The sequence below is a fragment of the Kribbella capetownensis genome (assembly GCF_004331485.1).
Classification (GTDB): domain Bacteria; phylum Actinomycetota; class Actinomycetes; order Propionibacteriales; family Kribbellaceae; genus Kribbella; species Kribbella capetownensis.
Window position 1 is genome coordinate 1 of record NZ_SJKD01000007.1, and the last position, 113,050, is coordinate 113,050.

The 113,050-nt window shown below is 68.8% G+C and carries 111 protein-coding genes and 1 pseudogene; 37 read left to right on the plus strand and 75 right to left on the minus strand.

What is annotated here, in order from left to right; genetic code table 11:
- Positions 1-88: 88 nt before the first annotated feature.
- The 4 genes from E0H75_RS27975 to E0H75_RS27990 form a co-directional block, all read right to left on the minus strand.
- Positions 89-964 carry a Cgl0159 family (beta/alpha)8-fold protein gene (locus E0H75_RS27975; protein WP_131516661.1) on the minus strand — a complete coding sequence of 292 codons (876 nt, stop codon included), beginning with the start codon at positions 962-964 and terminating at the stop codon, positions 89-91.
- A gap of 1,103 nt (positions 965-2,067) precedes the next feature.
- The gene (gene iolC, locus E0H75_RS27980; RefSeq protein WP_131516662.1) at positions 2,068-3,009 is read right to left on the minus strand and encodes a 5-dehydro-2-deoxygluconokinase; all 942 of its coding nucleotides are present in this window, start codon (positions 3,007-3,009) and stop codon (positions 2,068-2,070) included.
- 37 nt (positions 3,010-3,046) lie between these two features.
- Entirely contained in the window at positions 3,047-3,928 is an 882-nt protein-coding gene (locus E0H75_RS27985; RefSeq protein WP_131516663.1) for a sugar phosphate isomerase/epimerase family protein, read from the minus strand.
- A gap of 16 nt (positions 3,929-3,944) precedes the next feature.
- The gene (locus E0H75_RS27990) at positions 3,945-5,003 is read right to left on the minus strand and encodes a Gfo/Idh/MocA family protein (protein WP_238163322.1); all 1,059 of its coding nucleotides are present in this window, start codon (positions 5,001-5,003) and stop codon (positions 3,945-3,947) included.
- Between the two features lie 112 nt (positions 5,004-5,115).
- On the opposite strand from E0H75_RS27990, the gene E0H75_RS27995 reads away from it, so the two are divergent.
- A complete protein-coding gene (locus E0H75_RS27995; protein ID WP_131516664.1) occupies positions 5,116-5,853 on the plus strand; it encodes a GntR family transcriptional regulator in 738 nt (245 codons plus the stop codon).
- Here E0H75_RS27995 and E0H75_RS28000 read toward each other — a convergent pair.
- Entirely contained in the window at positions 5,805-6,518 is a 714-nt protein-coding gene (locus E0H75_RS28000) for an IMP cyclohydrolase (protein ID WP_165554087.1), read from the minus strand. The two genes, E0H75_RS27995 and E0H75_RS28000, sit on opposite strands and share 49 nt — an antisense overlap.
- A 79-nt stretch (positions 6,519-6,597) precedes the next feature.
- Here E0H75_RS28000 and E0H75_RS28005 point away from each other — a divergent pair, with 79 nt between their 5' ends.
- The gene (locus tag E0H75_RS28005; RefSeq protein WP_131516666.1) at positions 6,598-7,332 is read left to right on the plus strand and encodes a class I SAM-dependent methyltransferase; all 735 of its coding nucleotides are present in this window, start codon (positions 6,598-6,600) and stop codon (positions 7,330-7,332) included.
- A gap of 47 nt (positions 7,333-7,379) precedes the next feature.
- On the opposite strand, the gene E0H75_RS28010 is transcribed toward E0H75_RS28005, so the two are convergent.
- The 5 genes from E0H75_RS28010 to E0H75_RS28030 form a co-directional block, all read right to left on the minus strand.
- The gene (locus tag E0H75_RS28010; protein WP_131516667.1) at positions 7,380-12,242 is read right to left on the minus strand and encodes an NAD-glutamate dehydrogenase; all 4,863 of its coding nucleotides are present in this window, start codon (positions 12,240-12,242) and stop codon (positions 7,380-7,382) included.
- 162 nt (positions 12,243-12,404) lie between these two features.
- Positions 12,405-12,602 (minus strand): ferredoxin, encoded by a 198-nt coding sequence (locus E0H75_RS28015; RefSeq protein WP_131516668.1) that lies wholly within the window; start codon positions 12,600-12,602, stop codon positions 12,405-12,407.
- Complete coding sequence (locus E0H75_RS28020; protein ID WP_131516669.1) at positions 12,599-13,816, minus strand: NADH-ubiquinone oxidoreductase-F iron-sulfur binding region domain-containing protein; 1,218 nt, start codon at positions 13,814-13,816, stop codon at positions 12,599-12,601. The genes E0H75_RS28015 and E0H75_RS28020 overlap by 4 nt, the downstream gene beginning before the upstream one ends.
- On the minus strand, positions 13,813-14,385 hold the full coding sequence (locus E0H75_RS28025) for a hypothetical protein (RefSeq protein ID WP_131516670.1): 573 nt from the start codon (positions 14,383-14,385) through the stop codon (positions 13,813-13,815). The genes E0H75_RS28020 and E0H75_RS28025 overlap by 4 nt, the downstream gene beginning before the upstream one ends.
- Positions 14,385-15,293 (minus strand): FAD:protein FMN transferase, encoded by a 909-nt coding sequence (locus tag E0H75_RS28030; RefSeq protein WP_131516671.1) that lies wholly within the window; start codon positions 15,291-15,293, stop codon positions 14,385-14,387. The genes E0H75_RS28025 and E0H75_RS28030 overlap by 1 nt, the downstream gene beginning before the upstream one ends.
- A 6-nt stretch (positions 15,294-15,299) precedes the next feature.
- Between E0H75_RS28030 and E0H75_RS28035 the strand changes: the two genes are divergently transcribed.
- Positions 15,300-15,755 (plus strand): hypothetical protein, encoded by a 456-nt coding sequence (locus tag E0H75_RS28035; protein ID WP_131516672.1) that lies wholly within the window; start codon positions 15,300-15,302, stop codon positions 15,753-15,755.
- Positions 15,756-15,769: 14 nt separating this feature from the next.
- Here E0H75_RS28035 and E0H75_RS28040 read toward each other — a convergent pair whose 3' ends face one another.
- Positions 15,770-16,261, minus strand: a complete 492-nt coding sequence (locus E0H75_RS28040) for a MarR family winged helix-turn-helix transcriptional regulator (RefSeq protein ID WP_238163323.1) — start codon at positions 16,259-16,261, stop codon at positions 15,770-15,772.
- A 93-nt stretch (positions 16,262-16,354) separates the two neighbouring features.
- On the opposite strand from E0H75_RS28040, the gene E0H75_RS28045 reads away from it, so the two are divergent.
- Positions 16,355-17,335 carry an NmrA/HSCARG family protein gene (locus E0H75_RS28045; protein ID WP_131516674.1) on the plus strand — a complete coding sequence of 327 codons (981 nt, stop codon included), beginning with the start codon at positions 16,355-16,357 and terminating at the stop codon, positions 17,333-17,335.
- A gap of 76 nt (positions 17,336-17,411) precedes the next feature.
- Here E0H75_RS28045 and E0H75_RS28050 read toward each other — a convergent pair whose 3' ends face one another.
- The 9 genes from E0H75_RS28050 to E0H75_RS28090 form a co-directional block, all read right to left on the minus strand.
- Positions 17,412-18,080, minus strand: coding sequence for a Type 1 glutamine amidotransferase-like domain-containing protein (locus E0H75_RS28050; RefSeq protein ID WP_131516675.1), 669 nt, complete (start codon positions 18,078-18,080; stop codon positions 17,412-17,414).
- 159 nt (positions 18,081-18,239) lie between these two features.
- Positions 18,240-19,328, minus strand: coding sequence for a mandelate racemase/muconate lactonizing enzyme family protein (locus tag E0H75_RS28055; protein ID WP_131516676.1), 1,089 nt, complete (start codon positions 19,326-19,328; stop codon positions 18,240-18,242).
- On the minus strand, positions 19,325-20,434 hold the full coding sequence (locus tag E0H75_RS28060) for an amidohydrolase family protein (RefSeq protein ID WP_131516677.1): 1,110 nt from the start codon (positions 20,432-20,434) through the stop codon (positions 19,325-19,327). Before E0H75_RS28060 ends, E0H75_RS28055 begins: the two co-directional genes overlap by 4 nt.
- An 8-nt stretch (positions 20,435-20,442) precedes the next feature.
- Entirely contained in the window at positions 20,443-21,537 is a 1,095-nt protein-coding gene (locus E0H75_RS28065; RefSeq protein WP_131516678.1) for an amidohydrolase family protein, read from the minus strand.
- Positions 21,538-21,552: 15 nt separating this feature from the next.
- Positions 21,553-22,446 carry a PDR/VanB family oxidoreductase gene (locus tag E0H75_RS28070; protein WP_238163324.1) on the minus strand — a complete coding sequence of 298 codons (894 nt, stop codon included), beginning with the start codon at positions 22,444-22,446 and terminating at the stop codon, positions 21,553-21,555.
- Between the two features lie 79 nt (positions 22,447-22,525).
- Positions 22,526-22,972: a Rieske (2Fe-2S) protein gene (locus tag E0H75_RS28075; protein ID WP_131516680.1), complete on the minus strand. Its 447-nt coding sequence runs from the start codon at positions 22,970-22,972 to the stop codon at positions 22,526-22,528.
- Positions 22,973-22,995: 23 nt separating this feature from the next.
- Positions 22,996-23,916 (minus strand): carbohydrate ABC transporter permease, encoded by a 921-nt coding sequence (locus tag E0H75_RS28080; protein ID WP_131516681.1) that lies wholly within the window; start codon positions 23,914-23,916, stop codon positions 22,996-22,998.
- Positions 23,913-24,845: a carbohydrate ABC transporter permease gene (locus E0H75_RS28085; protein ID WP_131516682.1), complete on the minus strand. Its 933-nt coding sequence runs from the start codon at positions 24,843-24,845 to the stop codon at positions 23,913-23,915. The genes E0H75_RS28080 and E0H75_RS28085 overlap by 4 nt, the downstream gene beginning before the upstream one ends.
- Positions 24,842-26,245, minus strand: a complete 1,404-nt coding sequence (locus E0H75_RS28090; RefSeq protein ID WP_131516683.1) for an extracellular solute-binding protein — start codon at positions 26,243-26,245, stop codon at positions 24,842-24,844. Before E0H75_RS28090 ends, E0H75_RS28085 begins: the two co-directional genes overlap by 4 nt.
- 279 nt (positions 26,246-26,524) lie before the next feature.
- Between E0H75_RS28090 and E0H75_RS28095 the strand changes: the two genes are divergently transcribed.
- Together E0H75_RS28095 and E0H75_RS28100 are read left to right on the plus strand one after the other, a co-directional pair.
- Complete coding sequence (locus E0H75_RS28095; RefSeq protein ID WP_238163325.1) at positions 26,525-27,283, plus strand: IclR family transcriptional regulator; 759 nt, start codon at positions 26,525-26,527, stop codon at positions 27,281-27,283.
- A 90-nt stretch (positions 27,284-27,373) separates the two neighbouring features.
- On the plus strand, positions 27,374-27,868 hold the full coding sequence (locus tag E0H75_RS28100; RefSeq protein ID WP_131516685.1) for a GyrI-like domain-containing protein: 495 nt from the start codon (positions 27,374-27,376) through the stop codon (positions 27,866-27,868).
- A gap of 1 nt (position 27,869) precedes the next feature.
- Here E0H75_RS28100 and E0H75_RS28105 read toward each other — a convergent pair whose 3' ends face one another.
- The 4 genes and pseudogenes from E0H75_RS28105 to E0H75_RS28120 form a co-directional block, all read right to left on the minus strand.
- Positions 27,870-28,295: a hypothetical protein gene (locus E0H75_RS28105; RefSeq protein WP_131516686.1), complete on the minus strand. Its 426-nt coding sequence runs from the start codon at positions 28,293-28,295 to the stop codon at positions 27,870-27,872.
- Positions 28,292-28,519, minus strand: a pseudogene (locus tag E0H75_RS45075) (DUF2306 domain-containing protein); the annotation flags it as partial. The gene E0H75_RS28105 and the pseudogene E0H75_RS45075, both read right to left, overlap by 4 nt.
- A gap of 45 nt (positions 28,520-28,564) precedes the next feature.
- Positions 28,565-29,239 (minus strand): hypothetical protein, encoded by a 675-nt coding sequence (locus E0H75_RS28115; protein ID WP_131516688.1) that lies wholly within the window; start codon positions 29,237-29,239, stop codon positions 28,565-28,567.
- Positions 29,240-29,370: 131 nt separating this feature from the next.
- On the minus strand, positions 29,371-32,058 hold the full coding sequence (locus tag E0H75_RS28120) for a winged helix-turn-helix domain-containing protein (protein WP_131516689.1): 2,688 nt from the start codon (positions 32,056-32,058) through the stop codon (positions 29,371-29,373).
- 190 nt (positions 32,059-32,248) lie between these two features.
- Between E0H75_RS28120 and E0H75_RS28125 the strand changes: the two genes are divergently transcribed.
- The 3 genes from E0H75_RS28125 to E0H75_RS28135 all read left to right on the plus strand — a co-directional run bounded on the left by E0H75_RS28125 (position 32,249) and on the right by E0H75_RS28135 (position 35,306).
- Complete coding sequence (locus E0H75_RS28125; protein WP_131516690.1) at positions 32,249-32,722, plus strand: DUF4383 domain-containing protein; 474 nt, start codon at positions 32,249-32,251, stop codon at positions 32,720-32,722.
- Positions 32,723-33,009: 287 nt separating this feature from the next.
- Positions 33,010-33,813 (plus strand): NPP1 family protein, encoded by an 804-nt coding sequence (locus tag E0H75_RS28130; protein WP_202873210.1) that lies wholly within the window; start codon positions 33,010-33,012, stop codon positions 33,811-33,813.
- 137 nt (positions 33,814-33,950) lie between these two features.
- Entirely contained in the window at positions 33,951-35,306 is a 1,356-nt protein-coding gene (locus E0H75_RS28135) for an MFS transporter (protein WP_131516692.1), read from the plus strand.
- Here E0H75_RS28135 and E0H75_RS28140 read toward each other — a convergent pair.
- On the minus strand, positions 35,278-36,135 hold the full coding sequence (locus E0H75_RS28140; RefSeq protein WP_131516693.1) for an AraC family transcriptional regulator: 858 nt from the start codon (positions 36,133-36,135) through the stop codon (positions 35,278-35,280). The genes E0H75_RS28135 and E0H75_RS28140 overlap by 29 nt on opposite strands.
- A gap of 143 nt (positions 36,136-36,278) precedes the next feature.
- Between E0H75_RS28140 and E0H75_RS28145 the strand changes: the two genes are divergently transcribed.
- On the plus strand, positions 36,279-37,088 hold the full coding sequence (locus E0H75_RS28145) for a phytanoyl-CoA dioxygenase family protein (RefSeq protein ID WP_131516694.1): 810 nt from the start codon (positions 36,279-36,281) through the stop codon (positions 37,086-37,088).
- A 25-nt stretch (positions 37,089-37,113) separates the two neighbouring features.
- Here the strand turns inward: E0H75_RS28145 and E0H75_RS28150 are convergent, their stop codons facing one another.
- On the minus strand, positions 37,114-37,563 hold the full coding sequence (locus E0H75_RS28150; RefSeq protein WP_131516695.1) for a hypothetical protein: 450 nt from the start codon (positions 37,561-37,563) through the stop codon (positions 37,114-37,116).
- 59 nt (positions 37,564-37,622) lie between these two features.
- Complete coding sequence (locus E0H75_RS28155; RefSeq protein ID WP_131516696.1) at positions 37,623-37,934, minus strand: STAS domain-containing protein; 312 nt, start codon at positions 37,932-37,934, stop codon at positions 37,623-37,625.
- A 148-nt stretch (positions 37,935-38,082) separates the two neighbouring features.
- Here E0H75_RS28155 and E0H75_RS28160 point away from each other — a divergent pair, with 148 nt between their 5' ends.
- The 4 genes from E0H75_RS28160 (at position 38,083) to E0H75_RS28175 (ending at position 41,297) form a co-directional block, all read left to right on the plus strand.
- A complete protein-coding gene (locus tag E0H75_RS28160) occupies positions 38,083-38,778 on the plus strand; it encodes a response regulator transcription factor (RefSeq protein ID WP_272948940.1) in 696 nt (231 codons plus the stop codon).
- A complete protein-coding gene (locus tag E0H75_RS28165; RefSeq protein WP_131516698.1) occupies positions 38,775-40,139 on the plus strand; it encodes a sensor histidine kinase in 1,365 nt (454 codons plus the stop codon). Before E0H75_RS28160 ends, E0H75_RS28165 begins: the two co-directional genes overlap by 4 nt.
- The gene (locus E0H75_RS28170) at positions 40,136-40,717 is read left to right on the plus strand and encodes a GerMN domain-containing protein (protein ID WP_131516699.1); all 582 of its coding nucleotides are present in this window, start codon (positions 40,136-40,138) and stop codon (positions 40,715-40,717) included. Before E0H75_RS28165 ends, E0H75_RS28170 begins: the two co-directional genes overlap by 4 nt.
- A gap of 130 nt (positions 40,718-40,847) precedes the next feature.
- Entirely contained in the window at positions 40,848-41,297 is a 450-nt protein-coding gene (locus E0H75_RS28175; protein WP_131516700.1) for a hypothetical protein, read from the plus strand.
- 23 nt (positions 41,298-41,320) lie between these two features.
- Here the strand turns inward: E0H75_RS28175 and E0H75_RS28180 are convergent, their stop codons facing one another.
- Genes E0H75_RS28180 through E0H75_RS28195 form a run of 4 tightly spaced genes read right to left on the minus strand, consistent with a single transcriptional unit; the run spans position 41,321 to position 44,817 of the window.
- Positions 41,321-42,619, minus strand: coding sequence for a sensor histidine kinase (locus E0H75_RS28180; protein ID WP_131516701.1), 1,299 nt, complete (start codon positions 42,617-42,619; stop codon positions 41,321-41,323).
- A gap of 2 nt (positions 42,620-42,621) precedes the next feature.
- A complete protein-coding gene (locus tag E0H75_RS28185; RefSeq protein WP_131516702.1) occupies positions 42,622-43,308 on the minus strand; it encodes a response regulator transcription factor in 687 nt (228 codons plus the stop codon).
- Positions 43,309-43,326: 18 nt separating this feature from the next.
- A complete protein-coding gene (locus E0H75_RS28190) occupies positions 43,327-43,947 on the minus strand; it encodes a hypothetical protein (RefSeq protein ID WP_131516703.1) in 621 nt (206 codons plus the stop codon).
- Between the two features lie 48 nt (positions 43,948-43,995).
- Positions 43,996-44,817, minus strand: a complete 822-nt coding sequence (locus E0H75_RS28195; protein ID WP_131516704.1) for a tryptophan 2,3-dioxygenase — start codon at positions 44,815-44,817, stop codon at positions 43,996-43,998.
- An 81-nt stretch (positions 44,818-44,898) separates the two neighbouring features.
- Here E0H75_RS28195 and E0H75_RS28200 point away from each other — a divergent pair, with 81 nt between their 5' ends.
- Entirely contained in the window at positions 44,899-45,360 is a 462-nt protein-coding gene (locus tag E0H75_RS28200; RefSeq protein ID WP_131516705.1) for a hypothetical protein, read from the plus strand.
- Positions 45,361-45,654: 294 nt separating this feature from the next.
- Positions 45,655-46,524, plus strand: a complete 870-nt coding sequence (locus E0H75_RS28205) for a hypothetical protein (protein WP_131516706.1) — start codon at positions 45,655-45,657, stop codon at positions 46,522-46,524.
- Here E0H75_RS28205 and E0H75_RS28210 read toward each other — a convergent pair.
- On the minus strand, positions 46,521-47,333 hold the full coding sequence (locus tag E0H75_RS28210) for an alpha/beta fold hydrolase (protein WP_131516707.1): 813 nt from the start codon (positions 47,331-47,333) through the stop codon (positions 46,521-46,523). The two genes, E0H75_RS28205 and E0H75_RS28210, sit on opposite strands and share 4 nt — an antisense overlap.
- Positions 47,334-47,411: 78 nt before the next feature.
- Here E0H75_RS28210 and E0H75_RS28215 point away from each other — a divergent pair, with 78 nt between their 5' ends.
- The 3 genes from E0H75_RS28215 to E0H75_RS28225 all read left to right on the plus strand — a co-directional run bounded on the left by E0H75_RS28215 (position 47,412) and on the right by E0H75_RS28225 (position 48,984).
- Complete coding sequence (locus tag E0H75_RS28215; RefSeq protein WP_131516708.1) at positions 47,412-47,909, plus strand: DUF2505 domain-containing protein; 498 nt, start codon at positions 47,412-47,414, stop codon at positions 47,907-47,909.
- A 131-nt stretch (positions 47,910-48,040) separates the two neighbouring features.
- The gene (locus E0H75_RS28220; protein ID WP_131516709.1) at positions 48,041-48,250 is read left to right on the plus strand and encodes a hypothetical protein; all 210 of its coding nucleotides are present in this window, start codon (positions 48,041-48,043) and stop codon (positions 48,248-48,250) included.
- Positions 48,251-48,339: 89 nt separating this feature from the next.
- Entirely contained in the window at positions 48,340-48,984 is a 645-nt protein-coding gene (locus E0H75_RS28225) for a TetR/AcrR family transcriptional regulator (protein ID WP_131516710.1), read from the plus strand.
- Positions 48,985-49,074: 90 nt separating this feature from the next.
- On the opposite strand, the gene pruA is transcribed toward E0H75_RS28225, so the two are convergent.
- Positions 49,075-50,703, minus strand: coding sequence for an L-glutamate gamma-semialdehyde dehydrogenase (pruA, locus tag E0H75_RS28230; protein WP_131516711.1), 1,629 nt, complete (start codon positions 50,701-50,703; stop codon positions 49,075-49,077).
- A gap of 137 nt (positions 50,704-50,840) precedes the next feature.
- Complete coding sequence (locus E0H75_RS28235) at positions 50,841-51,374, minus strand: TetR/AcrR family transcriptional regulator (protein ID WP_131516712.1); 534 nt, start codon at positions 51,372-51,374, stop codon at positions 50,841-50,843.
- A gap of 58 nt (positions 51,375-51,432) precedes the next feature.
- Here E0H75_RS28235 and E0H75_RS28240 point away from each other — a divergent pair, with 58 nt between their 5' ends.
- The gene (locus E0H75_RS28240) at positions 51,433-51,822 is read left to right on the plus strand and encodes a nuclear transport factor 2 family protein (protein WP_131516713.1); all 390 of its coding nucleotides are present in this window, start codon (positions 51,433-51,435) and stop codon (positions 51,820-51,822) included.
- Positions 51,823-51,839: 17 nt separating this feature from the next.
- On the opposite strand, the gene E0H75_RS28245 is transcribed toward E0H75_RS28240, so the two are convergent.
- Genes E0H75_RS28245 through E0H75_RS28260 form a run of 4 tightly spaced genes read right to left on the minus strand, consistent with a single transcriptional unit; the run spans position 51,840 to position 55,279 of the window.
- Positions 51,840-52,343 (minus strand): VOC family protein, encoded by a 504-nt coding sequence (locus tag E0H75_RS28245; protein WP_131516714.1) that lies wholly within the window; start codon positions 52,341-52,343, stop codon positions 51,840-51,842.
- Entirely contained in the window at positions 52,340-53,269 is a 930-nt protein-coding gene (gene ku / locus E0H75_RS28250; protein WP_131517157.1) for a non-homologous end joining protein Ku, read from the minus strand. The genes E0H75_RS28245 and ku overlap by 4 nt, the downstream gene beginning before the upstream one ends.
- A 16-nt stretch (positions 53,270-53,285) precedes the next feature.
- On the minus strand, positions 53,286-53,816 hold the full coding sequence (locus E0H75_RS28255) for a DUF6912 family protein (RefSeq protein ID WP_131516715.1): 531 nt from the start codon (positions 53,814-53,816) through the stop codon (positions 53,286-53,288).
- A complete protein-coding gene (locus E0H75_RS28260) occupies positions 53,813-55,279 on the minus strand; it encodes a WS/DGAT/MGAT family O-acyltransferase (RefSeq protein ID WP_131516716.1) in 1,467 nt (488 codons plus the stop codon). The genes E0H75_RS28255 and E0H75_RS28260 overlap by 4 nt, the downstream gene beginning before the upstream one ends.
- Positions 55,280-55,620: 341 nt before the next feature.
- Here E0H75_RS28260 and E0H75_RS28265 point away from each other — a divergent pair, with 341 nt between their 5' ends.
- Positions 55,621-56,109, plus strand: coding sequence for a cupredoxin domain-containing protein (locus E0H75_RS28265; protein ID WP_131516717.1), 489 nt, complete (start codon positions 55,621-55,623; stop codon positions 56,107-56,109).
- Positions 56,106-57,434, plus strand: a complete 1,329-nt coding sequence (locus E0H75_RS28270) for a hypothetical protein (RefSeq protein ID WP_131516718.1) — start codon at positions 56,106-56,108, stop codon at positions 57,432-57,434. The genes E0H75_RS28265 and E0H75_RS28270 overlap by 4 nt, the downstream gene beginning before the upstream one ends.
- Here the strand turns inward: E0H75_RS28270 and E0H75_RS28275 are convergent.
- The 5 genes from E0H75_RS28275 to E0H75_RS28295 form a co-directional block, all read right to left on the minus strand.
- The gene (locus E0H75_RS28275; RefSeq protein ID WP_131516719.1) at positions 57,395-58,630 is read right to left on the minus strand and encodes a glycosyltransferase 87 family protein; all 1,236 of its coding nucleotides are present in this window, start codon (positions 58,628-58,630) and stop codon (positions 57,395-57,397) included. The two genes, E0H75_RS28270 and E0H75_RS28275, sit on opposite strands and share 40 nt — an antisense overlap.
- Complete coding sequence (locus E0H75_RS28280; protein ID WP_131516720.1) at positions 58,627-59,298, minus strand: HAD family hydrolase; 672 nt, start codon at positions 59,296-59,298, stop codon at positions 58,627-58,629. The genes E0H75_RS28275 and E0H75_RS28280 overlap by 4 nt, the downstream gene beginning before the upstream one ends.
- 78 nt (positions 59,299-59,376) lie before the next feature.
- Positions 59,377-60,165, minus strand: a complete 789-nt coding sequence (locus tag E0H75_RS28285) for a DUF4097 family beta strand repeat-containing protein (protein WP_131516721.1) — start codon at positions 60,163-60,165, stop codon at positions 59,377-59,379.
- A gap of 86 nt (positions 60,166-60,251) precedes the next feature.
- Positions 60,252-61,550: a CpaE/TadZ family protein gene (locus E0H75_RS28290; RefSeq protein WP_131516722.1), complete on the minus strand. Its 1,299-nt coding sequence runs from the start codon at positions 61,548-61,550 to the stop codon at positions 60,252-60,254.
- Complete coding sequence (locus E0H75_RS28295) at positions 61,550-62,209, minus strand: SAF domain-containing protein (protein WP_131516723.1); 660 nt, start codon at positions 62,207-62,209, stop codon at positions 61,550-61,552. The genes E0H75_RS28290 and E0H75_RS28295 overlap by 1 nt, the downstream gene beginning before the upstream one ends.
- 189 nt (positions 62,210-62,398) lie before the next feature.
- On the opposite strand from E0H75_RS28295, the gene E0H75_RS28300 reads away from it, so the two are divergent.
- On the plus strand, positions 62,399-62,644 hold the full coding sequence (locus E0H75_RS28300; RefSeq protein ID WP_131516724.1) for a helix-turn-helix domain-containing protein: 246 nt from the start codon (positions 62,399-62,401) through the stop codon (positions 62,642-62,644).
- Position 62,645: 1 nt separating this feature from the next.
- On the opposite strand, the gene E0H75_RS28305 is transcribed toward E0H75_RS28300, so the two are convergent.
- Positions 62,646-63,191, minus strand: a complete 546-nt coding sequence (locus tag E0H75_RS28305; protein ID WP_131516725.1) for a hypothetical protein — start codon at positions 63,189-63,191, stop codon at positions 62,646-62,648.
- A gap of 101 nt (positions 63,192-63,292) precedes the next feature.
- Here E0H75_RS28305 and E0H75_RS28310 point away from each other — a divergent pair, with 101 nt between their 5' ends.
- From E0H75_RS28310 to E0H75_RS28335, 5 genes are all read left to right on the plus strand, one after another.
- Positions 63,293-63,973, plus strand: coding sequence for a LysM peptidoglycan-binding domain-containing protein (locus E0H75_RS28310; protein ID WP_131516726.1), 681 nt, complete (start codon positions 63,293-63,295; stop codon positions 63,971-63,973).
- A gap of 1 nt (position 63,974) precedes the next feature.
- Entirely contained in the window at positions 63,975-64,427 is a 453-nt protein-coding gene (locus tag E0H75_RS28315; protein WP_131516727.1) for an Rv3235 family protein, read from the plus strand.
- 403 nt (positions 64,428-64,830) lie between these two features.
- On the plus strand, positions 64,831-65,796 hold the full coding sequence (locus tag E0H75_RS28325) for a VanW family protein (protein WP_238163327.1): 966 nt from the start codon (positions 64,831-64,833) through the stop codon (positions 65,794-65,796).
- 32 nt (positions 65,797-65,828) lie between these two features.
- Positions 65,829-66,539, plus strand: coding sequence for a helix-turn-helix domain-containing protein (locus tag E0H75_RS28330; RefSeq protein WP_238163328.1), 711 nt, complete (start codon positions 65,829-65,831; stop codon positions 66,537-66,539).
- Between the two features lie 57 nt (positions 66,540-66,596).
- Positions 66,597-67,631, plus strand: coding sequence for an aminoglycoside phosphotransferase/kinase family protein (locus E0H75_RS28335; protein WP_131516730.1), 1,035 nt, complete (start codon positions 66,597-66,599; stop codon positions 67,629-67,631).
- Here E0H75_RS28335 and E0H75_RS28340 read toward each other — a convergent pair.
- The 16 genes from E0H75_RS28340 to E0H75_RS28410 all read right to left on the minus strand — a co-directional run bounded on the left by E0H75_RS28340 (position 67,612) and on the right by E0H75_RS28410 (position 87,864).
- The gene (locus tag E0H75_RS28340; protein WP_131516731.1) at positions 67,612-69,543 is read right to left on the minus strand and encodes a hypothetical protein; all 1,932 of its coding nucleotides are present in this window, start codon (positions 69,541-69,543) and stop codon (positions 67,612-67,614) included. The genes E0H75_RS28335 and E0H75_RS28340 overlap by 20 nt on opposite strands.
- Positions 69,540-70,598, minus strand: coding sequence for a glycoside hydrolase family 130 protein (locus E0H75_RS28345; protein WP_238163329.1), 1,059 nt, complete (start codon positions 70,596-70,598; stop codon positions 69,540-69,542). Before E0H75_RS28345 ends, E0H75_RS28340 begins: the two co-directional genes overlap by 4 nt.
- A gap of 17 nt (positions 70,599-70,615) precedes the next feature.
- Positions 70,616-71,434 carry a carbohydrate ABC transporter permease gene (locus tag E0H75_RS28350; protein WP_131516732.1) on the minus strand — a complete coding sequence of 273 codons (819 nt, stop codon included), beginning with the start codon at positions 71,432-71,434 and terminating at the stop codon, positions 70,616-70,618.
- Positions 71,434-72,327, minus strand: a complete 894-nt coding sequence (locus E0H75_RS28355) for a carbohydrate ABC transporter permease (RefSeq protein WP_131516733.1) — start codon at positions 72,325-72,327, stop codon at positions 71,434-71,436. The genes E0H75_RS28350 and E0H75_RS28355 overlap by 1 nt, the downstream gene beginning before the upstream one ends.
- Positions 72,324-73,613, minus strand: a complete 1,290-nt coding sequence (locus tag E0H75_RS28360) for an extracellular solute-binding protein (protein WP_131516734.1) — start codon at positions 73,611-73,613, stop codon at positions 72,324-72,326. The genes E0H75_RS28355 and E0H75_RS28360 overlap by 4 nt, the downstream gene beginning before the upstream one ends.
- 13 nt (positions 73,614-73,626) lie before the next feature.
- Positions 73,627-74,673, minus strand: a complete 1,047-nt coding sequence (locus tag E0H75_RS28365; protein ID WP_131516735.1) for a LacI family DNA-binding transcriptional regulator — start codon at positions 74,671-74,673, stop codon at positions 73,627-73,629.
- A 94-nt stretch (positions 74,674-74,767) separates the two neighbouring features.
- Positions 74,768-77,827, minus strand: coding sequence for an ATP-binding protein (locus tag E0H75_RS28370; protein WP_131516736.1), 3,060 nt, complete (start codon positions 77,825-77,827; stop codon positions 74,768-74,770).
- A gap of 33 nt (positions 77,828-77,860) precedes the next feature.
- A complete protein-coding gene (locus E0H75_RS43705; protein WP_202873211.1) occupies positions 77,861-78,328 on the minus strand; it encodes an NAD(P)/FAD-dependent oxidoreductase in 468 nt (155 codons plus the stop codon).
- A complete protein-coding gene (locus E0H75_RS43710) occupies positions 78,282-79,019 on the minus strand; it encodes an FAD-dependent oxidoreductase (RefSeq protein WP_202873212.1) in 738 nt (245 codons plus the stop codon). The genes E0H75_RS43705 and E0H75_RS43710 overlap by 47 nt, the downstream gene beginning before the upstream one ends.
- Complete coding sequence (locus E0H75_RS28380; protein WP_131516737.1) at positions 79,016-80,251, minus strand: NAD(P)-binding domain-containing protein; 1,236 nt, start codon at positions 80,249-80,251, stop codon at positions 79,016-79,018. The genes E0H75_RS43710 and E0H75_RS28380 overlap by 4 nt, the downstream gene beginning before the upstream one ends.
- A 32-nt stretch (positions 80,252-80,283) precedes the next feature.
- Positions 80,284-80,856 (minus strand): OsmC family protein, encoded by a 573-nt coding sequence (locus tag E0H75_RS28385; RefSeq protein WP_131516738.1) that lies wholly within the window; start codon positions 80,854-80,856, stop codon positions 80,284-80,286.
- Between the two features lie 101 nt (positions 80,857-80,957).
- On the minus strand, positions 80,958-81,995 hold the full coding sequence (locus E0H75_RS28390; RefSeq protein ID WP_131516739.1) for a LacI family DNA-binding transcriptional regulator: 1,038 nt from the start codon (positions 81,993-81,995) through the stop codon (positions 80,958-80,960).
- Positions 81,992-82,939, minus strand: coding sequence for an NAD(P)H-dependent flavin oxidoreductase (locus E0H75_RS28395; protein ID WP_131516740.1), 948 nt, complete (start codon positions 82,937-82,939; stop codon positions 81,992-81,994). The genes E0H75_RS28390 and E0H75_RS28395 overlap by 4 nt, the downstream gene beginning before the upstream one ends.
- Positions 82,940-83,011: 72 nt before the next feature.
- Positions 83,012-85,918 (minus strand): preprotein translocase subunit SecA, encoded by a 2,907-nt coding sequence (secA, locus tag E0H75_RS28400; protein ID WP_131516741.1) that lies wholly within the window; start codon positions 85,916-85,918, stop codon positions 83,012-83,014.
- Between the two features lie 184 nt (positions 85,919-86,102).
- Entirely contained in the window at positions 86,103-87,314 is a 1,212-nt protein-coding gene (locus E0H75_RS28405) for a winged helix-turn-helix domain-containing protein (protein WP_131516742.1), read from the minus strand.
- A gap of 37 nt (positions 87,315-87,351) precedes the next feature.
- Entirely contained in the window at positions 87,352-87,864 is a 513-nt protein-coding gene (locus E0H75_RS28410) for a ComEA family DNA-binding protein (RefSeq protein ID WP_202873213.1), read from the minus strand.
- Between the two features lie 134 nt (positions 87,865-87,998).
- Between E0H75_RS28410 and E0H75_RS28415 the strand changes: the two genes are divergently transcribed.
- Positions 87,999-88,814, plus strand: coding sequence for a S1 family peptidase (locus E0H75_RS28415; RefSeq protein ID WP_131516743.1), 816 nt, complete (start codon positions 87,999-88,001; stop codon positions 88,812-88,814).
- Positions 88,815-88,925: 111 nt separating this feature from the next.
- On the opposite strand, the gene hpf is transcribed toward E0H75_RS28415, so the two are convergent.
- The 5 genes from hpf to mtrA all read right to left on the minus strand — a co-directional run bounded on the left by hpf (position 88,926) and on the right by mtrA (position 94,807).
- Positions 88,926-89,549, minus strand: coding sequence for a ribosome hibernation-promoting factor, HPF/YfiA family (gene hpf, locus E0H75_RS28420; RefSeq protein ID WP_202873214.1), 624 nt, complete (start codon positions 89,547-89,549; stop codon positions 88,926-88,928).
- Between the two features lie 249 nt (positions 89,550-89,798).
- Complete coding sequence (locus E0H75_RS28425; protein WP_131516745.1) at positions 89,799-90,488, minus strand: ComF family protein; 690 nt, start codon at positions 90,486-90,488, stop codon at positions 89,799-89,801.
- Positions 90,489-90,564: 76 nt separating this feature from the next.
- Positions 90,565-92,355: an LpqB family beta-propeller domain-containing protein gene (locus E0H75_RS28430; protein WP_131516746.1), complete on the minus strand. Its 1,791-nt coding sequence runs from the start codon at positions 92,353-92,355 to the stop codon at positions 90,565-90,567.
- The gene (gene mtrB / locus E0H75_RS28435) at positions 92,352-94,010 is read right to left on the minus strand and encodes an MtrAB system histidine kinase MtrB (RefSeq protein WP_337589522.1); all 1,659 of its coding nucleotides are present in this window, start codon (positions 94,008-94,010) and stop codon (positions 92,352-92,354) included. The genes E0H75_RS28430 and mtrB overlap by 4 nt, the downstream gene beginning before the upstream one ends.
- 119 nt (positions 94,011-94,129) lie before the next feature.
- Entirely contained in the window at positions 94,130-94,807 is a 678-nt protein-coding gene (gene mtrA, locus E0H75_RS28440) for an MtrAB system response regulator MtrA (protein ID WP_131353270.1), read from the minus strand.
- 257 nt (positions 94,808-95,064) lie between these two features.
- On the opposite strand from mtrA, the gene E0H75_RS28445 reads away from it, so the two are divergent.
- The 5 genes from E0H75_RS28445 to E0H75_RS28465 are packed head-to-tail and all read left to right on the plus strand — an operon-like array spanning position 95,065 to position 100,146.
- A complete protein-coding gene (locus tag E0H75_RS28445; protein ID WP_131516748.1) occupies positions 95,065-96,096 on the plus strand; it encodes a hypothetical protein in 1,032 nt (343 codons plus the stop codon).
- A complete protein-coding gene (locus tag E0H75_RS28450; protein WP_131516749.1) occupies positions 96,093-96,731 on the plus strand; it encodes a DUF4129 domain-containing protein in 639 nt (212 codons plus the stop codon). Before E0H75_RS28445 ends, E0H75_RS28450 begins: the two co-directional genes overlap by 4 nt.
- Positions 96,728-97,870, plus strand: a complete 1,143-nt coding sequence (locus E0H75_RS28455; RefSeq protein ID WP_131516750.1) for a DUF4350 domain-containing protein — start codon at positions 96,728-96,730, stop codon at positions 97,868-97,870. The genes E0H75_RS28450 and E0H75_RS28455 overlap by 4 nt, the downstream gene beginning before the upstream one ends.
- A complete protein-coding gene (locus E0H75_RS28460; RefSeq protein ID WP_131516751.1) occupies positions 97,867-98,838 on the plus strand; it encodes an AAA family ATPase in 972 nt (323 codons plus the stop codon). The genes E0H75_RS28455 and E0H75_RS28460 overlap by 4 nt, the downstream gene beginning before the upstream one ends.
- A gap of 3 nt (positions 98,839-98,841) precedes the next feature.
- Positions 98,842-100,146, plus strand: coding sequence for a DUF58 domain-containing protein (locus E0H75_RS28465; RefSeq protein WP_131516752.1), 1,305 nt, complete (start codon positions 98,842-98,844; stop codon positions 100,144-100,146).
- A 23-nt stretch (positions 100,147-100,169) separates the two neighbouring features.
- Here the strand turns inward: E0H75_RS28465 and E0H75_RS28470 are convergent, their stop codons facing one another.
- From E0H75_RS28470 to E0H75_RS28505, 8 genes are all read right to left on the minus strand, one after another.
- Positions 100,170-100,874, minus strand: a complete 705-nt coding sequence (locus E0H75_RS28470) for an aminoglycoside phosphotransferase family protein (protein ID WP_131516753.1) — start codon at positions 100,872-100,874, stop codon at positions 100,170-100,172.
- A complete protein-coding gene (locus tag E0H75_RS28475) occupies positions 100,871-101,671 on the minus strand; it encodes a VOC family protein (RefSeq protein ID WP_131516754.1) in 801 nt (266 codons plus the stop codon). The genes E0H75_RS28470 and E0H75_RS28475 overlap by 4 nt, the downstream gene beginning before the upstream one ends.
- Positions 101,668-102,003: an ArsR/SmtB family transcription factor gene (locus E0H75_RS28480; protein ID WP_131516755.1), complete on the minus strand. Its 336-nt coding sequence runs from the start codon at positions 102,001-102,003 to the stop codon at positions 101,668-101,670. Before E0H75_RS28480 ends, E0H75_RS28475 begins: the two co-directional genes overlap by 4 nt.
- Positions 102,004-102,242: 239 nt before the next feature.
- Positions 102,243-103,190 (minus strand): ABC transporter ATP-binding protein, encoded by a 948-nt coding sequence (locus tag E0H75_RS28485; RefSeq protein ID WP_131516756.1) that lies wholly within the window; start codon positions 103,188-103,190, stop codon positions 102,243-102,245.
- A complete protein-coding gene (locus tag E0H75_RS28490; protein ID WP_131516757.1) occupies positions 103,174-104,142 on the minus strand; it encodes an ABC transporter ATP-binding protein in 969 nt (322 codons plus the stop codon). Before E0H75_RS28490 ends, E0H75_RS28485 begins: the two co-directional genes overlap by 17 nt.
- Complete coding sequence (locus E0H75_RS28495; RefSeq protein ID WP_131516758.1) at positions 104,142-105,026, minus strand: ABC transporter permease; 885 nt, start codon at positions 105,024-105,026, stop codon at positions 104,142-104,144. The genes E0H75_RS28490 and E0H75_RS28495 overlap by 1 nt, the downstream gene beginning before the upstream one ends.
- Before the next feature lie 76 nt (positions 105,027-105,102).
- Positions 105,103-106,134: an ABC transporter permease gene (locus E0H75_RS28500; RefSeq protein WP_131516759.1), complete on the minus strand. Its 1,032-nt coding sequence runs from the start codon at positions 106,132-106,134 to the stop codon at positions 105,103-105,105.
- Positions 106,131-107,927, minus strand: coding sequence for an ABC transporter substrate-binding protein (locus E0H75_RS28505; protein ID WP_131516760.1), 1,797 nt, complete (start codon positions 107,925-107,927; stop codon positions 106,131-106,133). Before E0H75_RS28505 ends, E0H75_RS28500 begins: the two co-directional genes overlap by 4 nt.
- A gap of 176 nt (positions 107,928-108,103) precedes the next feature.
- Here E0H75_RS28505 and E0H75_RS28510 point away from each other — a divergent pair, with 176 nt between their 5' ends.
- The 3 genes from E0H75_RS28510 to E0H75_RS28520 are packed head-to-tail and all read left to right on the plus strand — an operon-like array spanning position 108,104 to position 111,197.
- The gene (locus tag E0H75_RS28510; protein ID WP_131516761.1) at positions 108,104-108,712 is read left to right on the plus strand and encodes a TetR/AcrR family transcriptional regulator; all 609 of its coding nucleotides are present in this window, start codon (positions 108,104-108,106) and stop codon (positions 108,710-108,712) included.
- Positions 108,713-108,714: 2 nt separating this feature from the next.
- Positions 108,715-109,611, plus strand: a complete 897-nt coding sequence (locus E0H75_RS28515) for an ABC transporter ATP-binding protein (protein WP_131516762.1) — start codon at positions 108,715-108,717, stop codon at positions 109,609-109,611.
- On the plus strand, positions 109,608-111,197 hold the full coding sequence (locus E0H75_RS28520; protein ID WP_131516763.1) for an ABC transporter permease: 1,590 nt from the start codon (positions 109,608-109,610) through the stop codon (positions 111,195-111,197). The genes E0H75_RS28515 and E0H75_RS28520 overlap by 4 nt, the downstream gene beginning before the upstream one ends.
- A gap of 14 nt (positions 111,198-111,211) precedes the next feature.
- On the opposite strand, the gene E0H75_RS28525 is transcribed toward E0H75_RS28520, so the two are convergent.
- Both E0H75_RS28525 and E0H75_RS28530 read right to left on the minus strand, forming a co-directional pair.
- On the minus strand, positions 111,212-111,979 hold the full coding sequence (locus E0H75_RS28525) for a DUF1206 domain-containing protein (protein WP_131516764.1): 768 nt from the start codon (positions 111,977-111,979) through the stop codon (positions 111,212-111,214).
- Between the two features lie 27 nt (positions 111,980-112,006).
- On the minus strand, positions 112,007-113,002 hold the full coding sequence (locus tag E0H75_RS28530) for a stage II sporulation protein M (RefSeq protein ID WP_131516765.1): 996 nt from the start codon (positions 113,000-113,002) through the stop codon (positions 112,007-112,009).
- Positions 113,003-113,050: the final 48 nt, after the last annotated feature.

A 113,050-nucleotide genomic window follows, 5' to 3' on the forward strand; every position in this document is an offset into this window, starting at 1 on the left:
GCAGACGCGTCAACGTCCTCCACGCCATACTCCGCACCCGCACCCCCTACGAGGCCCGCCAAAGACTCACCGCCGCTTGACTCACACATCAGGCTGCACCTCCGTGTACCAGGGCTGCGGCGTGGTCGACGGCGTACGCGACGTTGCCGTCGGGTGGGAACAGGAGTGCGCGGCCGACGACGAGGCCGCGGACCGACGGGAGGCTCATGGCCTTGCCCCAGGACGCGTACGTCTCTTCGGGCGCGACGGTCGGATCGCCGCCGAGGAGCAGCGTCGGGAGGGTGGTCGAGTCCATGACTCGGTCCAGGTCGTCGACGACGGGGAGCTTGAGCCAGGTGTACGCGCTGGTGGCGCCCAGGCCGGCGGCGATGTTGACCGATTTGATCACTGAGTCGGCGTCGAGCACATTGGTGACTCGGCCGTCGCGGCGGGTGGACCAGAACGGCTCGACCATCGCCATCAGCTTGTGTTCGGCGAGTTCGGTGACAGCTTTTGCGCTGGCTTCGAGCGTGGCTACGGTGCCAGGATCGCCGAGGTCGATGCGGGTCAGCATCTTGCCGCCGTCGAGGCGACGGGAGGCGATGTCGGCTGCTGTCGCGTACGCGGTGAAGCGGTCGTCGAGCTCGAAGGCCGAACCCTGGAGGCCGCCGCGGTTCATCGAGCCGATGACAACCTTGCCCTCGAGTGCGCCTAGCAGGAGGAGATCTTCGAGGACGTCGGGGGTTGCGAGGACGCCGTCGACGCCGGGCCTCTCGAGTGCCGTGATCAGCCGGTCGATCAGACCCGGGCGGCTGGCCATGGCGAGGCGATCGTCACGTACGCCGAGGGCACCACGGGCCGGGTGGTCGGCGGCGACGATGAGCAGGCGACCATCCTCGCCGACGAGCTCGCGAGTCCGACGCCGCTGCCACGCGTCCGCAATCCGCTCAGGATGACGGACCCGAATCTCAGTCAACTCAGCCAACCGAGCCCCATACCCCTGCCCAACCCCAACCACATACGCCGGCACCTGCGACGGCACCTGCCCCGCTAGCTGCGACGGCACCTGCTCCGACCCCTGCCACGGCTCCCGCCCAGCAGGTTGCGACGGCCCGTGCGCCGGTGCCTGAGACGGCTCCTGCCCCGGCGTTTGCTCCGATCCCTGCCATGGCTGCTCCGCTAGCTGCGACGGCACCTCCTCCGATCCCCGCAACTGCTGCCCCACTGGTTGCGACGGCAGTTGCTCCGATCCCTGCCGCTGCTGCCCCACTGGTTGCGACGGCAGTTGCTCCGACCCCTGCCACCGCTGCTGCCGCCCCGCAGGTTGCGACGGCAGTTGCTCCAACCCCTGCCACTGCTCCTGCCCCGGCGGTTGCAACGGCACCTGCTCTGATCCTGGCGACGGCGGTTGGCCTGATGGTTGCGACGATGGCTGCGCTGGTCGTTGCGGCGACGTTGGCCCGGCTGGTTGTGCCGGTGGTTGCGACGGCACTTGTGCTGCCGACTGCGAGGGCGGTTGCTCGGTTGCGAAGTCCAGGTTGGCGATTGCTGTCGTCTGGTCGTCGGCGGCGGGGGCGGGCTGGTCGGTTGGGATCGGTTGACCGGTCGGAGTCGCCGGGCGCCACGCGGAGGCGGGCGCCTCGTGTCCCACGTCTCGGCGAGGTGCATGGTGACGTGCCGGACCTTGGGGTGTGGCTGGACCCTGTGGTGTGAGGGAGCCTGCAGGCGGTGCGGCTGGATGGGATTGTGCTGAGTCAGGCCATGCCTCGACGGTCGGGTCGTCGGAGTACCCCGGTACCTGCGCGACCACGGTTGGGTCGTTGGCGCCAAGTGGTGTGGAGGGGACGGCGACTGTTGGGTCGTTGGGGCCGGATGGGTGGGTGGCCGTGGGGTCGTCGGGGCGGCGACGGCGGGGGACGGCCGGGTCATCGGGGGTGTGGGTGATGACCGTGGGGTCGTTGTCTGGGTTGGGGTTGCGGCGCGTGGGTGGGGGTTCGGGGGTGGGGGTTGGGACTGTGGGGTCGTTGTCTGGGTTGGGGCGGCGGATGGGGATGGGGCGGCGGGAGTCGGGGGTCTGGTCTGGAGGGGTCATGCTTCATCACCCATGTGGGAGAGGACTTCCTTGGTGGTGGGCATGGCGGTGGAACATTCGAGGCGGGACGCGACGATGGCGCCGGCTGTGTTGGCGAAACGGATGATCTTCTCCAGAGGCCAGCCGGACAACAGGCCGTGGCACAGCGCGCCGCCGAAGCCGTCGCCGGCGCCAAGGCCGTTGACGACCTCGACCGGGTACGGCGGTACCTCGACTCGTTCGTCCCGGGTGCGGGCCAGCGTTCCCTTGGGGCCTTGTTTGACGACGGCGAGTTCGAGACCACGGTCCAGCAACGCCTGCGCAGCCTTGTCCGGATCCGTCTCGCCGACCGCGACCTCACACTCCTCACGGTTGCCAACAGCAACCGTGCAGTACTCCAGCGCCCGGCTGACCTGCTCGTGCGCCTCGCTCGGATCGGCCCAGAACATCGGCCGGTAGTCGAGATCCAGCACCGTGATCGGCCGGCGCCCACGAGCTTCCCAGGCAGCGAAGTGCGCCGACCGCGAGGGCTCGGCCGACAGCCCGGTCACCGTGGACCAGTAGATCCGCGCGTCCCGGATCGCGTCGAGATCGAGCTCGGACGGGTTGATGACGAGATCCGGCGCCTTCGGGAACCGGTAGAAATACAAGGGGAAACTGTCCGGCGGGAAGATCTCGCAGAACGTGATCGGCGTCGGCAACCCGTCGACCGGCGTCACGAACCGGTCGTCGACGCCGAGTTCGAGCAGCGTCCGATGGATGAACGTGCCGAACGGATCGTTCCCGGTCCGGCTGATCACCGCCGACTTCCGCCCGTGCTTCGCCGCGGCCACCGCCACGTTCGTCGCACTGCCACCCAGGAACTTCCCGAACGTCGTGACGTCCTCCAGGTGCGTACCGATCTGCAGCGGGTAGAGGTCCACCCCGATCCGCCCGATCGTCAGTACGTCGTCCGCCATCACACCGCCACCCGTTCGTCGACTGTCAACAACGTCATCACACGGCCTCCGCGATCCCGCGCAGATGCGCGATGCTCGCCCGTACGTCGACCACCGGGCCCACGTCGGCAGGCCGATCCAGGAGGATCGTGTCCTGCTCCAGCACATACCAGCCGTCGTACCCGGCCTTCTCCAGCGTGCTGACGATCGCGGTGAGGTCGATGTCGCCGGCGCCGAGCGGGCGGTACATGCCCTGCCGGACGGCGTCGGTGTAGGTGACCTCGCCGGCCTGGACCTTCGCGGCCCAGCCGGCGTCGACGTCCTTGAGGTGGGTGTGCTTGATCCGGGCGGTGTGGTCGAGGGTCAAAGCGACCGGGTCGACGCCACCGATCAACAGGTGGCCGGTGTCCAGGGTGAGGCCGATGGACGAGCCACGCAGGACCCGGTCGACGTCGTCGGTGTTCTCGACCATGGTGCCGACATGCGGGTGGATCGTGGCCAGCACCCCGCGGTCGGCGGCCAGCGCGGACAGCTTGTCCAGGTTGGCGAGCAGCGTGCCCCAACCGTCATCGTCCAGCACCGGGCGGTCGTCGTACCCCTCCTGGCCGGTCGCGGCGGCGAGGACCAGCGTGGTCGCACCGGCGGCCACGAATCCGTCGAGAGCGGCGGTGACCTCGAGAGCAGGGTCGTACGACGGGTCGTGCAGCACGACCGGGACGAATCCGCCGACGGCCCGCAGGCCCACATCGGCCAGCGTCTTCGCCTTGTCGGCCGGTTCGTCCGGCAGGAATCCGATCGGGCCGAACTCGGTCGCGGCGAGGCCGACGGCACGCATCTCGGCCAGTACCGTCTCCGCGTCGTACTGCCAGCCCCAGCCGGGGACCTCGCAGACGCCCCACGAGATGGGGGCGCCGGCGATTCGGGCAGCGAGATCAGTCATCGAGAAAGTCTCCTCTTCAGGGTTTCAGGGTGACGACGCGGTTTTCGTGCCGGGACTGCTCGCACGCGTCGGCGATGCGGAAGGCGGCGAGCGCGTCGCGGACAGTGCAAGGCACCTCGCGCGTGCCCGCGGCAACCTCGGTGAAGGCGGTCAACTCGGCCACGTACGCCGGCTGGAAGCGATCCATGAAGGTCAGATGCGGCTTGCCGTCCGGGAACGTGACGCCGGGCTCCGCCGAGCGCAGCGCGGTGTGCTCGTCCAGCCCGACCGCGACCGAACCCAGACTGCCCAGGAGCTCCATCCGTACGTCGTGCCCCGCGCCGTTGTAGCGCGTGCCGCTGACCGCAACGAAGGTGCTGTCGTCCAGCGTGAGCAGCGCGGCCGCCGCGTCCACATCGCCGTACTCGCCGAAGAAGGCCTCGCCGCGGTTGGCGCCGGTCGCGTAGACGCTGACGACCTCGCGGCCGGTGACGTACCGGATGATGTCGAAGTCGTGCACCGTGCAGTCGCGGAAGAAGCCGCCGCTCTGCGGGATGTACTCGCGGTGCGGCGGGAACGCATCGTTCGTGTTGGCGCGGATGTGGTGGATGAAACCGAGCTCACCGGACTCGACCTTGGCCCGCGCAGCCTGGTAGCCGGCGTCGAAGCGGCGCTGGAAGCCGATATGCACCGGTACGTCGGACGCCTCGACCAGCTCGACCACGCGCTGCGTCTCGGCCAGGTCGAGCGCGACCGGCTTCTCGCAGAACGTCGGGATGCCCACCGCGATCCCGGCCGCGATCAACTCAGCGTGCGCCGACGTGGCGGCGGCGATGACGAAGCCGTCCAGCCCGCTCGCCAGCAGGGCCGGCACGTCCGGGGCGAACTCCACGCCGAGGTCCTTCGCGACCACTTCGGCACGACTCGGGTCGGCGTCCGCGACGACCACCTGATCCACCGCCGGCAACCCCTTGAGCGTCGCGGCGTGGAACGCCCCGATCCGCCCCACCCCGACCAACCCGATCCGCATCCCCTGCCGCCCTCTCTCGTCGTACCCGGCCAGTGGCCAGGCGCAGTCAGTCGACGGCTCCAGCATGGTCCGGCGCCGCCCGCCCGGCCAGCTTTCCGGGCAGGCGAAGACGTGTCAATAGTTTGTTAGCACATTCGGACGTGCAGACATACATACCTTGCTCGGGTACCATCCGGCCATGGCCGCCCTGCCGATCAGCATCGATCGGACGAGCCCGGTGCCGCTCTACCACCAGCTCGCCGAGCAGCTGACCGCGGCCATCAGCGGCGGCACGCTGCGCCCCGGCGACCCGTTCGAGAACGAGATCGCGATGTCGGACCGCCTCGGCCTGTCCCGGCCGACCGTCCGCCGGGCCATCTCCGAGCTGGTGAACAAAGGCCTGCTGGTCCGCCGCCGCGGCATCGGCACCACGGTCGCGAACCAGATGGTGCACCGCAAGGCTGAGCTGACCAGCCTGTACGACGACCTCGTCCGGGAGGGCCGGACACCGCGGACCGATGTGCTCGCACTCAGCTGCGAGGCGTACGACGACCGGGCTGCCGAGGTGCTCGGACTGCCGCCGGGCAGTCCGTTGGTGTCGATCGTGCGGCTGCGGTACGCCGGTGATCTGCCGCTCGCGATCCTGCGGAACTGGTTGCCACCAGCAATGAACGACCTGACCGTGAAGGAGCTCGAGACCGACGGCCTGTACGCCGTACTCCGGGCTCGTGGGGTCCGCCCGACCGTCGCGCGCCAGCGGATCGGCGCCCGCAACGCGACCGCCGAGGAACGCCGTACCCTGCACATGTCCAAGGCCGAGCCGCTGGTCACCATGACCCGGTCCGCGTACGACGCCGACGGGTCGCCGGTCGAGTTCGGCGACCACTGCTACCGAGCCGACCAGTACTCCGTCGAGGTCCTCGTCTCCGACCGGTGATCGGCACCGCTGAAGGGCGCAGCGAGCGGAACCACGAACAGGGCAACCCGCAACGACGGGTCGAGCGCATTCCAGACACCGTCCGCGAGGTCTTGCCAGCCGCTTCCGATGCCGACGACCTCGGGGTAGCCGGAGGTGATCACATCGGCGGCAGTCCCGGCGTACGTGCTGACGTGGACGGCCGTTGCCGGCGGCAACTCCGGGACGAACAGCGACGGGTGCTCCACCAACTCTTGAGAAGCGCCGGGGACCGACCGGGCCGAGCCGACGATCAGGTCGGTCCCGTCCGTCGACGCGGTCGCGAAGATCCGCGGCGTACGGATCGGCGGGTCCGGCTCATACGCGTGGTCCCGCAGGGCCAGCTGCAGATCACGCCCGGCCGTCCGAGCCACCGCCAGCTCACTCACCTGCGTTCCGTTGCCCACGACAACCCAACCGTCCCCGCGCACCGCCGCGGTGTAGTGCCGCAGGTCGTCGGTCGACGCACCCGACACGTCCTGCACCACGACTGAGTCGTCCGACAGCACGAGCTTCCGGCCCTGCGACGCCGCCGTACGCCCGGTCAGCCAGTACGCCGCGAACGCCACCCCCTCTCGATCCCGCCCCAGCACCAGCCCACGGCCCGGGTACTCCACCGAACCTACGACATCCACAAGTCCACGCACGACGTCATCCTCGCATCGCAACAGTCGGGCTGCGGAAACCTCGTTGCGTGGCACGTTCGGGTACACCTACCGTGAACCGGTGACTTTGGATCCGTATGGGGACGAGGAACTCGTCGAGCTGTACGACGTCGACAACCCGGCCGGGGACGACCACGACTACTTCCGCGAGGTGGCCGACACGCTCGGGGCCACCAAGGTCATCGACCTCGGCTGCGGGACAGGCCTGCTGACCAGGTCTCTGGTGAAACCCGGACGCGTCGTCATCGGAATCGACCCGAGCCCGACGATGCTGAACTTCGCGCGCCGGCAACCGGGAGCCGACGCAGTGACCTGGATCGACGGCGACGCCTCCGCGATCGCGGCCACCGGAGACGTCGAGCTGGTCGTGAGCAGCGGCAACACGATGATGCACGTCTCCGATGACGATCTCCCGTCCGCGCTCAAGTCGTGCGCGGGTGCCCTGCGGTCCGGCGGCGTCATCACCTTCGAGAGCCGCAACCCGGCCGTGCGTGCCTGGGAGAGCTGGACGAGGCAAGCGACGTACGGCGAACGCGACACACCGGCCGGGCATCTGCGCGAATGGGTCGAGGTGACCGAGGTGGACGGCGGTCGGGTGGTGTTCGACGCGCACAACCTGTTCGACGACGGCCACGATGCCGTCTACACCACCACTGTCTACTTCCGCACCGCCGAGGAAATCACCGCTGCCCTCGAAGCCGCCGGCTTCGGCGCCGTCACCATCCAAGGCGGCTGGCACAACGAGCCCGCGACCAGAGACTCCCGCCTCCTCATCTTCCACGCCACCAAGCAATAGCCCAGCGCAGCTAGCCGGATGGGATCCATCCGGCTAGCCGGCGGAACTCAGGCCTGGTTGGCGAGGAGCGTCCGGACCAGGCGGAGGCCGACTGACAAGTGCGCCAGTTCGGGGCCTTCGGTTTCGACGATCTCCTCGAGCATGGTGGCGGCTCGGGACAGGGCTGCTTCGTTCTGGTCCTGCCAGGTGATGACGCGGTCCTCGGGCTCGTCGGTCGCGTCCGTGGTGGCGAGGACCTGGCGGGTCAGGCGGGCGTGGACCGCGTGCAGGTCGTCCCGCAGCGCGGCCCGGGCCATCGTCTGCCACCGGTCGGTGCGCGGCAGGCCGATGATGCGTTCCAGGAAGCGGCCCAGTTGCAGGCGCTCACCGAGGGCGAGGTGGACCTTGGCGACCTCGAGGATGTCGAGGTTGTCACGGGACGCGGTCTCGACCACGCCCAGTCCGGCGTACGCCGGGGGAAGCACCGCGATCCGGGTGGCGAACTCGGGCGAAACCCCCTTCTGCACAAGGGCTTCCCGCCGTTGCTCGAACAGCGCCAGTTCGCGACCGCGCAGAATGTCCGGCAGCGCGGCGGTCAGGCTCGCGATCCCGGGCGCGAAGAACTCGATCAGTTCCTCGATGTCGACCGGTGGCCGCTGGTTGCTGACCAGCCACCGCGTGGCGCGCTCGACCAGCGTCCGGGTCTCCAGCCGCATGTGCGTCTGCGTCCCAGCGTCGACGATGTTGTCGAGGGCAGCGTTCTCGGACAGCAGCTCGGGTTGCGCAAAGATCCGGGAGGCAGCCAGGTTCGCGCGGACGACGTCCTCGACCGTGCCGCCGGTCTCCAGCGAGAGCCGGTGGTACGCCGTGATGCCGGAGGTGTTGACGAACTCGTTCACCACCTGGGTGGTGATGATCTCGCGACGCAGCTGGTGGGACTGGATCTGCTCGGCGAACCGCTCCTGGATCGCCTTCGGGAAGTAGCTGGACAGCTTGTGCGCCAGGTAGTGGTCGTCCGGCAGCGAGGTCTTCAGCAGCTCGGCCTCGAGCACGATCTTGGTGTAGGCGATCAGCACCGACAGCTCCGGCGAGGTCAGTCCACGTCCGTCGGCCTTGCGCCGCTTGAACTCGGCGACGCTCGGCAGGAACTCCAGCTCGCGGTTCAGCAGTCCTTGCTTCTCCAGCCGCCGTACCCAGTCCTGGTGGACGTGCATCAGGGCCGGCGCCTGCGCGGTCGCGTTGGCCAGCGCGATGTTCTGCCGGTAGTTGCTCTTCAGTACCAGCCCGCCGACCTCGTCGGTCATCGACGCGATGATGTCGTTGCGCTGCTTCTCGGTCAGGTCACCGTCGGCAACCACCTTGTCGAGCAGGATCTTGATGTTCACCTCGTGGTCGGAGGTGTCGACGCCGGCCACGTTGTCGATGAAGTCGGTGTTGATCCGGCCGCCACCCGCGGCGTACTCGATCCGGCCCAGCTGGGTGAAGCCGAGGTTGCCGCCCTCGCCGACCGCGCGGGCGCGCAGGTCGGCGCCGTTGATCCGGATCGCGTCGTTCGCCTTGTCGCCGACGTCGCCGTGCGACTCGCTCGACGCCTTCACGTAGGTGCCGATGCCGCCGTTCCAGAACAGGTCGACCGGTGCCTTCAGGATCGCGTTCATCAGCTCGGCCGGCGTCAGCGTCGCCGGGCTGCCCTCGATGCCGAGCACCTCGCGAACCTCGGCCGAGATCGGGATCGCCTTGTCGGTCCGCGGGTAGATGCCACCGCCTTCGGAGATCAGGCCCGAGTCGTAGTCGGCCCAGGACGACCGCGGCAGATCGAACAGCCGCCGCCGCTCCAGGTACGACTTGGCCGCGTCCGGTGCTGGGTCGAGGAAGATGTGCCGGTGGTCGAACGCCGCGACCAGCCGGATGTGCTCCGAGGCCAGCATCCCGTTGCCGAACACGTCACCGGACATGTCGCCGACCCCGACGACGCTGAAGTCCTCGTTCTGGCAGTCGTGGCCCATCTCGCGGAAGTGCCGCTTGACCGACTCCCAGGCCCCGCGCGCGGTGATGCCCATCGCCTTGTGGTCGTACCCGACCGAGCCACCGGACGCGAACGCGTCGCCCAGCCAGAAGCCGTACTGCTTCGCGACCCCGTTCGCGATGTCCGAGAACGTCGCGGTGCCCTTGTCCGCGGCCACGACCAGGTAGGCGTCGTCACCGTCGTACCGAACGACCTCCCGCGGCGCGACGATGCCACCGGCAACGATGTTGTCGGTGATGTCGAGCAGCCCGGAGATGAAGGTCTTGTACGACGCGATGCCCTCGGCCAGCCAGGCGTCGCGGTCAACGCTCGGATCGGGCAGCTTCTTGGCGTAGAACCCGCCCTTCGCGCCGACCGGCACGATCACCGAGTTCTTCACCATCTGCGCCTTGACCAGGCCGAGCACCTCGGTCCGGAAGTCCTCGCGCCGGTCGGACCAGCGCAGCCCACCGCGGGCGACCGCGCCGAAGCGCAGGTGCACACCTTCGACCTGCGGTGAGTACACGAAGATCTCGTACGCCGGCCGCGGCTGCGGCAGATCCGGGATCGCCTTCGGCTCCAGCTTCAGCGAGATGTAGTCACGCGGCTGGCCGTCGGCGATCCGGGGCTGGAAGTAGTTCGTCCGCAGCGTCGCCTTGATCACGGTCAGGTAGGACCGCAGGATCCGGTCCTCGTCCAGGCTCTGCACCGTGTCCAGCGCGGCCAGGATCTCCTTCTCCAGCTGGGCAGTCTGAGCGATCCGGTCCGGGTCGTCGGCGGCGCCGCGGGCCGGGTCGAAGCTGACCTCGAACAGCTGGACGAGCAGGCCGGCCACGTCGACGTGGTTCAGGAACGTGTTCTCGATGTAGTCCTGGCTGAACGGCGTACCGCCCTGCCGGATGTACCGCTGGTACGCGCGCAGGATCGACACCTGACGCCAGCTCAGGTTTCCGCGCAGGACCAGCGCGTTCAGCTTGTCCGACTCGGCCCGGCCCTGCCAGACCGCCTGGAAGGTGTCGGAGAAGAGCTTGCGCAGTTCCTCGCGCTCGTCGGTGTTCTCCGGCGCCTTCAGCCCGAAGTCGTAGATGTACACCGTCGCGTCGCCGCGGCGGATCTCGTACGGGCGTTCGTCGATGACCTCGACGCCCATGTGGGTCAGGTGCGGCAGCACCTGCGACAGCGACAGCGCCGATCCGGTCCGGTAGACCTTGAAGCGACGTTCGCCCTCCCATTCCTCGTCCAGCGGACTGTAGAGCGACATGGCCAGGCCGTTCTCGGGCGGCAGCGCCTCGAGCACGGTCACGTCCTTGACGGCGACCCGGGCGTCGAAGTCCTCCTTGTACGCCTCCGGGAACGCACCGGCGTACCGGCGGGCCAGCTGTGCCACGGCACCGTCGCCACCCTGCGCGTGCAGCGCCGCGGTGAAGTCGTCCTCCCAGGCGCGGGTCGCCTCGACCACCTTCTGCTCGAGCAGCTCGGCGTCGAACTCCCCCACGGTCTCGCCCTGCTTCATCCGGACGACGAAGTGGACGCGAGCCAGCACCGACTCGGTCACGTACGCCGCGTAGGTGACGGACTCCGCGCCGATGGCGTCCTTGAGGATCTGCTGCATCCGCAACCGGACCGCAGTGGTGTAGCGGTCACGCGGCAGGTACACCAGGCAGGACAGGTAGCGGTTGTAGACGTCGCGCCGTACGAACAGCTTGACCGCACGCCGCTCCTGCAGGTGCAGCACCGACTGCACGATCGGCAGCAGGTCCTCCACCGGCGCCTGCAGCAACTCGTCGCGCGGGTACGTCTCGAGTACGTCGAGCAGGCCCTTGCCACTGTGGCTGTTCGGGTCGAAGCCGGTCAGCCGGAACAGCTCCAGCGCCTTGCGCCGCAGCACCGGCACCTGCATGACGCTCTCGGTGTACGCCGTCGACGACAGCAGACCGATGAACCGGCGCTCCAGCACCGGATCGCCGTTCGCGTCGAACTGCTTGATGCCCACATAGTCCAGGTACGCCGAGCGGTGCACGGTGGACCGCGAGTTCGCCTTGGTGAGGATCAGAAGCTTGCGCTCACGGGCCTTCGCGCTCACCTCGGGCGGCAGCTTGCCGGAGTTGGGCTTCGGGTCCGGCCGGAGGATGCCCAGCCCGGTCCCGGGACGGCCGCGCAGGATGCCCTGCTCGCCCTCCATGGTGAAGTCGTACTCGCGGTAGCCGAGGAAGGTGAAGTGCTCGTCGGCCAGCCACTCCAGCAGCTCGCGCGCCTCCTCCACCTCGTTCTCGCCCACCGGCAGATCGGCCGCGTTCAGCTCCTCGGCGATCGAGACCGCCTTCTCGTGCATCTTCGGCCAGTCCTCGACCGCCTCGCGCACGTCGTGCAGCACCGTCTGCAGCGCCCGCTCCAGGGCCCGCTGCTCGGCGACGTCGGCGATCCGCTCGATCTCCAGGTGCATCCAGCTCTCCCGGACCAGATCGTGCGCGTCCGAGGGCTCGGTGTCGTCCAGGACCTCCTGCAGGGTGCCGGCGACGTCCCGCCGGACCACGAACTGGGGGTGGATCAGCAGCTGCAACTCGAGGTTGTGGTCGGTGATGGCCATGGACGCGCTGTCCACCAGGAACGGCATGTCGTCGACGACGATCTCGACCACGGTCCGGCCGTCCGCGGCCCAGCCGTGCTCCTCCAGGGTCGGCGTGAAGACGTGAACCTTCGCCGTACCCTGCGGCCGCGATGCCGCGGTCTTGTAATGGTGCCGTGCAGCGCCCAGACAGTCGGTCGGCTGGCGTTCGGCCACATCCTCGGCGGCGACGTAGCGGTAGTAGCGCTCGAGGAACGTCCTCAGCTTCGCCGGATCCACCGATTTGTCGTGCCCATGTGCTCCCGCAGCCACCGCCTTGGCGAGAACTTCCGCCTTCTGGACGTCCAGCTTGCTCTGCATTCCCCACCGTCTCCACGCGTGCCTCGGCGCCGCTCGCGCCGGACCGCACGACATTGTGCGATCACTCAGAGACTAGTCCACCTTTGTCACTGGTGTGATGTCGGGACGAGCCTGTCCGAAGCCTTGTAGATCACACTTCACGGATCGGTTGCATCGCGTATTTCACCTGTCAGCAAAGCGCAACGCCAGGGCCGGGCAGGCAAGGATCGCGCGGCGTACGTCCGGCGCGGCACCGGCACTGATCTCCCGTCCGCGCAGCACCGGGAAGCCCCACTCGTCGAGGGCGACGTCGTCCGGCAACAAGGTGGCGCAGAGGCCGTGCCCGTCGCAGCGCGTCCAGTCGATCTCCAGTCTATTCACCACTCGCCTCCAGGCACAGGTAGGACTCCGCGGACGGGCCGGCCGCAGCCGCCACCACCACCGAGGTGGAGCCGCACGTCCTCGCCGAACACCTCCAGCGCCGACGCGAGGAACCGCGCGGAGCCGTCCGGATGCGCGCACGCGCCCCGCCCCGGGACGAGGCCCAGGTGACGCTGGGCGTCGTGCCAGCCGGCCGGCTCGCCACGTACCAATCTGCCGAAGTCGTCGACCAGAGCCGCGAGGCCGAACACACACGGCCCGCACTGCCCGGCCGATTGACTCGCCAGCCAGCCCGCGACCCGGTGCACTTCGCCCAGAGGACAGGTGTCCGAGCCGAGCGCGAGGATGATCCCGGCCGACGCATCCGGTCGCTGCAGCGTCAGACCGTCGGTCCGCGCCGGCCAGCGGCCGTGGTACCCACCCAGCAGCACCGGACCGGGCTCCGCACCGGCGAACTGCAGCACGGTGTCCAGCGGCACACCGGTCGGCGTCTCGATCACACCCGGCTGCCGCACGGCGCCGGCGATCGTCAGCAACTGTGTCCCGGGCTCACTGATCAGTCCGGTGCTGCTGAACCCCTTCGACCCGAGTCGCGCGAGTACGGCGAGCTGCGCGAACGTCTCCACGTTCGACAGGAACGTCGGCCGCCGGTGGTACCCCTTCCGCGTCGGCAACACCCTCCGCCCAGGCGGTACGGCGGGGCCGCCCTCCAACGCGCTCAGCACAGCACGGGCCTCACCTGCGACAAAGCGGCCGGGGGTGTCGCTCACCTCGATCGCCACACCGTCGTCCCGCTCCACGATCGCTTCCCGAACGGAGGTGGCCGCCACCGCATCATGTACGGCGATCAGCACGTGGGGTGCACCAAGTGCGCGGGCCAGCCCGACAGCACCGTCCAGGACCAGGTGCGGCGCGACTGTCAGGAGTAGACGGTCCTTGCGGCTGACCGGCTCGCTCTCCGCCCCGTTGACGACGACAGCCGCGATGCCGCGCGCGGGGAGGTCGGCCAGCTTCAGTGCGACCGGGAACGCCGCACCGCCGCGTCCTCGCAGGCCGACGGACTCGGCCAGCCGCGTGTAGGTCTCGCGGGTGAGGTCCGGCTGGGTCCCGTGGGTCCAGTGATGGCGCTGCCGGTCCAGGCGACCCAGGTCGAAGCCCGCCAGCAACCGTGGCTCACCGATGACCCGCACCCGGGTGTCCTGCAAGGTCGTCATCGCATTCTCCCGGCTCGTGCGAGGTTGAGCGGCGTACGGGCACGTGCCGCCTGGCTGCGGGCGCGGTACGCACCCGCAGCGGCGACTGCGCCCAGGCAGCTGAGGGTGATGGCGAGCAGCCAGGGGGTGCCGCGGTCGGTGCCGGCCAGCAGTGAGTGTCCGACGGACAGCAGCCAGCCGATGGATGCGGCGATGTGGATCGAGCGCCAGTGCCTGGTGAGGGTCTCCGACGTCGCGAGGCGGCCGCGGGCTGCTCCGACGATGGCGGCGAGCACCAGCCCATACAGGGCAAGCACACCGACGACCATGGCGAAGGGGCGGTAGCCGGAGCCGACCGGCCAGACCAGGACGGTCGGACTGATGTCGACGTACGCGTCGGAGATGACCGCGATGACATGCGTCGTCAGCAGGACCAGACCGGTGGCTGCCGCCGAGCGGTGCACGTACTGCAACCAGAACCGGCGGCCCGGGTCGCGGCTGCCCGAAGTGAGGATGCCGAGCGAGGCCGACACCGTGAACATGACCATGGCGACGATGCCCGCCGCGCGGGCGAGGTACCAGAGCGTCATCAGGCTGCCACGCTCGACGCCGGCCAACCGGACAGCTCAGTGACCTCACCGTCGTCGTCGATCAGCCGGGCGGGGTGACCAGCCAGGGTCAGTCGCCCGAGTGCCGCCTCCCCTGTCGCGACCAGCGCCGTACTGAAGGTGTTGGCCCGTACTGCGGTCGGCGCCCAGACCGATGCGGTACGCCACCGACCTTCGGCGGGCTTGCCGGTGCGGGGGTCGATCAGGTGGTGTGCGTAGCCGGTCGGCGTCTGCCAGCGTCGTACTGTCCGGGTAGAGGTCGTCAGGCCGCCGTGAGCGAGAGTGACGAGTACGCCGGGGTCACCGGCGCGCTCGGCGACTGTGATGACCCAAGGCTGGACCGGATCGCCGGCCGCACGAAGGTCTCCACCGATCTCGACCAGGACTGCACAGCCGTAGCGCTTGCTGAGCACCAGAGCGGCCCGGTCGGCGGTCCACGCCTTCGCGGTCGCGCCGAGGTCCAGAGCACAGTCCTTCGGTACGCCGAGCAGCGCGAGCTTCCGGTTGAGCTGGACGTGCTGCCAGCCGGAGATCGGCTCCGGGTCAGCCGGTGGTTCCGGGAACCGCCGGCATACCGCCTCGATGTCTTCGCTGTAGCCGGCCGCGATCACCGCGGCGCCGACCGTCGGGTCGACCGCGCCACCGCTCACCGAGGCCGCGACCAGACTGACGTCGACCAGGTCGACGAGCAGGCGCGATACCGGTACGAGGGCGCCGGCGCGGGAATTGACGATCGAGAGCTCGGAGTCCGCGCGGAATCGGCTGGCCGCCTTGTCGACCCGATCCATCAGCGCCTTCAGCTCACCACAGGCCGCGCCGAGAACGGCCGGGTCGTCGACGGTCAGGCGGACTGTGCAGCTCCACGCGGTCCAGGTCCGGGACGCGCTCATGAGCCGTTGCTCCCGCCCTGCGAGGTCGAGCCGGACGACGCGGAGCCGAGCCCACTCGAGCTGCCGTCATCCGAGCTGGAACCAGAGCCGGAGCTGCCGCTCGAGCCTGAGCTGCCGCTCGAGCCTGAGCTGCCGCTCGAGCCGGAGCTGCCGCTCGAGCCTGAGCTGCTGCTCGACCCTGAGCTGTCGTCGCCGGAGCTGGTGGAGGTCGCCGTCGTGCCGGAGCTGCCGCTGTCGGCCTGCCGTGCGGACACGACCGCGACGGACAGCCCAGTGCCGCCGATGCCGAGGACCGCTGTCGCGATCGCGGCCGCGGACGCCCGGCGCAGCCAGCGCCGGCGGGCTGAGTGGGACTCTTCGAACGCCTCTGTGGTGACCATGCCGCCAGCCTCGCGGCAGGCCCGTCAGACGCACTCCAAGAGACCGTCAAGCCAGCATCAAGTTCTGCTGAAAGGTCTCTGAGAGGCCCTCTCAGCTCAGCAGTTCCCGGTCACCTCGGGTGGGCAGTCGTTGCCCTCGTGCTTGCGGATGGTGTCGACGATCTCGTCCGACACCTCACCGAGCACGGCCAGCCGGTCGGGCCCGAAGACGTCGACGAAGAACTCGCGGATCCGGGCCGCGTGGGCCGGCGCACAGGCCTCGATCGCCGCCATCCCCTCCGCGGTGATCGCGATCTCCGGGTACCGGGAGTCACAGGCCACCTTCTGGATCAGGCCGCGCTTCTCCATCCGGGCCAGGTGGTGCGACATCCGGCTCTTCTCCCACTGGGTCGCCCGGCCCAGCTCGAAGGCCCGCATCCGCCCGGTCTTCGACTCGGACAGATTCACCAGGATCTCGAAGTCGGATTTGGACAGGCCGTACTCACGCTGGAGATGACGCTCCATGTGTGTCTCCAGCGTCTTGTGCATCAGCAGGTAGCTGCGCCACGCCTTCTGCTCGTCGTCGTCGAGCCACGGTCCCTTGCCCACGAGAACCATGGTACCCGACCGGGTTGACACATCAACCGAGCGAGCTACCATCGGTCGTGTTGACACATCAACCTAAGCACTGGGGAGTTCGATATGACTGAGCAGAAGCTGATCGCCGTGGTCGGAGCCACCGGGGCGCAGGGCGGCGGACTGGCCCGCGCGATCCTGGCCGACTCGTCCGGCGAGTTCGGCGTACGGGCGCTGACCCGCAACCCGGAGTCGGCGAAGGCGAAGGAACTGGCGGCGGCCGGCGCCGAGGTGGTCGCGGCCGACCTCGACGACGAGGCGAGCGTGCGAGCAGCCTTCGAGGGCGTGTACGGCGCGTTCGTGGTGACGAACTACTGGGTCGACCGCACTCCCGAGGAGGAGGCGGCACGGACCCGCGCGGAGATGGAGCTCCAGCAGGCCGCGACCGCCGCGACCGCCGCGAAGGACGCCGGCGTCGCGCACGTGATCTGGTCGACGCTCGAGGACACCAGGCCGTTCTTCAGCGATCGCGACGACGTACCGAGCCTGGACGACGGGCGCTACAAGGTGCCGCACTTCGACGCGAAGGGCGAGGCGGACGATCTGTTCACGAAGTACACCGTACCGACGACGTTCCTGCGGACCACGTTCTACTTCGATGCCTTCATCAACGGGATGCCGCCGGCCCGCGGCGAGGACGGGAAGCTGACGATCTCGATGCCGATGGCGGACCGGCTGCTGTCCGGGATCGCGTCGGAGGACATCGGCCGGACCGCTTTCGCGATCCTCAAGCGCGGCACCGAGTTCATCGGCGAGACCGTGAGCATCGCCGGCGACCACCTGACCGGCAAGGAGTACGCCGCCGGCCTGTCCGACGTACTCGGCGAGGAGGTCGTCTACCAGCCTCCGACCTGGGAGGCCTACCGCGCACTCCCCTTCCCGCTGGCCATCGAGTTCAGCAACATGTTCCAGTTCTACGCCGAAGACGCCGACCGCTTCACCGGTGAGCGCGACCTGGCCAAGGCCCGCGCCCTCAACCCGGCCCTGCAGTCCTTCGCCACTTGGCTGGAGGCCCACAAGGACGAGCTCAAAGCCTCGCAGAACTGACGAGTCCGCGAGACGGCCCAACGTTTCCGCAGCACTTCACGGAGCACACACGGAGCAGGGAGGGAGCAGTTGGCGGCTAGGCGGAGAAGGCCTTCCAGTGTCCTTCGGAGATGATCTCGACGGTGCCGTCGGTCACCTTGATGGCGGTCTGGTCGTCGATGGCGTAGGCCGGACCTGCGATGTCGGCGGCCCATCGCTCCGCGTCGGCCATGGTGTTCGACGGCATCTGCTCGTGGTCCAGGTGCGGGTAGATCGAGAAGTCGACGACCCCGAGCGTGCGGTCGTCCGGCGCAGCAGGCCATTTGACGAAGTCGGCACCGATCCGCGGTGTCATCACCATGCTGCCGGCACTGATCCCTACCCAGACCGTCTCTGACAGCGACGGCATGACCCGCGACAGCCCTGACTCCCGGATCCAGTGGCACAGGTACGCCGTGTCGCCGCCGTCCACCAGCAGCACGTCGGCCTCCCGGACCCACGGCACCCACCGTTCTTCTCCGATGCTGGGCAGCGCGGTGAGCTCCAGGACGCCCAGAGACGCCCAGCCCAGGCTGGTCATCCTGTGAAACGGAGGCTCGCCGGCGACGGACATGCGCACCGAGGCGGGCCCGAGCATCGGGTGGCCCCACTGCGCTGTGGGGATGCACAGCGCAGTGGACTCGGAGATCGGCTTGCCCAGCAGATCGACCAGCGCATCGCGGATGCTCTCGTTCGTCACGCCTCCGGAGGTGAGAAGGAGCTTCACAACGCCTCCCGAGGTGAGTACGACGGATTCGTGCGACCCATACACCGCGGACGCGTCATCGCCTGACTCCTTGTCTTGCCCCGTGGCGCCCTCGACTGGCCACCATCCACCTGTTCGACGAACACTACGTTCCGGATCCGACGATCCCTGCCAGGAGATTCAGAGGGACGAGATTCGGCGATCCATGCGCTGCAGTGTGGAGTCGGCGATTTCGACGCCCCAGCCGGGGGCGTCGGACAGCACGACCTCGCCGTCGCGCGCGACCGGGAACGGCTCGTAGATCCGCATGTTCGAGGCGTCTTCGATGGTCCACTCGTGAAAGAGGTTGCACGCCGGCATCGCCGTCACCAGATGTGCGGTGAAGATCGCCGTCAACGACCTCCCTGACGAGTGCGGGACACACGGGAGCCCGGCAAGGTTGGCCAGCTCCGCAACCTGCCGGGCTCGGGTGATGCCGCCGATGTAGCAGACGTCGGGCTGGATGACGTCGGCCATGCCGTCCTGGACGATCCGTCGCAGGCTATCGACCGAGAACTCCTGCTCCCCCAGCCCGACGGGGATGTCGAGAGTCGCCGCGACGCTCCTGGCGTTCTCGTACTCCCAGAACGGCACCGGCTCCTCGAAGTGCAGATAGTCGTACTCCTCGAGCAGTCGCCCGATCCGGACCGCCTGGCCCGGAGAATAGGCACCATTGGCATCCGCGCTGATCTCGATGTCATCGCCGAGTGCCTTGCGCAGCAGGGGAACCAGCCGCCAGGTCCGGCCGGAACGCGACTCCGCATCGCGGCCGTTGCGCTCGCCGATCTTGACCTTCACCGCGCGGAACCCGTGCGCGGCGACGGCGGCGACGATCCGGTCGACCTCCTCCTCGGGCGTCGTGTCGCGACGCATGGCCGAGCCGTAGACCGGCACCGACGGCCGGAACTTTCCACCGAGCAACTGGTAGACCGGCTGGGACTTCGCCTTGCCCACCAGGTCCCACAGCGCGGTGTCCACGCCCGCCAAGGCCCGGAACAGGAAACTCCCGAAGTACTTGTACTCCGCGCGTGCGCACTCCTCTGCCAAGATCATGACATCGAAGGGGTCACGACCCAGGTAGTTCCGCGCGACCAGAGTGTGCAGCACCTCCCCGGTGATCCGGGCCTCGGAGTGCGCGGTCTGCCCGTACCCCACCAGCCCGTCGTCGGTGCGGACACGGACGATGCAGCCGTGGCCGTCGAACGTCTCGATCGAGATGATCTTGGTCAACGCGACTCCGCCCGGGCCGGCAACTTGTAGAACGCGCGGGCGTTCTCCGTGTAGATGCTGTCGCGTTGCGCCGCGGGCAACCGGACCTGGAAGGCGTGCGCGGGATGGTCGAAGTCCCAGTGCGGGTAGTCCGTGGAGAACATCACCTTGTCGGTCCCGCCGAGGTGTTCGAACACCTTGAGCAGGTCGGCCGGCCGATGCGGTTCCTCGATCGGCTGCGTCGTCGTCCAGAAGTGCTCGCGCAGGTACTCCGACGGCCTGCGACGTACCTGCGGAACCTCGGCGCGGAACCGCTGCCAATGGGTGTCCATCCGCCAGGCCAGCGACGGCAACCAGGCGAACCCGCCCTCGATCAGCGCGATCCGCAGGTTCGGCAGCCGCTCGAAGATCCCGCCGAAGATCAGGCTCGCCACGTGCGCCTGAAAGGCGGCCGACATTCCCGCGTGATCCTCGATGTAGAACGACGGCCAGCCCGCGGCGCTCATCGGAACGCCCCGCACACCACCGCCGTAGTGAATGCCGACGGGCAGATCGTGCCGGGCGGCGGCCTCGTACATCTTCCAGTAGCGGCGATCGCCGAGTGGTGCGGCACTACGCGCGACCAGCAGCACCTGCACGAACCCTGGATGGCCCGCGAGCCGCTCGATCTCGGCGACCGCCTGCTCGCTGTGCTCCGCCGGCACGATCATGCCCGCACGCAGCCGCGGCTCCGGCTCCAGCCACTCCTTGATCTGCCAGTCGTTGGTTGCCGCCGACAACGCCGCGGAGTACTCCGGATCGAGCTGGCTGCCGGAACCACTCAGCGGGCCGAGGATCCCGAACTCGACGTTCAGACCGTCGAGATGCTGTTTCTGCATGAACCCCAGATCGGCACCCGCGGGCAGTCCGGACGGCGGAAAGGCGTCGTACCGGGCCGGCGATCCCTTGGGATACACGTTCCCCGAGTGCTGGCGCGAGCCGAAGGTCTTCAGATGGGTGAGCCAGCGATTCGAGAGGTACGGCTCCAGGGCTCCCGGTGCCATCACGTTGTGGATGTCGCAGTCGATGATCATCTGCTTCGCCGCGGTACGCCGTGCTGCTCGCGGCTGTGTCTGTGTCTGTGTCATGTCTCTCCTCATCCCAGCCGGTACGTCGCGTGCGCGTTGCCGGACATGATCTTGGTCTGCAGATCCCCGGAGATCCCCTCGGGCAGCGAGTCCGCACTGTTCGCGAAATGCGCCTGCGGGTAGTCGGTGGAGAACATCAGCATGTCGTCGCGGAGAAGTTGGTCGATGACCTCGACCAGGAACTCGGGGGTGTCTGGCCGGTCGAGCGGCGCGATGGTCATCCGGACGTGGTCGCGGATCACCTCCGACGGCGGACGCTCCACCCATGGAACCTCGCGGCGCAGACCCTTCCAGTCCTTGTCGAACCGCCACATCATCGGCGGCAGCCAGCTGAAGCCGCCCTCGATCGTCGCGACGGTCAGCTCGGGGTACTGAACAAAGACGCCTTCGGCGACGAAGCTCATCAGCTGCGCCTGGAACGCGAGCGGAACACTCACGTAGTCCTCGACGAAGTACGTCGCCCAGCCGACCGGCGTCACCGGGTTGCCACTCAGACCGCCGGCCTGCACACCGACGACGAGGCCGGCCCGCTGCGCGGCGTCGTAGATCGGCCAGAAACCGCGCCGGCCGAGCGGCTCGCGGCTGCGCGACGGCACGGTCACCTGGACGAACTGGCTGTGCTGCGCGGCCCATTCGACCTCTTTGGCCGCGAACGCCGGGTTCTGCAGCGGAAGCACGGCCGAGCCCCGGAGCCGCGGATCCTGCTCCAGCCACTCGTGCAACTGCCAGCGGTTCAGCGCCCGGGCCAGGGCGGCCGCGAAGTCGTCGTTGTGGACGGAGTCGACGGCGTAGGTGCAGTTGAGGATCGCGTACTGCAACTGCCATGGGTCGAGCAGTTGCTGCTGGAGGAGCTCGAGGCTGGATCCAGGTGGTCCCTGGTCCGGCCGCGATCCCTCGAGGAAGAGATTCGGCGCGTTGGACGGATAGAGGTTCGAGGCCAGCCCGCCCATCCCGGATTCGGTGATGTAGTCGCACCACCGCGCCTCGAGATAGGGAAAGAGGCTCCGCAGGTTGTCGAGGTTGATGTGTACGTCGGTGTCGACCAGATCGAGTCCGGCCCACTGCTCGGGCCGGGCGTAGTTCTCAAGTTGTTGTACAGCCACTGGTGATCTCACCTTTCACAGATCGAGGACCAATCGGGACGACAGCGCGCGCGAGACGCAGATCATCATCGTGTCGTTGGCGGCACGTTCGTCCTCGTCGAGGACGGAGTCCCGATGGTCCGGAACGCCTTCCAGTACGGTCGTCCGGCAGGTGCCGCAGGTGCCCTCTTCGCAGTTCGACAAGACGTAGATCCCCGCCTCGTCCACGACCTCGAGGATGGATTGGTCGGGCGGTACGACGAGTACCTCGTCACTGTCGACCAGTTCGATCTCGAAGGAGGTGTTGGGCGCGACCTCGGTGAGAGGTCTCGGCGCGAACCGCTCGACCTGAAGCGTCTTGTGCGGCCAATGCGCACTCTTCGCCTCGACAGCCGCGATCAGGGGTTCGGGACCGCAGCAGTAGATCAACGTCCCGGGCTGTGGTTCGTCCAGGAGTCGATCCAGTTCGATCAGGCCGCGACGGTCCTGCGGCCATTCGAGAACACGCTCGGGATCGAAACTCCCGACCTCGTCCCGGTAGGCCATCGACGCCTCGCTGCGACCGCCGTACACCAGCCGCCAGTCGGCGCCGGCCGCGTGCGCCGCGCTGATCATCGGGATGATCGGGGTGATTCCGATGCCGCCGGCAATGAACAGGTACCGTGGGGACTCGTGCAGCGGGAAGTGGTTGCGCGGACCGGTCGCCGTCAGCACGTCACCGGCCTGGACCCGCTCGCACAACGCGGCGGAGCCGCCGCGGCTCTCGGGCTCGCGCAACACCGCAATGCGCCACTGGCCGCGATCCTCGGGATCGCCACACAGCGAGTACTGCCGAACGAGCCCCGGGCGAACCTGTACGTCGATGTGACTCCCCGGGGTCCACGACGGCAACTCCGAAGCGTCGTCGGCGACGAGCAAGAGTTCGGTCACGCCGGACGACACCTGCCGGTGAGATCTCACCCGCAAGCGCAGCGTCGCTTCGCGCACCGCCTCCGCTCCCCCGGGGGCGTCAGATATTGACAATGACATAGTCGCGGTCGACCTCGACCTCGTACGTTTCACCGGAGTACGGGCCGGGCTGGAACCCGGCTGCGGACAGCTCGGGATTCCTGGCCAGCGCCTCACCGGACTCCACGTCGGTGGCATACGCCTTGACCTTGGTCTTCGCGGGGTCGAACCAGGACTGACCGGTGGCGATCTCGAACTCCCAGCCGTGCCAGGGACAGCGGATGATCTCTCCGCGCATGATGTAGTCGTAGTTCCCGGGCTTGTCCGAGCGCACCAGACCGGATGTCACGCCCTCACACATCGGTCCGCCGCCGTGCGGGCACTGATTGCGGATCGCGTAGAAGTTGCCCTTGACGTTGAAGACGCCGATCGACCGCTTGGCAATCTCGACCACCTTGCGCCGGCCGGGTGGAATCTCGTCGACCGTCGCCACCACGTACTTGGTCACATTGTCTCCTTGTCCAGAAGGCATCATTTGATTCCGGTCATCGAGATTCCGCGGGTGAAGTACTTCTGCGCGAAGACGAAGACCAGGACGGTCGGGATGATGGCCAGCGTCGCTCCGGCCATCAGCGGGCCGTACTGGGTGCTGTCCTGGGTCTGGAAGAACGCCAGCCCGACCGGGACGGTGAACTTGTTGACATCGCTGAGGTAGACCAGCGGGCCGAAGAAGTCGTTCCACACGTTGACGAAGGTCAGCACCGCCAGCGTGGCCAGGGCCGGCTTCGACAGCGGCAGGATGATGCTCACGAAGATCCGGAAATGACTGGCGCCGTCGACGAGGGCGGCCTCGTCGTACTCCTTGGGAATCGTCATGAAGAACTGCCGGAGCAGGAAGGTGCCGAACGTGTTGGCGACGATCGGCGGGATGATCAGCGGGAAGTGGGTGTCGATCAGGCCCGCCTTGACGTAGGCGGAGTACAGCGGCAGCACCATCAGCATGTCCGGGATCATCAGCGAGGCGAGCAACAGCCCGAAGGCGGCGTCCCGCCCGCGGAACTGCAGCCGCGCGAAGCCGTAGGCGCCCAGTGCACAGACCATCAACCGGCCGATGATCACCAGCACCGTGATGTAGGCGCTGTTGCCCAGGAACCGGATGAAGGGCAGGACGCCGTTGTTGACCAGGTACGCGTAGTTGTCGAGGGTGAACGGGTTCGGGAGCAGGTGCGGCGTCAGGCTGATCACGTCGCCCGGCTCCTTGAACGAGCTGGACAGCATCCACACGAACGGGCCGATGGCAATCAACGCCGCGAGCACGCAGACGACGTACGTCGCCGTCGGTCCGATGATCCGGCCGGCCCGCCGTCGCCGTTCGTCGCCGGTATCGTCCACCGGCAGCGGCGGCCGCGGTGGTGCGATCCGTTCGGGAGCACGAGTGTCTTCGACCGTCATTGATAGAACACCCACCTCTTCGAAAGCCGGTTCTGGATCCAGGTGACGGCGAGAAGCACAACGAAGAGCACGATCGCCAGTGCCGAGGCGTAGCCCATCCTGCGCAGCGAGAAGGCCTCGTACCAGAGGTGGTAGATGTAGACGTACGTGCCGTCGCCCGGTCCGCCGCCGGTCATCACCAGGACGAGGGCGAAGACCTGGAACGAGCCGATCGTCTGCAGGATCAGCAACAGGAAGATCGTCGGCGTCAGGAACGGCAGCGTCACGTGGAAGAACCGTGAGAACCGGCCGGCCCCGTCCAGGGTGGCCGCTTCGATCAACGTCTCCGGAACCCCTTGCAGGCCGGCCAGGACGATGATCATGTTGAAGCCCATGTTCGCCCAGATCGCCGTCACGATCACCGCGGCCATGGCCGATCCGGGCTCGCCCAGCCAGTGCGGTCCGGTGATGCCGAACGAGGCCAGGACCGCGTTGATCACGCCGTACTGATCGCTGAAGACCCACCGGCTGACGACGCCGACGGCGACCAGCGACGTCACGTACGGCAGGAAGATCAATGCCCGGATGACGGCCATCCCCCGCAGCCGGTTGTTGACCAGCACGGCCAGCGCGATCCCGATGATGATCCCGACCGGGACGTACCCGATCGTGTAGATGGCCGTGTTGATCAGGCTCTTGCCGAACAGCGGATCCTGCCCGGAGAACATCTCCTTGTAGTTGGCCGTGCCGGTGAACTTCGGCGCCGCCAGCCCGTCCCAGTCGGTGAAGCTCGTCACCAGGGTCGGCAGGACCGGGATGACGTTGAACAGCAGCGTCCCGAGGACGACCGGCCCGATGAACATCCAGCCGCGGAGGTTGCGGCGCCGGCCGCCCCGGCGCTGGTCGGCCGTCGCGGGGTCCCGCACCCGCAGCGTCTGTGCGGCCGTCACTTGGCCGCGACCTTCAGGTCGGGATCGGTGAGCGCTCCTCCCTTCGCGAGCAACTCCTTGCCCTTGTCCCCGTTCCAGCCGCGCTTCTTGATCTCGGCGTTGACGGCATCCCGCCCGCGCTTGAGGTAGTCGGCGGTGGCGAGTTTGCCGCTGACCAGGTTGTTGGCGTTGGTGCCCTCGACGAAGGAGTCGGCCAGCGCCGTCCCGATCGGCCCGCGCGGGAACGGAACGTCGACCGGCTTCCCGGCGACGTTGCCGAGCGCCTCGGCCCACACGGTCGCGGTCTTCGGCCGCGGATGGTCGGTGAACGCCGCGCTCTTGGCGACCTCGGTCAGCGCCGGCACGGCGAACTGGGCCTTGGCCATGACGTCCGACGCCGCCTTGCCGCAGAGCGCCTTCATCGCCAGGAAGGCAGCCTGCGGATCCTTCGCGGTCTTCGGGATGACCCAGGTGCGGGCGTAGTTCTTCGTCATGGCGAACAGCGGCGTCTTGGGCCAGGGCATCACGTCCCAGTCGACGTTCTTGCTGATCTGCGCGCTGATGTCCATCGCCTGCCAGGTCATCGCGAGCTTTCCCGCGTTGAACAGGGGCAGGTACTCGACGTCGATGGTGGGGGCGTAGCCCGCGCGGATGTAGGAGATCTGCTTGTCGATCGCGTCCAGCGTCTCCGGCTTGCCGTAACCGCACTCGGTCTGGTTGTTGTAGAGCGCGGTGTCACCAGCACCGTACGCCGTGGGCTGGATCGTGTTGACGGCGTACTGCAGACCGTAGGTATCGGTCCGGCTGCCGTTCTTCTTCGTCAGCTTCTTGACGGCCGCGTCGAACTCGTCCCAGCTCCACGCGTCGGCCCACGAGGTCGGCGCCGTCAGCCCGGCGTCGGCGAACAGCTTCTTGTTGTAATACAGCGCATTCGCGCTCATGCCGGGCGTGATCGAGAACTGGTACCCCTCGACCGCGACCTTGGTCGTGAACGTCGGGCTGTACTTGGTCAGATCGAACCCGGTACTGGCGTCCTGCATCATCTTGTCCAGCTGCAGGATCTTGCCGCTCGTCGCCAGGTCGTACACCCGGTCGTCGTCGATGCGCTGCAGGTCGGCCGTCGTACCGGAGGCGAACTGCAGCATCACGCTCGCCCAGTCGTCGCCCGGCGCGGGCTTCCAGACGATCTTGATCTTGTGCTCGTCGAGGCTCTCCTGCTGAGCAGCCGCGATCATGTCCTTGAACATCTTCTGGGTGGTCGGATCGCCGACGGAACTGAAGGTCACCTCGGTCCAGCCGGACGGCGTACCGGACGACCCCGAACCGCACGCGGTCAGCGAGGTCCCGGCGACGCCGGCGGCAGCCAGACCAAGGCCCCCTTGGAGTAGTCGGCGGCGGGTGAGCAACGAGCCGGAAGTCATGAGTGTCTCCCTCGGCAAGGCGGATTCGCCCGGCACAGGACCCCGAAGTCTGCGCAGCAACAGCTCTCTACACCGATGTACTACCTGGCGTCTGAGAGTTGCGGGCTATTGATCTGGGTGTGGTCCAAGTGTTCGCTCACTGACGCAGGGCTGTCAACACTATGCGGAAGAACTGTTCCAATATGCGGAAGCTATCGATAGCGTCCTGGCCCGTTCGGTGCACCACTTATGCTGGCTCCAGCGAATCCCGGCGTGGGGGTTGAGACAGAGAGCGGGACGGTGGAGAACAGGACGTCGGGGAGTGTCCAATCCGTCGAACGGGCGTTCCACCTTCTCGAGCTGCTGGCCGACAGCGGCGACTCGTCGCTGACCGAACTCTCGGCCGCGATCGACGTCCCGGCTCCGACCACGCGTCGCTTCCTCAAGACGCTGGTATCCCTCGGCTACGCACGCCAGTTGCCGAACCGCCACTACGGGCTCGGGCTCAAACTGACGAGACTGGCGGGCAGGGTCGAGTCGCAGTTCGGCCCGATCGTGACACCACACCTGGACACACTCGCCCGGGAGATCGGCGAGTCGGCGAATCTCGCCGTACTGGAAGGCGATCTGGTCGTCTACATCGCCCAGTCCCCTTCACGGCATGCGATGCGAATGTTCACCGAGGTCGGGCACCGCGCGCACGCCCATTCGACGGGCGTCGGAAAGGCGATCCTCGCCGGCCTGTCCGACGACCAGGTCGGCCGCATCGTGAGCAGGGCCGGCATGCCGGCCGAGACCGCGCACACGATCACCGACCTGGCCAAGCTCCGCACCGAACTCCACCGGATCCGCCGCGCGGGCTACGCGACCGACAAGGGCGAACAGGAGATCGGCGTCGTCTGCTATGCCGTCGCGATCCCCGATGTCCCGATCTCGATGGCGATCTCGGTCTCCGGCCCGACGTTCCGGATGACGCAGGAACTCGGCAAGACGGCGGTCCCACTCCTGATCAGCGAGGCCCAGGCGATCTCCAAGGAACTGCTCGGCCTGCTGGGGTGACCCCGGCTGGGCCGGGTCGCCCAGACTGCAGTACTTGACACTCTTCCTTAAGTACTGGACAGGTGCCGTCCGTTGCCGCAGGTTGTTCGGATGGAGATCCTGACTCCGCCTCATGTCGACGATCGGGCTGAGGTCGCCACGCTCGGCATCACGGTGGTCACACCGTTCCGCGGGATGTTGAAGGTGCGTGATCAGCTGCTGAACGAGCTGATCGGGTGGCTGGACCAGGCGAACGTCGAACCTCGAGGGCAGTTCTTCCTGCGGCTGCTCACGATCGACATGAACGGGCCGATGGAGCTCGAGGTCGGTGTCACCGACACGATCCATCCGGGTGACGACCGGGTGCGGCCCGGCCTACTGCCCGCCGGTAGGTACGCATCCCTCATCTATCGCAACCATGCGCTGCGGGCGAACCGCGCTCTGCTGGAGTGGTCCGAAGCCGAGCGACTCGTTCTCGACAAGGACGAAGTACCGGCCGGGGATCAGTTCGGCTGCCGGTACGAGGCGTACCACACCGATCCCCGGCACCAGCCGCGCAAGACCCTTTGGGACGTCGAACTGGCGATCCGCCTCCGAGCCGACTGATCTAGTGCCAGCGGTCTCCCGGAGCACGGGCGTAGGTCCGCCAGACGTACGGCCATGGGGTGACGGCGAGGATGACGATGACCAGGGAACAGTTGACCAGGATCTCGGAAGTGGCGGTGTCCAGGTCCCCGCTGATGGCTGTCGGGAGGGCGACCAGGGCGAGCCACAGGAGCTTCCAGGTCGACTCGAACAGGAGCACGGGGAGCAGCTTGACTGGATAGCGCAGTCCCAGGAAGGCCAGGAGTGACATGGCCGTGAGGAGGCACAGCGTCACGCCTTCGTAGAGCGGCAGGGTGTCGGCCTCGAGGAGGAGCGGCCACTTCACGAGTGCGAGTCCGACGCCCATCAAGAGGTAGCCGGCGCGCATCAGGTGCAGGCGGGTCAGCGAGAGCTCAGTTCTCTGTGACGTAGGTGCGATGACGGTCATGGCTTTCTCCTGTTCGTACGTTTTCTGCGGATCATCCAGGCGCGGTGTCCGGCGATGTCGCGGCGCCGGATGGCGGTGAAGCCGAGGACGATGCTTGCTGCCATCACGGAGCCGACGACCAACCGCACGGACCACAACAGGTCACCGCCAGGCGCACCTGGGGAGAACAGAGTCATCCAGAGACCCGAGCCGGCGACGACCAGGCCGGCTCCTGCGAGCACGCGGCCGGCGCTGCGGCGCCGGCCGGATGCCTGAGGCGGTGTGCTGGGTCATTTCGCGTCCGCTGTCGCGCGAACCGCGGCCGGCTGGGCGGTGACGGTGCGGGCCGTGCGCCACAGCGAGTAGCCGAGGCCGATCATCGCGATGCCGTTCGGGAAGGCCAGCAGCCGGTAGAACGCGTCCGGCATCAAGGCGAGCACGATGGTGACGACACCACCGACGGCGAGCAGCGCGGCCGCCCACCGAGCCAGCACACGGGCCCGATAGAGCGCGATCCCGAAGACGAGGCTGCCGGCCAGGAAGCCGATGTCCTGGACCTGTTGGACGATCTGCAGCGACCCGATGTCACCGGTGGCGGAGTCGCCCTTGGACACGGCGAGGATGTCGTTCACGTAGCCGGGGTTGGTGTCGGCGATCGAGGGCAGGACGCACGCGGCGATGGCGACGGTGCTCATGATGGTGAGGTAGCCGGTGCCGAGCACCAGGTAGCCGGCGAGTCCGACGACGCCGTTCTTGCGGATCTGGCTCAGGTACATGCCGGTGATGCCGACCAGCGCCAGGACGGCCATCAGCACCTTCAGCAAGTTCCGCACCATCACTTCGGTCGTGCCGATGGAGGTGGCATCCAGGTGCGGGTGGTTGATCTGGACGCCGATGAAGAGCAGTCCTGCGACGACCGCGGCGGCGCCTGCGGCCCGGGTGAGGGTGGTTGGCGTGATGGTCATGTCCGGCTCCTGTTCCGGTGGTCCGTGGCGAGTGCCGCGGTATGTCCGGAACGTATTTCGGGAGGTGGCGACCCGGCGTCACAACATGTGGTGACTGACGATGTGACATGTCCGCACGGGACACGTGAGTGCTACAGCAGGCCGAGCTCGCGAGCGCGGCGGACGGCGGCCGAGCGGCTGTTGACGTCCAGCTTGGTGAAGATGCGCTTGGTGTGGGTACGCAGCGTGTTCAGCGAGACGAAGAGCCGGCGGGCCATCTCGGGGCCGGTCAGCTCGCTGTCGAGAAGGCGCAGGACCTCGAGCTCGCGTTCGCTGAGCGGGTCGGCCAGGGCTCCAGGCGCAGGTATGTCGGCAGCACCGGTGCCGAGGAGTCGACGGGCGTGCCGGCGCGGTACGTCGTACTCGCCACCCTCCTGCACGGACGCGGCCTCGTGGAGCAGGGCAAGCATCGGTGCGCCCTCGTCAAGGAACAAGCGCGTGTAGCCGTCCGGCTCAGGCGCCCGGGACAGCGCCGCATCCAGCTCGGCCAGAGCCTCCGGTCGTTGCCCGCGCGCCTGGTGGGTGAGGGCACGCAGCATGCCGATCTCCAGCAGACTGCCGGCCCGCGTCCGCTCAGCGGCGGCGTACAGCCGATCCAGCAGACCAAGTACGTCGCCCAGTGGCGCAGTGCCTGCGGCGAGCAGCAGCCGAACGAGCGTGAGGTGGTCGTACTCGCGCTGGAACGACGCTTCATCGGTCACCGTGACGTCGTGGTTGTCGGCCCACTCTTGGGCCGCAGCGAGGTCTCCGGCCGCGATGTCCACGCGAGCTCGCATGGCGGCGAGGGGGCGGAGGTCCGGGTAGAAGCCGGGCCGGTAGAGCGTTGCCGCGTGGTTGAGCAGCTCCCTGGCGGTGGCGTAGTCGCCGGTCGAGACGCACACCTGGGCGGTGACGACGTACCAGCGGTGCCGGTTCTCGGTGATCGAGCTGCGCTCGCCGAGCACTCTCGCTGTCTCGAGGTGGGCCTCTGCACTGACCAGATCGCCCAGCTCGCGGTCCAGCTCAGCCAGTCCGACATGCAGATCGGCGACAGCCCGCGGGTACGGCTCGCCGCCTCCGGTCGCGGTCGCCAGGGCCTGCTCGTACAGCCGACGTGCCCGGTGGGGACGGCCGGCAGTGGTCCACATGTCGCACAGCACCACTGTCGTGTCCAACTCGTCGATCAGGTTCCCCGCCGCGTGCAGGCTGCGGGCCGCCTCCGAGAAAGTAGCCAAGGCCTCCTCGACGTCACCGGCCGCCCACGCAGCCAGACCGAGGTACCCGGACGCGGCTCCCCGCACGAAGTGGTCCTCGGCGCCCGCCAGCCCCAGCGCCCGCCGGGCACACTGCACAGTGGCCGGTACGTCGTGCTCCGCTTGAGCAAGCGCCGCCCGGTAGACCCACAGGACCGCCGGTGCGGTGCGCAGGTCCTCGGTGTCGGCCCACGTTGCCGCGAGCACCGGGTCATGTGCGCCGGCCGCCAGCGCGGCCTCGGCATCGTCGAGCCGGTGCCCCATTCCGTCCAACTCGCCAGCCATCATCAGCGACCAAGCGGACACGATGCTCAGGACCGGGCTCCGCCGTACGACGGACTCCGGCAGCGACCGGATCCAGTCCAGCAGCAGGCTGTCCTGCCGTGCGCGCCGCAACTCCGGCACCGCCTCTTCCATCAGGTAGGCGGCACGGTCGTGGTCACCAGCGGCGAGTGCGTGGTGCACCGCGTCCGCGACCAGGTCGTGCGCGGCGTACCAAGCGCTCGCAGCCTGGTGCAGCGTCGGCAACTGCTCCGGGCGCTCAGCCATCAAGCGAGCGCGCAGGACGTCTCCGAAGAGGTGGTGGTACCGGTACCAGGAGCGCTCGGCATCCAGCGGGACCACGAACACGTTGCCGCGGTCCAGCTCCTCCAGCACCTGCCCAGCACCCGTCCCACCGGTGACCGCATCACACAAGTCACCGGTCAGTCGGTCCAGGACCGCGGTGCGAAGCAGGAAGTCCCGGACCTCCGCGTCCTGGCGGGCCAGGACCTCGTCCACCAGGTAGTCGATCACGAAACGGTGGCTGCCCGTGAAGGCTCCGATGAACTCGGCAACGTCCCCGCGGTCCGACATACCTCGCAGCGAGAGCGCAGCCAGCTGAAGACCGGCGATCCAGCCCTCGGTCCGTTCCTCCAGCGCGTGGACGTCGGTCTCGGTCAGCTGCAGGCCCATCATCTCGTTGAGGAACTCCCTCGCCTCCGTCGGCGCGAAGCGCAACTCCGCGGCCCGCACCTCAGTCAGCTGTCCGCGACTCCGCAGCCTCGACAGTGGGAACGGCGGATCGGCGCGTGTCGTCACCAGCAGATGCAGCTGATCCGGTGCGTGATCGAGGAGGAAGGTCATGGCCTCGTGCACCTCGGGCGCGCCGATCACGTGGTAGTCATCCAGTACGAGCAGCCAGTGGCTGTCCGGCGCCTGCCGCCCGGCACGCACGAGTTCATTGACCACCGCGATCATCGGCGCGTCGTCGAAGGCCGCCGGATCCAGGTCCAGACCGATGCCGGCCAGCGCCGCCCAGAGATGCGCGAAGAACCGCGGCAGCGCGTTGTCGCCCTCGTCGAGGGACAGCCATCCCACCCGCTCCCGGCCCGCGGCCCAGTCGCTGAGGAGCGTGGTCTTGCCGAAGCCGGCCGGCGCCGAGATGAGAGTGAGACGGTGACCGCGGTCCAGGGTGCGGTCGAGCCGGCCGGCGAGCCGCGGGCGCGCAACCAGTTCCGGCCGCCGGGCCGGCGGAAACAACTTGGTGGCGAGCACCGGAGTCGACACGTCCGGATCATAACGGCGTGCCGTCGGCCCCGAGTAGCGCTCAGAACTTGTTGCCTGCAGCAACGTCCAGGTGACTGTCGGGTTGAGCTGGGTTTGAGAGTGCGTGACGACTCTCCGCAGACGCGAGCGGAGTTGCGGGCGGGTTCGTAGGATTGTCATTCCGCACGGCCGCCCGGTGTGAGGAGAGCTCATGGAGTACAGATCGGCTCAGCACTCCATTCCGACAGCGACCCAGGGGGTTGCGCTGTGGGTGGCGGGAGCGTTCATATCGCTGGCCTGTTTCGGCGTCGCGCGGCTGAGCATCGGCACCGAAGGGCTGTTGTTCGGGGTCTTTCACGTGTCCGTGGTCGGCGCGATCCTGCAGCTGGCTCTCGGCGTCACCGCCCTGGTGATGGCGGGATCCGAGCGGCATTGCCGTGCGTTCCTGGCGGGCGCGGGACTACTGATGGTGGTCCTGCTGACCTATGGGCAGCTGGACCCGGCTCCGGTGGTCGCGAATCTGGTGCCGATCGGGCCGGCTGACGTGTGGCTGCACGTCGTACTCGCGCTCACGATGCTCGTGGGGGCCGCACTGCCGGTCAGAATCAGGTGGCAGCGGATCAGGTGGCGGAGGCCTAAGATGCGGCCGGCCGTTACGGGGGAGAACGGCCGGACCGCGAGTTGAACGTAACAACCCGGTCCGGCGACGCTCAAGGTGCCTTCAGCATTCGTCATCCGAGGGACATGCTCACACTGCGCGGCCCGATCCTGCCGTCATCAGATCGTCAAGTGGATGCGCTTCCAGTCGTCATCTCCGAACGCCGGTGAACTGTCCTTACCCGGAGAGTGAACTGGGCCCGAAACCCTGAATCCGTAGACGCGTTACGTATATGCACGTCCGCCTTTGTCCTGTCATTCTCAGGTCCGATGTTTGCGCCCCAGAACATCATCCGCCCCTTTGAAGGAGTGAGAATGACGCCCGATTCCCCCCCGCCCCGACGACGCACGCGCACCCGGCGACTGCTCGGTGTCGTGCTCGGCACCGCCACGCTGATGGTCACCACCGGGGTGGCCGCGTACGCCGCTCCGCTACCACACCTCCCGCAGAACGCCGGTGGATGGGAGCAGTCGTTCTCACCGGCGTACGACTACGACACCGACGGCTGCTACGCCGTACCCGCGATCGGGTCCGACGGCACGCTCAACCCCGGTCTCAACCCGACCGGCGCGGTGAACGGCAACTGCCGGGACCAGTCGGACCTCGACAACTCCCAGACGTACGCGCGCTCGAAGTGCAACAACGGGTGGTGTGCGGTGATCTACGCCAGCTACTTCGAGAAGGACCAGGCCGTGGCCGGCAGCAGCCTCGGCGGCCACCGGCACGATTTCGAACACGTCATCTCCTGGATCAACCAGTCGGCCAACCAGGTCGAGTACGTGACCACCACGCAGCACGCGAGCCAGGTCACCTACGCCCGGTCGCAGGTGCGCTTCGACGGCTCGCATCCGAAGGTCGTCTACCACAAGGACGGCGCGAGCACGCACTTCTTCCGGCTGGCCAACAGCAACGACGAACCGCCGGAGAACCACTACCACAACTGGCGCTACCCGCCGCTGGTCGACTGGAACGGCTGGCCCAGCACCGGCCTGCGGGACACCCTGATGACCGCGGACTTCGGTTCCGCGACCATCAAGATCACCGACAAGGACGACCGCTTCCGCAACCTCCTGAACGCTTCGAAACCCGCCGGCATCCCGTTCGATCCGTGGGCCTGACCATCTGAAGTTCCACAGACCGGGTCTGAGCGGGACGGCTCAGGCCCGGTCTGCCGGTGTCGATGAGGCGTGCGTCTCTCGCTGCCGGTGACGGAATTCATATCGGTGGGCGATGCATCGGGTGTGGAGTGGGCCGCATGAACGATGAGCCGCGGTTCCTGGTTCCCGCTGTGGTGTTCGTGGCCCTGGTCGTCGCCGTGGTCGGAAGCCTCGGTGCGCCGCTGATCACCGCGGTCGCCGACCAGTACGACGTATCGCTGGCGGCATCCCAATGGACGTTGACGATCCCCCTGCTGTCGGGCGCCGTGGCCACTCCGGTCCTCGGCCGGCTCGGATCCGGACCGCATCGCCGCAGAGTCGTCCTGACCACTCTGGGACTCGTCGTGCTCGGCAGCACGCTGACCGTCGTACCGCTCCCGTTCGCCGTCCTGCTGATCGGGCGTGCGGCGCAGGGGACCGGGCTCGGTCTGACCGCCTTGATGATGGCGACCGCCACCGACCACCTGGGCGAGCGGCGGGCTGCGAGCACGATCGCCTTGTTGTCGGTGGCATCGACCGCCGGCATCGGCGTCGGCTATCCACTGGCCGGCGCGTTGACCGACGCCGCCGGCATCCGCGCGGCGTACGGCCTCGGGCTGGTGGTCACGGCCTTGGCCTTCGTCGCCGCGTTCGTGGTGCTTCCGCAGGCGCCGCCGCGGCCGGGCCGCCGGGTCGACGTACCTGGAGCGGCTCTGCTGACCGCCGGCCTGCTGGCACTCCTGGTCGTCATCAGCCAGACCGAGCTCTGGCGAGACCACCCGGCCTGGACAGCGGTCATCCTGGCCGGTGCCCTGCTTCTCCTCGCGGTCTGGGTCGTCGTCGAGACCCGTGTCGCGCATCCGCTGATCGACATTCGTCTGCTCCGGCATCCCGCCGTCGCGGGAGCGAACCTGGTGATGTTCACCGGCGGCATCGGCATGTACCTCCTGCTCGGCCTGATCACCCGCTACGTCCAGACACCCGCCTCGACCGGCTACGGCTTCGGCCTGAACACCTTCGAGGCCGGTCTGGTCCTCGTCCCGTTCTCGGTGGCCGGCTTCGCCGCCGGGAAACTCCTGCCACGGCTGCACGTCAGCCCGCGGACCCGGCTCGCCGCGAGCGCCACGACGGTGCTCGTCGCCTTCGTGCTCTTCGCGTTGAGCCGCGCCCACCTGGCCGGACCCGTGGTCGCGATGACTGTCCTCGGCCTCGGCGTCGGAGCGTTCGCCGCGTCCATGCCGGCGGTCATCCTGGCGGTGACGCCGAAGTCCGAGACGGCCAGCGCGATGAGCGTCAACCAGGTCGTCCGCAGCATCGGCTTCTCGATCGGCAGCGCCCTGACCGGCATCATCCTCGCCGCGCACACGACCGCTCAGTTCCCCACCGAGCCGGCCTACGCCACCGCGGCCTGGACCGGCGCGGCCATCACCGCCGCAACAGTTGTCCTCACCCTCGGCGTACTGCGGCGGAGCTGAAGTGGTTGCGGAAGTCGCGCGGGCTCATCGCGTTCTGCGCGCGGAAGCGGCGGTTGAAGTGCGAGAGGTTGGGATAGCCGCAGCCGGTCGCGATCGTGCTGATCGGGGTGTCCGACTCGATCAGCCGACGGGACGCCTCGGCCAGCCGTACGTCGTTGACGTAGTCGGTGAACGTCCGGCCCGTGTGCCGCCGGAAGAAGCGGCTGAACGCGTCGGGTGACATCGAGACCAGCGCCGCGGCTGCACCGATGGCGAGGCGTTCGGCGTAGTCGCGACGTACCAGGCCGATGACGCGGTCGATCCGATCTCGGGCTGCCGCGTCGACATCGCTGACGAGGGATCGGGTCGCGATGGTCTCGGCCGGCTGACGGGCCAACGACACCAGGATCTCGAGGACAGCCAGCGTCCGGCGGGCCGCGTCTGTGGTGTTGCTCAGGGCAACCATGGCTTCCGGGACACCGTCGGCGCCGTCGAAGCGCAGACCACAGTCGGATCGGGCCAGCAGGCGCCGTACGCCGTGGAACTCGGGCCGATCGAAGAACCCGGCGCCGAAGGCGTCGTACAGGAACTGCACAGTGACGGCCTCATGCCACCCGGCCGCCTCCGACTCCCAGGTGTGCGGGGTCTCCGCCCCCAGCAGGACCAGATCCCCGGGACCGTAGTCGGCGACCCGGTCACCGACGTAGCGCCGGCCCGATCCGGCGACGATCAGCGTCAGCTCGTACTCCGGGTGGTAATGCCAGTCGAACCCGAACCGCGGCTCCGCCCGCAGCCCGAGATGCCACGACTGATGCGGCGAGGCAGGGATGTGCTCGTACGTCGGCCGCATGCCAGAACAGTACTCTGCCGACACCCATCCGCCATCGGCTTGACTGAATTGGTCAGCAGAGTACCGGTTTTGGCCGCTGCACGCGTGGCACTCTGGTCGCCGATGAGCAGAAACTGGTCACCAATCGCCGATTGGGAGGCCCGATGACCACCACCGCCACCGAACTCGACCAGCGGTACGCCGTCGGTCCGGGCAGCGTCGACCAGTACGCCGCCGACGGCTACGTGAAGCTTCGCGGCGTACTGAGCCCCGACGTCGTGACGCACTACGAGCCCGAGATCACCGAGCAGGTCCTCCGGATCAACACCCAGCACCTGCCGCTGGCCGAACGCGACACCTACAGCCGCGCGTTCCTCCAGGTGGAGAACCTGTGGCGGCACAGCGACGCGGTCCGCGAGTTCGCCTTCTCCCGCCGTCTCGCCGGGATCGCCGCCCAGCTTCTCGGGGTGCCGTCCGTGCGGCTGTACCACGACCAGGCCCTGTACAAGGAGGCCGGCGGAGGCTTCACGCCGTGGCACGTCGACCAGCACTACTGGCCGCTGTCGACGGACCGCACCGTCACCGCCTGGGTTCCGTTGCAGGACACTCCGATGGAGCTCGGTCCGCTGACGTTCGCGGCCGGCAGCCACCGATCGGGGTACGGCCGACAGCTCGAGATCAGTGACGAGTCCGAGGCCAAGCTGGACACCTTCGTGACCGAGTCGGGGTTCCGCGTGGACGATTCGCCGTACGCGATCGGGGACGTCAGCTTCCACTCCGGCTGGACGATCCACCGCGCCCCGGGCAACTCCAGTACGACGCCACGCCGGGTGATGACCGTGATCTACATGGACGCGGCGATCGAGATCGCGCCGCCGGCGAATCCCTTCCAGCAGGGCGATCTCGCCGCCTTCCTCGACAACCGCGCACCGGGCACCGTCGCCGACGGACCGTTGAACCCCGTCCTCTACTGACCTCCGGTTGCTGCTGGCAACAATCTCAGCAGTGCCGGGACCGGATGCCGAGGCCGGCGGCGATGTCGAGGGCCATCAGCGAACGGCTGAGCGTCTCCAGGCAGGGCTGGCCCGACGTGGGCGTGCCGTACAGACAGAGCGCCTGGCGGCCGTCGGTGGTCCAGCCGGCCGGCTCGATCTCGCCCTGGTCGTCGAGCAGCGGCAGCCAGCCCTCGTCCCGCAGGTAGTCGAAGGCCTCCTGCCGGTCCGCGGAGTTGAGCGACAGTCCGCCCACACGGCCCGGGTCGTGCAGGCTGTCCGACCAGACAGCCTGCACAAGCGGGTCCTCTGGCGCAGCGACATCGGTCTCCGGACGCGGGGTGACCAGATACCCGGTGCCGCTGCGCGGATCGAGGTAGGCGGTATGAGCGGCGAACTCGACGATGGTCACATCGACATAACCCGGTACCCACGGGTCGCGGTCGAAGTGGCTCATGAGCGGTCGGCGGTCCTCACAGTGGGCGGATGACGTGGGGTGTCTGCAGCGCTTCGCCGTCACGCAGCCTCGACTTCGAAGACCTTGTCGAGGCCGGTCCGGCGCAGTACGTCGGTCATCTTCCGGCTGGCGTGCCGGATCACGACCCCACCGCCACGCCGGCGGCAGGTGCGGTGCGTGTCGAGCAGCTCGGCCAGCAGGGTCGACGAGATCTGGCCCAGGTCGGACACGTCGACCACCACCAGGCAGACACCCTCCATCACGAGCCCGCGCAGTCGCCAGCGCAGTGCGGTCAGGCCGCCGTTCAGGTCGGTGTCCGACAACGTGACGATGGCCTTCTGGGGAAGTGGACCGTGGGTCGTCTCGGTCATCGACGAGTCCTCCGATGCAGTTGTGGCACTGGTACAACCCTGCGCCTCGGACTTTGAGATCGGTGGTGGTCCTTCTTTACGATCGGATGACATGCGGTGCCCAGCCCGTCACAACGGCGTTCGGAGTTGCGAGGATGTGCCGGTGCCGATGCAGGTGTTGATCGTGGAGGACGACGATCGCATTCGGGCCGTACTGCGGCTCGCCCTCGAGGACGAGGGCTACCAGGTCGCCGAGGCAGCGGATACGCCGACGGCGCTGGAACAGGCACGGGCCGCGATGCCGGACCTGATGATGGTCGACCTGATGCTCGGCGAGATCGACGGCTACACCTGCATCCGGGAGATCCGCCGGATCAGCGACATCCCGATCGTGATCGTCAGCGCGCGGTCCGACACCCACGACATCGTGGCCGGCCTGGAGGCCGGCGCGGACGACTACGTCACCAAGCCGTTCCAGGTGAAAGAGATCACCGCGCGGCTGCGGGCACTGCGCCGGCGGCTGCGGACCAGCGCGGAGGCGGCCGAGCCCGACATCGTGCTCGACTCCGATCCGGGCCGGAGGCTGGTGCTGTCCACCTCCCGTGGCGCGGTCCGGCTGGACAGCAAGGACGTCCCGCTGACTGTCACCGAGTACCGGCTGCTGGTCGAGCTGGCCTCGCCACCCGGCCGGGTGCTCAGCCGGTCGGCGCTGCTGGCCTCGGTCTGGGAGCACGGGTACTACGGCGACGAGCGCATCGTCGACGTCCACATCAGACGATTGCGCACGAAGGTCGAGCGTGATCCCGGACGACCTCAACTCGTGACCACGGTCCGGGGAATGGGCTACCGGCTGGATCCTCGATGAGATTCGGCGTGCATGCCCTGGGGCTGCGGCACCGGCTGGTGCTCGCCTTCGCCGTGGTGGCGCTGCTCGTCTCCGCTGTGTTTGCCATCAGCACCTATCTCCTCGCCCGCGGCTACCTGCTCGCCCAGCGGGAGAACGTCGTCCAGCACCAGACGTTCGCGGATGCGGCGTACGTCCAGCGCCGGCTGTCGAGTGCCGGCGCCGATGTCTCCGCGGTCCTGACCGCGGCCGGAACCCCGGCGGGTCACTCGATCATCCTGCGGTGGCGGGACCAGTGGTACGCGTCCGCGCTCGACGAGGGGCGGGACGCCGTACCGCGTGGAGTGCTGGAAGAGATCGCGAACGGCCGTCCGGCCAGTCAGCGGTTCCGGTCGGACGACGAGGCGTACATGGTGGTCGGGGTGCCGCTGCCGTCGGTCAACGGACAGTTCTACGAGATCGCCCCGCTCAGTGAGCTCGACGGGAACCTGCGGCTGCTCAGCGGGATCCTGATGGGTGGTGCGGCGCTGGCGACCGCCGCGGGTGCCGGCCTGGGGCTCTGGGCGAGCCGATCCGTGGTCACGCCGCTGAACCGGGTCGCCGTCACCGCCGCGTCGATCGCCGGCGGCGACCTCGACACCCGGCTGCCCGCGACGGAGGACCCGGAGCTCGCCACGATCGTCGGGTCCTTCAACAGCATGGTCGACACGTTGCAGCAGCGGATCAATCGCGACGCCCGGCTGGCCGCCGACGTCAGCCACGAGCTCCGCTCCCCCTTGACCACACTCGTCGGCAGCGTCGACCTCCTGAACGCCCGGCGCGACGAGCTACCGGAGCGGTCACAGCGGGCCCTGGACCTCGTCACCGCCGACCTGCAACGGTTCCGGCGGCTGCTCGACGATCTGCTCGAGCTGGCCAGATCCGACGGCGGACTCGATCAGCGGCCCAGCACGACCGTCGATCTGGGCGAACTGCTGCGCCAGGTCCTCGGCGAGGCCGGCCGCGAACCCGCGATGCTGCGCGGGGGAACGGACGTCGTCGTGAAGGCCGACAAGCCTCGCCTCGGCAGGCTGTTCCGCAACCTGTTCGAGAACGCCGAGACGCACGGCGGCGGGCTGACCGCTGTCGAGGTCGCCCGGGTCGACGAGGACGTCCTGGTGCTGGTCGACGACGCCGGTCCGGGGATCCCGCCACACGATCGCGAGCGCGTGTTCGAGCGGTTCGCCACCGGCGCGACCAAACGCGGATCGTCGTCAGGGACAGGACTCGGTCTGGCACTCGTTGCGGAGACTGTCGCGATCCATGGTGGTGCGGTCTGGTGTTCGGTGGCCCCGACCGGCGGCGCGCGGTTTGTCGTACGGCTCCCGGAGGTGCGGTCATGAAGGCGATCGCCGTGGTCGTGGCGGCGGCTCTGGTGCTGGTCGGCTGCGGGGTTCCGGTCCAGGAGGAGCCGGCGCCGATCGACCCCGGTGCGATGCCGTCCCGGCTGCGCACCCCTAGCCGGCAGATGACAGGACCGACCGCGACGACGTCGGGACAAGCAACGGTCCAGGTGAACTTCGTCCGGCGGGACCGGCTGGTCGCGCTGAAACGGGATGCCCCGAGCACGACGTCGACCGAGTTGATGAACTCCGTACTCCAGGGTCTGCAGGACGGACCGACCGCGACCGAGCAGGCCGCAGGCCTCACGTCCGCTCTGCAACCGGGCCTGACGTTGAGCGTGATCAGCGTGCAGGCGAAGAGCGTCGTACTCGAGCTGTCCGGGGAGACCGGCGGCCGGTCCGCGACCGAGAACGTCCTGGCCGTCGGGCAGATCGTCTTGTCCGTGACCGCGTTGCCGGCCGTCGACGAGGTGACGTTCTCGCACAACGGGGTACCGGTCGAGGCGCTGCTGGCGGACGGCGCGCTGACCACGAAGCCGCTCACTGCCAAGGACTACGAGGCCTTGCGGTCGCAGTGAGCAGGCCCGGGTTTGACGAGCATGCTGAGGAAACTTTGAGATCGTGTGTCGTTCGCCCTCCGCGCCCCCACTACGCCCCGTGAGCGGGATACACAGGACCGTGAGCGGTGCCCGAGGAGGAGAGAACGTCGTGGCTGAGCGTCCGTCCGCGCCCGGACCAGCCGGACCGATGGTGACGTGGTCGGTCGCGATCGGCGTGGTCGCGGTGGCCGGAATCGCGCTGGCCCTGGTCAAGGCGTCGCCCTCGGTCGCGCTGATCGTGTTCGGCTCCGTCGCGATCGCGGCCGCGATCCTGGCGGTAGGCCTGGTCAGATCACGCCGGCGGACCACGACACCCTCGGAGCAGCAGATCATCGACGCCGACCTGGTCAAGTGGTCGGACGCCGAGTTGTACGCCGTCTGGGTCGCGACCGACGCCGAGGTGGTCCGCGAGAGCCAGTCCGACTACACCGAGACCGCTGCCCGGGCCCGGGATCTCCTGCTGTCCGAGATCGCGCGCCGGCGCCCGGCCGAGACCGCCGCCTGGCTCAGGTCCAACAACGCCCTGAAGGGCGAACCACCCCGCTTCCTGTTGTCCTGAAGCTGTCAGCAGCCCCGCTCTGATCACGGGACGGCGAGAGTCAGGACGACCTCGTTGGCGTGAATGGTGAGGTGGCCGCCGGTGGCTTCGGCGTACCGGCGGGCGATGTCGAGCCCGAGGCCGGTGGAGCCCCGGTCACTGCGGCCACGCTCACCGGCCCCGAGCGGGATGCCTGGTCCCTTGTCCGCGACGGCGATCCGTACGACGTTCTGCTCACGGGTCAGCGTGATCCGGGCCGGCGTACCGTCCGGGGTGTGCGCGACGACGTTCTCCACCAACGCGTCGAGCGCGGCGCCGAGGTCCTCGGCCGATGACCGCACCATCGCGGGCGGTTCCGGAAGATCGAGGGCGAGCTCGCGGCCTTGATCCTCGAACAGCGGTTCCCAGAACGCCGCCCGGTTGCGCGTCACCTCGACCGCGTCGCAGTGCGGGACCCGGCCTTCGCGTTGCGGACGCCGAGCGGCGCTGATCACGGCAGTGAGCGTCCGTTCCAGGCTGGTCACCTGGGTGTTCAGTTCCTCGGCACGTTCGCGGTCGGGCAAGGCTTCGACCTGTAGCCGGAGCGCGGTCAACGGCGTACGCAGCCGGTGGGAGAGATCGGCGACGGCCTCGCGTTCGACCGCGATCACCTCGTCGATGCGGTCGGCCAGACCGTTGAGCGCGGCACCTACCTTGGCGACCTCGGCCGGGCCGGTGGTCGGAGCACGGGCGTCGATGTCGCCCTTCGCCAGGCGTTCCGCCGTACTGGCCGTCTCCTCGAGCGGGCGGACGAGCCGGCGGGTGACGAGTTCGGCGCCGACGATGCTGAGCAGGAGTACGGCGAGGCTGCCGCCGATCAGGATCAGCAGGCGCGGAGTGAGACCGTCGTACAACTCGTCGGTGGTCAGGAACAGACAGACCGAGGCCGGACCCTGCGGAGTGCCGACGGCGACCTCGACCGCCATCCCGCCGTCGAGCGAGCGATAGTCCACGTCGCCGAGCTGTGGCGGACCCTTCCGATCGTCGTCGTCGTAGTCGGCCGGCAGCGGTTGCGGGGCCGGCACTCCACCCGGTGGTGGGTCGCCGAGCGTCGTACCGTCGGGCAGGCGGACCGAGATCGTGCCCGGTCCGTCCTTGCTGAGCCCTTCGATGTACGCCGTGATGTCGTAGGCGCTGTTGCGCCTGTCACCGACGTAGTACGCGACCGCCTCGGCCCGGTACCGCGCCCGCTCCTTCGACTCGTTGGCCGTCGTACTGCGCATCAGCAACACCAGCGGTACGGCGAACGCCAGCACGACCAGCGTGGTCATGCCGACCGAGAGGAACAGGATCCGGCGGCGCACGGTCAGTCCCCCGACGCCAGCTTGATCCCGACGCCACGGACGCTGTGCAGGAACCGCGGCTCCGCGGCTGTCTCACCGAGCTTGCGCCGCAACCAGGACAGGTGAACGTCGACGGTCCGGTCGCCGCCGCCCCACGGCAGACCCCAGACCTCGGCCAGCAGTTCGCGCTTGCTCACCACGGCCCCCGGCCGGCGAGACAACGCCAGCAACAGGTCGAACTCCTTGCGCGTCAGGTCGACCGGCGAACCATCCACGGTGACCTCGCGACTGCGCGGATCGATCCGCAACGCGCCCAGATCGACCGTCGACTCGCCTTGCTCGCCGCCTTGGCCGAGGCGTCGCAGTACGGCCCGGATCCGCGCGTCGATCTGGGCAGAACTGAAGGGCTTGATCACGTAGTCGTCCGCACCCGCGTCGAGCAGCCTCACCATGCTCGCGTCGTCGTCCCGCGCCGTTGCCACGATCACCGGTACGTCGGTCACCGCGCGAACCATGGCCAACACGTCCCGGCCGTCCAGATCCGGCAGACCAAGATCCAGCAGCAGTACGTCGGGCCGATCGCGGGCGACCGCAGCCACGCCATCGGCGCCGGCGGCGACGGCCGTGACGACATGCCCGGCCGCCGTCAGGGACTTGCCCAGCGACGTCCGGATCGCGTCATCGTCCTCGACGAGCAACACCCGCGCCATCCGTTGAGCGTAGCTTTGTCACTCCAGTTGGAGCTGTGCCGGCGCTCGGACGCCGGTGCTGCGAAGTTCGAGGTTGGCGAGCCGCCCGATCACGGTGGCGTCGCCCTCGCGCCAGGCGGTGACCGGGTCGTCGGAGATCTTCGCGAGCTTGTGCATGGGCTGGTTGGCCATCGCGCGCAGCGCGAACAACTGGAGGTCCGCGTCGCTGTCGATGAACTTCTGCGCCGCGGTCGCCCGCCGGGAGAACCGGATCCGCGGCGGCAGCCAGATCAGCAACGCCAGCAACACCGGCATCCCGATCGTCACGCCGGCCAGGACGTACGCCAACTGCTCCACGGCGTGTGCCTGGTCCCGCCCGGCCTCGGCCAGCTTGCCCGCGGCCGCCGCGGCGCCGTCCACCGGCGACCGCAACTGGTCGCCGACCACCGGCACCTTGCCCATCGGCTCCGACAACCGGCGCAGGTCGCCCGCGAGCCCGTCACCCGCCTCGGCCGCCTTCCGTCCAGGCGCTCCGAGGGCGTTCGTGATCCGGAACACCAGCAGACCTGCCTCGACCCACAACCAGACCCAGCCCACCAGCAGCAGATCCCCCAGCACCTGCCGGAACCGCTGCGTCCCCACGTCGGAGTAGAGCTTCACCGCGCCATCCCTTCATCGGGCCGTTCATCGGCTCCGTGCGCGGTGAGACTAGAGGGTCGTACGCAGATCCCAAAGCAACGGATAGTAACGAAGATCCAACCGGCTGCGCAGGTAGCCGGCGCCGGAAGAGCCGCCGGTGCCTGGTTTGGTGCCGATCATGCGCTCGACCATGACCACGTGCCGGGCCCGCCAGGCCGCCGCCAGCTCGTCGTGCTGGAGCAGGACCTCGGCGAGCTCCCAGACCGCGGCGTAGTGGCTGCGGTCACCGGCGACCTTGCGCAGCGCGTCCCGGACGGAGTCCTCGGTGCCGGTACCGAACCCGGCCTTCTCGAGGACGACGAGGAACGCGTCCCACAGGGTCGGCTCCTCCAGCCGCCGGCCGAGACGCTCCTTCTCCACCTCGGTCAGGCCGCGGAACCGGCGGACGAACGACGGGTCCTTCGCCCCGGACAGGAACTCGATCTCGCGGAACTGCACCGACTGGAACCCGCTGGCCGGCGACAACCGGTGCCGGAACTCTCCGAAGTCCTGCGGGGTCATCGTCTCCAGGATGTCGACCTGCTGGGTGAGCGTGCGCTCGATCGTGTGCACGCGGCGGAGCAGGTGCTCGGCCAGCCACAGTTCGCCGGACAGCATCGCGTCCCGGGAGGCGGTCAGCTCGTGCAGGACCTGCTTGAACCACAGCTCGTAGACCTGGTGGATCGTGATGAACAGCAACTCGTCGTGCGCCGGTGGATCCGACTCGAGCCGCTGCTGGTCCAGCAGCTCGGCCAGCCGCAGGTAACTGCCGTACGTCAGCCGCCCGCCGGCCTCCCCGAAATGCACATCAACGCCATCCCACCGCCCCGCCACCCCGTCACCACTGCTCATGCGCCCGAGGGTAGCCGACGGGTGCGTGACCGGTCAGGGATTCGCTCGTTGGAGGTGGGGTACGCCGAAACGAGGAGTTGCATGTCCGCCACGGTCGAGACGCCGCTGATCCCGGGACCGATCCAGGGACCGACCCGGGAAGAACCGCAGATCGAGGCGTTGCTGCTCGGGGACTACGGGTCCCTGGTCCACCTGGCCTATCTGATCCTCCCGCCTTCGATCAGCAGGTCACGGCGGATCGCCGCCGCCCACGCCGTCGTGCAGCGCGCGCTGCCGCCCGGGCTCCCGCTCCCGAGCGGCGACCCCCGGGAGTTCCTCCGCCTCCGCGTCGTCCAGGAAGCCGGCCGGCAGGCGTCGGCTCAGTCGATGCTCGATCGGCTCGGCGGTCTCTTCGCACCGGCCGACTCGCTGGGCTTCGAGCCCTGCGCGACGACGATCGACCGCACCACGATCCGCCGGCGCAACCGTCGCGGCCGCCGGCTGGCGATCGCCGTCACGCTCCCCCTCACCCTCGGCATCCTCGCGTCCCTGCTGCTGTCCTGACGCCTCTCGGGTTGTCCTGGGCAACGAACAGGCCCTGATCCGCTCGTCGGGTGCAGGTTCGGTCCAGGGTGCGTCCACCGCGGGTCCAAGGGTGGGTCCAGACGGTCCTGATTCCGGTTCGGACCGGCTGCCCAGGGTGGAAAGGTGGTTGGTGAGCCGGGCAACGGTCCCGCGAACCGACTTGACCTGGGGGTGAGCTGGTGGCGGATCCGATCGCCGACGAGCTGCAAGGGCTCGCCGGGACTGGGCTCTACCGGCGGAACGCCTTCCGGGTGAGCGGTCTGGTCGACCGGCGTGGACCGGCGCACCGCCCGGCAGGTCGTGCAGCGGTTGCGCGCGGCCCTCGAGGTGGGCGCCGACCAGATCGCCATCCTGCTGAACAACTGCGCGGTCAAACTGCTCGACCGCGGCGAGGTGTCCGACGGCCGGGCCGACGATTGGCTCAACCGGGCGGCCGGCCCGGTGATCGACCCGCGGGACGCCGCGATCGTGTTCGGCGTCGTGCGCTGGGCTCAAGCCAGCCGACTACGACATCAACGAGGCCCATGCCGGGTCGCAGGCGTGGCTGTGGTTGTGGTCGCGGTTGTGGATGGCGGGATCGCCGTACTCGGCGGAGACGATGAACCGGTCGCTCAGCCGCCACAGGAGGTCCAGCCGACGTCGACACCGAGCGTGGACACGAGTGCGCAAGAGGAGGCCGCGGAGCTGGCCCGCAAGCTGGCTGCCCTGGAAGCGGAGCGACAGGCGTCTGCTGCTGCGGTCGCGAACAAGCTGGAGCTGATCGAGCGCAAGGTCGCCGGACCTGGGGTGGTCGTGCAGAGGCTGTCGGGCGCGGTCCACGTGCTCTTCGCCGAGGGTCTGTTCTCCGCCGGCACGGAGTTCGGACCGGACCGCCAGGACGCACTGGTTGCCCTAGGCAAACGACTGCCGGGCCTCGACGCCGCGATCACGGTGACCGGCTACTCGGTCGTCGTACCCGGGAGCAGCACGTCGGGCGGATCGCGTACGGCGCTCCTCCGCGCGCGCACCGCCACACAAGAGCTCAGCGCCGCATCGGGCCTCCCGCCCACCGCCTTCGCCATGCAGTCCGGCGACCAAGGCCGGCCCCCGTTCCGGAACGCCGCCCAGAACCGAACAGTCACCCTCACCCTGACGCCACGCTAGAGGCTGTGGCGGGAGAGGAAGTCGCGAACGGCGGTGTTGAACCGTTCTGGGTGCTCCATGCTCGGAACATGTGCGGCGTCGGGGAAATCCACTCGCTCAGCACCGTTGACTCCGACTGTCAGCAGGTCGGCGGACGCCTGCGTGCCGGTGGTGTCGAGCGCACCGATGACGACGAGCACCGGGCACGTGATGTCCTGGAGCCGGCCGGCGGCGGGAGGAGACAGCGGCAGGACCTGTGGCTCTTCTTCACTCCTCGTCTCGATCGCGTGGATCATCCGTCGGACGTGGTCGCGCACCGCCTCCGGTGCGCGCCCTTCGGGCTGCAACGGGCCGTCGGTCCAGAGATGCGTCTTCAGGTCGACCAGCGCGTCCCACTCCTTCGCCTGCCACAGCGCCTCGATACGGTCGAAGACTGCCGTCTGCGCCTGCGGCGCTTCATGCGACGAGCCGCTGACACCACCGCAGACCCAGACGAGGCCGGCGACTCGATCCGGCTCCTCCACGGTGAAGTCGAGGCTGTGCTGACCGCCGCGCGAGCAGCCGACGACCACCGTCCGCCCGATCTGCAGGTGGTCCAGCACAGCGCGAAGGTCGTCGACCGGGGAGAACTCGACCGCATCCGTTCTCGATCGCCCGAAACCCCGGCTGTCGAAACAGACCACGGTGTGGTCCGTCGCGAACTCAGCGACCTGCTGTTCCCACATGGTCAGATCCGCGATTCCCGCGTGCACGAAAACGATCGGCGGCCCGTGGCCGGTCCGTTCGAAGTAGAGCGCCCCACCGGGCACAGGTACATGGCCGCTGTCCATCGGGCGAGCGTAACGATCCTCGGGACCCGCGGCGGCGGTGGGGTTCGCTGACGGATCGGTGGTGCCATGATGTGCGGCATGGAGCTGAAGCTGTCGGCGTCGTACGACGCCACCCCCGAGGAAGTGTTCGCGATCGTCACGGACGCCACCTTCCGCGAGCAGGCCTGCGAGAAGACCAAGGCGCTGTCGTACAACGTCGAGGTAGCCAAGTCCGGGAGCGACACGGTTGTCAAGGTCCGCCGGGAGATGCCGTCGGACGGCGTCCCGGACTTCGCCAAGAAGTTCGTCGGTGAGACGCTGACCCTGGTCCAGACCGAGACCTGGCACGCGGCCAAGGCGGACGGGTCCCGCGACGCCGACGTCTCCGGCGAGATCGTCAACACCCCGGTCACGCTCAGGGGCACCGCCAGCATCACCGGTGGCGGCGGTCAGGCCGTGCAGGCGATCGACCTGGACGTCAAGGTCGCCGTACCGCTGATCGGCAAGAAGATGGAGCCGTTCGTGGTGGACGCGATCCGGTCCGGCCTGCAGAAGGAGCATGAACTCGGCCGCGAGTGGCACAACGGCACCAACTGAGGCTTCCCCGGGTCCCCGGCGGCGGGCGTCGTACGACGCCCGTTCCGGGGACTCGTGTGTCGCTACCCGGGGTGGCTCACCCGCGGTGGCAATCTGAGGAGCGCGGGGTGCTCTTCGGAGGTGAGCCAGTCATGCGGAAGCCAGTCTTTCGTCAGAAGGGTCAGCGCACGGAGCCGGGCGAGGAATCGCAGTTCTGCGTCTTCTGTGCCACGGTGATGCCGTTCGAGCGGATCGAGGCACCCGATCACCTGGTCGAGGAGCCCGACGAGTGGATCTGCGTGAAGTGCGGGTCCGCACTGCTGATCGATCCACCCTTGCAGGAGTTCCACCGCAGCGCCTGACCAGCATGGTTCCTGGTTACAGACAAGGGCTCGTGTTCGGAAGATGTTCCCTCGGTTACTTGTTCGGTACGCGGGGTAACGTCCAGCGCATGAGTCGCACCATACGGGGATTGGACGCCGAGCAACGGCGGGCCGAACGGCGTGAGCAGCTGCTGGATACGGCGCTCAATCTGTTCGCCACCAACGGCTATCTCGGCACGTCCATCGAGCAGATCTGCAGTACGGCGTACATCGGGACGAAGAGCTTCTACGAGCTGTTCTCCAGCCGGGAGGAGTGCTACGTCGCCCTGTTGCGGCGGACCTCGGAACGGCTGCAGGAGCGGATGGCCGGCGTCGCCACGCAGGCAGCCGGCAACGAGCGGCAGGAGGCGCCGCGGCTGCTCGCCACCTTCGTGCACGAACTCGTCGACGACCCGCGCATCACCAAGGTCACCTTCGGGATGGCGTCCGGGATCTCCGAGGTGGCCGAGCGGCAGCGGCGGGCGAACCGGCGCTGGGCGGCCGGCTTCCTCGAGCAGCTCTGGGACCGGTACGACGGACCGCCCACCGGCCGGGATGCCTCCGACCAGCGGGCGGTTCGTCACAGCGTTGCGATCGGCCTCGTCGGCGGGTTGTTCGACCTGATCTCGGACTGGCTGCTGGACGCGAACCTCAAGAACCAGCGCCAGATCGAAACCCTGATCGACGACCTGACCACCTTCTACATCACCGTCCGCCGAGGCCTCACCACCTAACCCACGCGCGGCCCCACCAACTACAGCTTTTGCTTTTCTTTCCTTAGCCCTGGTGCGGCCCCACCAACTACTGCTTTTGCTTTCCTTCCTTCACCCCTGGTGGGGGTACCGGTAGTCGGTCGGCGGCGCGAAGGTCTCCTTCATGGAACGCGGGCTGGCCCAGCGGATCAGGTTCCACATCGAGCCGGCCTTGTCGTTCGTCCCGGACGCGCGCGCACCACCGAACGGCTGCTGTCCGACCACCGCACCGGTCGGCTTGTCGTTCACGTAGAAGTTCCCGGCCGCGAACCGCAGGTACTCCGCAGCCTCGGCGACCGCGTGCCGGTCCTGGGCGATCACGGCACCGGTCAGCCCGTACGGCGCGGAGTGCTCCATCCCCCGCAGCACGCTGTCGTAGTCGGCGTCGTCGTACACGTGCACGCCGAGGATCGGGCCGAAGTACTCGGTGCTGAAGATCTCGTCGGTCGGGTCGGCCGACACCAGCAGCGTCGGCCGGACGAAGTACCCCTCGCTGTCGTCATAGGTGCCACCGGCAACGACCTCGATCGAGTCGGTCGCCGCGGCCCGGTCCAGCGCCGCCTTGTGCTTGGCGAACGCGCGGTCGTCGATCACGGCGCCGATGAAGTTCGACAGGTCGGTGACGTCACCCATGGTCAGCGACTCGGTCTCGGCGACCAGGTCGTCGCGGATCCGGTCCCACACCGAGCGGGCGACGTACGCCCGCGAAGCGGCCGAGCACTTCTGGCCCTGGTACTCGAACGCGCCGCGCACCATCGCGGTCTTCAGCACCGCCGGGTCCGCCGACGGGTGCGCCAGGATGAAGTCCTTGCCACCGGTCTCGCCGACCAGCCGCGGATAGGTCTTGTACGACGCGATGTTCGCGCCGACCGTGCCCCACAGGGACTGGAACGTCTTGGTCGAGCCGGTGAAGTGGATGCCGGCCAGATCCGGGTGGGTCAGCGCGGCCTTGCTCACCTCGAGGCCGTCACCGGTGACCAGGTTGATCACCCCGTCCGGCAGCCCCGCGGCCTCCAACAGCCGCATCGTCCAGTGCGCCGCGAACTGCTGCGTCGGCGACGGCTTCCAGACCACGGTGTTGCCCATCAGCGCGGGCGCGGTCGGCAGGTTGCCGGCGATCGCGGTGAAGTTGAACGGCGTGATCGCGTAGACGAAGCCCTCCAGCGGCCGGTAGTCGACCCGGTTCCACACCCCCGGCGACGAGATCGGCTGGTCGCTGACGATCTGCCGCGCGAACGCCACGTTGAACCGGAGGAAGTCGATCAGCTCACAGGCCGCGTCGATCTCGGCCTGCTGCACGGTCTTCGACTGGCCGAGCATGGTGGCCGCGTTCAGGGTGTCGCGCCACGGACCGGACAGCAGGTCGGCCGCCTTCAGGAAGATCGCAGCGCGGTCGTCGAACGACAGCGAACGCCAGGACGGGGCCGCCGCCAGCGCCGCGACCACGGCCGCTCGGGCATCGGACTCGGTCGCGTTGCCCAGGGTGCCGAGCACGTGCGCGTGCCGGTGCGGCTGGACCACCTGGATCGACGTACCGCCACCCAACTTCTGCTCACCGCCGATGGTGCAGGTCAGGTCGATCGCGCCCGCCGACGTGAACTCCTTGAGCTTCGCCTCCAGGCTCGCGCGCTCGGCTGATCCGGGAGCGTATCCCAACACTCTCTCATTGGCGGGCGTCGGAACGACGGTGACGGCATCCATACTGCGGGCTCCTCGATCTGGTGGTGTGGATCGTGCGGGTACGCCGTGCGGGTGGGCGGCGCGCTCGCTGGTGATACGAGCATGGTGCCACGACCGACCACCTGAAACGAACCTGACCATGGACCTGACCAGGAGCTCTACTGGTCAGGTGAGGAAGCACCCGCCCCGCGCCTCAACATTTGTAGCATACGTTTCACTCGAGCCGGCTCCGCCGTCGCCATTCCAGCAGCCATCACCAGCAGGTCGAGCGGGTCCACGTCCGCCCGCAGCCGACCGTCTCGCTGGGCTTGCCCCACCAGCCGTCCAACCGTCTCGACCATGGCCGCATGCCACTCCTCGTGGAGCTCCGACCGCCGCGCCGACGGCTCCAGGCTGCGCGCCAGATCCCCCTTCTCGGCCACGTGCCGGACGAAACGCTCCAGCCAATCGAACACGTCAACGCTGTCGTCGACCGCGCACAGCTCGGCGACCTCCTCGGCGTACACGGCGACGATCAGGTCGTCGCGGGTCGGGAAGTGGCGGTACAGCGTGGCGTTGCCGATCCGGGCGCGCCGAGCGATCTCGTCGAGAGGTGCCTGGGTGCCGAGCTCGACGAAGACGGCCTGCGCGACCGCGACGAGCTGGTCGCGGTTCCGCTGGGCATCGGCACGCAGTGGCTTAAGTGGGGACATCCCTGGTTAGACTAGCCGACGAATCGAAACCGGGGATCTCCCCAGTTAGGAGCGTCAGATGGAGCTCGACGACCGGATCGCGATCACCGACCTGATCTCGATGCACGGCCACCTGGTCGACGCCGGCGAGCCGCCGGACCGGCTGTTCACCGAGGACGTCAGGTACGACGTCTCGGACCTCGGCGGAGGTGTGATCGTCGGCACCGCCGCGCTGTGGGAGGCCGGACTGGCTCTCGGCGACGGCAACCCGGTCGGTCACCACATCACCAACGTCGTGCTGACCGACGTGGGCCCGGACGAAGTGGCGGGTCTCTCGAAGGCCATCGGGATCATGGCCGACGGCAGTTGCGCGAGCCTCACGTACAAGGACGTCGTCGTTCGCACACCGAGCGGCTGGCGGATCAGCCACCGGAAGATCATCCCCCGTCGCCGGCCGCTCGGGCGGTAGGGCGCCGGCTCAGGACACTAGGGGCGCCAGGGCATGTGCTGGAGGGTCCAGGTGTTGCCGTCGGGATCCTTGAACCAGGCGTAGAAGACGCCACCGAGATCTTCGGTCTCGCCGACGTCGACGCCGCGGCCGATCAACTCCTGGCGAGCGGCTTCGATGTCCTTCACGACCAGGTGCAGACCACGCAGGCTGCCCGGCTCCATGTCGATCATCGGCAACCCCTTCAACAGGGTGATCGAGCAGAACGACCCGGGCGGGGTCAACTGCACGACGCGGACGCCGTCCGCGGGTGACACATCGACGTCGACGTGGAACCCGGCCTGCTCGGAGTAGAACCGCTTCGCCCGGTCGATGTCGGTCACCGGCACCGGGATGAGTTCCAGCAGGAACGCACCCGGCTTCACCAGCGGCGCATGGGGATCGTCCGGGATCTCCGAGGCGTCCTTCGGGATCTCGGTCTGTGTCGGCGGCGGCACCGGGACCCCCGCCGGCGCATCGGAGATCCCGGGCTGCTCCGTCATGCGGACTTCTTCGCAGTCTTCTTGGCGGCCTTCTTCGCGGGCGCCTTCTTGGCCGCGGCGGCCTTCTTGGCCGGTGCCTTCTTGGCTGCGGCCGCCTTCTTCGCCGGAGCCTTCTTGGCCGGCTCCGCGTCCGCGGATCCGCCCGCGCGGCGAGCCTTGGCGGCCTCGACGGAGGCACGCAGGGCCGCGACCAGGTCGACGACCTCGGCGCCCTCGGTCTCCTCTTCCTCGGTCTCCGGCAGCGGCACGCCCGCCGCCTTCGCCTCGACCACCTTCTCCAGCGCCGACCGATACTCGTCGTGGTACTGGTCCGGGTCGAACTCACCCCGCAGCGTGTCGATGTACGACGACGCCATCGCCTTCTCCTGGGAGCGGATCTCCACGTCCTCGGGCGGAGCGGCGAAGGACGCGTCGCGGACCTCGTCCGGCCACAGCATCACTTGCAACACCATGATGTCGTCGACGGTCCGCAGCAGGCCCAGGCTCTCCCGCGACCGCAACGCCACCTTGACCAGCGCGTAGAGCTCGGAGCCCTCGAGTGCATCCCGGAGCAGCACGTACGGCTTGGCGCCCGGCCCGCCGTCGGCCTGCAGGTAGTAGGACTTGCCCAGGTACAGCGGGTCGACCTGGTCCGAGGGCACGAACTCGAGGACGTCGATGACCTTCTTGCTGGACAGCGGCAGGTCGGCGAAGTCGTCCGGCTCGAGCACCACCATCCGGCCGTCGGCCATCTCGTAGCCCTTGCCGATGTCGGAGTACGGCACTTCCTCGCCGTCGATCGAACAGACCCGCTTGTACTTGATCCGGCCCCCGTCGGCGACGTGCACCTGGCGGAACGAGATGTCCTTCTCCTCGGTCGCGGAGAACACCTTGATGGGGATCGTCACCATCCCGAACGAGATGGCACCCTTCCAGATCGCCTGCATCGCCATCAGCTCCCTGTCAGCTCGGGCCCGTCACGCCGCCGCGGGATCTCTCCGCGGCGAGCAGATCGGGGACCTCCTGTGTCGCATACCACAGCAGATCTTCACCCTCGCACGAATCGAGGGCGAAAAGTGCGTCGTCGTCGCCGTTCTGGGCGGCGTCCCACAGGTCGGCGGCCTTCCCGACCATCGCGCCCGCACCCGCGGCGTCCAGGTGCACGGCCGCGACCGTCGTCCACGGGATCACCACGTGCAGCTCCAGCCGGGCGTCCCCCAGCTCGACCGATCCGTCGGCCGGCGGTACGGCGCTCACCTCGGCCGCCACCACGACGCGGCGCCGGGCCGTGTCCGGGTCGGCCGCGAGCAGTCCGACCGAGGCCCGGGCAGCCTGCGCCATCGCGGCGTACTCGAGCTCCTCGGCGTCGCCCTCGGCGTACCACTCCCGCAGCGCCGGTGTGACGGCGTACGCGGTCAACGGCGCCGGGCCGAGCTCGCCGGCAGTGCATGCGATGCCCAGCAGCCGCAGTGTGGATGGGATGTAGACCCTCATGTACCCGCCTTCTTGGGAGCGCCGCGGGGTTTCTTCCGGCCCCGGGAAGCCCGGTTGTGGCTGCCCTTGGTGGTGTCGAGCAGCTCGTCCAGCGCATCCGTCACACATTGGGCGAAAACAGCGAGGTCGGGCATCGCGGTGCGGTCCGCGTTCAGCCCGAAGGAGACTTTCCCGTCGTACGACGTGACGCCGACGGACAACCCCTGACCGGGCATCAACGGCACCACCGGGTACGACGCGAGCATCGGCGCACCCTTGGCATACAGCGGGAACTGCGGCCCGGGCACGTTGGTGATCACCACGTCGTCGATCGGCCGGACCGTCGTGGTGGCGACCCTGGCGGCCAGCGCGTGCAGGGTGGTCGGGGCGAACCCGGCGATGCCGACCAGCGACCGAGCGCTGACCGCGCGGCCGGTGTCCTTGTGAACCTTGGTCTGGTACGAGATCTGGTGCAGCCGCATGACCGGGGAGTTCTCGCCGACCGGCAGGTTCACCGTCGAGGCGATCACCCGGGAGCCGAGCGAGGTCGGCTCGTCGTCCTCGTCGTCGCGGATGCTCACCGGCACCACCGCGCGCACGCTGCGGGTCGGTCCGACGCCCTCACCCCGCGTCATCATCCAGGCCCGGAACGCACCCGCGACGACTGCGAGTACGACGTCGTTGACCGTGCCGCCGTGCAGAGCGCGGACGGTCCGGTAGTCCTCCAGATCGGTCTGCACGGTCGTGAACCGGCGCTGACCTGATGTCTTCACGTGCAGTGAGCTCTCCTGCGCGTGCCGCTGCGCCGCCAGTGAGCCGACCACGTCGCCGAGCACCTCGCGAACGGAGGTGGAGCCGGTCAGGCTGGCCATCTCGGCCCGGGCCAGCTCCAGCACCGCGGTCGGGTGGCGTGTGGCGTCGGTGAACACGCCGGCCAGCAGCTCCAGTGCGGACGGCGGGTGGTCCGGCTGCCAGGTGTCGGTCGGTGTCTCCCGCGGATGCGCGGTCGCGTCCAGCACGACCTGGCCGATGTCGACCGTACTGTTGCCGTCGACAAGGGCCTGGTGGGACTTGGCGATGATCGCGAACCGGTCGCCCTGCAGACCCTCGACCAGGTACATCTCCCACAGCGGGCGGGCCCGGTCCAGCCGCCGGGACATGATCCGGGCGACCAGCTCAAGCAGCTGCGCGTGGGTGCCGGGCCGGGGCAGCGCGGAGCGGCGTACGTGGAAGGTGATGTCGAACTCTTCGTCGTCCACCCAGACCGGGCCGGCGAACCGGCCGGGCACCTGCTGCACCCGCTGCCGGTACCGCGGCACGAACGCGATCCGGTCCCGGATCAGCGCGACCAGGCTCTCGTAGTCGAACCCCTCACCGGAGTGCACCGGCGGCTCGAAGATGTCGACCGTCCCGACGTGCATCGGGGTGGCCGGCGACTCGGCCTTGAGGAAGGTGAGGTCCAGCGACGTCAGCCGATCCGGCATCCGATCACCTTCCTCTCGCAGTCGAAGCTTGTCTCGTCACCCTAGCGGCCGCATCCGACAGTGGGCTGCGACACTGGCTGTAGAGGGCGGCTGGGAATACTGCGCCGTAGCGAGCAGGTGCTCGGCGGAGTGCCTCGGTGTGCTGGAGGGACGGCCTCGATGCGGTGTTCATCGTGGCCTTTTCCTCCAGTGCAGCGACGTGCCCGCCGAGTGCCGCGCAGTAGGCGCAGTATTCCCAGCCGTCCTCTGTGGGAACACTGAGCTATTCGTGTTCGTCAGGCAAGAGGGCGTGTCCCGCGTCCTGAGAAACCGAACAGACCCCTTGAAAGGCCCCTAGACCCATGCGTTCGACGCTCACTCGCGGTACCGCCGCCGCCCTTCTCCCCACCCTCGGCATGCTGGTCCTGGCCGGCTGCGGCGGCGGTGACTCCGACAGCGGCGCGAGTCCGAGCACTCCGCCGAGCACCCCGGCCAGCACGCCGAGCGACCTGCCCACGATGACCGCGACCCCGGGCAAGCCGAACTCCTCCAGCCCGTCGAACACCGCGGACCCGTCCGGCGAGCAGGCCGACGTGACCATCAACGTCACCGTTGCCAACGGCAAGGTGAACCCGAGCGGCGCGACCGTCGAGGCGAAGGCCGGCCAGACCGTGCTGGTGACCGCGGTCAGCGACGCCGACGAAGAGCTGCACATCCACGGCTACGACAAGGAACTGGAGCTGACGCCCGGCAAGGCCGCCTCGGTCACGTTCACCGCGAACATGAAGGGCACCTTCGAGATCGAGACGCACAAGAGCGGCAAGCTGGTCGCCAAACTCGTCGTCTCGTGATCACTCTTCTTCTCCCGCTGCACGGGATCGGCGGCAGGCAGGACCTGCCGATCCCGTTCGGCCTCGCGGTCGGCGGGGCGGCGGTCGCGGTCGCCGTCTCGTTCGTCGTTCTCGCGCTGGCCTGGCGGAGCCCGAAGTACCGCGGTGACGCCTCCGGCAGGCGGTTGCCTGGCGCAATCACCCGGACGGTCGACGCCGGCTGGTTCCGTTGGCTGGTCCGGGTGGTCGGGCTGGCGACCTTCCTCTACGCGATGACGTCGCTGGTGTTCGGCGTGGACCGGCTGACCAACCCGATCTTCGGGTTCATCTACATCCTGGTCTGGGTCGGCCTGGTGCCGATCTCGATCGTGTTCGGCCCGGTCTGGCGGACGCTGAACCCGCTGCGGACCCTGCACCTCCTGCTCTGCAAGGCGTTGCGGCAGCCGCCCTCCAAGGGCCTGCTGGAGCTCTCGCCGAGGCTCGGACTCTGGCCGGCCGCGCTCGGGATCTTCGCCTTCACCTGGCTCGAGCTGGTCGCACCGGACCGGGCCACCATCCCGGTCCTGCAGACGTGGATGGCGCTGTACGTCGTGATCACGATGTTCGGGGCGATCCTGTTCGGCGACCGGTGGTTCTCGACCGCCGACCCGTTCGAGGTCTACACGACCCTGATGTCGCGCCTGTCGCCGTGGGGCCGTCGTACCGACGGTGCGCTGGTGGTCCGCCGCCCGCTGGAGAACCTGGACGGCCTCAAACCGCTGCCTGGCCTCGTCGGCATGGTCTCCGCTCTGCTCGGCTCCACGGCGTACGACGGGTTCTCGAACTCGTCGGCGTGGATCGGCTGGGCGCAGAACCAGGACGTGTCGATGACCGTGCTCGGCACCTGTGCGCTGATCGTGTTCATCCTGTTCGTCCTGGTGACGTACTCCGGTGCGACCCTGCTGGCCGGGCGCCTGTCGGACAGCTCCCGCACGTCACTGCCGCGTCGCTTCGCGCACTCGGTCATCCCAATCGCCCTCGGGTACGTCGTCGCGCATTACCTGACGCTGTTCATCCTGGAGGGGCAGCGGACGCTGATCTACCTGAGTGACCCGCTCAGCAACGGCGCCAACATCTTCGGAACCGGACTGCTTGCGGTGAACACCGGCATCACCAACCACAGCACCGCGATCGCCGTCATGCAGGTGCTTGCGGTGGTGGGCGGCCACCTGATGGGTGTCGTCTCGGCGCACGACCGCGCCGTCGCTCTGTTCCCGCGGAACAAGGCTCTGGCCGGTCAGATCCCGTTGCTGGTCGTGATGGTCGGCTACACCGCGGGTGGCTTGCTGCTCTTGTTCTCGTCCTGACGCGTGAGCGAACGGCTGGTGACCGCGAGCAGGATGAAGGCGAGCATGCCGAGGATCAGGTGGGAGTTGCCCGGGATCGACTGCCAGAAGGTCCAGTTGAGCTCACGGTCGTCACGGTAGGGCACCCACCAGATCGAGCGCAGTACGAACAGGCCGTACCAGAGCACGCCGGTGACCACCGCGGGGTTGAGACCCCAGACCCGGTTCACGCCGCGGATCAGGCTCACGCCGAGCGGGATGATCCACACCCAGTGGTGACTCCACGAGACCGGTGACGCGTACAGCACGGCCAGCGCCATCACGGAGATCGCGGTGACCCGCTCGTCGGCCAGCCAGTAGCGCCGGGACAGCCAGAGCACCAGCAGACCGAAGACAACCGAGAGCACGAACCACGTCGGCTGCACCCAGCTCGCGTCGTTGCCGAGCCGGTGCAGGAAGCCGTTGAACGACTGGTTACCGGTGTAGGCCAGACCGCCGACCCGGTTCGCGTCCAGGATGACGTCGGTCCAGTACCGCCAGGACTGGTGCGGCACGATCGCGAACCCGATCGCCATCGTGGCGAGCAGGCCGAACACGGCGTTGCGCAAGGCCCGCCACTGCTTGGTGACGATCAGCAGTGCGAGGAACGGCAGCGGCGTCAGCTTCACGCCGATCGTCACACCGAGCCAGAAGCCACGCAGCCGGGCGTCGGCCGGCCGGACCAGGTCCAGCAGGATCATTGCCGTTAGCAACAGGTTGATCTGGCCGAACTGCAAGGTCTGCCAGACCGGCTCGAGCAGCAGCGACAGCACCGTGAGCGCGGCCAGCACCGCGGTGCGCTTGCGCTGGGTGAAGAACGACCAGAACGTCTTGGTCAGGCTGGTCCGCCAGATCAAGGTGATGCACAGCACCGAGATGGTGGTCCAGACCACCAGCGCGACGCCCCACGGTACGGCGGCCAGCGGGACCATCGCGATCGCGGCGAACGGCGGGTAGGTGAACGGCAGCCCGGACCCGGCCAGCTCCGCGTCGTACAGGGCGTCGCCGTGCAGGAGCACCGAACCGCCCATCCGGTACACCTGGAGGTCGATCATGCCGTCGAACAGACCGGCGATCCACGCGCCGAGCGCGACCAGGGCCGCGCAGACCGCGATCACGATCAGGATCCGGCGCAGTGCGAGCGGGCGGGGAGAGGAGGTGGTGGTCGTCACGGTCACGTCAGGTCGGCTCCGAACAGGGATTCCAGGGCGCGGCGGGTCTCGTCGTACGAGGTGTGCAGCATGCCGGTCATACCGAGTGCCCGGGCGCCCTCGACGTTCAGCCCCAGGTCGTCCACGAACACGCACTCCTCCGGCTTCAGGTCGAGCCGGCGGGCGGCCAGCAGGAAGATCTCCGGGTCGGGTTTGCGCATCCCCACCTCTCCGGAGATGACGATGTCGTCGAACATCCCGTCCCAGGTGTCGCGCGGGTAGGTGTTGCCCCAGGAGTTCGACAGCAGTGCGGTGCGGATCCCGAGCGAGCGGGCCCGGCGGACCAGCGCGGACATCGCCGGCTGGTGCTCGAAGTGCGCGAACATCCGCTCGATCAGCCCTTCCGCGGGCACCGGCGTACCGTCGCGGCGGACGAGGATCGAGGCCAGCTTGCGCTCGAAGTCCGGTACGGCGATCTGTCCGCGCTCCAGCGCGTGGACCGGGTTCAGCTCGGCCTCCGCCGTGGCATCGGCCGGGTTCTCGGCGGGCAGCCAGGCCAGCACCGCCTGGAGGTAGGAATCGAAGTCGAACCCGTCGAGCTCGGCCCACCGGCGCAGCGCCTCCTCCAGCCCGGAGGTCAGCACCCCACCCCAATCCACCAGTAGCCCGCGCAGCTCGACCTTCCCGTCCGACATGCGCGCAAGCCTACTCAGCACATCGGCGGTCTCACGCTGCCGGTCCTGCCGGTCACTCGCCGTACACGCGTCGTCAGCTCAGTGGGTGTACTCGACCGTGACGTCGCCGGAGGAGGTCTTGGCGTCGATGGTGCGGGTGGCGGTCGTGTCGGCCGTGACGGTGGCGGACTCGTCGCCTGACGAGGTCTCGGTGTCTACCTTGTACGTCTCGGTGCCGGTGGGGACCCGGATCGTCACGTCACCCGAGCTCGCCTCCGAGTCCACCGACTGCGGCGCATTGGCGAACTCCAGCTCGGCGCTGCCGGAGCTGCTCTTCGTCGTCACCGACGTCGCGGTCAGGCCGTCCGCTTCCAGGTCGCCCGAGCTGGACTCGAGCCAGAGCGATCCGCCGACGTCGTGCACCTCGATGTCGCCGGAGCTGGACTTCAGGTTCGCCCCGCCTTCCAGCCCGGAGACCTTGATATCGCCGCTGGAGCTCTCCAGCGTCACCTTGAGGTCCTTCGGCACGGTGAGGATGTAGTGCGTCTCGCAGCCGAACGACAGCGGCCCGCAGCCGGTGTCGTGCAGCTCCAGCTTGCCGTCGTCGTACTGCTCCTTCGGGTCGGAACCGAACAGGTTCCGCTCGAACTGCCGATCGACCCGCACGTCGGAGACGTCGCCGACGCGGACCTCGACGTTCGTCGACTTGGCCTCGACCAGCAGCGAATCGCCCTGCACGGGGTAGCTGGCCTGGCTCGTCTTGGTGTCCTCGGTGAGCCCGGTCAGGGCCCAGTAGACCCCGCCCAGGATCAGCGCGACGGAGATGGCGATCCCGTACCGCCGCTCGGGACTCATCGTGCTCGTCGGCCGGCCTTGGACCTGGGACATGCTTCCCCCTCAGGGTGTGACACCTACCTGCTCACCCTGACACATCCCCGCACCGGTGTCGGTGGGGTTTTCCCCCGGATCGCCACCTACCCGACCCTGAGTCCGGAGCGCTGATGGGCCCGGCTCGGGAATCCCTCGGCGACGACGGCGGCGAGCTGCTGGAGTGCCTTGCGGAGCTTGCTCGACCGGGCCGCTTCGGCCAGGGTGCGGCCCGCGGCCATCGCCGCGTCGACGGCGTTCTGGTCGTTCGGCAGCAGGGCGGTGACCGGGACACCGGCGTACCGGTCGAGGGCCTCGGTGACCGCGTCCGCCGGGGAGCTGCCGAGCGAACCGGAGCGGATGCGGTTGACCACGACCTTGACGTCCGCCGACGGCACCACCGCCCGCAGCTCGTGGATCGCGCGGATCAGCCGGGTCAGTCCGACCGGGTCGGCGGCGCCGACGACGATCACCTCATCGGCCTCCTCGAGCGTCGCCAGGGTCGCGCCGTTGCGCCGCGGCGCCAGCGAATCGAAGGAGATCTCCTCATCGCTCTCGATGCAGAATCCGACGTCGACCACTGTGCACGGCGCGAGCATCCGCGCGGTCGACCAGATTGATTCGACCGCCGCAGGCCGTAGCTCCGTCCACCGGTCCGCTCGGCTGAGCCCGGTGAGCACGAGTAACCGCGGCTCCACCTGCCGCGCGTGCTTCGCCAGCATCGGCATGTCCAGGGCGCCGCTCGCCGCCGACCGTGCTGCAGCCGCGAGTCCGGACGTCTCATCGAGCATCCCGAGCTGCTGCGCGACGGTTCCGCCGTACGCATCGGCGTCGGCCAGCAGCGTTGGTACACCCTTTGCTGCGAGCTCGCTGGCCAGTCCGACTGCGACCGTCGTTCGTCCGGGAGCGCCGGTCGGGCCCCAGACTGCGATCATCCGGCCGCTGCCGTTGCTGTACTCAGGTGGTGGGTTGCCTGCCGTCTCCGGCGTCACCGGCACGAACCCGCCCGAGAAGTGCGAAGCCGTGACGGGCGGTCCGGCGTCCACAGCGTCGGTGACTGCGCGGCCGAGGTCCTCCGGGCTGACGTCGGCCGGGAGGATCCGCTCGATACCCATCCGGCTGAGCCGGTCCTCGGTGCCGAACGGTTCGCCGTTCTCCGACGGGTCCACGAGCGCGACGACGGCGATCCGGCGGGCGTGCAGCGCCGCCACCGCATCGGACGTGAGCCGCGGCAGATCGTCCGCGAGCAGCACCGCTCGCGCCTGCCCGCTCGCGGCTGCCGCCATCACATCCGCGATGTCGACACAGCGCCGTACGACGCGGATGCCTGGTGCGCGCTCGGCCCGGCGTACGACGTCTGCCTCCCACGGTGCCCCGGTCACCGCGAGCAGCACTGGGACCGACATCAGCTGCCCCGCCTGACCAGCACCGGCTCACCTGAGCTCATCGCGGTCAGAGCCGCCGGGAGTCGGCGCAGATCGTCCTGATCGAGGCCGACCAGAACCTGCCGCCGGGCCGAGCCACCGGCGACGCCCTTCACCGCATCGACCTGCAGCACGCGGACGTCGCTCCACATCAGCTTGGCCGCTTGGTCCTGAGCCTTCGGGACGACCCAGATGTCGACCTGGTCACCCCCTGCAGCATCCGATGGCAGCCGCCCGGTCGCCACCGACAATGGAAGCTCGGTGCGATTGCTCTCAGCCTCGGGTACCGCGGCTTCGCGTGGAACGAACTCGCCCGCATCAACGGGCCGCGCGACGACCAGACCCTTGAGGTCAGCGTCGGCGGCGACGTACTTGTTGGCGTCGTCGCTGCTGGTGAAGCGCACCCGCACCGTGGTGAGGTCGTCGCCGGTCAGCTTGGTGCCGGCCGGGAGGTCATGCTTGGCGGCCCAGATGGTGGTGGTGTCGTCGGCGGACGAGAGCAGCTTCGCGCCGGCCAGACCGGTGACAGCCACGAGCAGAACACCCAGAAGAAGTCGGCCGTCCTTCCAGCGGGCCCGTCGGTTGCGCTGGGCGGGCGCGGCCGGCGCTCCGAACCCACTCCGCACTGCTGTGTCGACCACGTCGGGCTCCCCAGTCACTCGATCTGTCTGCGCGGACATTCTGCCGTGTCCAGCGGCGCACCGTGCACAGTCATCCACAGGCAGTCACACACAGGCACACGCAGGCACAAGCTGGGGACAAACCCGGGTATCCGGGCGCCAACCATGGCAAACTGACGGAACCAGCCACGATGTGAAGGAGCAGGACGGATGCCGGGTCCGCGTTTCCTCCAGCTCGCCGACGTCGCCGAGGTGCTCAACATCTCCGCGAACCAGGTCTACGCGCTGGTGCGTCGCGGCGACATCCCGGCGGTCAAGATCGGCGGCCGCGGCCAGTGGCGGGTCGAGGCGAGCGAGCTGGAGAAGTACATCGAGCGGCTGTACACCGAGACCCGCGAGTTCATCGACGCCCACCCGTTCGGCGAGGAAGCCGAGCAGGCCGAGGACCTGCACTGAGTCAGCGGCGCCGCAGCGCGCGCAGGGCGGCGGTCGGGACCAATCTGACGTTGTAGACCTCACTCCGTCGCCGCGGCGCGTCAAGCGGATGCTCGGCGATCTCGACGAAGTCCGCGCCGACCCGATCGATCGTCCCGGTGACCGGGACGCCCCCGCAGAACAACGTGACCGGTGAGCGGTCGCGCGCGATCCCCCGCAGCAGGTGAGCCAGGCCCAGCTTCGCCGCCACTGCCCCGACCGCCGGCTCCGCCCACGGACCGAGCCGATGCACCGCGACCAGCGCGTCGACCGGGATCAGCCACTCCTCGGCCCGCTCCGCCTCGATCAGCAGGCAGTCCTTCCCCACCCGCGTGAGCATCCCCAGCACGGGCTCGGCGTCCGTCAACTCGACTCGTACGACGGTGTCCACGGCGCCGCGGAGGCGGTCGAGCACGGTGAACTTGGCGACCTCGGTCCGGATCCGGTCCGCGACCTCGCCGTACAGGTCTCCCTCCTGCAGCGCCTCGAACTGCGACTCCAGGTCCTGGAACAACGCGTCCCATCGCATCCCCCGAACCTACCGCAGCACTTGCCAACTGCCCTGATCCAAGACCTATAGTGACCTAACCAAAGCAAACTCAAGCAAACTCATAGATCACGAGGAAAGCGATGACACGGGGAGTGAAGGGCGCGTTCACGCTGACGGCGCTGGCCGGCGTCGGCCTGGGTCTGCGCTGGGCGACCGCGGGCTCGATCGGCGCGGCGAGCAGCCACGATCTCGACTCGATGGCGGTCCTCGCGGTCGGCACGGTCGCGTGGGTCGCCTACGGGTGGCTCGTGCTCGCGATGCTCGCGACGGTCCTCGAGCAGCTCCCTGGCGTCGCGGGAGCCGCCGCTTCCGCGATCGCCGGCCGGATCACCTCGACGACCGCCCGCACCCTCCTGCGGTCGGCGCTGGGCGTGGCTGCGGTCACTCCGCTGACGCTCACCACAGCCCACGCCGACCCGGTCGAGGGCACGGCGCGCCCCTGGACTCAGGTGGAGCCTCGCTCCACCGTCCAGCCCGAGGCCGAGTCGCCGGCGCGCGTCGGCGTACCAGACCGCCCTGCGGCTGGAGCGCCCACGCGCTACACGACAGTCCGTTCAGGCAGGCCGGTGCGAGTCGTCCGGCCTGGGGAATCGCTCTGGCGCATCGCTGCCGACGAGCTCGGCACCAGCGCGACGGACTCGGAGATCGCAGAGCGCTGGCCGGATTGGTACGGCGCGAACCGCCGGCTGATCGGCTCCGACCCCGACCTCATCCACCCCGGCCAGGTCCTTCACACGCCGCCTACCTCCCAGGAGAACTGACATGAACAACCTGTCGACGGTCAGCCGGCCGGACTCCATCGCCGAAACGCACTCGAACGTGCGGCGGCTGCGGTCCGTGCCGAACCCCGAGCACCAGCGGCCCACAGTCCGGCCCGGGCTGCCGGATGCGGTGGCGTGGGCGTCGCGCTTGGTGCAGGCGGTGTCGGAGGTGATCGCCGGCGATCGGCCGATCTCGCAGCTGGTGCGGTTCGCGGACGAGGAGGTGTTCGCGGAGCTGAACCGACGAGTGCGGCTCCTGGGGTTGACGACGACAGCCACGGGACGCGGTGCGCACGAGCGCAGTGTGATCCGGTCGATCCGGGTGTGTACGCCGGCTCATCGGGTGGCGGAGGTCGCGGCGCATGTGCGGCATGGCGACCGGTCGCGCGCCATCGCGCTGCGGATGGAGGTCCGCCGCAACCGGTGGGTCTGTACGGCGCTCGAGCTCGGCTGACTGAGAGGGCGTCTGAGGACTCTGCGCCGTCGCGAGGAGGTGCTCGGTGCGGTGCATCGGCGTGCGGGGGCGAAGGTCTCGATGCGGAGCATCGTGGCCTTTGCACCCGTGCGGCGAGGTGCCGTGCCGAGTGCCCCGCAGTAGGCGCAGGGTTCTCAGACGCCCTCTGAGCGGTCAGGCGAACTCTGGTGGGAGTTCAGACGTCTCACGGAGCGCAATCGGATCGTGCTGCTGCCGTCACGTGGCTGCCGCAGGCACGGCGTACGTTCACCGGATCGGTCGAGCGATCGGTCTTCGTCGTTCGGGGGAACGAATGTGTGACACGACTCTCAGCAGGACGCTGGATTCTCTTCCTTCACAGGCCCACTCGGCAGACCCGGACTCCAGTGGGGTGACTCCGGGTGTGCCCTGGCGGATCGAGTTGGCGGAGCTCAGCGACGCCGAGCGGGCGCGGGTGCTGCCCGCGCTGCGGCGGCAACGATGGGCCGAGCGGATCCCGGTGCTGTATCCGGTGGCGGTGCGCTACCACCGGCTGCTGCGGCGGATCGAGTGGCTGCGGTCCAGGACGCCGTACGCGCGGACGCGGCAGGTGGACGACCTGCCGGTGCGAGTGAAGCGGCACAAGTCGCTGCTGTTGCGGGAGCTCGGTGAGACCGAGATGTGGATGCAGCACAACAAGGTGACGAACCTGAAGCTCGCCTGTGCTCGGGTGGACGGGCTGCTGATCCGGCCGGGTGAGACGTTCTCGTTCAACAAGCTGGTGGGGAACGCGACGCGCCGCAAGGGTTACGTGAAGGGCATGCGGTTGTCGAACGGGCAGGCGCGTCCCGGCGTCGGCGGCGGGATCTGCCAGCTCGCGAACCTGCTGCACTGGATGGTGCTGCACTCGCCGTTGACGGTCACGCAGCGGTCGACGCACAGCTTCGACCCGTTCCCGGACAACGGCCGGGTGCTGCCGTGGGGCGTGGGGTGCAGCATCGTCTACAACTACGTGGATCTGCAGTTCCGCAACGACACCGACCGTACGTTCCAGCTGCGCGTCGGCGTCGGCGACCGATACCTCGAAGGCGACATCCTCGCCGACGCACCGACCGCTGCGTCGTACCGGGTGTTCGCCCGCGGCGAGCGCTTCCTGCGGGTCGGCGCGGACTACTTCCGCCGCAACGAGATCTGGCGCACGGTCATCGATCGCCGCACCGGCACGACCCTCCGTGAGGAGCGTCTGCGCGAGAACGTTGCCCTGGTCAAATATGTCCCGACGGGCGGGCAAGCCCTGGACGTCGTACCTCTGGGTGACACCCGGGCGGTTCAGGTTCGGGATCCCACCGGCCGGGTAGTTGCGGACCCCAACTGGAACACGCCCGACTGAAAACTGTCGGCGGGGCGTTGGAGACTGGTGGGGTGAGTCAGGTTGGTGAGCCGTACCGGGAGCGTCCTGCGCTGCTGCCCGGGGCTGCCTTGTGGACCCGGACGGCTGAGGGTGGCGAGTACCGGATCCTGCCCGACGGCTGCATGGACCTGTTGTTCATGGATGACGACCTGGTCGTATCCGGGCCGGACAGCCGCGCGTACACCGGCATCGCGGACGCCGGGACGAGGTACGCCGGGATCCGGTTCTCGCCCGGAGCCGCGCCGGACTACTTCGGCGTACCCGCACGGGAGCTGCTGAACGAGCGGGTCCCACTGCGTGAGCTGTGGTCGCCTGCCCGGAGCCGGCGTCTGCTGGACCAGGTGCGGTCGGCCCCCGTGCCCGCACTCGCACTGGACCAAGCCGTCGCGAGTCTGGCGGAGGAGCCACCGGACCGACTGATCACGCACGTACTGCGGAGCGTCCGCTCCGGAATGCTGCGCGGTGGAGCCGGCGTGATCAGCCTCGCGAGCAGCGTCGGGCTGAGCGAGCGGCAGCTGCACAGGCGCTGCCTGAACGCGTTCGGCTACGGGCCGAAGATGCTCGACCGGGTCCTGCGCATGAACGTCGCGCTCGACCACGCCCGCACCGGTGCCGCCCTCGCCGACGTCGCCGCCCTGCACGGGTACTCCGACCAGGCTCACCTCAGCCGCGACGTGAAGGCACTGACCGGCCTTCCGCCCGGGACTCTCCTGCTGCGCTGATTCCGGGTGTGCTCATCCTGCTGCGCTGAGGCGGATCGCGTGTCAGCATTGCTGTTCATGACCGCTGAGGCCGATGTCAGAACGACGACATTGCGGCACAACCCCTTGAACGCGGTGACGGCGACGGTCGAGCGCCTCACCTATCCCGACGGCAGCACCGCGATCCGCAAGCAACTGCGGAAACCGGTCCAGTCGACCGGCCCCTGGGCCGCGTCCACCGATCAGCGGCACTGGAACTACTGGCGCCGCGAGCTCGAGGTGTACGCCGACGACGAACTCCGCAAGCAGGTCGCCGACGCCGGCCTGGTGCTGCCGGCCGCGCAGCTCGCCGAGCACGACGACCACGCCGTGCTGATGCTCGAGGACATCGGCGGCACGCCGGGGACCCAGTTCAGCCTGGCCGAGCATGCCGCGTTGGCAAGGGCGTGCGGGCGGTGGCAGGCGCGACCCGCCGCGCAGCGACAGTGGACCTCGACCGGCTTTCTGCGCGACTACTCGACCAGCCGAGACGTGCCGTGGCACTTGGCCGATGACGACGCGGCCTGGCAGCAGCCGTTGATCGCCGAGACGTGGCCGCCCGGACTGCGGTCGGCGTGGCTGCACCTGCTCGCCCACCGCGACGATCTGCTCGACCTGGTCGCGAGCCTGCCGCGGGCGCGTTGTCACCTCGACCTGTGGGTGTGCAACGTGATCCAACGGCCGACCGGCGAGATCGCCTTGCTGGACTGGGCGTTCACCGGCGACGGCGCCCTCGGCGAGGACATCGGCAATCACATCCCGGACGCGGTCTTCGACCTGTTCTGGCCGGCCGAGCAGATGCACGAACTGGCCGAGACCTGCATCGGCAACTATCTCGACGGCCTGCACGAGGCCGGCTGGCGAGGGGACCCCGATCAGGTCCGCCTCGCCGTGATGGCCTCGGGCGTCAAGTACGCCTGGTTCCTCCCCGGCCTGCTGGGCCGCGCTTCCGCGGAGTCCCACAGCGCCTACCACCAGCAGGCCGACAGCCGGCACCTCTACCACCAGCGTGGTCAGGCTCTCGCCTTCGTCGCCGACTGGTGTGCCGAGGCGCTCACCCGAGGACGACGGTGAAGCCGCCGGGCTGCACCGAGACCTGCGACGGCTTGCCCTGCGAGTGCAGTCTGCCCTTCGACGTGTACGAGTAGGCGATTCTGCCCGTCGCACTGACCTTGCGGGGATGCGAGTCGACGCTGGTCAGCAAGGTGGCGGTGCCCAGCCGGAGTGTGCTGATGCTGGGGATGAGGAGGAGTGCGTCCACCTGGGCCGGTCCGGTGGCCGAGGCGGCGAGCTGGGTCGCGTTCGGCGGGAGTGCCGTGGGCAACGTGATCGGCAGCAGAGCGCCCGGGGCAGCGGAGATGCCTTGTGGGCCACCCGCCCCGTGGTCGATGGTGCCGACCCGCCGGGAGCCACTGGTCCAGGTGGTGTTACCCGCGTCCGGGGTGTCGACGAGGTTCACGATCGGCAGCACCAGGCGCGGCTGAGGCGACGACGGCAGGGTCCACTGCGCCGACGTACCTGCAGTCAGTGAGAGGTAGGAGCCGTTGCTCCACTGGGATTCACCGGTCCAGGCAGAGGGTGGGGTGACCACCTCACCACCGGTGGCGGCCTCGGCTTCGACGACCTTCAGTCCGTCGTACGTCGGGGTTGCGCTGCCCAACTGCTGTGCGAGGTGAGCGACGGCTGGAGATGCGTCCAGGGCGAGCATCGAGAGCTGACCATGGATGGTGGATTCGGCTCCCGAGTTGAAGTTGACCACGCCGTCGCCGGACACACCGTCGTACGTGCGGCCGGTGGTCGCGTCGTACATCGGGGTGCCGGCGCGGTTGGCGCCGAAGTACCAGGCAGCGACGAAGGAGGCGACCTGCCGTAGCCCGGGGAGACCGACCGCGAGCAGGCCTTGCAGCCTGGCGTCGACGCCGTACGCGATCTGCGTACGGTCGATCGGCGCGGGGAGCCAGCCGTTGTCCGGACCTCCGGCGGTGACGAGCAGCGGCGTGAAGCCGGCGGTGTCGCCGATCGCCGGGTCGAGCAGACGGCGCGAGTCGAGCGCCGACGAGGCGGCCGCGAGTGCGGAGGGCATCTGTGCACCCCACGCGTGCCAGTCGGAGATCGACTCGCCCCACGGCATCAGCGCGCGGAACGGCCACTTCGTGGTCGACCCAGCGCTCATCGCCGCAACACCCTCGGCGAACTGCGTCAGCGCACGACGTGCCCGCGACGACCCGCCGGCCCGGACGTACGCCGACAACCCCAGAACCGCCTCGGACGTCGCGTCGGCGCCGTTCACGATCAGCCAGGCGGGGAGACGACGACCGTCGACGATGTTCCACTGGCCGTAGCGCACCAGCACCTGCCGCTCCAACGCGGCGATCGCCAACTCGAGCCGGTCCTTCAGGAAGCCGGCGAAGCCACGGTCCAGTCGGCGGAAGACGGCGTACCCCTCCCCTAGTGCCCACACCATCCGGGCCAGCCAGTACGACGGGCCGGAGTCGGACGGGTCAGGGAGCTCGACCGGATCGGCGCTGGGGTTCAGCGTGCCGTCCGGCTGCATCCACAGAACGACGTTCCCGTTCGTGGACTGGAGATAGGTGAGGCCTCGAAGGAGGTCGCGGGCAGCAGTCCGGGAGGTGGTGTCACCGAACTGCTGGTAGTGCCGCAGGTAGACGACTGTGGCCCGGGCGATGTCGTCCGTGTTGTACGCGCCCTGTCCGTAGGTGTTGGTGGCGGCGTCGTACGCGCCGCCACCGATGCGCTTGTACGAGCCGTCGGACTGACGGTCCGCATAGGTCCACAGCACACCGATCGGGCCGGACCCGAAGGTGCTGTGGCCGGCAGCGGCCGGCGGTGTCACCGACGTACGGAGGAAGTTGAGATGCGCGAGGTTGCTCAGCTTGTTGCTGGAAGCAACAGCCGGCAGCGTGACGGTGGAAGCGGCGGTCAGAGCGAGTGCTCCGCCGAGGACGGTTCGGCGGGTCGGGTTCATGGCAGGCGATCCAGCCGGGCGACCCCGATGGCCGCGTCGGCCATCCCGTAGAAGACGTACCGCACTCCGTCCACCTCCTCGATGGCGGTCGGGAACACCACGTTCCCGACCGTTCCGACCTTCTCCTCCTCGGTCTCCGGAACCAGGATCGGTTCCTCGGTCCGGGCGATCACCTTGGTCACGTCGTTCGGGTCGAGCAGCAGCGCACCGGCCGCGTAGCAGACCTTCTGCGTCGTCGGGTCGAAGCCCTCCGGCTGCTCGCCGGTGACGCCGTGGTGGATCACCAGCCAGCCCTCGGGGACGCGCAGCGGCGCCGGCCCGGCCCCGATCTTGAGCTCTTCGAACGGGTACTCCGACATCGCGAGCAGCCGGTGCTGACGCAGGTACACAAGGTTCCGGACGTCCTCCTGCACTGCCGAGACAGGCACGAACGACACCCAGATCCCCGGCCGGTCGTCGGTCACCCCGGCCGGCAGATGCACGCCCTCGCCCTCGCGGAACCAGCCCAGGTCCCACATCGGCCGGTGCAGCATCGCGTACGACGGTTCGCCGTCCGGGCCGGCTACGGGCTCGGGGAAGAACACCGTGTCTTTGTTCGGGAACAGGTTCAGGTCGGTGTCCAGATCGGGCTGGTACTCGAAGTGCAGCGGACCGAGCCGCCGCCACTCCCGCAGATCCGACGACACCGCCAGGGCCGGCTTCGGGCCGAGCGGACCATAGGCGACGTACGTCATCACGTGCAGACCCAACGACGGGACGAAGGTCACCCGCGGGTCCTCGACGCCGGCGTTGTTCAGCCCGCGCTCCCAGCCCTCGTCCGGCGCGAGCACGACACCTTCGCGCTCGACACCGGCCGGTACTCCGTCCTTGACCTCGACCCTGGCCAGGCCGACGCGGGATACGTTGCCCGTAGCAACCAGTCGCGGCAGCAGGTACAGCTGCCCGTCCGGTGTATGGCCGGTGGCGGGGTTCAGGACGCCCTCGGCCTCCAGCTCGTTGCCCGGATCGGCCGTCATCAAGACGCCGACCCGAGTGAGCGTGTAAGGAACAGTCACCACAAAACCTTTCAGGATTAGCCTTTGACCCCGGACGAGATGTTCGCCGAGATGAAGCGGCGCTGGAAGATCAGGAACAGGGCCACCGCGGGCGCGGCCAGCACACACGCCCCCGCGAGTACGGCGCCGAACGGGTTCGCCGCCCGCGCCGACACAGTGGTCAGGTAGTTCGACAGTGAGACCGCCAGCGGTTGCAGGTCCTGCTGCTTGGTGATCAGGAACGGCCAGAGGAACTCGTTCCACGGCCCGATGAACGTCAGCAGCACGCCGGTCAGCAGCGCGGGCTTCACCAGCGGTACGGCGATCCGCCACAGGATGCTGAGCTCGGACGCACCGTCGATCCGGGCCGCGTCGAAGAGTTCGGCCGGCAACTGCAGGAAGTACTGCCGGAACACGAACACCGCGGTCGAGTTGATCAGGAACGGCAGGATCATGCCGCCGTAGGAGTCCGCCAGCCCGTAGCTGCGCACGATCAGCACGTACAGCGGGATGGTCAGCAACTGGAACGGCACGACCTGGATCAGCAGCATCAGGTTGAACACCAGCCCCCGGCCGCGGAACTGCAGCCGGGCCAGTGCGTAGCCCGCGAGGACACCGAAGACCAGCGTCCCGAGGATCACGCCACCGGTGAAGATGCCGGAGTTGACCAGCGACCGGCCGAGGTTGATCGCCTTGTCGATCTCGCCGTAGTTGTGCAGGGTCAGGTTCCCCGGTTCGGGGAACGCGCCGGCCACGGTCGGATCCGGCTCGGCCTGCAGGCTGCCGATCAGCATGTAGTAGAAGGGAAACAGGAACACGAAGGCCCCGAGCAGCAGGCCGACGAAGCGCAGCCGCATCAGTCCTCCCTCCCGACGAAGCGCCGTTCGATCAGCGCGATGATGAGTACGCCGATCACCAGCAGTACGCCGATCGCGGAGCCGATGTCCGGGTTGCCCTGCTCGATCCCGCGTTGATACATGATCAGCACCGGCGACGCGGACGCTCCGTCGGGCCCACCACCGCCGGTCAGCAGGTACGGCTCGGTGAACAGGTTCGCTCCGGTCACCGTGGCGACGAGGACGACCAGCGTGGTCGCCGGCCGGACGCCGGGCACGGTGACGTTGAGGAACGACTTCCAGCGCCCGGCGCCGTCCATCGACGCCGCCTCGTAGAGATCCTTCGAGACGTTCTGCAAGGCGGCCAGATACAGCAGGATGAAGAACCCGAGCTGTTTCCAGGTCACGTAGACCGCGATCGTCGGCATCGCCAGCTTCGAGTTCACCAGCCAGGACGGGTCCGGCGCGAGCGGGCCGAGGATCGAGTTGACCAGCCCGTTGGAGTTGAACAGGAACAGCCACACCCCGACCACGGCGACGCTCGCGGTCACGTACGGCACGTAGTAGCTGACCCGGAAGAACGTCCGCCACCGGATCGCCGAGTTCAGCGCGGTCGACAACCCCAGCGACAGCACGACGGTCAGCGGCACGTTGATCACCAGGAAGACCAGCACGTTCGCGAACGCCCGCCGTACGGCCGGATCCGACAGCACCGTGACGTAGTTGTCGAACCCGACGAACGGCCGCTCCACGATCGCGCCCGGCGCCGTGAAGAAGTAGTCGTGGAACGACATGTACACCGCGAACCCGAGCGGGTACGCGAACACCGCGGCCAGGAACACGACGTACGGCGTGACGAACACCGCACCGATCGGATGCTCACCCAGAGCCCGGGTGACCGGACCTCGTCTCATGACTGTTTGGCGAGCTCATCGACCTTCTGGGCCGCGCCGTCCAGGGCCTCGTTCGGGTCTTGCTGGCCGAAGATGACCGACTTGGAGTAGGCGTCGCGGAAGGTCTGCCAGATGGTGATCGAGTTCGCCACGTTCGGCACCTCGACGGTCCGGGCGGCCTGGTCGGCGAACACCTTGTAGTCAGGGTTCTTCGCGAAGTAGTCCGGGTACGCGGTCGCGACGTCCTTGCGCAGCGGCATCTGCCCGGTCGCGGTCAGGAACTTGCCGTCCTGCTCCTGGCTGGTGGCGAACTTCAGCACGTCCCACGCCGTACCACGGTTCTTGCAGGCCGAGTACATCGCGACGTTCTTCGCGTCGCTGAAGGTGTGGATCTCGTTCGCCGGCTTGCCGCTCGAGGTCGGCACCGGGACGACACCCCAGTCGACCTTGCCCTTGTACGTCGCGATCGCCCACGGACCGACCACGGCCATCGCGGCGGTGCCGTCGACGAACGCGTCACCGGTGTACTTCTCCTGCGAGGCCAGCTTGTCCGCGTACATGGTCCGCCAGAACGCGGCGACCTTCTTGCCCTCGTCGGAGTTGAACTGCGCCTTGCCGTCCTCCACCAACTGCTTGCCGCCGCTCTCGGCCGCGAACAGCGGATAGAAGTCGAACCAGGACTGGTAGAACTCATTGCTCGGCGCCGGGTAGATGGCGAACTTGGCCGCCTTCGCCGCGACCACCTTGCGGGCGGTGGCGAGGAACTCGTCGTAGGTCGCCAGCGGCGGCTTGGTGGTGTCGATGCCGGCCTTGGCGAACGCCTTCTTGTTGTAGAAGATCATCACCGGGTTCGACTTCCAGGGCAGCTGGTAGTACTTGCCGTCGGACGACTTGTACTGCTGCGCGATGTCGCCGGAGCGGTCCTCGATGTACTGCTTGCCGTCGGGGAAGGTGTCCAGCGGCACCAGACCGCCCTGCTTCTGGAACTGCGAGACCGAGGCGGGCGAGGTGTTGAAGATCAGGCAGGGCGCGTTGCCCGCGGTGATCGCGGCGCCGATGACCTCCTCGGAGCTCTTCCCGGTCGGGATCTCCTGCGCGGTGATCTTCTGGTCCGCGTGCGCCGAGTTCCAGGCCGCGACCATCTGCTTGCCCCAGGCCACTTCCTCGGCGTTGTTCGAGTACCAGATGCTGATCGGCCCGCGGGCCGAGGCCGCGGCGTCGGCGTCACCAGAGCCACCGCCACTGTCGCCACACGCGGCGAGCGAGCCGGCCAGTACCAGGGCCAGCAATCCAGCTTGCAACTTCATGATGTTCCTCCAGCTAGGCAGGGGAAGGGGACCCCAGTGATGGTGGCGCGCCGGTGGAGCGCCGTACGACGAGTTGCGCCGGTGGCAACTCGGCGTCGGGGACGTCGGTGGCGCCGTCGACGACCAGGTTGAGGGTTCGGGCCGCGGCCTCTCCGAAGGCGAACGGATCGGCGCGGACAGTGGTCAGGCCGGGGTGGACGTACTCGGCCAGTTCGCTGTCGTCGAAGCCGGCGATGCTCAGGTCGTCGGGCACGGTGAGCCCGGCGGCCTGGGCGGCACCCAGGCCGGCGATCGCCATCCGGTCGTTGGCGTAGACGATCGCGGTCGGCGGCTGCGGCAGGGTGAGCAGGCGCCGGGTGGCTTCGATCCCACCAGCGGCGGTGAAGTCGCTGGTTTCCACCGCGACCGGCTCCAGGCCGGCAGCGGCGAGCGTTGAGAGCAGTGCGGTGGACCGGGCGGTCGCGTGCACGAACGCGGGCGGACCGCCGACGTGCGCGATCCGCGTGTGGCCGAGCTCGACCAGGTGCTCGACGACCGCGGCGGTCCCGGGCCTGTCGTCCAGGATGACGGCGGGGAACGGCGACGTACCGTCGGGCCGGTTCAGCGTGACGGCGGGCAGACCCAGCTCCTCGAGCAGGGGGATCCGGGGATCGTCGTGCCGGAGGTCGGACAGGAAGACCCCGTCCACCCGGGCGTCCTGCGCGAGCCGCCGGTAGCCGGCTTCCTCTTCCTCGCCGGCCATGACGACCTGCAGCACCAGCGCCTGCCCCCGCGAGGACAAGACGCTCTCGACGCCGGCGATGAAGGCCGGGAAGAACGGGTCCGAGGACAGCACGGCCGGGTCCCTGGTGATCACCAGTCCGAGGGCGAACGCCTTCGAGACCGACAGCGAGCGGCCGCGGTTGCTCGGCCGCCAGCCGAGCTCGTCGGCCGCGGCGAGGATCTTGTCGACGGTCGCTTGCGCCAGCCCCGGCCGCCCGTTCAGCGCGAACGAGACCGCGCCCTTGGACACGCCGGCCCGATGCGCGACATCCGCGATCGTCGGCCGCTGCTTGCTCATCGACACCTCGTCTGGCGAGATTTAAACCGGTTTAAGAGCTATCTAAACCGGTTTAAACAGTGCACGTCAAGACCACACCGTCGAGTGGTATGTCTCAGACCGCGAGCGCCGTACCGGCCGCTCCGAGGTCGCGCAGCAGGACCTGGCCCTGCGCCCGTGCCAGGCGGTCCGGAGCCGTTGCCAGCACGACCGCCTGCTCGTAGCGATCGCCCAAGGCGGCCCAAGCGGTCGCCGCCTCCTCCCAGCGTCCGGCGAGAGTGGCGGCCCAGGGGCCTGGCGCTCCGGCCGGAGCAGCGACGTCGATGCCGGCTCGGCCGAGATAGGCACACAGCTCGGCCTGCATCGTGCGGTGTTCCGCCTCCTTGACGAGGGTCAGCGCAAGCCGAGCGTCGTCGGTGAAGGCGCCCAGGGAACCGTCCAGCCACCCGAGCTCGATCCGCGCCACCGCGAGAGTGCCCTCGACGTAGATGTCGTCCGCGATCGGGCGCGCGGCCAGCGCCGCCACCAGCACGTCACCCGCTTCGTCATCTCCGCGGCGCGCGAGGAGCCGGGCCAGCAGGCTGCCGGCGAGCGCCGCCATCACACCTGGCTCCCCTGGACTGTCCAGCAAGGCACGGAGTGCGGCGATGCCGCGGTCCCACTGCCCTCTGCTCGCCTGCACCGCGGCCGCGGTGAGCCGCAGGCGGTACTGGCCGGCGAAGAACTCACCGTCCGCCGCGGCCCGCAGGCCTCCGGCGACGTACTTCTCGGCATCGTCGAACCGGCCGCTGCGATAGGCGCCGCCGGCCGCGTTCACGTAGCACCGCACTACCGTCTCCACTCTGCTGTCCGCGCCGGCCAGCGAGATCGCGCGGCGCAGATCCTCGTCGCCGCGCAGGTCACCTCGAGCCAGCCGGGCGTCGCCCAGATAGCAACCGGCTTGCGCCTCCAGATCACTCCGGCTCAGGCTCTGCCCGATGGCGAACGCCCGCCCGGCGAAAGCCTCGGCCTGCTCGCCCGGCTCGGCGACGATCCCGATCGTCGCCAGGTTGCTGTGCGCGCGGGCCTGCTCGATCAGTGCGGCCGCGAGCCGGGCGTCGTCACCCGTCGGCTCCAGCAGGTCCGCAGCTTGCTCGGCCGCGCGCCGCGAACGGAGCGGGCCGCTCGCAAACAAGGCCACCCGTGCGAGCACCATCAACGCGTCTGCCTGAAGGATTGCATCGCCGGCTGCCTCGGCGGCGACAGCACCGCGCTCGGCGGACTTAAGGGCCGCCTCGAACCGATTGACGACGTACAGCGAGTAGGCCCGTCGGGTGAACAGGTCGGCTGCCTGGTGAGAGCCGAGCAGTTCACGATGGCGCAGTACGACGTCCAGTACGCCGACCGCCTGGCGGTGGGCACCGAGTCGGGCGGCTTCGAGGGCGGCGGACGGACCGTGTTCCAGGATCACGTCAACCCGCCCGCAGCGCTCCGCGTGGTGCACCAGGCGCGCGGGCTCCAGCACGGGACGCCCGAGGAGGACGTCGACCACGACTCGGTTGGCCTGGACCCGCTCGCCCGCGGTGAGCGTGGCCTCGATCGCCCGCCGGGCCAGCTCGTGGCGGAACGCGACCGCCGTGTCCGCGCCGATGACCATCCCGGAACGCTCGGCCTCGATCAGTACCGCCGACTCGCCCTCCGCGAGGCTCTCGGCGAGCCACCGTTCCGCCCGCGTCGGGATGACCGACAGGCGTTCCACCAGCGTTCGCGCCGGAGCCGAGAGTTTGCCCAGGCGCGCCAGTACGGCGTCGCGGACAGTCTGAGGTACGTCGCCACTACCGCCGGCCGCCAGCACTTCGGTGACGAAGAACGGGTTCCCCTGGGTGACCCGATGGATCTCCTCGGCCTGACTCGCGGTGGCCGGCCCGAGTTGCCGCACTGCCTCGACGGTCAGGGGTGGCAGCGTCACCCGGCGTACCGAGGAACCGGTGAGCCTTCCGAGCAGCTGCCGCAGCGGGTGTCCCGGATCGACCCCGGTCTCGCGGAACGTCAGCAGGAGCACGGCCGGGATGCCCGGGAACCTGCGGGCGAGGAACCGGATCGCGTCGAGCGTCGCGTCGTCGGCCCAGTGGATGTCCTCCACCGCAACGACCGACGGACGCTCGGAGAAGACGCGCAGCAGCGCGCCATCCGGCCGATCGGCTGCCAATGCGGCCGCCAGCTCGGCATCGTGCTCGGCCATGTCGCGGAACGGCCCGAGGCTGCGCGGCGCCAGCAGGTCGTCACAGTCGCCGATCGCCACGTTGATCGCTGGGCCGAGCCCGTCGAGGAACGCGTGCACCAAGGCCGTCTTGCCGGCGCCCGCTTCGCCCGACACCAGGATGACGACACCGCGGCCTTCGCTGACGGCCGCACCGGCGGCGCCTCTGAGCTCGGCCAATTCGGCGTCCCGCTCGAGCAAGGTTGAGGCCTGCGGTTCCGCGACCAACTCCGTCTGCTGCGACGGGGTCACGGATGTCAGCAGGCGCTCACGCAGTACGACGGCTTCGGGACCCGGCGAGATGCCGAGCTCGGTGGTCAAGGCACGTTCCATCCGGTCGTAGCGGCGGAGGCCGTTGGTCCGGTCACCGGCGACGACGGCTTCGCGCAGGAGCTCGACGTGAGCCTCCTCGTTCGCGGGGTCCATCGCCAGGAGCTCCTCCCATCGGCCCGTGCACCGCAGCAGCCGCATGACCCGCAGCCGAAGCTGCTCGCGCGGATCGTCCAGCCACGACTCGGCCAAGTCGTCCGGCAGCAGCTCACCGGCCAGGTCCAGTGCGGTGGCGCAGAGCTCCTGCGACGCCGGGTCGCTCGCGAGCGCATCCCGGGCGGCCGCTTCGAACTGCCCGGCATCGACCTCGAGACACTCATCCGGGAAGAGCGCGACGACCTCGTCCTTCAGTACGACGGCGTCCCGGTGATCGAACACGGCCCGCGCATAGTGAGCCGCCTTGTGCAGCCGTGGAAGGGCGGCATCCAGCGTGAGCTCCGGCCACAGCGCATCCACGACCCGGTCCCGATGCAGCCTGCCGCCAGGCGCCAGCGCGAGCAGCTTGACCAGCGTCGCAGCCTGGCGGCGGCTCCACCGTCGGTTGGGAATCGGCGTGCCGTCGACAACGACGGTGAACCCGCCCAGCAGCCGAACGCTGACCTCCACATCTCGGATCGTAGGCGCCGGAACGAGCCTCAGCTACAGCCCGGCACCGGGTGCCTGAACCAGCGCAGACGGCAGCGACTGCAGGTGTTCGACCTCGTCGCCCATCGCTGAGCTGACCTCCCGCAGCAGGAGCCGGACCTCGTCCATACTCCACGCGTACGACGCGACGCTCTCGGTGGCGTCGAAGAAGCGGCTCGAGAGCTCATCCCGCGTGGCCTGGTACTGCGCCAGCGCGACGGCCTCCGGGTTCTGGAGGATCGCGTCAGTCAGTAGCTCGGCATCACGCAGACCGTCCGTCATGCCGTGCGTGGTGATCGGGTCCTTGTAGTAGCCGGCGTCCCCGACCAGCGCCCAGCCGGGACCGCCGGACTGGCGGATGAACCCTGCTGCACCGGCCCAACCGTGCAAGCGGCCGGTCGGCTGTGCCGACAACACACGCTCGGCCAGGCCCGTCTCAGTGAGCAGCGTGGCGAAGGCTTCTTCGCGGCGCGCAGCTCGCATCCGAACCGGAGTCGTCGCAACGAAGACGCACGTCAACTCCTCGTTGGTGGGCAGAAAACCGGCGCCCGCACCGGGTTGCGTACGCCCACTCGTACCCCGTAGTCCGCAGCCCGGCGTAGTACCGATAGAGGACGGCGCTGCGGGAATCGCCCCGCCGTACGACGGGAGCGCCGACTGCGGACGCGACCGTCGACCGGAGGCCATCGGCGCCGATCGTCAACCTGGCAAGGAGATCCGCAGTACGCCCCGCACGGTCTTGAACGCGAGCACCAGCTACGCGTCCACTCTCGTCGCGAAGCAACGTGGTGACTGCGGTCCGGTGCCGTACGTCGGCCCCGGCGTCGGCGGCCGCGTCGACGAGGATCCGGTCGAGGACGTGTCGGCGAGGTGCGTACAAGGCATCCACGCCACCCTTGGCGCGGATGGTGACCTGCTGGGCCTCGCGATCGCTGTAGTGGAAGGTGGTTTCGCGGATCGGTGGTGTTCCGGCGGCAGTCAGCGTGTCCAGCAGCCCCCACCTCGACAACTGCAGAACGCCTGCGCGCATGAGGCCATGGGTGGAGACGGTGTCGCTGCCGGAAGCGGACCGCTCGACCAGAGCCACGCGAGCCCCCGCACGGGCGAGCAACATCGCGGTCGAGGCCCCTGCCACCCGTCCGCCGACAACCAGGACGTCGTACGGCGTGCTCATCGCGCCGACTCCACGGTGCAAGCCGTCAGCAGGTGCTGTACGACGGTGTGGGCGTCGTGACGGGCGCCGTCGATGAAGCCCGAGTCGCGTCGGTGCTGGAACCGTTGCCCGACGACGTACACACCAGGAGCGGCGGTCATACCTCGGTCCTGCTGAATGTGGCCGTCGGGACCGACGATCGGCAACTGGAGCCACGGGTACTCCGGCCGGTAGCCGGTGGCGACCAGCACGGTCCCGATCCCCGCCATCGACAGGTCCACGCTCTGCGCAGGCGCAACCAGGCTGGACGGCCGGACGCCCGCCGGGACCTCGCTGGTGAGGCCGGTGCACGCGATGTACTCGTCGACCGCGTCGAGCAGCCGATGCATCCGCAGATCGGCCGCCGCAGCGGTGCCGGCCAGGTCCGACCGGAACAGCGCCCGTGATCCGTCCATGCCGTAGAAGCGGCCGAGCAGCCGAACCCCGGCACTCTGCAGCGTCGGTAGGTCGACCGCGCGCGGCCGCCCTCCCGGCCGGTGCCCGATCAGTTGCATCGACGGCTCCCGCCGGGCAGCCGCCGGATCGCGTACGTCGTCGATCGTCCGAGCCAGCCGTCCGATGCTCTCCAGCCACCAGAAGATGTCCATGCCGCGGTAGCAGCGAGGCATCCTGGTGTGCCGGCCGACCGACAGGTGTACCTGCCGGCCGGCCCGGTTGAGCTCGTCGGCGATCTGCACGCCGGACGATGAGGCACCGATCACCAGGACGCCTCCGGGAGCGAGCAGGCCCGGCGAGCGGTAGTTGTTCGCCGTCAGGACTTCGGCCGCGCCGAGTCCGCCCGGCACACGTGGTGCACCGTGCGGCCCGGTCGCGATGACGACGTGCCGGGCTCGCCAGGTACCGCGATCGGTGACCACTCGGTATCCCCCGGCGCTCGCCTGGGTGAGCTCCAGCACCGTGGCTTCGGACACCACCGGGGCGCCGAACGATTCGGCGTACTGCACCAGATGGCGAACGAACCGGCCGGCACTCAGGTACCCGTCCGGATCGGGGCCGTCGTACTCCCAACCTGGCAGCCGCAGCATCCAGTTCGGATTGACCAGCCGGAGCGAGTCCCAGCGCTCGGTGCGCCACCGCTCGGCGATCCTGCCCCGCTCGATCACCACGTGGTCGCGACCGGCCCCGGTGAGCAGCCGGCTGACCGCGAGTCCCGCGTGCCCGGCGCCGATCACGATCGTGTCGATGGTCCGCATCGTGCTCCCCCTCCCTGGCTGCTGCCGACGACTCAGCCGGTGACCACGTCGATCACGACGGACGTCGGGTTGGCGAGTACGTCGTACACGGCCGAACGGCGCCGGGACTGCGCGACGATGCCGCGCAGGGTTTCGTCGTCGGCGTCGCCCTCGACGGCGAGCGACACCCGGATCTGCTCGTACCCGTTGCGGACGGAGCCGTCCGACAAGCCCAGGATCCCGAGCAGGTCGATGTCGCCCTCGACCGTCGACGTGACCTTGGTCAGCTCGACACCCCGCGCCGCGGCGATGTTGGCGATGCCGGCGGTCAGGCAGGCGGCGATCGCGTGCAGCAGGTACTCGACCGGCGTCGGGCCCTTGTCCGTGCCGACCAGGACGGCCGGGTGGTCGAAGTCGAGGACGGTGTCGGACTCGTGCCGCAGTTCCTGCATGGCACCGAAGAAGCCCGACGCGGTGGAGCGGCTGTGCGTGCCGGTCTGCCAGGTGTTGCTCGCCCTGAACTGGAACTTCGCGATCTCGTTCTGCCCCTTGACCGCGTCGAGGGTGGCGAAGAGGGTCGCGGTGTCCACGCCGTTGCGGCGTGGCTTCTCGGTCGTCGTGGTCATGAATCCTCCCCTGATCGCGCCGGATCGTCCGGCGTCGTGGACAACTGCCGACGACGCTAGGAGGAGCGCCTTCCCCGGACCTTCCCGCCGTCTTCCCGGCGCTAGAGCAGGCGGGTGGTCGAATCCCGGACGATGAGCTCGGTGGCCAGCTCGATGTGGGACGTGTCCAGCGCACGGCCGCCGACCAGACGCATCAGGCTCTCGAACGCGAAGGCGCCCATCTGCTGCAAGGGCTGTCGAACGGTGGTCAGCGGCGGTGTCGACGATTCGGCCAGGAAGGTGTCGTCGAAGCCGACGACACTCAGATCCGCCGGCACCGCAAGTCCCTGCAGGCGGGCCGCTTCGATCACGCCGATGGCGATCGGATCATTGGCGGCGAGGACGGCAGTCGGCGGTCGCTCCAGCCCGAGCAGGCGCCGGCCTTCCGCGACCCCGGTCGCGGTGATGTACAGACCGTGCGAGATGAGCTCCGTGTCGACGTGCAAACCGGCGTTCGTCATCGCCGCGAGATAGCCGTGCAGCCGGGCCTGTCCGCAGGACGACGACTCCGGGCCACCGACGAAGGCGATCCGCTCGTGCCCCAACCCGATCAGGTGCTCGGTCGCGCCCAACGCACCGGTCCCGTTGGTCGCGCCAACAGTCGCCACCTCGATCGAGGGAAGGCTCAGCGCATCGATCGCCACCAAAGGAAGACCGGCACGGTCGACGGCGGCGCCCTGCAGTTCGGTGAGTTCGCAGGCGACGACGATCATCCCTTCGTGCCCGGCAGCGCGCAGCCGCCGTACCCAGGCATCCGACGACGGGCCGCCCAGGACGTCATCGAGCAGGGCGACCACCACATCGACCTCTGACTCCGCCGCGGCACCGCTGACACCGCGCAGGACTTCGACGGTGTACGGCGAGAGCAGGTCGTCGCAGACCAGGCCGACGGTCCGGACCCGCGTCTTCTTCCGTCCTCTCCGCTGGCGTTGCGGGACGTACCCGTGGTCGGCGAGCGCTCGCTCGACCCGGACCCGGGTCTCCTGGCCCACGTCCGGTCGCGCGTTCAGAACCTTCGACACCGTCGCCGTCGACACCCCGGCCGCTGCGGCGACAGTCGCCAGAGTCGTCCGCCCGCTGCCCGGTGCCGCCTGGTTCACTGGTTGCTCGCGGCCTGGAGGTAGGTGCGGTAGCTCGCGAAACCTTCGAGGACTTCGGCGGCTGTCGGTTGGCCGGTGAGGGCGCCGACGCCTTGGCCCGCGTAGATCGACGCGCGGGTGGGATCACCGGCGCGGGTGCCCTCGACGTAGTCGGCGTGCCCGCTGTCCTTCGTCTTGAGTTCCTCCTCGCGACCGACCCAACTGTCGAAGAAGTCGTTGCGCAGCGCGCGGCCGCCGAACTCGTCCGGCCAGCCCGCGCGTGACGCCGCGTCGAAGACCGTGCCGTAGACGGTGTCGGTCTCGTCCGCCTCGATCACCCGGCGGCGGACCGGCTCCGACGTCAACGCCTCGACGCAAGTGAGGAACGCCGTACCGATCCAGCCACCTGCTGCTCCAGCGGCCAGTACGGCGGCCAGCCCGCGCGGACCGGAGATGCCGCCGGCCGCGAGCACCGGGCGGTCGGTGAGGTCGAGGATCGCCTGCAGCAGCGGGAGGGTGGCGACCTCGTTGCGGCCGTGACCGCCTGCCTCGGCACCCCGCGCGACGATCACATCGACGCCGGCGTCGATCGCCTGCCGCGCGTCCGCGACCGTCCCCGCCTGGGTCGCGACGACGATGCCTTCCTTCTGCAGCGCCTCGACGTACGGCGTGTAGTCGCCGAAGCTGAGCGACACCAAGGCCGGCTTGAGCTCGAGTACCGCGTCGAGATGCTCGGGCCGCTCGTCCACCGACCAGGCCATCAGCCCGATCCCGTACGGGTTCCCGCCCGCCGCGGCCACGGCTCCCTCAGTCCGGATCCAGTCAGCGGTGACCGCCGACCCGGCTCCCAGCATCCCGAGTCCCCCGGCCGCCGAGATCGCGGCCGTCAGCTTCCCGCCACTCACGTTCGCCATCGGTGCCCCCACCACAGGCACCCCCAGACCGAACCGCTCCTTCAGCCACATGCGACCACACCACCACAGCAGTGTGGCTCCCGCCAAGACGGGAGCCACACTGTGCAGAACTCTAAGAGGGCGTCAGAACTTGTAGGCGTCCGACTGCGGGTCGCCGTGGCAGCGCTTGTACTTCTTGCCCGAGCCACACGGGCAGGCGACGTTGCGCGGGGTGCCGGCGTACATCAGGCCACCCTCGTCGCCCGCGTCCTGGTGGTGCGAGACCTCGTCGTCGCCGTCGATGGTCGGAGCGGAGTACGACAACCGCTGCGGGCGCCGTTCGCTCAGGCCCTTGACCTGCAGCCGGGGGGTGTCCCGGGGTCGCGGCGTGTCCTGCGGGCGGATCTCGTCCTGGAGCCGGCCGGGGAACTCCGCCACCGGCGCACCGGGCGTCAGGATGTCCTCGTCCTCGGCGACCTGGTCCACCTCGGCGTCGGCCGAGAGCACCATCTGCTCCTGCATCGCCTTCACGTCGACGTTGAAGATGAAGGCGACCGACTCCTCCTTGATCGACTCCATCATCGCGGCGAACATGTCGTAGCCCTCGCGCTGGTACTCGACCAGCGGGTCGCGCTGCGCCATCGCGCGCAGCCCGATGCCCTCACGCAGGTAGTCCATCTCGTACAGGTGCTCGCGCCACTTGCGGTCCAGCACGCTCAGCACGACCTGGCGCTCGAGCTCACGCATCGACTCCGCGCCGAGCATCTCCTCGCGCCGCTCGTAGGCCTCCTTGGCGTCGAGGATGAACCGCTCGATCAGGAAGTCCGAGGTCAGGCCGGCCTTCTCGCCGCCGGCCTCCTCGATCAGGTCGTCCTCGGTCACCTCGGTCGCGTACAGCGTCCTCAGCGCGGTGAACAGCGCGTCCAGATCCCAGTCCTCGGCGAACCCGTCCGCGGTCGCGCCCTGCACGTACCCGGTGACGGTCTCCTCGAGCATGTCCTGCACCTGCTCGCGCAGGTCCGCGCCCTCGAGCACCCGGCGGCGCTCGTCGTACACGACGTGCCGCTGCCGGTTCATCACGTCGTCGTACTTGAGGATGTTCTTGCGGGTCTCGAAGTTCTGCGCCTCGACCTGGGACTGCGCCGACGCGATCGCCTTGGTGACGACCTTGTTCTCCAGCGGCTGGCTGTCGTCGTTGTTGCGCGACATCGCCCAGTCGACCATCTCGCGCTTGAACAGCCGCATCAGGTCGTCCTCCAGCGACAGGTAGAAGCGGGACATGCCCGGGTCGCCCTGCCGGCCGGACCGGCCGCGCAACTGGTTGTCGATCCGGCGGGACTCGTGCCGCTCGGTGCCGAGCACGTACAGGCCGCCCGCCTCGCGGACCTCCTCCTGCTCGTCCTTCACCTGCTTCTCGAACTGCTCCAGCAGGGCCGGGTACGCCGCCTCGTACTCCTCGATCGCCTCGGCCGGGTCGATGCCGCGGGCCCGCAACTCCTTGTCGGCCAGGAACTCCGGGTTGCCGCCGAGGATGATGTCGGTACCACGGCCGGCCATGTTGGTGGCCACCGTGACCGCGCCCTTGCGGCCGGCCTCGGCCACGATCGCCGCCTCCCGGGCGTGCTGCTTGGCGTTCAGCACCTCGTGCGCGACGTTCTGCTTGCGCAGCTGCGCGGACAGCCGCTCGGACTTCTCCACGCTGGTGGTGCCGACCAGGATCGGCTGACCGCTCTGGTGCACCTCGACGATGTCGTCGACCACCGCGTCGAACTTGGCGTCCTCGGTACGGAAGATCAAGTCCCGCTCGTCGCTGCGGATCATCGGCTTGTTGGTCGGGATCGGGACCACGCCGAGCTTGTAGATCTTGGAGAACTCGGCCGCCTCGGTCATCGCCGTACCGGTCATGCCGGCCAGCTTGTCGTAGAGGCGGAAGTAGTTCTGCAGCGTGATCGTCGCGAGGGTCTGGTACTCCTCCTTGATCTCGACGTTCTCCTTGGCCTCGATCGCCTGGTGCAGGCCCTCGTTGTAGCGGCGGCCGTGCAGCGTCCGGCCGGTGTGCTCGTCGACGATCAGGACCTCGTTGTCGACGACCACGTAGTCCTTGTCGCGGCGGAACAGGTCCTTGGCCTTGAGCGCGTTGTTCAGGTAGCTGATCAGCGGGGTGTTGGCCGACTCGTACAGGTTGTCGATGCCGAGCCGGTCCTCGACCTTCTCGATGCCGCGCTCGAGGATGGCGACGGTGCGCTTCTTCTCGTCCACCTCGTAGTCGGCGACCGGGCGCTGCTCCTCCGGCACCTTGTCGTCGGCGATCCGCGGCTTCAGCGTGCCGGCGATCCGGGCCATCTCGACGTACCAGCGCTGCGAGTCCTCGGCCGGGCCGGAGATGATCAGCGGGGTCCGGGCCTCGTCGACCAGGATCGAGTCCACCTCGTCCACGACCGCGTAGTTGTGATCGCGCTGGACGCAGTCCTCGATGCTCTGCGCCATGTTGTCGCGCAGGTAGTCGAACCCGAACTCGTTGTTGGTGCCGTAGGTGATGTCCTTGCTGTAGGCGACCCGGCGCTCGGCCGGGGTCATCTCCGGCAGGATCACGCCGTAGTCGAGGTCGAGGAAGTGGTACACCCGGCCCATCCACTCGGCCTGGTACTTGGCCAGGTAGTCGTTCACCGTGACCACGTGCACGCCCCGGCCGGACAGCGCGTTCAGGTACACCGGCATGGTGGCGACCAGGGTCTTGCCCTCACCGGTCTTCATCTCGGCGATGTTGCCCAGGTGCAGTGCGGCGCCGCCCATGACCTGGACGTCGTACGGCCGCTGGTGCAGCGTCCGCTTGGCCGCCTCCCGGACCACCGCGAACGCCTCCGGCAGCAGCGAGTCGAGCGACTCCCCGTTCTCGTGCCGCTGCTTGAACTCCGCGGTCTGACCGCGCAACTCCTCGTCGGACATGCCGACGAAGTCGTCCTCGATCGAGTTGACCATCTTCGCGATGCCCTGGAGCTGACGCAGGATCTTGCCCTCGCCGATCCGCAGGACCTTGTCGATCACCTTCATGGTGGGGAGTTCTCTCCTTGCTGCTGAAGCCTGGGTTGCGGCATGAGCCGACAGGCGCGTCCGACCCACAGGCGGGCGCGCGTGACCCATGGTACGGGGCTGGGTGTGTCAATCCACTCCCGCTGCGTGCCTTGGGGCTTACCCGACCCACGCTCCGGGACGCCGAAAAGTTCCGGTTGCGCAATCAGAAACCGCGCAGGGCGTCACTCAGCGCAGGCGAGAGGTCACCCCCACCGGCCACCCGGACCTGGTCCAGACCGAGCCAGCCCGCCAGTTGGACGAGCTCCGCGGCCAGCTCGTCGGGGGTCTCCACCGGCGCCTTCGGCTCCGCGTGCGCCGACTGGACCAGCAGCACGCCGGCCGTCCGGTCCGACTTCAGGTCCACCCGCGCCACCAACCGGTCGCCGAGCAGGAACGGGAGGACGTAGTACCCGTAGATGCGTTTCTCGGCCGGCACATAGATCTCGATCCTGTACCGGAAGTCGAACAGCACCTCGGTCCGGGTGCGCTCGAACACCAGCGAGTCGAACGGGCTGACCAGGGCCCGCGTGTTCACCCTCCGCGGCAGCCGCGCGTCCCGGTGCAGGTACGCCGGCCGCTTCCAACCCTCGATCTGGACCGGCAGCAGCTCACCCTCCTCGACCAACTCCTGGATCGCCTGCGCGGTCGGGTCAGGCGCAGTCCGGAAGTAGTCCCTCAGGCACTGCGCAGTCGCCACGCCATGCGCCTTCGCCGCAATCGACACCAGCCCCCGATGTGCTTCGGCAACGGACGGCGTCGGAGTCGCCAGTACGGCGGCCGGCAGCACCCGCTCAGGTAGGTCGTACTGCCGCTCGAACTGCTGGTTGCGGCGCGCCACCGTGATCTGGCCCGCGTAGAAGAGGAACTCGAGGGCTCGCTTGACGTCGGACCAGTTCCAGCCCCAGTTGTCCCGCTCGCGCTCGACGTCGTCATCGATCTCCCGAGCGGTCAGCGGCCCGTGCTCGCGGACGTCCGCGAGCACCTGCTTGACCAGGTCCGGCCGCTGCTGCGCGATCGCGCGCGGGCCACCCCACGCCTCGGTCATCGCGCGGTCCATCCGCCAGCGCATCAGCGGATGGGTCTCGACCGGGATCAGCGACGCCTCGTGCGCCCAGTACTCGACCAGTCGCCGAGGCGCCTTGCCGCTGGCACGGTCGAGCAGCGCCCGCGGATACGGACCGAGCCGGGAGTAGAGCGGCAGGTACTGCGCGCGGCTGAGCACGTTGACCGAGTCGATCTGGATCAGGCCGATCCGGCCGAGCACGCGGGCCAGCGCCCGGGCGTCGGGCACTCCCTTCGGCCGCGGGTCCATGAAGCCTTGGGCCGCCAGCGCGACCCGTCGCGCCTGCGCCGTCGACAACACCTGCGTAGTCATCTTCGAGATTCTGCCCGGCTCCACCGACAGAATCCGCTCAGCGCCGGTCCTGCACCGGTACGACGACCAGCCGGTCCACCAGATCCTTGCTCGGAGGGCCGGACAGCAGCCCCCGGGACCACAGCTCATCGACCGACCGGAAGCGACCCGTCTCAGTGCGGCTCGACACGATGGCCGTCGCGCGTTGCTGATCCAGCCCGGGCAGCGCCGACAACACCTCGGCCGGGGCGTCGTTGAGGTCGACCTGGCCGCCGTACTTCCGGCCGCCGATGATGAGCGCGGCCTGGATGCTCGCCACGCCCATGCTGGCCAGCAGTACGAAGACGACGGGGTCAGGGCTCGGGTGATCCGGCTCGCCCCAGCCGGGCACCCAGAAGGCGACGGCCGTGCCCAGATAGACCAGCGCGGACACCGCAAGCAGCAGACTCCGCCGCCGGAACGCCAGGATGCCGAACATGATCGGGCTGCCGACGCCGATCGTCACCAGAGGCACGGCGGCGCCGGCCAGCTTCAGCCAGACCGTCTTCCAGTTGGTTCGAGGCGCACGCACGGCCGAACTGTAGTGGGAGCCCGGGCCATAACTCGGGAGTTACCGCAAGTGGGAGGTGCGCTACAGAGGGTGTTCGGGGGACGCTCCAACCAGGCCGCGCCGCCCGTGTGGCCCCTATCAACCTGGAGTGAGGCATGACAGGAAGATTGCAGTTGGTCCGTGCTGCCCTGGCAGCCGGTGTGCTGGCCGCGGCGTCCCTCGGTGCGGTGGCCGTCGCCGGCTCCGCATCGGCCGCGGAAGCGCCGGACGGACCCAAGACCCGGATCGTCGGTGGCACCATCGCCCACACCGCCGACACCCCGTGGGCCATCCAGCTGTCGAACAGCGGCTCCCCCGATCCCACCGGCGAGTGGTGCGGATCGACGCTGGTCGCGGCGAACAAGATCGTGACCGCCGCGCACTGCGCCCAGGAGTCGGCGAGCACCTACACCGCGATCCAGGGCCGGGACGTGCTGACCGACACGTCCAGCGGCAAGGAGTCCAAGATCAGCAGCATCTGGGTGGACCCGGAGTACGGCAGCGCCGGCGGCCACGACGTGGCTGTGATGACGCTGGCCACGCCGTTCGACGGCGTACCCACCCTGGCGCTGGAGACCGACGCGGGGGCGGACACAGCTGGAGCACCGTCGGTGGTCTACGGCTGGGGCGACACCGAGGGCACCGGTCCGGCGGACACCTTCCAGAAGGTGGACGTGCCGGTGCTGGGTGACGAGTACTGCGAGCAGGCGTACGCGAGCGAGGGCTACACCGCGAACGGCGAGATCTGCGCCGGCTACGAGGACGGCGGCAAGGACTCCTGCCAGGGCGACTCGGGCGGGCCGCTGGTCCTGAACGGCCGCCTGTTCGGCGTGGTCTCGTGGGGTATCGGGTGCGCGGACGCCGGTAACCCGGGCGTCTACGCGGAGGTGGCGACGTACGCGGCCGAACTCCAGTCCCAGATCGACGGATAGCCGACCGTCACAGGGAAGTAGAAGGGGCCGGGCTGGTCAGCCCGGCCCCTTCTCTGTTGCGCTCCTCCCGGAACCTCGGAGGTCGGCCTCACGCGACCGGAGCGGGGTGGATCAGACGGTCAGGCGGATCACGCCGTAGTCGTAGCCGCGGCGCCGGTAGACGACGCTGGGCTGGTTCTCGTCCGCATCCACGAAGAGATAGAAGTCGTGCCCGACCAGTTCGAGCTCGTAGAGCGCCTGGTCCAGGGACATCGGCTTGGCGGTGTGGGTCTTCTCGCGCATCACCAGGGGTCCGTCCCCGGTGACCGTGAGGGATCCGAACTTGTACGTCGCCACTTCGTCGTCGGCGACTGTCTCCTCCACTGCTGGTGTGCCGTTGAGCGGCTGCTTCGCGTTCACGTGCCGCAGGCCTTCCGGCGAGCGCTCACCGCGGTGCACCCGGCGCCGGTCCGCCGCCTTGCGGACCTGGGCCCGGAGCCGGTCGAGGCAGACGTCGAACGCCGCCTGCTTGGTCTCGCCGCAGGCTTCGGCGCGGACCACCGGCCCCTTGGTGTACATGGTGAGCTCGACACGCATCGCCCGATCGTGCTGTCGCGGGTTCTTCTCCTGGCTGACTTCTACCTCGCACCGCAGTACCCGGTGATCGACCTTCTCGATCCGCTCGAGTTTTTCCTCGACGTACTGCCGGAAGCGGTCACTGACCTCGCAGTGATGACCCTTGACAACGACGTCCACGGAAACCTCCATCGATCGGCGACTTCTTCTACACCTCCGGACCCCCGCCAGCCGGTGAAATCCACTCCGTCTCACTGTGTCGGTTGCGGTTGGGGCGCCCGAAACGAGAACACCCGCCATCACGCCCGTCGGACTCCGCAGTGAGGATTCCGGCTGATCCGGTCCTGCACCACTTCCCTGCCCGACAAGCCCGTGCGGGTGTCATAGGCCAACGCTAGTCGGCTTCGGCGAAAACCGGTAGGGAAGTTCTCATGAACCAGACGGCCGCTGCCGACGGGTCGCGGCCAGCACCGCGCAGCCCAGCACCGGAATTCCCCCGGTTTCCAAGGCGCGGCAGGCTTCGCTGAGCGTGGAACCGGTGGTGATCACGTCGTCGACCAGCAGGACCGGTTGATCGGTCAGCGTTTCAGCCCAGCGCGAACGAAGCGCGAAAGCCCCGGCCAGGTTGGCCGTTCGGCGTTCCGCGGACAGTCCGGCCTGGTCGTCAGGACGCCGTACGACGGACAGCGCGAGCGCCGGCCTGGCGTCGACGCCACTGCGCCGGAGCGCCCGCACGGCGGCCTTGGTGATCCGCGCCAACGGGTCGTGGCCACGCTGCCGGACGGTCGAAGGCGCTGATGGGACAGGGCAGATCCACACTCCCGGATGGTTGCCGAGAGCCGCGAGCACGGCGGTCGCCAGGACCTGCCCGAGCGGACGAGCAAGCGCGTACCGGGCCTCCTCCTTGTGCGCGATGATCAGCTTCCGCACCTGATCGGCGTACGGCGCTGCCGCGGTCGGTGGCGGCAGTCCGTGCGGACGCGGGTCGGGCCAGGCACGGAACGGAGTCACTGAGGTCAGTAGCTCCCGGCAACCACCACAGAGAGTGACTCCGGGCCGGTCGCAGCCCGCGCAGCGCCCACCCAGGACGAGATCGGCGAACGCGTCCCGGACCGGCATCGCACCCACGATCGGCGACGCCGCCCCGGCGCCGCAACCGCCCCGGCGCCGGCCTGTGGATATCTCGCGGCCGAGGTCAGCCCGGGTAGACCGGAATGAACGGCATCGCGTTCGCGTCGTCCTCCATCGCGGTCCAGGTCAGGTCGCGGGTCTGCCAGTGCACGTGCCCGTCGACGTCCTCGACCGCCGGCAGCGTGTCCTTGTTCGGGTTCGAGGCCAGCCGCTGGGTGATGAAGTCTGTGGACGCACCCGGCAGCAACTGGAGCTTGGAACCGTCCGGATTGACCAGCCACGGCGCGCGGTCGGCGTTGCTGGCCGAGCCCGATGCCCCGGCGACCAGGACACCCTGCTTGTTCCAGGCCGCGTCGGTCATGTCGGTGAGTGCCAGCTCGAGCTTGCGGAGGCTGCCGAGCAGCAACTGCTTGCCGTCCGGGCCGGTCTGGATCGCCCCGGTCTCGACGTACGTCTTGCCGGTGGCCTTGGAGCGCATCACCAGCAGCGCCCGGACACCGTCCGGCGCCATCCGCAGCACCAGCGGGGTGTCACCGCGGAAGCTGACCGTCACGGCGGTGACCTTCCCGTCGCGGTTGCGGACCCGCAGCCGCGGCGTCGCCTTGTCGGCCCGGTCCAGGATCCACAGGTTGTCGTCGTGGTCGTAGCTCGGCCGCAGCACCGTGCCGAGGGTCTTGATCTTGCGCAGGTCGTCGGTCTTGTCGCTGTTGTCGGTGTTGTCCAGCGGACCGTAGGCGACCACCTTGTCGCCGTCGATGGTGGTCACGATCGCGCCGGAGTCACCGCTCAGGTTCACCGCGAACGACTCGGCGATCTGCCCGTGCAGCAGGCTGGAGTCCAGCGGCCGGGCGGCGATGTCGGACGCTCCGTCCAGCCCTTCGACGCGCTGCACCCGGCCCTGTCGCAGACCGTAGAGCGTGGTCATCGCGCCACCGGGGACGGACGGGTCGAACTGGCTGAAGTTGGCGAACGGCAGCTCGTCGGGATCGTCCGGAAGCAGCGGTGCGCCGCCGACCGTGATCCGGGCCCGGAGGTTGATCTGGTTGAGCGTCCAGACGATCTGGGCGGCGAGCAGCCGGCGGTCCGGCTCCCGCAGCGCGGCGGCCGTGTCGTTCAGCGCGACCGTGGCAACGCCGAACTCGACCGGGACAGAGACCTGCACCTCGGTGCCGGGCGGGGCGAGCGACACGACGCCGTTGCCGAGGCTCTTGGTCGGTCCCTTCAGCAGCTCCTGGACCAGCTGGGTCGCGGCCTGGCCCTGGGACTGGTTCACCGGCAGGTAGACCGGGTCCGGGACCAGCAACTCCCGGCCGGGGTTGAAGAAGTACAGATCGCGCGGGGCGAGTTTGAGGTCCACCTGGTTGCTGCCCAGGTACACCCCCGGCGGCACCGAAGCGACCCGCAACTGGCCGTCGACCTTCGCGACCTTGAACAGGAAGTCGGCCCGGTCGGCACCGGGCGCCGCCGGAATCCACTCGCCCCGTTCGTCGACGGTCGCGATCTTCCGGGCGGTCAGCTTCACCCCACCGCCTGGTTGCGGCGACAGCGATCCGGGGCGCTGGTCGTAGACGATCGTCTGCGTCTCGGGCTTCCAGGCCGCGGCCGCGTCGGCCGTCATGTACTGCCGGGCGACGTCGAAGGCCCGCGTGTCCGACATCGCCTCCAGGAACCCGTTCACCAGCTCCAGCTCGGTGAGGTTGTCCCGCGGCGGCTTCGCTTCGACGCCGACCCCGAGCCCGCCCTGGGCCAACCCTTCCCGGCTGCCCTGGCGGATGTTCCCCTGCGTCGGGACGGTCGCGCACCCGGTGACCAGCAAAGTCAGCGCCAGCACGACAACAAGCAGTCTGCGCCTCACCGCTGCTCACCACCCGTCAGCTTCTGGTACGGCGCTCCGACGTCGACCAGCGACTTGTCGGAGACGACCCGGCTGGCGTCGGCGGGGCGGGCCGGCAGCGGCGATCCGGACAGCGTGACGTCGGGCCGGCGCGGCAGCGTGAGGCGGAAGTACGCGCCTTCGCCCGGTGAGCCCCAGGCGTCCAGCCGGCCACCGTGCAGCCGTGCGTCCTCCAGCGCGATCGACAGGCCGAGGCCGGTGCCGCCGGTGGTCCGCGCCCGAGCCGGGTCGGCCCGCCAGAACCTGCTGAACACCATCTCGGCCTCTTCGGCCCGGAAACCGACACCGTGGTCGCGGACCGCGACGGCGGCCGAGTCCTCGTCGTACGCGGTGCTGATCCGGATCGGCAGGCCCTCGCTGTGCTCGATGGCGTTGCCGATCAGGTTCCGCAGGATCCGCTCGATCCGGCGGGCGTCCACCTGCGCGCGGCAGGGCTCCGGGATGTCCAGCTGCACCTCGCAGCCCTTGCGCCGGAGCAGGGACTCGTGGTTCTCGAGTACCCGGTTGACGATGTCGCGCAAATCCACGTCTTCCAGGTCCAAGGCGGCCGCTCCGGCGTCGAACCTGCTGATCTCCAGCAGGTCGGCGAGCAGCTCCTCGAATCGGTTGAGCTCGTTCTGCAGCAGCTCGACCGAGCGGCGACTGATCGGGTCGAACTGGTCCCGGCTCTCGTGCAGCAGGTCGGCGGCCATCCGGACCGTGGTCAACGGGGTCCGCAGCTCGTGCGAGACGTCGGAGACGAACCGGCGCTGCAACCGGGACAGCTCCTCGAGCCGCCGGATCTGCCGTTGCAGGTTGCTCGCCATCTTGTTGAAAGAGACCGCCAGCCGGGCCAGGTCGTCGGTGCCGCGGACCTGCATCCGCTCCTCGAGCTTGCCTGCGGCCAGCCGCTCCGCGATCCGCCGCGCCATCCGGACCGGGGTGACGACCTGACGGGTGACCAGCCACGCCACCGCACCGAGCAGCACGACCAGCAGCAGGCCGGCGGTGACCAGCGCGCGCTGGACGACGTCGAGCGTCTCCTGCTGCGCAGTGAGCGGGAAGAGGAAATAGACGGCGTACCGGTCGCCGGTGGAGTTCACCCGAAGCTGGGATCCCATCACCAGACCGGGGACGCTGGGTCCGTCGCGGTAGTTGATCAGCGTGTAGGTGTCCCACAGTTTGGAGTCGTCGCTCATCACCGACGAGGCCAGCGCCTGCGGGATCGAGTCGCTGTCGACCAGCCCGGTGTAGCGGATCGCGTTCGAGGTGGCCGTGTCGGTCGGCACGAGCAGAACGTCGTACAGGCCGGGGCGGTTGGTGCCGAGGACCAGCTCGGACAGCTGCTGGTTGATCGTGGTCGGGTCGGCGGCGTTGATGGTGTTGGACAGCGAGGTCAGCTGCGCCCGCGCCTCCGCCTGCGCGCTGCCACGACGGGACTCCAGCACACCGTCGGTGACCTGGCTCATCATCACCCAGCCGACCAGGAGCAGTACGACGGTCGACATCAGCAGGGTGCCGGTGACGATCCGGGCCTGGATGGACCGGCGCCAGATGTCCGGCCAGTGCTTGGGATGCGTCCGCCAGAGCGGCTGCGGGTAGGCAGGCCAATCTGCCGCGGCGGCGGTCAGCTCCAGCTCCGTCCCGCGGGTCTCGGCCGCCTCCTGCTCGGGAGGGGCCGGCTGCTGCTCCGGCCCCGGCGTCGTTGCCGGGGCGTCGGCGACAGCCTGCGACTCCTGGTCGCGTCCGTACTCGATCAGTCCGCACCCGCCTTGTAACCGACACCGCGGACCGTGACCACGATCTCCGGGTGCTCAGGGTCCTTCTCGATCTTGGAGCGCAGCCGCTGCACATGCACGTTGACCAGCCGGGTGTCGGCCGCGTGCCGGTAGCCCCAGACCTGCTCCAGCAGCACCTCGCGGGTGAACACCTGCCAGGGCTTGGAGGCCAGGCAGACCAGCAGGTCGAACTCCAGCGGAGTCAGCTGGATGGTCTCCCCGGCCCGCTTCACCGAGTGCCCGGCGACGTCGATGGTCAGGTCGCCGATGGTGAGCGACTCCGGCCCCGGCTCGTCCATCCGGCGCAGCCGGGCCCGGATCCGGGCCACCAGCTCCTTCGGCTTGAACGGCTTGACCACGTAGTCGTCGGCACCGGACTCCAGGCCCAGCACGACGTCGACGGTGTCGCTCTTGGCCGTCAGCATCACGATCGGTACGCCGGACTCGGCCCGGATCGCCCGGCAGACGTCGATGCCGTCCATGCCGGGCAGCATCAGGTCGAGCAGCACCAGGTCCGGTTTGAACTCCCGGAACGCCGGTACCGCTTTGTCACCGGTTGCGCACAGATAGGTGTCGTAGCCCTCGTTGCGCAGCACGATGCTGAGCATCTCCGACAACGCGGTGTCGTCGTCGACGATGAGGATGCGGCCCCGCATCGTCCGGTTGCCTTCTGCCACGCCCTGCTCCTTGCCGTCCGATCGTTGTGCGCCCAGCGGATGCTGACCGTACGCACTACGGATAGTGTCCCATTCCCCGGGTAGTGCACACGCCGGATCGCCGAGTGACCCCGAGTTGGGCTGTGATCATGGTGCACTGCGGGTGTCCAAGACAACTCTGGGCACAACTCTGGGGCCGAGCTTCTGGGGATCACACGTCGGCGTCCGGCCGATGGTTCAGCGGGGACGGGAGGTGGATGGTGGCCAAGCAGACGGCCGGCGATATCACGCTGCACGAGGGCACGGCGACGGAGCCGCTGCGGCCGTGGCTGCCCGCGGACCTGCTCGACAACGCGGCCCGGACCATCTCCGACAACAAGACGATCATGCTCGGCCTCCCGGTCCTGGCAGCCCTCGCACTGATCGCGGTCCAGGCCGTGCTGACGGAGGTCGCCGTACCTGGCGGTCTAGGTGGGTTCTTCGGGTCCGATGACCCGTTCCAGCAGGCCGGTGCGGCGTTGCTGCTCACGTACGGCGTCCAGCTGGTCCTGTTCACCGTGGTGTCGAGCATGATGGCCGGGATCATCGCTCTCGCCGCCGTGCGAAGCCAGTTGGCGCATCGCGTCGGCCCGCGCGAGTTGCTGCGCCTGGTCCGGCCGTCGCTGCCCGCGCTGGCAGCTGTTGGGCTGCTGCAGTCGCTGTCGTTCGTCGTCCTGATCGCCGGTTGGGGTCTGGCGGTGTTCGGTATCGGCTCCGGCACGGACGCCGCGATCTCGTCCGACGTGGCCGGTGCGGTGGCCGTGGTGCTGGTGCTGGTCGGCGCTGTGCTCGTGCTGATCTTCGGCATCCGCCTGGTGCTGGCCGGGACCGTCGTACTGATGGAGGGGCGGCATGCGCCCGACATCGGCCTCTACATCCCTGTCAGGGTGGGGATCTGGGGTTCGCTGAAGCGTTCCTGGCGGCTGGTGAAAGGCAAGTTCTGGCGGGTGTTCGGCATCCTGCTGTTCGCCGGTCTGGTGGTCAACATCGTCGGGTACGCCTTGCAGTTCGGGGTGACCACGCTGGTGCTCACGGTCGGCTCTTGGGCCGACAGCAGCGACGGCACCGGCGCGACGGTAGCCGCTGTGGTGATCGGTGTGGCGGCGGGTGTCGCGACCGCGATGACGCTGATCGCCAGCCTGGCCTTCATGTCTGCCGTCCAGGCCCTGATCTACCTGGATCTGCGGGTCCGGCGAGAGGGCCTCGACCTGTGGATGCGTCCGGTCCTGCGGCCAGGAGGTACGCCGTGATCGCTGTGTTCCTCGAGGAACCGCCGGTGGACATCGGTCGGGACCAGGCGGCTGCCGAGGCGGCCCAGGAGTTGTCGAAGTCGGCGTACCGGCAGTCCGGCGGCTCATTGATCGAGAAGGCGCTCAACAAGGTCATGCAGTGGATCGGCGACATGCTGGACAGCCTCAGCGGTTCCTCCCCGAACGGCCACGCTGGTCTGGTCATGCTGATCGTCCTGCTCGCGCTTATCGTCGTCGTGGTGCTGTGGCGGGCCGGCGTACTCCGGACCAGTCATCGGGAGAAGCAGACGGTCTTCGACACCTCGAGACCGCGCACTGCGGCCGAGTACCGCGCTCAGGCGGAGCGGGAGGCGGCGTCCGGCGACTTCGCCCACGCCATCCGCAGCCGCTTCCGTGCCTGCGTGGCAGAACTGACCGAGCGCACGATCCTGGACGATCGCGCCGGGCGGACGGCGTACGAGGTGGTTGCCGACGCCGGACGCGCGACACCGGCGTTGCGGGAGCCACTGCAGCCGGCGGCGCTCGCGTTCACCGAGGTTGTCTACGGCAACCGTCCGGGCACACCGCAGCGGTACGCCGCAGTCGTCGCCGCCGACGACGCTGCCCGGACTGCTCGGGTCATGGTGAGTGGATGAGTACTGCGGTCGGGCGGAGCGCTGGGGAGAGTTGGCGGGCCTTGCGGACGCCGCTGCTGGTGACCGGAGTAATCGTGCTGGCGGCGATCGTTGTACTGATCGCCACGACCGCACGGACTTCCGGGCCGTTCAGCCCGGACTCCACCGAGCCGGAGGGAGCGCGGGCGCTGGCGACGCTGCTGGGCAACCACGGCGTGAAGGTGACCGGCACCGACGTACTGGACGACGCCGTCCAGCCAGGCAGCGGCAAGACGCTGCTCATCGGCCCGGAGGGCCAGCTCGACCGCGACGACTGGCAGCGGATCGCAGACGCCGGCTGGAGCCATGTGGTCCTGATCCGCCCCGGCACCAGAGCGCTGGAGGTCCTGGCACCGGGTGTGGAGGACAACGGACAGATCCTGGCCTCGGACAGCCGTCAGCCGAACTGCGAGCTGCCGGCCGCGGTGAAGGCCGGCACGGTGACCGTCGGCGGGTCGACGTACTCCGCACCGGACGGCGCGCAGGCGTGCTACGGCGACGGCATCAACAACACGGTGATCCGGGTGGAGTCGGCCGGCCGGATCGTCGACGTCGTGGGAACCACCCGCTCGTTCACCAACGAGCAGCTCGCCGACGACGGCAACGCGGCCCTGGCGCTCAACCTGATCGGCACCGACCGGGAGCTGACCTGGTACCTGCCGCAGTGGGAGTCGAGCGGGTTCGGCGACGACGACGAGGACAGCCCTCCACTGGTCCCGCCGGACATCCGCTACATCGGGTGGGCGCTGGCCTTCGCCGTACTCGTGGTGGCGTTGTGGCGGGGCCGACGGCTCGGCCCGGTGGTCGCGGAGCGGTTGCCGGTCATCGTGCACGCTGCCGAGACCACAGAGGGCCGGGCGCGGCTGTATCGACGCTCACGAGCCAGGGACCGCGCTGCGGCCGCACTGCGCGAGTCGGCGCTCGGCAAGCTCCACAAGGCGCACGGCATCCCCCGGCGGGCCGATCCGTCGGCTGTCGTGGCGACAGTGGCGGCCCGCACCGGCCGGGACCCGGCGATGCTGTACGAACTCCTCTACGGCCTCCCACCGCTCAGCGACGCCGCTCTGATGTCTTTGTCCCATGAACTCGACGTACTGACGCAGGAGGTACGACACCCGTGACGACTACCGAGGTCAGCGCCGACCAGGCCAGGCAGGCGCTGGTCGCGCTGCGGACCGAGATCGGCAAGGCGGTGGTCGGTCAGGACACCGCAGTGACCGCACTGGTACTCGCCCTGCTCTGCCGCGGCCACGTGCTGCTGGAGGGCGTGCCCGGTACGGCGAAGACGCTGATGGTGCGCGCGTTGTCGATGGCGATGCGGCTGGACACCAAGCGGGTGCAGTTCACGCCGGACCTGATGCCCGGTGACGTGACCGGATCGCTCGTGTACGACGCGAAGAGCAGCGAGTTCGAGTTCCGGCCGGGTCCGGTGTTCACCAACATCATGCTGGCCGACGAGATCAACCGGACCCCGCCGAAGACGCAGGCGGCGTTGCTGGAGGCAATGGAGGAGCGGCAGGTCACCGTCGACGGCGTACCGCGGCTGCTGCCGGTGCCGTTCGTCGTCGCCGCGACGCAGAACCCGATCGAGTACGAGGGCACGTACCCGTTGCCCGAGGCCCAGTTGGACCGGTTCCTGCTGAAGGTGACGCTCGACATCCCGCCGCGCGACGCGGAGATCGCCGTACTCGCTCGGCATGCCCAAGGCTTCGACCCACGTGATCTGGCTGCTGCCGGTCTGCGCCCGGTGGCTGGGCCGGAGGACCTCGCCGCCGGACAGGCCGCCGTACGCCGGGTCTCGGTCCGGGAGGACGTACTCGCGTACGTCGTGGACCTGTGCCGGGCGACGCGGCAGTCGCCATCACTGCAGCTCGGGGTGTCGCCGCGAGGCGCTACCGCCCTGCTGGCCGTGTCCAGGGCGTGGGCGTGGCTGTCCGGTCGGGACTACGTGATTCCGGACGATGTGAAGGCGATGGCACGTCCTTGCCTTCGGCATCGGGTCCAGGTGCGGCCGGAGGCCGAGCTCGAGGGTGTCAGCGCGGACGCGGTGCTGGAGAGCGTCCTGGCGACCGTACCGGTGCCCCGATAGCTCATGGTGCTCACCTACAGGGCCGCTCTGCTGGCCGCCGCCGGGGTCGTCTTCGTCGCTCTGGCGCTGCCGAGCTGGGGTGGCGTCGGTCTGGTCGTCGCGGTCGTCGTTGTGGTGTGCGTGGTGGTGTGCGTGGTGGACCTGCTGCTGGCCGGCTCGCCTCGGCGACTGCAGTTGAGCCGCGAGGGCGACACCGCCGTACGGCTGGGTGAGCACGCTGCTGTGAATCTGCTGGTGGCCAATCCGGGTCGTCGGGTGCGTGGTTTGCTGCGTGACGCATGGGCGCCGTCGGCCGGCGTACTGGACCCGCCGCACAAGCTGAACCTGCCGCATGGCGAACGGCGACGGCTGACGACCAATCTGCTGCCGACGCGGCGCGGGGACCGGCAGGCGGATCGGGTGACGATCAGATCGATCGGTCCGCTCGGTTTCGCCGGCCGGCAAGGGTCTCATCGGGTGCCGTGGACGGTGCGGGCGTTGCCGCCGTTCAAGAGCCGCAAGCACCTGCCGTCGCGGCTGGCGCGGTTGCGGGAGCTGGACGGGCGGACCGCTCTGCTTGTGCGGGGTCAGGGCACCGAGTTCGACTCACTGCGCGACTACGTGCCGGGTGACGACGTACGCAGCATCGACTGGCGTGCCACGGCCCGTCGCGGCAACGTCGTACTGCGGACCTGGCGACCGGAGCGCGATCGCCAGGTCGCCATCGTGATCGACTCAGGCCGGATGTCGGCCGGACGGGTCGGCGACGCGCCGCGGCTCGACCACGCGATGGATGCCGCGCTCCTGCTGGCCGCGCTCGCGACCCGCGCCGGTGACCGGGTTTCCTTGCTGGCTTGCGATTCCGCGGTCCGGGCCGACGTACGACGCCCCGCGCCGGAGGACGTGCTGCCGTCGTTCGTGAACGCTTTGGCGAACGTCGAGGCCGAGCTCGTCCAGACCGACTTCCGCGTCGTCGTCTCGCAGGTGCTCGAACGGCTCGGCCAACGTTCCCTCGTCGTACTGCTGACCGGTTTGGACCCCGCGGTGATCGAGGAGTCCCTCCTCCCCGTCATCGGCCCGCTGCTGCGCCGCCACGTGATCGTCCTCGCGTCGGTCGCCGACCCCCGCCTCACCGAGCTCGAGTCCACCCGCTCCGACCTCCTCGAGGTCTACGGCGCCGCCTCCGCCGCCCGCACCCGCCTCGACCGCGAACGCGTAACCGCCGTCCTCACCCGAGCCGGCGTCACCGTCCTCGACGAAAACCCCGACACCATAGCCCCCGCCCTAGCCGACACCTACCTAGCTCTGAAGAAGGCCGGCCGCCTGTAGGTGGACAACGTCCGCATGGACGGCTAGGCGAGGGCTTGTTCGAAGGCTTGGCGGTTGGTTGTGGTGAAGGCGTGTTCGCGGTGGGACCAGGCGATGCGCTCAGCCCGTTGGTGGTCGGTGACCTCGACGGTTGTTTCGGTCCAGAAGCGGGCGTTGCGCAGCTGGCGGTCCAGAATGGCGTCGACCACGGCATCGCGCTGGGACCCGGCGAGGCCGTACGCGTCGACGAGGACTTTCACCTGTCCTGGTTGGGTTTCCAGCGGTTCTTTCGACGCGACGCACCAGGTCCAGGCCGCGTAGCCGATGTCCTCCAAGGGACTGCCCGGTTCGGCCATGTCGAAGTCGATCAGGGCCGCCGGCAGCTCGTCGCGAAAGATGACGTTGTTCGGGCCTGGATCGTGGTGACAGACCACCTCGTGATCGCCTGCGAGGCGGCTGCCGCGGGTGGCGTCATGGAACGCGCGCAGCAACCTGCCGAACGCAGCGACCTGGGTGTCGGTCCATTGCTGGAATCTGACCGGCACCTGCCCGTCGAGGTACGTCAGGATGTCTCGTCCCGCGTCGTCCTGGCCCAGGTACCTCGGCGCCTGCTCGAACCCTCTCTGCTCGAGCAGGCGCAGCAACTCCACCACGAACTCCGATCGCAGCGAGGTGGGTCGCCGTACTGTGTCGCCGATCTGGACGACGCCCGGAGTGATCCGGCCGCCGCTGAGTGGACGTTCGCTCACAGCTGGGTCGGGCGGGCTTGGAGGAAGGTCCAGTGGTGGCCTTCGAGGTCTTCGGCGTCGTAGGAGCGGTAGCCGTGCTGGTGGATGTCGGAGAGGATCTTGGCGCCGTTGGATTGGGCCCGGGCGAAGTGGGCGTCGAGGTCGTCGACGTACACCCAGACGTCGTGGTCGGCTGCTGGCGCGGCCTGGTCGGTGCGCTTGAAGAGGAGTACTGCGGCGGAGCCGACGTGGAGTTCGATCCAGGACGGGGGCTGTCCCTCGGGCGGGATCTTGTCCCACGAGTCGAGGCCGAAGACGGTGTGCAGCCAGCGCGCTGCCGCGGCCGGATCCTCGTAGTACAAGGCGATCGCGAGCCGGTCGAGCTCACGCGGCGTACGCGGAGCCGAGTCGCGGCGGGCCACCCAGGCAGGCAGCCAGTGCAGGACGTTCGGCCAGACGAAGGCCGTGTCGGCGCCCTCCGCGAGGAGATACTGTACGACGGTGACGCGGGTGCCACCATCGATCGGGTCGAACCCGACCCGGGTCTCGACATCCTCGGCAGGGTTGCGATACGCGAACGCCGTACCGGGCTCCCAGACCGTGATCCGGCCGGACTCGAGGACATCGTCCGGGCCGTAGACCTCGAGGAAGCGCCCACCGACCCCCGGCTCGATCCGCAACTCGAGCAGCCGGGCGGAGTCCATGAAGTTGATCGGCCCGCGCACCCACCACAGATCGATCTCCTCGGTGAACACCTTGAATGCGGTCGCCGGGTCGACGGCCACCTCGACTGATGCCGTGGCGGATTGCTCGGTCACGATGACTCCTTCTGCTCGACGTGGCGTTTGAAGGACCCCAGTTGGTCGCGCCAGTGCGCCTGGACCTGGTCCAGCCAGGCCTGTACGGCGACCACGGGCTCAGGGTTGAGCCGGAAGATCCGGACCCGCGCGTCGTCGGGTCCGCGCTCGTCGGCCACCAGACCGGCCGCCAGCAGGATGCGCAAGTGCCGACTCATCGCCGGCGACGACGAGCCGGTGGCAGTGGCGAGCTGCCCGGCACGCTGCGGTCCGTCGCCCAGCAGCCGCACGACCTGCCGACGGGTCGGATCGGCCAGCACCTCGAAGAACCGATCAACCTGATCTTCCGCCATCCCGCAATAGTTGCCCGATCTGTTAACTATTGTCAACCTCTGGAAGGAAGCCGACGGCCACCTCGTCCGAGCCAACGGTGACACCGAGGTCTGATCCCGTGCGAGCGGACAGGTAGTACCGGCCCACCGGGTAGTGCACCTGAGCGGGACCGCCTCATGTGGACGGTGTTTCGCAGGTGCACTACCTGTCCGTATGCACACATCTGCCGGCCCGAGCAGGACTGTGCGGCGGCACGGGGTCAGGCAGTGGTGGGGACCGGGGCCAGGTGGCAGGCGACCTGAGGGTCGGCGGTGGCGGTGAGGGTGGGGAGGGGGGTGGTGCGGCAGGCCTCGGCGTCTTGGGTGGCGGCGAACAGTTGGCAGCGGGGGTGGAAGCGGCAGCCGGTGGGGATTCGGGTGGGGTCGGGCGGTTCGCCGGTGAGGACGATGCGTTCTGGGGACTCGGGGAGGACTGACAGGAGGGCTTGGGTGTAGGGGTGCTGGGGATTGGTCAGGACGTCCTCGGTCGGGCCGGACTCGACGATGCGGCCGAGGTACATGACGGCGACCCGGTCCGCGATGTTCCAGGCGAGGCCCAGATCGTGCGTGACCACCAGCGCGGCCAACCCGAGGTCGTCCCGGAGCCGGAGCAGAAGCGACAGGATCTCGCCGCGCACGGATGCGTCCAGCGACGCGACCGGCTCGTCGGCGATCAGCACCTTGGGACTGAGCGCCAGCGCACCGGCGATCACCACGCGCTGCCGTTGACCGCCGGACAACTCGTGCGGATAGCGCAGGAAGAACCGTTCCGGCGGCCGCAGCCCCGCGCGCGACAACGCATCCGCGACGACCTTCTCCTCGTCCGGCAGTCCGTGGATCCGCGGCCCTTCGGCGACCGCCTCGTACACGGTCTGTCGCGGATTCAGCGACCCCATCGGATCCTGCAGCACCAACTGCACCTGCCGCCGAAACGCCCGCAGCCGACGCCCCGTGTAGCTCAGCGGCGTCCCGTCGTACGAGACCTGGCCGGAGGTCGGCCGTTCGAGTCCGAGCAAGGTACGGGCGAGTGTCGTCTTGCCGCACCCGGATTCGCCCACCAGCGCAACGATCTCGCCCGGCGCAACGGTCAGGTTCACACCGTCCACCGCTCGCGCCCGCCGGCCACCACGACCGCCGAACTCGACCCTGACATCAGTTGCCTCTAGCAAGACTCCTCCCCACCAACAGACACGCTGCCGTCCGTCCAGGACCCACGTCCCGCAGGTCCACAGGAGCTGTCGAGCAGTCGTCGATCGCCACCGGGCACCGCGGATGGAACGCACACCCACCGGGCAACTGCTGCGGATCCGGAGGATCGCCCGCCAGCCCGCGCGGCGCGAGCCGCGACGCCGGATCACCAACCGTCGGGAAGGCAGCCGCCAGCGCCTGGCTGTACGGATGCCGGAAGTCCGCCGACGCCGGACCCGCCTCGACCAGCCGACCGGCGTACATGATCGCCAACCGGTCGCACACGTCAGCCAGTACGGACAGGTCGTGCGAGATCATCAGCAGCGAGATGTCGTGCTCGGCGATCAACTTCCGGATCAACGTCAGCACCTGCGCCTGCACCATCAGATCCAGCGCGGTCGTCGGTTCGTCGGCGATGATCAGCCGCGGCGAACAGGCCAGCGCCATCGCGATCATGACTCGTTGCCGTTGGCCACCACTGAGCTCGTGCGGATAGCTCCGAGCCCGCCACGTCGGTAGCCCGACCTGTTCCAGCAGCTCCCGCACCCGCATCGAAGCCTCGGAAGGCGTCGCCAAGTTGTGCACGAGCAAGGGCTCGGCGATCTGGTCACCGATCCGCTGCACCGGATTCAAACCGTGCTGCGCCCCCTGGAACACGATCGACGCCTCAGACCAACGAACGGCCCGCAGCCGACCCCATTTCATCGCCAGCACGTCCTCGCCGTCCAGCAGGATCCGCCCGTCGACCCGCGCCGACCGCGGCAGCAACCGCAGCAACGCCATCGCCACCGACGACTTGCCGGATCCCGACTCACCGGCCAGCCCGACAGCCTCCCCCGCCTCCAGCGACAACGACACTCCGCGTACGGCGGGAACGTCGCCGGCGGCGATGCGATACGTGACCGACACCTCGTCCAACTCGAGCAGGCTCATCACGCCGCCCTCGTCCGCAGCCGGGGATTGAGCACGGACTCCAAAGCCCTTCCACACAAGGTGAAGGCCATCACCACGAGCACGATGCACAGACCCGGCAACAAGATGTACCACCAGGCACCCGCAGTGGCCGCACCCCAGTCGTAGGAACCGCGCAACATCGTCCCCCACGAGGTCTTGTTCGCACTGACACCGAGGAACGCCAGCGTCGACTCGGTCACGATCGCGCTCGCCACCTCCAGCGTCGTACTTGCCAGCAGCAACGGCGCGACGTTCGGGAACACATGCCGGGTGGTGATGTGCCAGTGCCCGGCACCGAGAGCGAGCGACCGTTCGATGTACGGCCGTGCCTCGACCGCCAGCGTCTGCGCCCGGATCAGCCGGGCCGTCGACGGCCACGACGTCACGCCGATCGCGACGATGATGGTCGCCGTACTGCCGCCGAGGATCGCGGCCAGCACCAGCGCGGTGACCAGCGACGGAAGCACCAGGAACCAGTCGGTGATGCGCAGGATGATCGCGCCGACCCAGCCCCGGAAATGCCCGGCCGCGATGCCGAACGTGGTCCCGATCACCATGCTGAGCAGCGCGGCCAGGAACCCGATCAGCAGCGAGGTCCGAGAGCCCCACCAGATCATCAGCAGCACCGACCGCCCGGACTCGTCGGTCCCGAGTGGGTCGTCGATACTCGGCGGCGCCATCTTCGCGCGGGTCCCGCTGACCACGTTCGTCACGCCCGCGTCGATGAACAGCGGCGCGATCAACGCGAGCACCACCGCGACCAGCAGGATGGCGAGCCCCACCATTCCGGCCCTGTGCATCCGGAACTCCGACCAGAACCGCTGCAACGCCCGCTGCCGCCGGACCCACGTCACGCTGCTCATCCACGTCCTCGCTTCGCTCCGGGCGCGGATGAGACACAAGATGCGCTGTGCTTGATGATGAACTCGCTTCGCTCGTTCATGCCGACCTCACCCTCGGGTCAAGGACGTGGTAGACGACGTCCGCCAGCGTGTTCATCACGATCACCGACACCGTGATCAGCAGGAACGTGCCCTGCATCAACGTGAAGTCCGGCACCCGGATCGCGTCGTAGAACAACTGCCCGAGCCCCGGCCAACTGAAGATCGCCTCGACCGTCACCGCACCCCCGACCACGAATCCGATCCGCATGAACACCAGCGTCACCGTCGGCAGCAACGCGTTCGGTACGGCGTGCCTCCGCCGGATGTCGTCGTCGCGCAACCCCTTCGCCCGCGCCGTGGTGATGTAGTCCTGCCCGACCTCGTCCAGCACCGACGACCGCATCACCAGCAGGTACTGCGCGTACACGACCGCGACCATGGTCAGACACGGCAACACCATGTGCTGGGCGACGTCGAGCACGTACCCGAGACCGCCCGGCGCGTCCACACTCGAGATACCGCGGGTCGGGAAGACGCCCGGGACCGGCCCGATGCCGGCCGCGAACACCATCAGGAGCAGCAGCCCGAGCCAGAACGTCGGCACCGACCACAGCACCAGCGAGATCGCGGTGGAGAACTTGTCGAACCGGCTGCCCGGCTTCCACCCGGCCCGGGCGCCCTGCCAGATCCCGAGGCTGACCGCCATCACCAGCGCAGTCCCGGTCAGCAGCAGGGTCGAGCCGATCCGCTCACCGATCAGATCGATCACCGGCCGCTTGTACTCGTAGGAGGTCCCGAGGTCGAACTGCAGCGTCTGCTTGACGAAATGCACGAACTGCTCGGGGATCGACTTGTCCAGACCGAGCCGGGCCCGTTCGAGATCGAGTTGCTCCGGCGTCATGTTGCGGCCCTGGGCGAGTGCCCGCACCGGATCGCCGGGCAGCAACCGGAACAGGAAGAACGTCGCGACGATCACCATCGCGATGCTGAGCAGGGCCCCGCCCGCCTTGGCCGCCGCGTACCGCAGCAGACCGTAGCGGGCCGGGCTCTCCTCCAGAGCCTCGACGGCCGGTTGGGTGACCGTCATTCGCGCTCGTCGGCGACGTCCTGGCGGCGGCGCATCATCACGAAGGCGCCCAGGGCAACCACCACGGCACCACCCGCGACACCACCGATGATGCCGGCAAGCTCTCCACCGCTGATCCCGTCCTCACCACCGTCCGGGGTGACCGTGTCGACCGTGTAGAACGGCCAGTAGCCGCTGCCGCCGTACAGCAGGCCGTTGTCCTCCGGGATCGGCGTGATGCTGGCGATCCGGTCCTTGCGGTAGCCCTCGAGGTCGTTCGGGTAGTAGAGCGCGATCACCGGAGCGTCGGTGTAGAGCCGCTCCTCCATCTTCTTGATGATCGCGGCGCGCTTCGGCCGGTCGAGCTCCTTCTGCTGCTGCAGGTACAGGTCCTCGTACTGCGGGTCGCAGTAGAACGACTCGGTCCCGCCGCCCTGGCCGGACGCGGTCGGACGCCGGCTGCACAGGTGCGTACCGAGGACCTCCTCCGGGTCCGGGTTGACCGACCAGCCGCTGATCGCGATGTCGAACAGCGCGGTGACGCCGGTCTCCTCGGTGAACTTGGTGGAGTCGAGCCGCTTGGTGCTCAGGCCGATGCCGATCTCCTTGAACCAGCCGGTCAGGTACTCGGCCAGCTTGTCCTCGATCGGGGTGTCGGTGTGGATGCTGAACCGGAACTGCAGCTTGCGCGACCCGTCCGGCATCGTCCGGATGCCGTCCGGCCCCTTCTTGTAACCCGCGTCGTCGAGGATCTTGTTGGCCTTGGCAACGTCGTACGTCACCTTCTCGTCGCCACTGGCCGCCCAGAAGAAGTCCTTGTACAGCGGCGGGATGATCGAGCCGTCGGCCGGCTTGGCCAGCCCGTTCTGTACCTCGTCGACCAGCTTCTGCTTGTCGATCGCGTAGTGCAGCGCGGTCCGCACCCGCACGTCCTTCAGTGCCGGATGACCGTCACCGATCGGCTTGTTGTCCGTGGTGGTCGCGCCGTGGTTGATCTGCAGGTACGACGCCCGCCGGCCCTGGGTGTTCCACTGGACGATGTTGGCATCGCCCTTGATCGCCTCGAAGTCCGGCGGGTTCAGCCGGCCGATCAGGTCGATGTCGCCCTTCTTCAGGCCGACGATCGCGGCGGCCGGGTTGTCGTAGAAGATCACCTGCAGTTCGTCGATCTTCGGCCGGCCGCGCCAGTAGTCCGGGTTCGCCTCGAGCCGGACGAACTGGTCCTTCTTGTACTCCACCGCCTTGTACGGACCGCTGCCGACGGTCGGGAACTCGTCGGCCTCGTACTTCGAGATGTCCTTGACCTTCTCCCAGATGTGCTTGGGCATGATCGGGACCGGGTTGTCCAGCATCGACGCCTGCGGGGTCTTCAGCTTGATCGTCAGCTCCTGGCCGTTCGCGGTCACGCTGGCGAAGTTGGCCACCGCCGGACCGTTGCCGAACTTGGCGGCGTCGTCGGTAATCATCTTGTTGAACGTCCAGGCCGCGTCGTCGGCGGTGATCGGCTGCCCGTCGGACCACTTCGCCGGCCGGATCGTGAAGGTCCAGGTCAGCCCGTCCGGCGACGTCTTCCAGGACTCGGCCAGATCCGGGCTGGGCTGCAGCGTCTTCGAGTCCGGCACGGTCAGGAAGCCGTACATCAACCGCTGGATCGCCCCGGTCACCAGCCGTACGGCCAGGAACGGGTTCATCGAGTCGACCGACTGGGTGACCCCGACCTTCACGACCTTCTTCGCCGGCTCGGCGGCCTGCGCCGTGCCGGGAGACACCACCAGCAGACCCAGCGCCGCGATCGCTGCGAACAGCTTCCTCATCCGCCCCACCTTCCACCCTGCGTGTTGGTTTGGTGACGAAACCACACCAGCAAGCGCTCTCCTGTCAACGAGGTGCGGAAATTTGTCACACATCTGTTTCCAGAAGTCGTAATCATTTTCCACTTGACTACACGATCGTGTAGGAGTTTGCTCTTGTGTGTAGCGAGAGGAGCACCATGGACCGTCCGATCGACGACCTGACCGCCCGAGCCCGGATCCGGGACGCGGCCGTCCGCCTGTTCGGTGAGCGCGGCATCGAGGGCGCGAGCATCCGCGACATCGCGGCGGAGGCCGGCGTCTCGTCCGGGCTGGTGCGGCATCACTTCGGGTCGAAGGAGGCGCTGCGCGACGCCTGCGACGAGTACGCGAAGGAACGGATGCTGGAGGTCGGCGAGGAGCTCGCCGACGCGGGTGGGGTCGCTGCGCTCGACCCGGCAACCCTGCATCCGCGGGTGTTTCCGCTGCAGCTGTACCTGGTCCGCTCGATGATGGACGGCTCGGAGACGGCGACCGCACTGTTCCTCGGCGCCGTCGACAGCATCGAGGAGTGGTCCACCGCCTACGGCATCCACCCCACCGACCGGCGGGCCTACGCGGCCGCGATGGCCGCGATCAAGCTGAGCGTCTTCGTCTTCCGCGACCAGGTCTCGAAGGCGCTGGGCGAGGACATCACCACGCCGGCCGGGTACGCGCGGATCGGCCAGGGGCTGATGGAGATCTTCACCATCCCCCTGATCACTGAAGAACAAGCCGAACAACTACGGAAGAGATCTGAGGAGAACTGATCATGCCGGCTGCGATCAGCACGGAAGGTCTGGTCAAGACATTCGGGCGGACCCGGGCCCTGGACGGCCTCGACCTCACGGTGCGAACCGGTGAGGTGCACGGCTTCCTCGGCCCCAACGGCGCGGGGAAGACCACCACGATCCGGATCCTGCTCGGGATGACCCGGGCAAGCTCCGGTACCGCACGGCTCCTGGACAGCGATCCGTGGTCGGACGCCACCGACCTGCACAAGCGGCTCGCCTATGTCCCCGGCGACGTGACCCTGTGGCCGAACCTGTCCGGCGGCGAGGCGATCGACCTGCTCGGCCGGATGCGCGGCGGGCTGGACAAGAAGCGCAAGGCCGACCTGCTCGAGCGATTCGACCTCGACCCGCGCAAGAAGGCCCGCACCTATTCGAAGGGCAACCGGCAGAAGGTCGCGCTGGTCGCGGCGCTCGCCTCAGACGTCGAGCTGCTGCTGCTCGACGAGCCCACCTCGGGCCTGGACCCCTTGATGGAGGAAGTGTTCCGCGAGGTCGTCCAGGAGGTCACTGACCGGGACGGCCGGACGGTCCTGCTGTCCAGCCACATCCTGTCCGAGGTCGAGGCACTCTGCGACCGGGTCACGATCATCCGGGCCGGTCGTGCCGTCGAGAGCGGCACCCTGTCCGAGCTGCGGCACCTGACCCGGACGTCGATCCGGGCCGAGCTGGCCGGCGCGATGAACGGACTCGCCCAGCTCGACGGCATCCACGACCTGCGCGTCGAGGACGGCCTGGTCCGGTTCGACGTCGACACCGACGAGATCAACCCGGTACTGCGCCGGCTGACGGAGATCGGCGTACGGAGTCTGGTCAGTCAGCCGCCGTCGCTCGAGGAGCTGTTCCTGCGGCTGTACGAACCGGAGGCGGCGAAATGAAGACCCTCGCCGGCACCGGCGGTCTGATCCGGCTGATCCTGCGCCGGGACCGGATCATCCTGCCGATCTGGATCGTGGTGTTGTGCGCGATCCCGATGAGCTACGTCAAGCAGTACGGCGACCTGTTCCCGACCGCGCAGTCGCGGCTCGACTACGCGAACAACGCCGGCTTCATCACCTTGTACGGCGAACTGTCCGGGACGAGTCTCGGTGAGTTCGTCACCTGGCGGCTGGGATTCGTACCGGTGATGGTCGGGCTGATCAGTCTGCTCACGGTGATCCGGCACACCCGCGTCGAGGAGGAGACCGGGCGCAGCGAGCTGCTCGGCTCGAGCGTCGTCGGCCGGCACGCGGGACTCGCAGCCGCCCTGCTGTCGACGTTCGGTGCGAACCTGGTGCTCGCCGTACTGCTTGCCCTGGGCATGCACAGCCAGGACCTGCCATGGTCCGGATCCGTTGCCATCGGCGCCGAATTTGCCACCACCGGCTGGTTCTTCGCCGCAGTCGGTGCTGTCGCCGCGCAGCTGTCCGCCAACGCCGGGACGTCGCGCGGTATCGCGATCAGTGTGCTCGGGGCGGCGTACGTACTGCGGGCTGTGGGTGACACGAGTGCACATACGGACGGCCCGCTGGCTTGCCTGTCCTGGTTGTCGCCGATCGCCTGGGCGCAACGCATCCACCCGTACGGCGAGAACCGATGGTGGCTGGCCGTGGTGATGCTCGCGGCAACCGCCGTACTCGTTGCCGTCGCCATCAATCTCGCCGTACGGCGGGACGTCGGTGCCGGACTCTTGCCGGCCCGACTGGGACCGGCCGAGGGCAGTCTGGGTTCGCCATTGGGACTGGCCTGGCGGTTGCACCGTGGGTTGCTGGCGGCGTGGACGGTCGGATTCGCCTTGCTGGGCTTGCTGTTCGGCGGTGTGGCCGAAGGGGTCGGCGACATCCTGCGTGACGAGCCGAAGGCCAAGGAGATGTTCGAGCGGCTCGGTGGTTCGGCCGGGTTGATCGACTCGTTCTTCGCCGGGGTGATGACGATCCTCGGGTTGATCGCGTCCGCGTACGCCGTCCAGGCGACGCTGCGGTTGCGGGCGGAGGAGACGAGTGGACGGGCCGAGCCGGTGCTCGCCACCGCGACCGGGCGAGTGCGGTGGGCTGGTAGTCACCTGCTGTTCGGCGTGCTCGGTCCGGCGCTTGCTCTGTTCGCCTCCGGGCTCACCGCGGGACTCGCTTATGGGTTGGCGGTTGACGACGTCGGCAAGCAGATTCCCCGGCTGATCGGTGCGTCCCTGGGGCAACTGCCCGCCGTGTGGTTGCTGGCTGCGATCGCGCTCGCGATCTTCGGTCTCTTCCCGCGCATCTCTCCAGCGGCGTGGGCCGGTCCCGGCATCTGCATCCTGATCGGCTTCACCAACGCCGGCGTCCAACTCGCCGACTGGACGAACGACATTTCCCCGTTCACCCACCTCCCGCGCCTCCCCGGCGGATCCCTCTCAGCCACCCCACTGATCGTCCTGCTGGCGATCACTGTCGTCGTCGGCTGCATCGGCCTGGCCGGCTGGCGCCGCCGAGACGTACCGATCGGCTAGTGAACGGTGGCTGATCACTTGCGGGCGTTGCGGGACCAGATGAAGGCGTAGAGGGCGAAGGCGGCCAGGCCGAGCGCGAGGATGGTCAGCAGGACCGGGCCGAAGGGCTGGTCCTTGACCGTGCGGAGTGCGGTGTCGAGGCCGCCGGCCTTCTGCGGGTCGTAGTCGATCGCGGCCCAGGCGAAGAGGATGCCGACGACCACGAACACGATGCCCTTGGCGGCGTACCCGATCCGGCCGAGCAGGATGGTCGTGTCGGAGACTCCGCCGACCAGGTCCTCGGTGAACTTCTTCGTCACCGCCTTGTACAGCTGGTGTACGCCGACCGCCACGATGCCGACACCGATCGCGATGATCAGCGCCCGTCCGGCGCCGTTTCCCATCAGCCGGGCGCTCATGGTGCGCGACTGCCCGGCGCTGGATCCGCCCGAGCCCATCGCGATCTTCACCGCGCTCACTCCGAGCACCAGGTAGACGATCGCGCGTCCCACCGACGTCGCGGTCCGGGAGAGGTCCAGGTGGCCGAACGCGATGTCGAGGGCACGCCAGATCACCAGCGCGAACAGGCCGATCGCGACGATCCACAGCAGTACGCCGCCGAGCGGTTTGCCGGCCAGTTCCTGCAGCGCGCCCTGCTGGGACGCCTCCTCCGACGACTTGCCCCAGGCGAGTTGCAGCGCGATCCACGCGATCAGCAGGTACACCACGCCGTACGCGATCAACCCGACGGTGATCGCCACGCCGTACCACTGGCTCGTCCTGACTTCCTGGGCAGTCTTCACCCGACTCCGGTGCCCACGGGCAAACGGTCAGGCCGAGACGGGCGCGGCGGCCTCGCGGTCGGCTTCGTCGATATCGCCGTACTCGCCGGAGCGGGCGGCGCGGCGGCCGAGGGTCCAGACGTAGACGAAGAAGCCGAGCTCGGCCACGATGCCGATCGTGATCCGGACCGGGCCGGGGAGGAACGGCGTGACGAACGCTTCGATCACCCCGGTGACCAGCAGGATCGCGGCCAGGCCGATGGCCATCCCAACGGTCGCGCGACCGGTCTGGGCGAGTGCCTGCATCCGGGTCCGCGCGCCGGGCACGATCCAGGACCAGCCGAGCCGCAGGCCGGCCGCGGTCGCGACGAAGACCGTGGTCAGCTCGAGCAGGCCGTGCGGCGTGATCAGGCTGAAGAACAGGCCGCCCCGGTCGTGGCTGATCATCAGCCCGGCACTGACGCCGAGGTTGAGCGCGTTGTCCCAGAGGATGAAGACGGACGGGATCAGGAAGATGCCGAGCGCGAGCACGGCGGCGCTGATGGTCGCGTTGTTGATCCAGACCCGCAGTGCGAAGTCCCGGGCCGGGTTCTCCGAGTAGTACGACTCGAAGTCGTGGTCGACGAGTTGCTGGATCTGGTCCGGCGTACCGATCGAGTCGACCACCTCGGGATGCGCGATGATCCGCCAGGCCGACCAGGCCACGACGACGTAGAAGATCAGGCCGATCGTGACCCACCAGCGTCTGGACGCGTAGAGCGCGGCCGGGAAGCTGACCAGGAAGTACTTCGAGATGTCGCGCCAGACGGGTGCTTGCGCGCCGGTCACGGCACCACGGGCGTCGGCGATCAAGCCGGACAGCCGTCCGATGGAGACTGGGTCGGCGCCGGCGGCCCGGAGCGCGGCCAGGTGCGTTCCGACACGCTGGTAGAGCGTGACCAGCTCCTCGGCCTCAGCGCCGCTCAGACGCCGCTGGCGACGCGTGAGGTAGGCCAGCCGGTCCCACTGCGGCTGGTGCACCGAGACGAACGCCTCGACGTCCACAGCGCACCTCCTCCCCTGACTGGCTCCTTGCGCTGGCAGACTAGCCGG

Bases quoted from the DNA above. Each gene is read 5' to 3' on its own strand.
- E0H75_RS28515 (WP_131516762.1), top strand. From the start codon at position 108,715: ATGCCGGCTGCGATCAGCACGGAAGGTCTGGTCAAGACATTCGGGCGG.
- E0H75_RS28185 (WP_131516702.1), bottom strand. From the start codon at position 43,308: ATGGCGCGGGTGTTGCTCGTCGAGGACGATGACGCGATCCGGACGTCG.
- E0H75_RS28105 (WP_131516686.1), bottom strand. From the start codon at position 28,295: ATGACCGTCATCGCACCTACGTCACAGAGAACTGAGCTCTCGCTGACC.
- ku (WP_131517157.1), bottom strand. From the start codon at position 53,269: ATGCAGGCGATCTGGAAGGGTGCCATCTCGTTCGGGATGGTGACGATC.
- E0H75_RS28335 (WP_131516730.1), top strand. From the start codon at position 66,597: ATGACCGCTGAGGCCGATGTCAGAACGACGACATTGCGGCACAACCCC.
- E0H75_RS28285 (WP_131516721.1), bottom strand. From the start codon at position 60,165: ATGTCCCAGGTCCAAGGCCGGCCGACGAGCACGATGAGTCCCGAGCGG.
- E0H75_RS28140 (WP_131516693.1), bottom strand. From the start codon at position 36,135: ATGCGGCCGACGTACGAGCACATCCCTGCCTCGCCGCATCAGTCGTGG.
- E0H75_RS28490 (WP_131516757.1), bottom strand. From the start codon at position 104,142: ATGAGCCTGCTCGAGTTGGACGAGGTGTCGGTCACGTATCGCATCGCC.
- E0H75_RS28310 (WP_131516726.1), top strand. From the start codon at position 63,293: ATGACACGGGGAGTGAAGGGCGCGTTCACGCTGACGGCGCTGGCCGGC.
- E0H75_RS28315 (WP_131516727.1), top strand. From the start codon at position 63,975: ATGAACAACCTGTCGACGGTCAGCCGGCCGGACTCCATCGCCGAAACG.
- E0H75_RS28395 (WP_131516740.1), bottom strand. From the start codon at position 82,939: ATGTGGCTGAAGGAGCGGTTCGGTCTGGGGGTGCCTGTGGTGGGGGCA.
- E0H75_RS28415 (WP_131516743.1), top strand. From the start codon at position 87,999: ATGACAGGAAGATTGCAGTTGGTCCGTGCTGCCCTGGCAGCCGGTGTG.
- E0H75_RS28245 (WP_131516714.1), bottom strand. From the start codon at position 52,343: ATGACGGAGCAGCCCGGGATCTCCGATGCGCCGGCGGGGGTCCCGGTG.
- secA (WP_131516741.1), bottom strand. From the start codon at position 85,918: ATGAAGGTGATCGACAAGGTCCTGCGGATCGGCGAGGGCAAGATCCTG.
- E0H75_RS28125 (WP_131516690.1), top strand. From the start codon at position 32,249: ATGGAGTACAGATCGGCTCAGCACTCCATTCCGACAGCGACCCAGGGG.
- E0H75_RS28025 (WP_131516670.1), bottom strand. From the start codon at position 14,385: ATGACGCTCTGGTACCTCGCCCGCGCGGCGGGCATCGTCGCCATGGTC.
- E0H75_RS28265 (WP_131516717.1), top strand. From the start codon at position 55,621: ATGCGTTCGACGCTCACTCGCGGTACCGCCGCCGCCCTTCTCCCCACC.
- E0H75_RS28150 (WP_131516695.1), bottom strand. From the start codon at position 37,563: ATGAGCCACTTCGACCGCGACCCGTGGGTACCGGGTTATGTCGATGTG.
- E0H75_RS28480 (WP_131516755.1), bottom strand. From the start codon at position 102,003: ATGGCGGAAGATCAGGTTGATCGGTTCTTCGAGGTGCTGGCCGATCCG.
- mtrA (WP_131353270.1), bottom strand. From the start codon at position 94,807: ATGCGGGGCCGCATCCTCATCGTCGACGACGACACCGCGTTGTCGGAG.
- E0H75_RS27995 (WP_131516664.1), top strand. From the start codon at position 5,116: ATGGCCGCCCTGCCGATCAGCATCGATCGGACGAGCCCGGTGCCGCTC.
- E0H75_RS28365 (WP_131516735.1), bottom strand. From the start codon at position 74,673: ATGAGCAAGCAGCGGCCGACGATCGCGGATGTCGCGCATCGGGCCGGC.
- E0H75_RS28260 (WP_131516716.1), bottom strand. From the start codon at position 55,279: ATGCCGGATCGGCTGACGTCGCTGGACCTCACCTTCCTCAAGGCCGAG.
- E0H75_RS28020 (WP_131516669.1), bottom strand. From the start codon at position 13,816: ATGACGACCTTGCAGGACACCCGGGTGCGGGTCATCGGTGAGCCACGG.
- E0H75_RS28235 (WP_131516712.1), bottom strand. From the start codon at position 51,374: ATGTCCCCACTTAAGCCACTGCGTGCCGATGCCCAGCGGAACCGCGAC.
- E0H75_RS28130 (WP_202873210.1), top strand. From the start codon at position 33,010: ATGACGCCCGATTCCCCCCCGCCCCGACGACGCACGCGCACCCGGCGA.
- E0H75_RS28305 (WP_131516725.1), bottom strand. From the start codon at position 63,191: ATGCGATGGGACGCGTTGTTCCAGGACCTGGAGTCGCAGTTCGAGGCG.
- E0H75_RS28090 (WP_131516683.1), bottom strand. From the start codon at position 26,245: ATGACTTCCGGCTCGTTGCTCACCCGCCGCCGACTACTCCAAGGGGGC.
- E0H75_RS28225 (WP_131516710.1), top strand. From the start codon at position 48,340: ATGAGTCGCACCATACGGGGATTGGACGCCGAGCAACGGCGGGCCGAA.
- E0H75_RS28465 (WP_131516752.1), top strand. From the start codon at position 98,842: ATGGTGCTCACCTACAGGGCCGCTCTGCTGGCCGCCGCCGGGGTCGTC.
- E0H75_RS28350 (WP_131516732.1), bottom strand. From the start codon at position 71,434: ATGCGGCTGCGCTTCGTCGGCCTGCTGCTCGGGGCCTTCGTGTTCCTG.
- E0H75_RS43710 (WP_202873212.1), bottom strand. From the start codon at position 79,019: ATGAGCACGCCGTACGACGTCCTGGTTGTCGGCGGACGGGTGGCAGGG.
- E0H75_RS28380 (WP_131516737.1), bottom strand. From the start codon at position 80,251: ATGCGGACCATCGACACGATCGTGATCGGCGCCGGGCACGCGGGACTC.
- E0H75_RS28080 (WP_131516681.1), bottom strand. From the start codon at position 23,916: ATGACGGTCGAAGACACTCGTGCTCCCGAACGGATCGCACCACCGCGG.
- E0H75_RS28300 (WP_131516724.1), top strand. From the start codon at position 62,399: ATGCCGGGTCCGCGTTTCCTCCAGCTCGCCGACGTCGCCGAGGTGCTC.
- E0H75_RS28290 (WP_131516722.1), bottom strand. From the start codon at position 61,550: ATGTCGGTCCCAGTGCTGCTCGCGGTGACCGGGGCACCGTGGGAGGCA.
- E0H75_RS28215 (WP_131516708.1), top strand. From the start codon at position 47,412: ATGGAGCTGAAGCTGTCGGCGTCGTACGACGCCACCCCCGAGGAAGTG.
- E0H75_RS28160 (WP_272948940.1), top strand. From the start codon at position 38,083: ATGCAGGTGTTGATCGTGGAGGACGACGATCGCATTCGGGCCGTACTG.
- E0H75_RS28255 (WP_131516715.1), bottom strand. From the start codon at position 53,816: ATGAGGGTCTACATCCCATCCACACTGCGGCTGCTGGGCATCGCATGC.
- E0H75_RS28030 (WP_131516671.1), bottom strand. From the start codon at position 15,293: ATGAGCGCGTCCCGGACCTGGACCGCGTGGAGCTGCACAGTCCGCCTG.
- E0H75_RS28170 (WP_131516699.1), top strand. From the start codon at position 40,136: ATGAAGGCGATCGCCGTGGTCGTGGCGGCGGCTCTGGTGCTGGTCGGC.
- E0H75_RS43705 (WP_202873211.1), bottom strand. From the start codon at position 78,328: ATGCGAGCTGCGCGCCGCGAAGAAGCCTTCGCCACGCTGCTCACTGAG.
- E0H75_RS28200 (WP_131516705.1), top strand. From the start codon at position 44,899: ATGTCCGCCACGGTCGAGACGCCGCTGATCCCGGGACCGATCCAGGGA.
- E0H75_RS27990 (WP_238163322.1), bottom strand. From the start codon at position 5,003: ATGCTGGAGCCGTCGACTGACTGCGCCTGGCCACTGGCCGGGTACGAC.
- E0H75_RS28505 (WP_131516760.1), bottom strand. From the start codon at position 107,927: ATGAGGAAGCTGTTCGCAGCGATCGCGGCGCTGGGTCTGCTGGTGGTG.
- E0H75_RS28355 (WP_131516733.1), bottom strand. From the start codon at position 72,327: ATGAGACGAGGTCCGGTCACCCGGGCTCTGGGTGAGCATCCGATCGGT.
- E0H75_RS28520 (WP_131516763.1), top strand. From the start codon at position 109,608: ATGAAGACCCTCGCCGGCACCGGCGGTCTGATCCGGCTGATCCTGCGC.
- E0H75_RS28405 (WP_131516742.1), bottom strand. From the start codon at position 87,314: ATGACTACGCAGGTGTTGTCGACGGCGCAGGCGCGACGGGTCGCGCTG.
- E0H75_RS28500 (WP_131516759.1), bottom strand. From the start codon at position 106,134: ATGACGGTCACCCAACCGGCCGTCGAGGCTCTGGAGGAGAGCCCGGCC.
- E0H75_RS28195 (WP_131516704.1), bottom strand. From the start codon at position 44,817: ATGAGCAGTGGTGACGGGGTGGCGGGGCGGTGGGATGGCGTTGATGTG.
- E0H75_RS28340 (WP_131516731.1), bottom strand. From the start codon at position 69,543: ATGAACCCGACCCGCCGAACCGTCCTCGGCGGAGCACTCGCTCTGACC.
- E0H75_RS28010 (WP_131516667.1), bottom strand. From the start codon at position 12,242: ATGCAGAGCAAGCTGGACGTCCAGAAGGCGGAAGTTCTCGCCAAGGCG.
- E0H75_RS28210 (WP_131516707.1), bottom strand. From the start codon at position 47,333: ATGGACAGCGGCCATGTACCTGTGCCCGGTGGGGCGCTCTACTTCGAA.
- E0H75_RS28455 (WP_131516750.1), top strand. From the start codon at position 96,728: ATGAGTACTGCGGTCGGGCGGAGCGCTGGGGAGAGTTGGCGGGCCTTG.
- E0H75_RS28360 (WP_131516734.1), bottom strand. From the start codon at position 73,613: ATGAAGTTGCAAGCTGGATTGCTGGCCCTGGTACTGGCCGGCTCGCTC.
- E0H75_RS28135 (WP_131516692.1), top strand. From the start codon at position 33,951: ATGAACGATGAGCCGCGGTTCCTGGTTCCCGCTGTGGTGTTCGTGGCC.
- E0H75_RS28145 (WP_131516694.1), top strand. From the start codon at position 36,279: ATGACCACCACCGCCACCGAACTCGACCAGCGGTACGCCGTCGGTCCG.
- E0H75_RS28510 (WP_131516761.1), top strand. From the start codon at position 108,104: ATGGACCGTCCGATCGACGACCTGACCGCCCGAGCCCGGATCCGGGAC.
- E0H75_RS28155 (WP_131516696.1), bottom strand. From the start codon at position 37,934: ATGACCGAGACGACCCACGGTCCACTTCCCCAGAAGGCCATCGTCACG.
- E0H75_RS28060 (WP_131516677.1), bottom strand. From the start codon at position 20,434: ATGACACAGACACAGACACAGCCGCGAGCAGCACGGCGTACCGCGGCG.
- E0H75_RS28045 (WP_131516674.1), top strand. From the start codon at position 16,355: ATGACTGAGCAGAAGCTGATCGCCGTGGTCGGAGCCACCGGGGCGCAG.
- E0H75_RS28115 (WP_131516688.1), bottom strand. From the start codon at position 29,239: ATGACCATCACGCCAACCACCCTCACCCGGGCCGCAGGCGCCGCCGCG.
- pruA (WP_131516711.1), bottom strand. From the start codon at position 50,703: ATGGATGCCGTCACCGTCGTTCCGACGCCCGCCAATGAGAGAGTGTTG.
- iolC (WP_131516662.1), bottom strand. From the start codon at position 3,009: ATGGCGGACGACGTACTGACGATCGGGCGGATCGGGGTGGACCTCTAC.
- E0H75_RS28165 (WP_131516698.1), top strand. From the start codon at position 38,775: ATGAGATTCGGCGTGCATGCCCTGGGGCTGCGGCACCGGCTGGTGCTC.
- E0H75_RS28445 (WP_131516748.1), top strand. From the start codon at position 95,065: ATGGTGGCCAAGCAGACGGCCGGCGATATCACGCTGCACGAGGGCACG.
- E0H75_RS28385 (WP_131516738.1), bottom strand. From the start codon at position 80,856: ATGACCACGACGACCGAGAAGCCACGCCGCAACGGCGTGGACACCGCG.
- E0H75_RS27985 (WP_131516663.1), bottom strand. From the start codon at position 3,928: ATGACTGATCTCGCTGCCCGAATCGCCGGCGCCCCCATCTCGTGGGGC.
- E0H75_RS28100 (WP_131516685.1), top strand. From the start codon at position 27,374: ATGGAGATCCTGACTCCGCCTCATGTCGACGATCGGGCTGAGGTCGCC.
- E0H75_RS28240 (WP_131516713.1), top strand. From the start codon at position 51,433: ATGGAGCTCGACGACCGGATCGCGATCACCGACCTGATCTCGATGCAC.
- E0H75_RS28220 (WP_131516709.1), top strand. From the start codon at position 48,041: ATGCGGAAGCCAGTCTTTCGTCAGAAGGGTCAGCGCACGGAGCCGGGC.
- E0H75_RS28425 (WP_131516745.1), bottom strand. From the start codon at position 90,488: ATGCCGGTCCGGGACGCGTTCGCCGATCTCGTCCTGGGTGGGCGCTGC.
- E0H75_RS28280 (WP_131516720.1), bottom strand. From the start codon at position 59,298: ATGTCGGACGGGAAGGTCGAGCTGCGCGGGCTACTGGTGGATTGGGGT.
- E0H75_RS28495 (WP_131516758.1), bottom strand. From the start codon at position 105,026: ATGAGCAGCGTGACGTGGGTCCGGCGGCAGCGGGCGTTGCAGCGGTTC.